General features: G+C 67.4%; 106 protein-coding genes and 1 tRNA gene (2 of these 107 only partly in view). 39 read left to right on the plus strand and 68 right to left on the minus strand.

Features of this window, described 5'->3' with window-relative positions; translation table 11 throughout:
- The 6 genes from pstB to LTV02_RS28220 all read right to left on the minus strand — a co-directional run.
- Positions 1-672 carry the 5' portion of a phosphate ABC transporter ATP-binding protein PstB gene (pstB, locus tag LTV02_RS28195; protein ID WP_067721007.1) on the minus strand. The gene continues 105 nt to the left of window position 1, outside the view, so the window shows 672 of its 777 coding nt (coding positions 1-672); it begins with the start codon at positions 670-672; the stop codon falls past the left edge of the window.
- 12 nt (positions 673-684) lie between these two features.
- Positions 685-1,584, minus strand: a complete 900-nt coding sequence (gene pstA / locus LTV02_RS28200) for a phosphate ABC transporter permease PstA (protein ID WP_233034855.1) — start codon at positions 1,582-1,584, stop codon at positions 685-687.
- A complete protein-coding gene (gene pstC, locus LTV02_RS28205; RefSeq protein ID WP_067721005.1) occupies positions 1,581-2,546 on the minus strand; it encodes a phosphate ABC transporter permease subunit PstC in 966 nt (321 codons plus the stop codon). The genes pstA and pstC overlap by 4 nt, the downstream gene beginning before the upstream one ends.
- A 108-nt stretch (positions 2,547-2,654) precedes the next feature.
- Complete coding sequence (pstS, locus tag LTV02_RS28210; RefSeq protein ID WP_233034856.1) at positions 2,655-3,773, minus strand: phosphate ABC transporter substrate-binding protein PstS; 1,119 nt, start codon at positions 3,771-3,773, stop codon at positions 2,655-2,657.
- Between the two features lie 281 nt (positions 3,774-4,054).
- Entirely contained in the window at positions 4,055-4,966 is a 912-nt protein-coding gene (gene mshD, locus LTV02_RS28215; RefSeq protein ID WP_233034857.1) for a mycothiol synthase, read from the minus strand.
- Positions 4,966-5,715 carry a winged helix-turn-helix transcriptional regulator gene (locus LTV02_RS28220; protein ID WP_233034858.1) on the minus strand — a complete coding sequence of 250 codons (750 nt, stop codon included), beginning with the start codon at positions 5,713-5,715 and terminating at the stop codon, positions 4,966-4,968. Before LTV02_RS28220 ends, mshD begins: the two co-directional genes overlap by 1 nt.
- A gap of 231 nt (positions 5,716-5,946) precedes the next feature.
- On the opposite strand from LTV02_RS28220, the gene LTV02_RS28225 reads away from it, so the two are divergent.
- The 6 genes from LTV02_RS28225 to LTV02_RS28250 all read left to right on the plus strand — a co-directional run bounded on the left by LTV02_RS28225 (position 5,947) and on the right by LTV02_RS28250 (position 10,115).
- Positions 5,947-6,795, plus strand: coding sequence for an LmeA family phospholipid-binding protein (locus LTV02_RS28225; protein WP_233034859.1), 849 nt, complete (start codon positions 5,947-5,949; stop codon positions 6,793-6,795).
- A complete protein-coding gene (locus LTV02_RS28230) occupies positions 6,792-7,250 on the plus strand; it encodes a thioredoxin family protein (protein ID WP_233034860.1) in 459 nt (152 codons plus the stop codon). The genes LTV02_RS28225 and LTV02_RS28230 overlap by 4 nt, the downstream gene beginning before the upstream one ends.
- A 260-nt stretch (positions 7,251-7,510) precedes the next feature.
- Positions 7,511-8,008 (plus strand): DUF4395 domain-containing protein, encoded by a 498-nt coding sequence (locus LTV02_RS28235; protein WP_233034861.1) that lies wholly within the window; start codon positions 7,511-7,513, stop codon positions 8,006-8,008.
- 54 nt (positions 8,009-8,062) lie between these two features.
- A complete protein-coding gene (locus LTV02_RS28240; RefSeq protein WP_067720998.1) occupies positions 8,063-8,896 on the plus strand; it encodes a sulfurtransferase in 834 nt (277 codons plus the stop codon).
- A 4-nt stretch (positions 8,897-8,900) separates the two neighbouring features.
- A complete protein-coding gene (locus tag LTV02_RS28245; RefSeq protein WP_067720997.1) occupies positions 8,901-9,206 on the plus strand; it encodes a DUF1416 domain-containing protein in 306 nt (101 codons plus the stop codon).
- Between the two features lie 201 nt (positions 9,207-9,407).
- The gene (locus LTV02_RS28250; RefSeq protein WP_067720996.1) at positions 9,408-10,115 is read left to right on the plus strand and encodes an FABP family protein; all 708 of its coding nucleotides are present in this window, start codon (positions 9,408-9,410) and stop codon (positions 10,113-10,115) included.
- A gap of 423 nt (positions 10,116-10,538) precedes the next feature.
- Here the strand turns inward: LTV02_RS28250 and LTV02_RS28255 are convergent, their stop codons facing one another.
- The 5 genes from LTV02_RS28255 to LTV02_RS28275 all read right to left on the minus strand — a co-directional run bounded on the left by LTV02_RS28255 (position 10,539) and on the right by LTV02_RS28275 (position 18,113).
- Positions 10,539-12,221, minus strand: a complete 1,683-nt coding sequence (locus LTV02_RS28255; protein ID WP_233034863.1) for an ATP-binding cassette domain-containing protein — start codon at positions 12,219-12,221, stop codon at positions 10,539-10,541.
- Positions 12,218-14,425 carry a thiol reductant ABC exporter subunit CydD gene (gene cydD, locus LTV02_RS28260; RefSeq protein ID WP_233034864.1) on the minus strand — a complete coding sequence of 736 codons (2,208 nt, stop codon included), beginning with the start codon at positions 14,423-14,425 and terminating at the stop codon, positions 12,218-12,220. Before cydD ends, LTV02_RS28255 begins: the two co-directional genes overlap by 4 nt.
- A 62-nt stretch (positions 14,426-14,487) precedes the next feature.
- Positions 14,488-15,519: a cytochrome d ubiquinol oxidase subunit II gene (cydB, locus tag LTV02_RS28265; protein WP_233034866.1), complete on the minus strand. Its 1,032-nt coding sequence runs from the start codon at positions 15,517-15,519 to the stop codon at positions 14,488-14,490.
- A 9-nt stretch (positions 15,520-15,528) separates the two neighbouring features.
- Positions 15,529-17,004, minus strand: coding sequence for a cytochrome ubiquinol oxidase subunit I (locus LTV02_RS28270; protein WP_233034868.1), 1,476 nt, complete (start codon positions 17,002-17,004; stop codon positions 15,529-15,531).
- 185 nt (positions 17,005-17,189) lie between these two features.
- Entirely contained in the window at positions 17,190-18,113 is a 924-nt protein-coding gene (locus LTV02_RS28275) for an aminodeoxychorismate lyase (protein WP_233034870.1), read from the minus strand.
- Between the two features lie 260 nt (positions 18,114-18,373).
- Between LTV02_RS28275 and ygfZ the strand changes: the two genes are divergently transcribed.
- The 4 genes from ygfZ (at position 18,374) to LTV02_RS28295 (ending at position 21,520) form a co-directional block, all read left to right on the plus strand.
- Positions 18,374-19,489 carry a CAF17-like 4Fe-4S cluster assembly/insertion protein YgfZ gene (gene ygfZ / locus LTV02_RS28280; RefSeq protein WP_233034872.1) on the plus strand — a complete coding sequence of 372 codons (1,116 nt, stop codon included), beginning with the start codon at positions 18,374-18,376 and terminating at the stop codon, positions 19,487-19,489.
- The gene (locus LTV02_RS28285) at positions 19,486-20,163 is read left to right on the plus strand and encodes an MOSC domain-containing protein (protein ID WP_233034874.1); all 678 of its coding nucleotides are present in this window, start codon (positions 19,486-19,488) and stop codon (positions 20,161-20,163) included. The genes ygfZ and LTV02_RS28285 overlap by 4 nt, the downstream gene beginning before the upstream one ends.
- Positions 20,160-21,122 (plus strand): asparaginase, encoded by a 963-nt coding sequence (locus LTV02_RS28290; protein ID WP_233034876.1) that lies wholly within the window; start codon positions 20,160-20,162, stop codon positions 21,120-21,122. Before LTV02_RS28285 ends, LTV02_RS28290 begins: the two co-directional genes overlap by 4 nt.
- Positions 21,123-21,307: 185 nt before the next feature.
- A complete protein-coding gene (locus tag LTV02_RS28295) occupies positions 21,308-21,520 on the plus strand; it encodes a DUF3073 domain-containing protein (RefSeq protein WP_067720988.1) in 213 nt (70 codons plus the stop codon).
- 294 nt (positions 21,521-21,814) lie between these two features.
- Here LTV02_RS28295 and purM read toward each other — a convergent pair whose 3' ends face one another.
- The 6 genes from purM to purF all read right to left on the minus strand — a co-directional run bounded on the left by purM (position 21,815) and on the right by purF (position 30,521).
- The gene (gene purM, locus LTV02_RS28300; protein WP_233034878.1) at positions 21,815-22,894 is read right to left on the minus strand and encodes a phosphoribosylformylglycinamidine cyclo-ligase; all 1,080 of its coding nucleotides are present in this window, start codon (positions 22,892-22,894) and stop codon (positions 21,815-21,817) included.
- 417 nt (positions 22,895-23,311) lie between these two features.
- Positions 23,312-25,060, minus strand: coding sequence for an ABC transporter ATP-binding protein (locus tag LTV02_RS28305; RefSeq protein WP_233034880.1), 1,749 nt, complete (start codon positions 25,058-25,060; stop codon positions 23,312-23,314).
- The gene (locus LTV02_RS28310) at positions 25,053-26,051 is read right to left on the minus strand and encodes an ABC transporter permease (protein WP_067720985.1); all 999 of its coding nucleotides are present in this window, start codon (positions 26,049-26,051) and stop codon (positions 25,053-25,055) included. The genes LTV02_RS28305 and LTV02_RS28310 overlap by 8 nt, the downstream gene beginning before the upstream one ends.
- Positions 26,051-27,073, minus strand: coding sequence for an ABC transporter permease (locus LTV02_RS28315; protein ID WP_067721022.1), 1,023 nt, complete (start codon positions 27,071-27,073; stop codon positions 26,051-26,053). The genes LTV02_RS28310 and LTV02_RS28315 overlap by 1 nt, the downstream gene beginning before the upstream one ends.
- On the minus strand, positions 27,073-28,659 hold the full coding sequence (locus tag LTV02_RS28320; protein ID WP_233034882.1) for an ABC transporter substrate-binding protein: 1,587 nt from the start codon (positions 28,657-28,659) through the stop codon (positions 27,073-27,075). Before LTV02_RS28320 ends, LTV02_RS28315 begins: the two co-directional genes overlap by 1 nt.
- 299 nt (positions 28,660-28,958) lie before the next feature.
- The gene (gene purF / locus LTV02_RS28325) at positions 28,959-30,521 is read right to left on the minus strand and encodes an amidophosphoribosyltransferase (RefSeq protein ID WP_233034883.1); all 1,563 of its coding nucleotides are present in this window, start codon (positions 30,519-30,521) and stop codon (positions 28,959-28,961) included.
- A gap of 113 nt (positions 30,522-30,634) precedes the next feature.
- On the opposite strand from purF, the gene LTV02_RS28330 reads away from it, so the two are divergent.
- A complete protein-coding gene (locus tag LTV02_RS28330; RefSeq protein ID WP_233034884.1) occupies positions 30,635-31,969 on the plus strand; it encodes a YhgE/Pip domain-containing protein in 1,335 nt (444 codons plus the stop codon).
- On the opposite strand, the gene LTV02_RS28335 is transcribed toward LTV02_RS28330, so the two are convergent.
- Genes LTV02_RS28335 through LTV02_RS28345 form a run of 3 tightly spaced genes read right to left on the minus strand, consistent with a single transcriptional unit; the run spans position 31,960 to position 34,743 of the window.
- Complete coding sequence (locus LTV02_RS28335) at positions 31,960-32,346, minus strand: sterol carrier family protein (RefSeq protein WP_233034885.1); 387 nt, start codon at positions 32,344-32,346, stop codon at positions 31,960-31,962. The two genes, LTV02_RS28330 and LTV02_RS28335, sit on opposite strands and share 10 nt — an antisense overlap.
- A gap of 10 nt (positions 32,347-32,356) precedes the next feature.
- A complete protein-coding gene (locus tag LTV02_RS28340) occupies positions 32,357-32,977 on the minus strand; it encodes a CPBP family intramembrane glutamic endopeptidase (RefSeq protein ID WP_233034886.1) in 621 nt (206 codons plus the stop codon).
- The gene (locus LTV02_RS28345) at positions 32,974-34,743 is read right to left on the minus strand and encodes an alpha/beta hydrolase (RefSeq protein WP_233034887.1); all 1,770 of its coding nucleotides are present in this window, start codon (positions 34,741-34,743) and stop codon (positions 32,974-32,976) included. Before LTV02_RS28345 ends, LTV02_RS28340 begins: the two co-directional genes overlap by 4 nt.
- Before the next feature lie 150 nt (positions 34,744-34,893).
- On the opposite strand from LTV02_RS28345, the gene LTV02_RS28350 reads away from it, so the two are divergent.
- Positions 34,894-35,184, plus strand: coding sequence for a YiaA/YiaB family inner membrane protein (locus LTV02_RS28350; protein WP_233034888.1), 291 nt, complete (start codon positions 34,894-34,896; stop codon positions 35,182-35,184).
- Between the two features lie 110 nt (positions 35,185-35,294).
- On the opposite strand, the gene purL is transcribed toward LTV02_RS28350, so the two are convergent.
- On the minus strand, positions 35,295-37,586 hold the full coding sequence (gene purL / locus LTV02_RS28355) for a phosphoribosylformylglycinamidine synthase subunit PurL (protein ID WP_233034889.1): 2,292 nt from the start codon (positions 37,584-37,586) through the stop codon (positions 35,295-35,297).
- Positions 37,587-37,883: 297 nt separating this feature from the next.
- Between purL and LTV02_RS28360 the strand changes: the two genes are divergently transcribed.
- Complete coding sequence (locus LTV02_RS28360) at positions 37,884-39,233, plus strand: glycosyltransferase 87 family protein (protein WP_233034890.1); 1,350 nt, start codon at positions 37,884-37,886, stop codon at positions 39,231-39,233.
- On the opposite strand, the gene LTV02_RS28365 is transcribed toward LTV02_RS28360, so the two are convergent.
- Together LTV02_RS28365 and LTV02_RS28370 are read right to left on the minus strand one after the other, a co-directional pair.
- Positions 39,179-40,504: a M18 family aminopeptidase gene (locus LTV02_RS28365; RefSeq protein ID WP_233034892.1), complete on the minus strand. Its 1,326-nt coding sequence runs from the start codon at positions 40,502-40,504 to the stop codon at positions 39,179-39,181. The two genes, LTV02_RS28360 and LTV02_RS28365, sit on opposite strands and share 55 nt — an antisense overlap.
- A gap of 150 nt (positions 40,505-40,654) precedes the next feature.
- Complete coding sequence (locus tag LTV02_RS28370) at positions 40,655-40,969, minus strand: MarR family transcriptional regulator (RefSeq protein ID WP_233034893.1); 315 nt, start codon at positions 40,967-40,969, stop codon at positions 40,655-40,657.
- Between the two features lie 173 nt (positions 40,970-41,142).
- On the opposite strand from LTV02_RS28370, the gene LTV02_RS28375 reads away from it, so the two are divergent.
- Entirely contained in the window at positions 41,143-42,210 is a 1,068-nt protein-coding gene (locus LTV02_RS28375; protein ID WP_233034894.1) for a substrate-binding domain-containing protein, read from the plus strand.
- Positions 42,211-42,311: 101 nt separating this feature from the next.
- On the opposite strand, the gene purQ is transcribed toward LTV02_RS28375, so the two are convergent.
- Both purQ and purS read right to left on the minus strand, forming a co-directional pair.
- Positions 42,312-42,989 (minus strand): phosphoribosylformylglycinamidine synthase subunit PurQ, encoded by a 678-nt coding sequence (gene purQ, locus LTV02_RS28380; protein WP_233034895.1) that lies wholly within the window; start codon positions 42,987-42,989, stop codon positions 42,312-42,314.
- Complete coding sequence (gene purS / locus LTV02_RS28385; protein WP_067720974.1) at positions 42,986-43,219, minus strand: phosphoribosylformylglycinamidine synthase subunit PurS; 234 nt, start codon at positions 43,217-43,219, stop codon at positions 42,986-42,988. The genes purQ and purS overlap by 4 nt, the downstream gene beginning before the upstream one ends.
- A gap of 173 nt (positions 43,220-43,392) precedes the next feature.
- Between purS and LTV02_RS28390 the strand changes: the two genes are divergently transcribed.
- Positions 43,393-44,037, plus strand: coding sequence for an MBL fold metallo-hydrolase (locus LTV02_RS28390; protein ID WP_233034896.1), 645 nt, complete (start codon positions 43,393-43,395; stop codon positions 44,035-44,037).
- An 18-nt stretch (positions 44,038-44,055) separates the two neighbouring features.
- Here the strand turns inward: LTV02_RS28390 and LTV02_RS28395 are convergent, their stop codons facing one another.
- The 7 genes from LTV02_RS28395 to LTV02_RS28425 form a co-directional block, all read right to left on the minus strand.
- The gene (locus tag LTV02_RS28395) at positions 44,056-45,585 is read right to left on the minus strand and encodes a hypothetical protein (protein ID WP_233034897.1); all 1,530 of its coding nucleotides are present in this window, start codon (positions 45,583-45,585) and stop codon (positions 44,056-44,058) included.
- Positions 45,585-46,211, minus strand: coding sequence for a hypothetical protein (locus LTV02_RS28400; protein ID WP_233034898.1), 627 nt, complete (start codon positions 46,209-46,211; stop codon positions 45,585-45,587). Before LTV02_RS28400 ends, LTV02_RS28395 begins: the two co-directional genes overlap by 1 nt.
- A 125-nt stretch (positions 46,212-46,336) precedes the next feature.
- Positions 46,337-48,646, minus strand: a complete 2,310-nt coding sequence (locus LTV02_RS28405) for an MMPL family transporter (protein WP_233034899.1) — start codon at positions 48,644-48,646, stop codon at positions 46,337-46,339.
- Between the two features lie 72 nt (positions 48,647-48,718).
- Positions 48,719-50,104 carry a dipeptidase gene (locus tag LTV02_RS28410; RefSeq protein ID WP_233034900.1) on the minus strand — a complete coding sequence of 462 codons (1,386 nt, stop codon included), beginning with the start codon at positions 50,102-50,104 and terminating at the stop codon, positions 48,719-48,721.
- 13 nt (positions 50,105-50,117) lie between these two features.
- Positions 50,118-50,588, minus strand: coding sequence for a hypothetical protein (locus tag LTV02_RS28415; RefSeq protein ID WP_233034902.1), 471 nt, complete (start codon positions 50,586-50,588; stop codon positions 50,118-50,120).
- Positions 50,588-52,009: an APC family permease gene (locus LTV02_RS28420; RefSeq protein WP_233034904.1), complete on the minus strand. Its 1,422-nt coding sequence runs from the start codon at positions 52,007-52,009 to the stop codon at positions 50,588-50,590. Before LTV02_RS28420 ends, LTV02_RS28415 begins: the two co-directional genes overlap by 1 nt.
- The gene (locus LTV02_RS28425) at positions 52,009-52,920 is read right to left on the minus strand and encodes a glutaminase (RefSeq protein ID WP_233034906.1); all 912 of its coding nucleotides are present in this window, start codon (positions 52,918-52,920) and stop codon (positions 52,009-52,011) included. The genes LTV02_RS28420 and LTV02_RS28425 overlap by 1 nt, the downstream gene beginning before the upstream one ends.
- A gap of 133 nt (positions 52,921-53,053) precedes the next feature.
- Between LTV02_RS28425 and LTV02_RS28430 the strand changes: the two genes are divergently transcribed.
- Both LTV02_RS28430 and LTV02_RS28435 read left to right on the plus strand, forming a co-directional pair.
- Complete coding sequence (locus tag LTV02_RS28430) at positions 53,054-54,496, plus strand: glutamate decarboxylase (protein WP_233034907.1); 1,443 nt, start codon at positions 53,054-53,056, stop codon at positions 54,494-54,496.
- On the plus strand, positions 54,493-56,019 hold the full coding sequence (locus tag LTV02_RS28435) for an amino acid permease (protein WP_233034908.1): 1,527 nt from the start codon (positions 54,493-54,495) through the stop codon (positions 56,017-56,019). The genes LTV02_RS28430 and LTV02_RS28435 overlap by 4 nt, the downstream gene beginning before the upstream one ends.
- A gap of 107 nt (positions 56,020-56,126) precedes the next feature.
- Here the strand turns inward: LTV02_RS28435 and LTV02_RS28440 are convergent, their stop codons facing one another.
- On the minus strand, positions 56,127-58,319 hold the full coding sequence (locus LTV02_RS28440) for a S9 family peptidase (protein ID WP_233034909.1): 2,193 nt from the start codon (positions 58,317-58,319) through the stop codon (positions 56,127-56,129).
- A 122-nt stretch (positions 58,320-58,441) separates the two neighbouring features.
- Here LTV02_RS28440 and LTV02_RS28445 point away from each other — a divergent pair, with 122 nt between their 5' ends.
- Positions 58,442-59,488 (plus strand): DUF2330 domain-containing protein, encoded by a 1,047-nt coding sequence (locus LTV02_RS28445; RefSeq protein ID WP_233034910.1) that lies wholly within the window; start codon positions 58,442-58,444, stop codon positions 59,486-59,488.
- Here the strand turns inward: LTV02_RS28445 and LTV02_RS28450 are convergent.
- Complete coding sequence (locus tag LTV02_RS28450) at positions 59,485-59,703, minus strand: hypothetical protein (RefSeq protein WP_157762599.1); 219 nt, start codon at positions 59,701-59,703, stop codon at positions 59,485-59,487. The genes LTV02_RS28445 and LTV02_RS28450 overlap by 4 nt on opposite strands.
- A 117-nt stretch (positions 59,704-59,820) precedes the next feature.
- Between LTV02_RS28450 and LTV02_RS28455 the strand changes: the two genes are divergently transcribed.
- The gene (locus tag LTV02_RS28455) at positions 59,821-60,036 is read left to right on the plus strand and encodes a DUF397 domain-containing protein (RefSeq protein ID WP_067720960.1); all 216 of its coding nucleotides are present in this window, start codon (positions 59,821-59,823) and stop codon (positions 60,034-60,036) included.
- 19 nt (positions 60,037-60,055) lie between these two features.
- Here the strand turns inward: LTV02_RS28455 and LTV02_RS28460 are convergent, their stop codons facing one another.
- From LTV02_RS28460 to LTV02_RS28480, 5 genes are all read right to left on the minus strand, one after another.
- Entirely contained in the window at positions 60,056-61,015 is a 960-nt protein-coding gene (locus LTV02_RS28460) for an alpha/beta hydrolase (protein ID WP_233034911.1), read from the minus strand.
- A gap of 129 nt (positions 61,016-61,144) precedes the next feature.
- A complete protein-coding gene (locus tag LTV02_RS28465) occupies positions 61,145-61,582 on the minus strand; it encodes an HIT family protein (RefSeq protein WP_067720958.1) in 438 nt (145 codons plus the stop codon).
- Positions 61,583-61,670: 88 nt separating this feature from the next.
- Positions 61,671-63,092, minus strand: coding sequence for an adenylosuccinate lyase (gene purB / locus LTV02_RS28470; RefSeq protein WP_233034912.1), 1,422 nt, complete (start codon positions 63,090-63,092; stop codon positions 61,671-61,673).
- A 298-nt stretch (positions 63,093-63,390) separates the two neighbouring features.
- Positions 63,391-63,996 carry a TetR/AcrR family transcriptional regulator gene (locus tag LTV02_RS28475; RefSeq protein ID WP_233034914.1) on the minus strand — a complete coding sequence of 202 codons (606 nt, stop codon included), beginning with the start codon at positions 63,994-63,996 and terminating at the stop codon, positions 63,391-63,393.
- Positions 63,997-64,158: 162 nt separating this feature from the next.
- Positions 64,159-65,316, minus strand: coding sequence for a pyridoxal phosphate-dependent aminotransferase (locus tag LTV02_RS28480; protein WP_233034916.1), 1,158 nt, complete (start codon positions 65,314-65,316; stop codon positions 64,159-64,161).
- A 71-nt stretch (positions 65,317-65,387) separates the two neighbouring features.
- On the opposite strand from LTV02_RS28480, the gene LTV02_RS28485 reads away from it, so the two are divergent.
- The gene (locus LTV02_RS28485; protein WP_332909540.1) at positions 65,388-66,536 is read left to right on the plus strand and encodes a M23 family metallopeptidase; all 1,149 of its coding nucleotides are present in this window, start codon (positions 65,388-65,390) and stop codon (positions 66,534-66,536) included.
- 94 nt (positions 66,537-66,630) lie between these two features.
- Here LTV02_RS28485 and purD read toward each other — a convergent pair whose 3' ends face one another.
- Positions 66,631-67,914, minus strand: a complete 1,284-nt coding sequence (gene purD / locus LTV02_RS28490; RefSeq protein ID WP_233034917.1) for a phosphoribosylamine--glycine ligase — start codon at positions 67,912-67,914, stop codon at positions 66,631-66,633.
- A 71-nt stretch (positions 67,915-67,985) separates the two neighbouring features.
- Between purD and LTV02_RS28495 the strand changes: the two genes are divergently transcribed.
- Positions 67,986-68,363, plus strand: coding sequence for a PH domain-containing protein (locus LTV02_RS28495; protein ID WP_067720952.1), 378 nt, complete (start codon positions 67,986-67,988; stop codon positions 68,361-68,363).
- Between the two features lie 186 nt (positions 68,364-68,549).
- Entirely contained in the window at positions 68,550-68,975 is a 426-nt protein-coding gene (locus tag LTV02_RS28500; protein ID WP_233034918.1) for an HIT family protein, read from the plus strand.
- Here the strand turns inward: LTV02_RS28500 and LTV02_RS28505 are convergent.
- The 5 genes from LTV02_RS28505 to LTV02_RS28525 form a co-directional block, all read right to left on the minus strand.
- A complete protein-coding gene (locus tag LTV02_RS28505; protein ID WP_233041731.1) occupies positions 68,926-70,368 on the minus strand; it encodes a sensor histidine kinase in 1,443 nt (480 codons plus the stop codon). The genes LTV02_RS28500 and LTV02_RS28505 overlap by 50 nt on opposite strands.
- A 68-nt stretch (positions 70,369-70,436) precedes the next feature.
- Positions 70,437-71,171 (minus strand): response regulator transcription factor, encoded by a 735-nt coding sequence (locus LTV02_RS28510; protein WP_067720950.1) that lies wholly within the window; start codon positions 71,169-71,171, stop codon positions 70,437-70,439.
- Positions 71,172-71,289: 118 nt separating this feature from the next.
- Positions 71,290-71,361 (minus strand) — tRNA-Thr (locus LTV02_RS28515).
- Between the two features lie 161 nt (positions 71,362-71,522).
- Complete coding sequence (locus tag LTV02_RS28520; protein ID WP_019931522.1) at positions 71,523-71,765, minus strand: MbtH family protein; 243 nt, start codon at positions 71,763-71,765, stop codon at positions 71,523-71,525.
- Between the two features lie 140 nt (positions 71,766-71,905).
- On the minus strand, positions 71,906-72,742 hold the full coding sequence (locus LTV02_RS28525; protein ID WP_067721018.1) for an alpha/beta fold hydrolase: 837 nt from the start codon (positions 72,740-72,742) through the stop codon (positions 71,906-71,908).
- Between the two features lie 184 nt (positions 72,743-72,926).
- Between LTV02_RS28525 and LTV02_RS28530 the strand changes: the two genes are divergently transcribed.
- The gene (locus LTV02_RS28530; RefSeq protein WP_169815427.1) at positions 72,927-73,097 is read left to right on the plus strand and encodes a hypothetical protein; all 171 of its coding nucleotides are present in this window, start codon (positions 72,927-72,929) and stop codon (positions 73,095-73,097) included.
- Positions 73,098-73,100: 3 nt separating this feature from the next.
- Positions 73,101-74,582: an alpha,alpha-trehalose-phosphate synthase (UDP-forming) gene (locus LTV02_RS28535; RefSeq protein ID WP_233034919.1), complete on the plus strand. Its 1,482-nt coding sequence runs from the start codon at positions 73,101-73,103 to the stop codon at positions 74,580-74,582.
- On the opposite strand, the gene LTV02_RS28540 is transcribed toward LTV02_RS28535, so the two are convergent.
- Positions 74,583-75,563, minus strand: a complete 981-nt coding sequence (locus LTV02_RS28540; protein WP_233034920.1) for an oxidoreductase — start codon at positions 75,561-75,563, stop codon at positions 74,583-74,585. It abuts the gene before it with no gap.
- Positions 75,564-75,711: 148 nt separating this feature from the next.
- Between LTV02_RS28540 and LTV02_RS28545 the strand changes: the two genes are divergently transcribed.
- Complete coding sequence (locus LTV02_RS28545; RefSeq protein WP_233034921.1) at positions 75,712-76,680, plus strand: SDR family NAD(P)-dependent oxidoreductase; 969 nt, start codon at positions 75,712-75,714, stop codon at positions 76,678-76,680.
- Here LTV02_RS28545 and LTV02_RS28550 read toward each other — a convergent pair.
- Positions 76,671-78,290 (minus strand): acyl-CoA synthetase, encoded by a 1,620-nt coding sequence (locus LTV02_RS28550; RefSeq protein ID WP_233034922.1) that lies wholly within the window; start codon positions 78,288-78,290, stop codon positions 76,671-76,673. The two genes, LTV02_RS28545 and LTV02_RS28550, sit on opposite strands and share 10 nt — an antisense overlap.
- Positions 78,291-78,522: 232 nt before the next feature.
- On the opposite strand from LTV02_RS28550, the gene LTV02_RS28555 reads away from it, so the two are divergent.
- The 5 genes from LTV02_RS28555 (at position 78,523) to LTV02_RS28575 (ending at position 83,361) form a co-directional block, all read left to right on the plus strand.
- Entirely contained in the window at positions 78,523-79,638 is a 1,116-nt protein-coding gene (locus tag LTV02_RS28555; protein WP_233034923.1) for a cytochrome P450, read from the plus strand.
- A gap of 4 nt (positions 79,639-79,642) precedes the next feature.
- The gene (locus tag LTV02_RS28560; RefSeq protein ID WP_233034925.1) at positions 79,643-80,773 is read left to right on the plus strand and encodes a cytochrome P450; all 1,131 of its coding nucleotides are present in this window, start codon (positions 79,643-79,645) and stop codon (positions 80,771-80,773) included.
- 85 nt (positions 80,774-80,858) lie between these two features.
- Positions 80,859-81,824, plus strand: coding sequence for a hypothetical protein (locus LTV02_RS28565; RefSeq protein ID WP_233034926.1), 966 nt, complete (start codon positions 80,859-80,861; stop codon positions 81,822-81,824).
- Between the two features lie 3 nt (positions 81,825-81,827).
- Positions 81,828-82,823: an aromatic ring-hydroxylating oxygenase subunit alpha gene (locus LTV02_RS28570; RefSeq protein WP_233034927.1), complete on the plus strand. Its 996-nt coding sequence runs from the start codon at positions 81,828-81,830 to the stop codon at positions 82,821-82,823.
- On the plus strand, positions 82,810-83,361 hold the full coding sequence (locus LTV02_RS28575; protein WP_233034928.1) for a hypothetical protein: 552 nt from the start codon (positions 82,810-82,812) through the stop codon (positions 83,359-83,361). The genes LTV02_RS28570 and LTV02_RS28575 overlap by 14 nt, the downstream gene beginning before the upstream one ends.
- Positions 83,362-83,422: 61 nt before the next feature.
- On the opposite strand, the gene LTV02_RS28580 is transcribed toward LTV02_RS28575, so the two are convergent.
- The 12 genes from LTV02_RS28580 to LTV02_RS28635 all read right to left on the minus strand — a co-directional run bounded on the left by LTV02_RS28580 (position 83,423) and on the right by LTV02_RS28635 (position 95,041).
- A complete protein-coding gene (locus tag LTV02_RS28580) occupies positions 83,423-83,914 on the minus strand; it encodes a h domain protein (RefSeq protein ID WP_233034929.1) in 492 nt (163 codons plus the stop codon).
- Positions 83,911-84,759, minus strand: a complete 849-nt coding sequence (locus tag LTV02_RS28585; RefSeq protein WP_233034930.1) for a hypothetical protein — start codon at positions 84,757-84,759, stop codon at positions 83,911-83,913. Before LTV02_RS28585 ends, LTV02_RS28580 begins: the two co-directional genes overlap by 4 nt.
- Positions 84,756-86,195 (minus strand): MCE family protein, encoded by a 1,440-nt coding sequence (locus LTV02_RS28590; protein WP_233034931.1) that lies wholly within the window; start codon positions 86,193-86,195, stop codon positions 84,756-84,758. Before LTV02_RS28590 ends, LTV02_RS28585 begins: the two co-directional genes overlap by 4 nt.
- On the minus strand, positions 86,192-87,406 hold the full coding sequence (locus LTV02_RS28595) for an MCE family protein (protein WP_233034932.1): 1,215 nt from the start codon (positions 87,404-87,406) through the stop codon (positions 86,192-86,194). The genes LTV02_RS28590 and LTV02_RS28595 overlap by 4 nt, the downstream gene beginning before the upstream one ends.
- Positions 87,403-88,647, minus strand: a complete 1,245-nt coding sequence (locus LTV02_RS28600; protein WP_233034934.1) for an MCE family protein — start codon at positions 88,645-88,647, stop codon at positions 87,403-87,405. Before LTV02_RS28600 ends, LTV02_RS28595 begins: the two co-directional genes overlap by 4 nt.
- Positions 88,644-89,702 (minus strand): MCE family protein, encoded by a 1,059-nt coding sequence (locus tag LTV02_RS28605; RefSeq protein WP_233034936.1) that lies wholly within the window; start codon positions 89,700-89,702, stop codon positions 88,644-88,646. The genes LTV02_RS28600 and LTV02_RS28605 overlap by 4 nt, the downstream gene beginning before the upstream one ends.
- Before the next feature lie 2 nt (positions 89,703-89,704).
- Positions 89,705-90,682, minus strand: coding sequence for an MCE family protein (locus tag LTV02_RS28610; protein ID WP_233041732.1), 978 nt, complete (start codon positions 90,680-90,682; stop codon positions 89,705-89,707).
- 53 nt (positions 90,683-90,735) lie between these two features.
- Positions 90,736-91,881: an MCE family protein gene (locus LTV02_RS28615; RefSeq protein ID WP_233041733.1), complete on the minus strand. Its 1,146-nt coding sequence runs from the start codon at positions 91,879-91,881 to the stop codon at positions 90,736-90,738.
- Between the two features lie 101 nt (positions 91,882-91,982).
- Positions 91,983-92,834 (minus strand): MlaE family ABC transporter permease, encoded by an 852-nt coding sequence (locus LTV02_RS28620; RefSeq protein WP_233034938.1) that lies wholly within the window; start codon positions 92,832-92,834, stop codon positions 91,983-91,985.
- Between the two features lie 4 nt (positions 92,835-92,838).
- Positions 92,839-93,603, minus strand: a complete 765-nt coding sequence (locus tag LTV02_RS28625; protein WP_233034939.1) for an MlaE family ABC transporter permease — start codon at positions 93,601-93,603, stop codon at positions 92,839-92,841.
- Between the two features lie 302 nt (positions 93,604-93,905).
- Entirely contained in the window at positions 93,906-94,808 is a 903-nt protein-coding gene (locus LTV02_RS28630; protein WP_067720933.1) for a 3-oxoacyl-ACP reductase, read from the minus strand.
- A gap of 44 nt (positions 94,809-94,852) precedes the next feature.
- Positions 94,853-95,041: a ferredoxin gene (locus tag LTV02_RS28635; protein WP_233034941.1), complete on the minus strand. Its 189-nt coding sequence runs from the start codon at positions 95,039-95,041 to the stop codon at positions 94,853-94,855.
- A gap of 154 nt (positions 95,042-95,195) precedes the next feature.
- Here LTV02_RS28635 and LTV02_RS28640 point away from each other — a divergent pair, with 154 nt between their 5' ends.
- Together LTV02_RS28640 and LTV02_RS28645 are read left to right on the plus strand one after the other, a co-directional pair.
- Positions 95,196-96,389 (plus strand): acyl-CoA dehydrogenase family protein, encoded by a 1,194-nt coding sequence (locus tag LTV02_RS28640; protein ID WP_233034943.1) that lies wholly within the window; start codon positions 95,196-95,198, stop codon positions 96,387-96,389.
- Between the two features lie 20 nt (positions 96,390-96,409).
- On the plus strand, positions 96,410-97,531 hold the full coding sequence (locus tag LTV02_RS28645; RefSeq protein ID WP_233034945.1) for an acyl-CoA dehydrogenase family protein: 1,122 nt from the start codon (positions 96,410-96,412) through the stop codon (positions 97,529-97,531).
- A gap of 70 nt (positions 97,532-97,601) precedes the next feature.
- Here the strand turns inward: LTV02_RS28645 and LTV02_RS28650 are convergent, their stop codons facing one another.
- Both LTV02_RS28650 and LTV02_RS28655 read right to left on the minus strand, forming a co-directional pair.
- On the minus strand, positions 97,602-98,297 hold the full coding sequence (locus tag LTV02_RS28650) for a maleylpyruvate isomerase family mycothiol-dependent enzyme (RefSeq protein WP_233034947.1): 696 nt from the start codon (positions 98,295-98,297) through the stop codon (positions 97,602-97,604).
- Positions 98,298-98,315: 18 nt separating this feature from the next.
- A complete protein-coding gene (locus LTV02_RS28655; RefSeq protein WP_233034948.1) occupies positions 98,316-99,512 on the minus strand; it encodes a glycosyltransferase in 1,197 nt (398 codons plus the stop codon).
- Between the two features lie 176 nt (positions 99,513-99,688).
- Here LTV02_RS28655 and LTV02_RS28660 point away from each other — a divergent pair, with 176 nt between their 5' ends.
- Complete coding sequence (locus LTV02_RS28660; protein WP_233034949.1) at positions 99,689-100,102, plus strand: VOC family protein; 414 nt, start codon at positions 99,689-99,691, stop codon at positions 100,100-100,102.
- 130 nt (positions 100,103-100,232) lie between these two features.
- Here the strand turns inward: LTV02_RS28660 and LTV02_RS28665 are convergent, their stop codons facing one another.
- The 3 genes from LTV02_RS28665 to LTV02_RS28675 all read right to left on the minus strand — a co-directional run bounded on the left by LTV02_RS28665 (position 100,233) and on the right by LTV02_RS28675 (position 104,258).
- Complete coding sequence (locus tag LTV02_RS28665; RefSeq protein ID WP_233034950.1) at positions 100,233-101,228, minus strand: sigma-70 family RNA polymerase sigma factor; 996 nt, start codon at positions 101,226-101,228, stop codon at positions 100,233-100,235.
- A gap of 139 nt (positions 101,229-101,367) precedes the next feature.
- Positions 101,368-103,017: an acyl-CoA synthetase gene (locus tag LTV02_RS28670; RefSeq protein ID WP_233034951.1), complete on the minus strand. Its 1,650-nt coding sequence runs from the start codon at positions 103,015-103,017 to the stop codon at positions 101,368-101,370.
- A 203-nt stretch (positions 103,018-103,220) separates the two neighbouring features.
- Positions 103,221-104,258, minus strand: coding sequence for an LLM class F420-dependent oxidoreductase (locus tag LTV02_RS28675; protein WP_067720925.1), 1,038 nt, complete (start codon positions 104,256-104,258; stop codon positions 103,221-103,223).
- A gap of 168 nt (positions 104,259-104,426) precedes the next feature.
- Between LTV02_RS28675 and LTV02_RS28680 the strand changes: the two genes are divergently transcribed.
- Genes LTV02_RS28680 through LTV02_RS28695 form a run of 4 tightly spaced genes read left to right on the plus strand, consistent with a single transcriptional unit; the run spans position 104,427 to position 108,026 of the window.
- The gene (locus LTV02_RS28680) at positions 104,427-105,347 is read left to right on the plus strand and encodes a Zn-ribbon domain-containing OB-fold protein (RefSeq protein WP_408639425.1); all 921 of its coding nucleotides are present in this window, start codon (positions 104,427-104,429) and stop codon (positions 105,345-105,347) included.
- A 17-nt stretch (positions 105,348-105,364) separates the two neighbouring features.
- Complete coding sequence (locus LTV02_RS28685; RefSeq protein ID WP_233034953.1) at positions 105,365-106,402, plus strand: thiolase domain-containing protein; 1,038 nt, start codon at positions 105,365-105,367, stop codon at positions 106,400-106,402.
- The gene (locus LTV02_RS28690) at positions 106,399-107,619 is read left to right on the plus strand and encodes a thiolase domain-containing protein (protein WP_233034954.1); all 1,221 of its coding nucleotides are present in this window, start codon (positions 106,399-106,401) and stop codon (positions 107,617-107,619) included. Before LTV02_RS28685 ends, LTV02_RS28690 begins: the two co-directional genes overlap by 4 nt.
- Positions 107,616-108,026, plus strand: coding sequence for a nuclear transport factor 2 family protein (locus tag LTV02_RS28695; protein ID WP_233034956.1), 411 nt, complete (start codon positions 107,616-107,618; stop codon positions 108,024-108,026). Before LTV02_RS28690 ends, LTV02_RS28695 begins: the two co-directional genes overlap by 4 nt.
- Positions 108,027-108,134: 108 nt before the next feature.
- Here the strand turns inward: LTV02_RS28695 and LTV02_RS28700 are convergent, their stop codons facing one another.
- Positions 108,135-109,394 carry a cytochrome P450 gene (locus LTV02_RS28700; protein WP_408639267.1) on the minus strand — a complete coding sequence of 420 codons (1,260 nt, stop codon included), beginning with the start codon at positions 109,392-109,394 and terminating at the stop codon, positions 108,135-108,137.
- 147 nt (positions 109,395-109,541) lie between these two features.
- Between LTV02_RS28700 and LTV02_RS28705 the strand changes: the two genes are divergently transcribed.
- The gene (locus LTV02_RS28705; RefSeq protein WP_233034958.1) at positions 109,542-110,708 is read left to right on the plus strand and encodes a steroid 3-ketoacyl-CoA thiolase; all 1,167 of its coding nucleotides are present in this window, start codon (positions 109,542-109,544) and stop codon (positions 110,706-110,708) included.
- 359 nt (positions 110,709-111,067) lie between these two features.
- Complete coding sequence (locus LTV02_RS28710) at positions 111,068-111,484, plus strand: helix-turn-helix domain-containing protein (RefSeq protein WP_233034959.1); 417 nt, start codon at positions 111,068-111,070, stop codon at positions 111,482-111,484.
- A 593-nt stretch (positions 111,485-112,077) separates the two neighbouring features.
- On the opposite strand, the gene LTV02_RS28715 is transcribed toward LTV02_RS28710, so the two are convergent.
- The 3 genes from LTV02_RS28715 to LTV02_RS28725 form a co-directional block, all read right to left on the minus strand.
- Entirely contained in the window at positions 112,078-113,130 is a 1,053-nt protein-coding gene (locus LTV02_RS28715; RefSeq protein ID WP_233034960.1) for a hypothetical protein, read from the minus strand.
- Between the two features lie 73 nt (positions 113,131-113,203).
- Positions 113,204-113,722 carry an ImmA/IrrE family metallo-endopeptidase gene (locus LTV02_RS28720; protein WP_067720919.1) on the minus strand — a complete coding sequence of 173 codons (519 nt, stop codon included), beginning with the start codon at positions 113,720-113,722 and terminating at the stop codon, positions 113,204-113,206.
- 10 nt (positions 113,723-113,732) lie between these two features.
- Positions 113,733-114,244, minus strand: partial view of a hypothetical protein gene (locus LTV02_RS28725; RefSeq protein ID WP_233034961.1) — the end only. Its footprint extends 1,078 nt past the window's final position; 512 of the gene's 1,590 nt are visible here — the last part of the coding sequence; its start codon lies off the right edge, out of view — the gene reads right to left on this strand; its stop codon occupies positions 113,733-113,735.

The following is a 114,244-nucleotide window of genomic DNA, read 5'->3' on the forward strand; positions in this document are numbered from 1 at the left end:
AGCCTCGAGGTTGAAGAAGGCCGTCTGGTCACTCACACGCGCAGCCTGCTGCATGTTGTGCGTGACGATGACGATCGTGAACTCCTTCTTCAGCTCGGAGATCAGATCCTCGATGGCCAGCGTCGAGATCGGATCCAGCGCGGAGCACGGCTCGTCCATGAGCAGCACGTCCGGCGACACCGCGATGGCGCGCGCGATGCACAGTCGCTGCTGCTGACCGCCGGAGAGCCCGCCGCCCGGCTTGTCGAGCCGGTCCTTGACCTCGTTCCACAGGTTCGCGCCGCGCAGCGAGCGCTCGGCGACCTCGTCGAGTTCCTTCTTGTTGCGCACGCCCTGCAGCTTCAGCCCCGCCACCACATTGTCGCGAATGGACATGGTGGGGAACGGGTTCGGCCGCTGGAACACCATGCCGATGGTGCGCCGCACGCCCACCGGATCGATGTTCGCGCCGTAGATGTCCTCGCCGTCGAGCAGCACCGCGCCTTCGACGCGGGCGCTCGGGGTCACCTCGTGCATGCGGTTCAGCGCGCGCAGCACGGTGGACTTACCGCAGCCGGACGGGCCGATGTAGGCGGTCACGCTGCGCGGCAACACGGTCAGCGACACGTCCGAGACGGCGTGGAACTTGCCGTAGAAAATATTCAGGTCTTTGACGTCGATCCGCTTGGCCATCTGTCTTTCCTTCTATCGGTTCCGCGTCAGCAGCTTGTTGACCGCGGCAGCGGCGAGGTACAGCAGCGCGATGATCAGGATCAGGGTCAGCGCCGCACCCCACACGCGCGCCTGGCCGGCGGCCCGGGGGTTGCTCAACTCCTGGTACATCAACAGCGGCAGCGAGGCCATGTTGTTGTTGAAGACGTCGAAGTTGATCGACTTGGAGTAGCCGACGAGCACCAGCACCGGCGCGGTCTCGCCCATGACGCGGGCGACGGACAGCAGGATGCCGGAGATCATGCCGGGGGCCGCGGTCGGAACCACGATCCGCACAATGGTTTTCCACTTCGGCACGCCGAGCGCGTAGGAGGCCTCGCGCAGTTCGTCGGGCACCAGCTTCAGCATTTCCTCGGTGGAGCGCACCACCACGGGCAGCATGAGCAGCACCAGCGCCAGCGATACCGCGAAGGCGCTCTGCGGGAAGCCGAAGGTGGCGATCCACAGCGCGAAGATGAACAGCGCGGCCACGATGGACGGCACGCCGGCCAGGATGTCGACCATGAAGGTGGTGACCTTGGCCAGCCAGCCGCGACCGTATTCGACCAGATAGACCGCGGCCATGATGCCCAGCGGCACCGCGATCACCGCCGCGATGGCGGACTGCACGATGGTGCCGTAGATGGCGTGGTAGACGCCGCCCGCGTACTGATCGGGCAGCACGTTGTTCTGCGACTTGGTCCACCAGTCGATATCGGCGACCATGCTGAAGCCCTTTTGGATGACCGTGTAGAGCACCCAGAGCAGCGGCACCAGCGCGATGAAGAAGCAGGCCCACACGACGCCGGTGGCGACATTGTTCTTGATCCGCCGGGCGGTGGAGACGTGCCGGAAGGTGGGGGCCTTGACCGGCTTGTCGAGCGTGGTGGTCATCCGTTCACCTTCCCGCCCGCGACCAGCCGGGCCAGTGCGTTGACGACGAAGGTCAAAGCGAACAACACGAAACCGGCGGCGATGTAGGCGCCGGTCGGCAGCTTGGAGCTGAATTCCGAAGCGGCCGAAGCGATCTTGGAGGCGAAGGTGAAGCCGCCGTCGAACAGCGACCAGTTGCCCGGCTGGGCGGCGGTGCGCAGCACGATGAGGACGGCGATGGTCTCACCGAGCGCGCGGCCCAGGCCCAGCATGGAACCGGCGATCACACCCGAGCGGCCGTAGGGCAGCACGGTGAGCCGCACGACCTCCCACTTGGTGGCACCGAGCGCCTGCGCCGCCTCGATGTGCGAGAGCGGGGTGAGCCCGAAGACCTCGCGGCTCACCGAGGTGATGATCGGCAGGATCATCACCGCGAGCACCACGCCCGCGGTGAAGATGGTGCCCAGGTAGCTGGTCAGGTTCCCCTTGGAGAACAGGAAGAACCAGCCGAGCTTGTCGTTCAGGAAGCTCTGGAGCGGCTCCAGTTTCGGAGCCAGCACCAGCACGCCCCACAGACCGAACACGATCGAAGGGACCGCGGCCAGCAGATCCACCATGGTGGAGAACGGCCGCGCCAGGCGCTTGGGCGAGTACTGCGTCAGGAACAACGCGATCCCGACACCGATGGGCACCGCGATCACCAGCGCCAGCATCGAACTCAGCACCGTGACCATGAACAGGTCCTTGATGCCGAAGCGCAGATTGTTGGCGTCGGAGGTGTTGAACTCCGTGCTGGTGAAGAAGTTCGCCTTGTTCGCCAGCACCGACGGCACCGCCCGCACCAGCAGGAACAGCGCGATCAGGGCGATCGAGGCGACGATGATGCCGCCCGCGGCGGTGGCGGCCGAGCGGAAGAAGAACTCCGCACCGTACTTGGCGGGCTTCTGTCCGGCGGCCGGCTTGGTGCTGGGTTCGGTCGGCATGAGCGCAGTATCCCCCGGCGGCTGGGCACGGTCCCCCCGCGGGCCGGTCGAAACGGACTGACCCGCGGGTGTTATTTCGTCGTGCACGGTCATGGTTTTATCGATCGATCAGCTGATGGCGTTGATCGCGGTGGTCAGCTTGGTCTTGAAAGCGTCCGGGATCGGCACGTAGCCCGCCTCGGAAAGACCGGTCTGACCATTGCCCACGGCCGAGGTCAGGAACGCCTTGACCGCCTTGGCGGTATCGGCATCGCTGTACTTCGAGCACACGATCTCGTAGGTCGGCAGGATGATCGGGTACGCGCCGGCGGTGGTCGGCTTGTAGAAGGACGAGGTGTCCAGCACCAGATCGTTGCCCTCGCCGCTGATCTTCACGCCCGCGATGGCCTTGGCCGCGGAATCGGCGTTCAGCTCGACCGGCTTCGGGTCCTGCGAGGTCTCGACGGTCAGGATGCGCGCGATGGACAGGTTCTGCGCCTGCGCGAACGACCACTCGTTGTAGGTGATCGCGAACTTGGTGTTCTTGATCGCGGCCGAGGTGCCGTCGTTGCCCTTCAGGCCCTCGCCGACGCCGCCGTTGAAGACCTTGCCCGCGCCCTTGCTCCAGCCGCCGGCGGCGGTCAGGTACTTCTGGAAGTTGTCGGTGGTGCCCGACTCGTCCGAGCGGAAGATCACGGCGATCTTCTCGGCCGGCAGCTTGTCCGCCTTGTTGGCGTTCAGCGCCTTGATGGCCTGGTCGTCCCAGGTGGCGATCTCACCGGAGAAGATCTTCGCCATGGTCTTGGCATCCAGGACCAGGTCGGTCACGCCCGGGATGTTGTAGGTGACGGCGATCGGGCCGAACACGGCCGGCAGGTTCCACGCGGGCGCGCCACAGCGGGCGGCGGCCTTGGCGATCTCGTCCTTCTTGGCGTCCAGCGGCGAGTCGGAACCGGCGAAATCGGTCTGCGAGCCGAGGAATTCGTTCACGCCCGCGCCGGAGCCGGAAGCGGTGTAGTCCAGCTTCTGGCCGCTGCAGTTGGTCTGGTAGGCGGCGACGAAACGGTCCATCGCGTTCTTCTGGGCGGACGAGCCACTGGCCTTGAGCGGGCTCTTGCCGCCGCAGGCGACGTCGATCTTGGCGGTGCCACCGGAGGCGCCGGTGTCGTCCGAGCCACAAGCCGAAAGAGTCAGGGCACCGGCCGCGGCCAGCACACCGAGCAGGGCGCTGCTGCGCTTGAGATTCACTATTCCTCCGCGAATCACGGTCTGCACGCCCGACCCCTCAACGGTCGGACGGGCGCTGTGTGGATGGCCGTTCGCTGCGAACTAGCACACCGGGCAGCGGTGTGCCGCCCACAAGCAACGTAGGGGCGCACGGTTGACAGTTGGACCTGGGCAGGTGAACGGGAGATGAACACGTCACCCCGATTGCGCCGCATGTTGTGTGACATTAGCCGCAGTGTTGCGGATTCCCGCACCACGACATACGGGACTCCCGGGGCCTGCCCCTGGAACCCGCTGTCGTCCTACGAAACCGTCGCTGCGGAATACGCGGCGTCGATATGGAAGGGCGCGAAGCCCAGCCGCGTATAGGTGTGCACGGCGGCGGTGTTGTCGGCCTCGGTATAGAGGAGTACCGAATCCAGTCCGCGATCGCGCAGATAGTGCAGACCCGCGAGGGTCAGCAGCCGGCCGAGCCCGCGGCCCTGAGCCGAGGGGTCGATCCCGACCACGTAAACCTCACCGACCGGCGGGTTTTCGTCGTGATGGATCTTGGTCCAATGGAATCCGAGGATCTTGTCCGGATCCGCCGGATCGACCGCGATGAAAAGACCTTTCGGGTCGAACCACGATTCCTTGCGGCGCGCGTCGATATCGCGCTCGGTCCAGCCGCCCTGTTCCGGATGCCAGGAGAAGGCCGCGTTATTGACCCGCAGGATTTCGGCATCGTCGGAAGGCCCGGCGTACGTGCGCAATTCGAGCCCGGCCGGCACCGTCAATTCCGGTAGCCCGGTATTAGCGAGATCCCGCCGCATTTGCCACAACTCACGTGCGACCGACAATTCGAGCCGCGCCGCCAAACCCTGTGCGGCGGCCAGATTCCCATGCGCCCAGACGCGCGCGCCCGGTCCGCCCGCGCTCAGCGCGGCCGACACCAGCTCGGCCCCGATCCCCTGCCGCCGGAAAGCCGGATCCACCGCCACCTCGGCCATGGCCGGGTGTTCCCCGTGCGCCGGAACCAGATTCGCGTACCCCGCCACGGCATCGTCGCGCACGACCACCAAATGCCGCGCCTCGGACTCCGCGGTCAGCGAAAGCACGGCCTGCTCGGACACCGGGGCGACCCCGTCGGCCGCGGTGGCCCGCTCCAGCACGCCGCGCACCCGCGGGGCCAGCTGATCGGAGACGGTCGCGGTCCACTCCCCCGCAAGACTCACTACACAGGTCCGTTCGCCGAAGTCAGTTCGTCGTCCGCGCCCTCCGCCTCCGGGAAGGTGACGGTGTCGCCCTTGCTGGAGCGCGCCGGCCGCACGGCCTTGTAGCCGACATTGCGGACCGTGCCGATGAGCGATTCGTATTCGCTGCCGAGCTTGGCGCGCAACCGTCGCACGTGCACGTCCACGGTGCGGGTGCCGCCGAAGAAGTCGTAACCCCAGACCTCCTGCAGCAGCTGCGCGCGGGTGAAGACCCGGCCGGCGTGCTGCGCGAGGTACTTGAGGAGTTCGAACTCCTTGTAGGTGAGGTCGAGCGGGCGGCCGCGCAGACGCGCGGTGTAGGTGCCCTCGTCGATGACCAGCTCACCGAGCGTGATCTTGCCGGTGTTCTCGGGGCTCGCCACGCCGCCGTTGCGGGCGACCAGCAGTCGCAGCCGCGCGTCCAGCTCGGCGGGTCCGGTGCCCGGCAGCAGGATGTCGTCCAGGCCCCAGTCCGCGTTCACCGCGACCAGACCGCCCTCGGTGAGCACGGCCACCACCGGCACCGACGATCCGGTGCTGCCCAGCAAACGGCAAAGGCCGCGCGCGGCGGCCAGATCCGTACGGGCGTCGACCAGTGCCACATCGGCGGAACCGGCCTCGAGCAGCGACGCCACCTCGGTCGGAGCCGGTCGCACGTGGTGCGGCAGCAACGACAGCGACGGCAGTACCGCCTCTGGATTGGGGTCGGAGGTCAGCAGGAGCAGCTCCATGGGGGCCCTCCATCCCATCTGGCATGTGCGTGGCTACTGCACTGTCCGCCACGGCCCCATGCTGGTTATCACAGGTAAGTCGGTTGCTACATTAGCGCGTCCGAGCCCACAGCCTCGCATTCCGGGCGGCCATCGCAACCCCGGTTACCGCCAAAATCACAACTAATCGAGATCCACCTCACTCCGACGGCGGCATCGGACAGTTCCAGCGCTCCCCACTAGGGTGCTCGTATGTCTTTCCGGCGGGTGATCATTGCGCTGCTCTGTGTGGCAGGGCTCGCGGTCGTGCTCGATTTCGGGGTCGCCGCCTACTCCGAATATCGGGTGTCCCGGCTGCTGCGCGAGGGGTCGCATCTGAGTGCCGATCCCGAGGTCACCTTCCACGGCTTCCCGTTCGTGGCACAGGCCTTCGACGGCGATTACCGGAACATCGACATTCGCGCGCGCTCCGAGCGGCCCGATATTCCGGGCGAGATCATGGTCGAGGCCAATCTGCGCGGGGTGCATCTGCCCTTCGGGGACCTGGTGGACGATCGGGTGCGCAAGGTGCCGGTCGACAAGGCCGAGGCCCGCATGCGGATCGAGCCGACCGAGCTGGGCCGGCTGTTCAAGATTCCGGATCTGCAGGTCTTCGGGCCGCCCGCCGACAAGTCCGACGGCTCCGGCGGTTCCGGCGGCACCGGCGCGACCACCCAGGGCGCGATCATCCTGACCGGCACGCTGCCGATCGGTTCCCCCGCCGAGACCGTCGTCCCGACCGGCACCAAGGACAAGGGGCGGGTGGTGAGCGTGCTGGCCGATCTGCGCCTCGACGGCGATCAGGTCCGCATCACCGCCACCGATATCTATTACGGCAACGAGGCCAGTCCCGCTGCCCTCGGCCCCGACGCCGAGAAGCCGGTGCGCATCTCCGACGAGGACAAGGCCGGCGTGCTGGCGCGCTTCACCCGCACCATCGACACCAAGGACCTGCCGTTCGGCATCCGCCCGATGAAGGTGGAGGCCAGCGGCGGGCAGATCGTGGTCGAGGGGACGGGCAAGGACATAACCATCGACCTGGATCGGTTGAACCAACCGTGATCACCCTCGTCGTTCTCGCCGTCGCCGTCGTCGCCGCCATCGTGGCCGGAGTCCTGGTCCGCCGCAACGAAGGCCGGGTGCGCGATTCCGCGCCGGTGGCGAGCGCGGCCCGGGAATCGAATCGGGCCGAACTGCTGGCCGCGGCCGGCGTGATTCCGGGCCGGCCGACGGTGCTGCATTTCTCCGCGGAGTGGTGCGGTCCGTGCGCGGCGGTGCGGCGGGTGGTGGCGAACGTGGTCGCCGAGCTCGCCGATTCGCCCGCGCCGCCGCTGGATCTCGAGGTCGACATCGATGCCGAGCCGGCGCTGGCGCGCGAGCTGAACGTGCTCTCGCTGCCCACCACCTTCGTCCTCGATGTCCAAGGAGTGGAACGGTTCCGCATCTCCGGAGTTCCCAAGGCCGCGGATTTGCGCACGTCACTGGGGTCTTCAACGGTCTCCGGACCCACCGAGTGACCAGCATTACGGACCCCGGGTCCAATTTCCCCCGAAAATTGGGTAAACTTCCCAACGTGCAATCCAACCGCGAGCTGATGCTCACCCGACGCCGCACAGTAGACCTGTGCCGCCTCGGTGGTTGTTGCTGCCTGTGCCGCTAGCCGGTCGGCCTTTCGAATTCTTCTGTCGCCGACCGGGTTTGACCCCGCCGTACGAGTGATCGCGCGTAGATCCTCCGGCGAATTTGGCCAATACACCTCCAGCGCAGGAGCACTCTCATGTCGAACCAGAACAGCCCAGAGTTAGAAACGTCAACGGGCCGAATCCCTTCCGGCCAGGTCGATGTCCGCGGCCCCCGCTTCGCCGCCTGGATCACCACCGCCGTGCTGGCGCTCGTGCTGATCGTCTCCGTCTTCTCCGTTCCCGCCGCCACCGTGCTGCTGGCCGTCCAGGCCGTGGTTTTCGGGCTGGGCGCGCTGAACGGTCCCCGCCGCAGCCCCTACGGCACGCTCTACGCGAAGCTCGTCGCGCCCCGCATCGGCCCCGCCCCCGAGCTGGAACCCGTTGCGCCGCTGCGGTTCGCGCAGCTGGTCGGCCTGATCTTCGCCGTGCTCGGCGTGCTCGGCTTCGCGGCCGGGGCCACCGTGGCGGGCGCGATCTTCACCGGATTCGCGCTGTTCGCGGCCTTCCTGAACGCCGCCTTCGGAATCTGCCTGGGCTGCAAGATCTATCCCCTCGTCGCGCGCCTGCGGTCCGGCGCCGCCGCGACCAACTGACCCTTTTCCGCCTCTCAACCAACCTGCTTCCGGCAAAACACTGAAAGGAACAACATGGCTCGCTCCGATGCCCTGGTCTCCGCTGACTGGGTCGAAGAGAACCTGAACACCCCGGGCGTCGTGCTCGTCGAGGTCGACGAGGACACCAGCGCCTACGATCTGGGGCACATCGAGGGCGCCGTGCGTCTCGACTGGAAGAAGGACCTGCAGGACCAGGTCCGTCGCGACTTCGTGAACCGGGAGCAGTTCTCGGATCTGCTGTCGGCCCGCGGCATCGGCAACGATGACACCGTGGTGCTGTACGGCGGCAACAACAACTGGTTCGCGGCCTACGCGTACTGGTACTTCAAGCTCTACGGCCACCAGGACGTGAAGCTGCTCGACGGTGGCCGCAAGAAGTGGGAACTGGACGGCCGCCCGCTGGTCAAGGACGTCAAGGTGCGCCCGGCCACCTCCTACAAGGCTTCGGAGCAGGATCTGTCGATCCGCGCCTTCCGTGACGAGGCCATCAACGCCATCGGCACCAAGAACCTGGTCGACGTGCGCTCGCCCGACGAGTTCTCCGGCAAGATCCTGGCCCCGGCCCACCTGCCGCAGGAGCAGTCGCAGCGCCCGGGCCACATCCCGACCGCCATCAACGTGCCGTGGTCCAAGGCCGCGAACGAGGACGGCACCTTCAAGAGCGACGCCGAGCTGGCCGAGCTCTACAAGGAGGCCGGGCTGGACGGCGAGAAGGAGACCATCGCCTACTGCCGTATCGGCGAGCGTTCCTCGCACACCTGGTTCGTGCTGCAGGAGCTGCTCGGCCACAAGAACGTCAAGAACTACGACGGGAGCTGGACCGAGTACGGCTCCCTCGTCGGTGCACCGATCGAGTTGGGAGCCTAATCACATGTGCGCAGCACCTACCCAGGGCCAGGCCCTGCCCGCCAATGTCGACGTCGAGAAGGAAACGGTCATCACCGGCCGCGTCCTGAGCACTGACGGCCAGCCCGTGGGCGGCGCGTTCGTGCGCCTGCTCGACGGCAACGGCGACTTCACCGCCGAGGTCGTGGCCTCCGGCACCGGTGACTTCCGCTTCTTCGCCGCCCCCGGCGCCTGGACCATCCGCGCGCTGTCGGCGTCCGGCAACGGTTCCGCCGAGGCCAAGCCGGAAGGCGCCGGCATCCACAATGTGGATGTCACCGTCGCCAAGTAAGACACGGTGCGGCTCGCGCAATTCGCGCGAAACACTCGAAACGGCCCCGGGATTCATTTTCCCGGGGTCGTTTTCGTGTCACCGGGCACGGGTGACTAGACTCCGATCCGTGGTGCAATTCTTCGAGGTCTTGCTGGTTCTCGTTTCCGTACTGATCGCGTGGTTCGGTCTGTACGTCCTCTACCGGCTGTTCACCGAGTCGTGAGCGAGTCGGCGAGCGAGAACGTCGACAACACAACGGCCAACGGCACGTCCACCGAGACGGCCGGTAACCGTGCGGACGGCGCACGCCTGAGCGGTGACAAGGCGGTCGCCGACGCGGTCGAGCGCGCCAAGTCCACCGGGGTGCTGAACATTCCCTCGCTCCCCGATCTACCGCTGCCCGAGGACACCGCCAACCTCCGGCTCGGCCCCGACCTGAGCTCCTCCATGCTCGCGCTGCTGCCCCTGGTGGGCGTCTGGCGCGGCGAGGGCGAAGGCAACGAGCCCGAGAGCGGCGATTACCGCTTCGGCCAGCAGATCATCGTCTCGCACGACGGCGGCGACTATCTGGCGTGGGAATCGCGTTCCTGGAAGCTCGATTCCGAGGGCGCGTACGCCGGCCCCGATCTGCGTGAGAGCGGTTTCTGGCGGGTCGGCATCGACGGTGACGACGAGGTGCTCGAGCTGCTGCTCACGCATTCCTCCGGCATCGTGGAGCTCTTCTACGGCCAGGCCCTGACCCAGTCGTCCTGGGAGCTCGCCACCGACGTGGTGATCCGCAGCCAGTCCGGCGTGGTGGTCGGCGGCGCCAAGCGCCTCTACGGCATCGTCGAGGGCGGCGACCTGGGCTACGTCGAGGAGCGCATCGCCGCCGACGGCGCCCTGGAACCCCGGCTGTCGGCCCGCCTGCAGCGCTACATCGGCTGAGTACAACCGCAACAACTGATTTCGCGACCTTCGGGGTAACTCACCGGGTACGTCCGGAACTCGCAACGGCACTTCCGCAGGCACGCAATGCCAGCGGTTTCGGCACCCGGCCGTGCGCTGAAGGCTCGGGGAGGCGGAAAAGGAACGACCCCCGAGTCTGTATCGCGGATGCAACTCACGCGATTCCGGTCGGACAAGACCGGAGACTCGGGGGCCGGGTGACTGCCTGGGATTCGCGAGGCGTTCGCGCGAACGGGTCGCTCTAAGAGAAAACCCAGTGCAGCGGTGGGCACCTAGCGGACAGCCACCTCACGCGTCCTAGAAATAACCATTTCTTCGACCACCTCCTCTCTTGTGTACTGATGAAAGTAGTCAAAGCGGACAGCGGCGGCAACGTATTTTCTCGGACCGCGAAATCCCAGCTCAGAGCTGGTTTGCGGGAATAAGGCGGTCGATGGATGTGTCACCGTTTCCGGCCACGCGCACCACGGTGTCCGCGCGGTGATCCGCGGGCAGTTGATGGGTGACCACGACTACCGTCCGATCGCGTTCCACCAGGCCGCTGGTGTCGTCCAGCAGCCGCCGCAGCAGGTCCGCGCCGGCTTCGGCTTCGAGGTGCTCGGTCGGCTCGTCCAGCAACAGCACCCGGGCCGGGGAGAGCAGCGCGCGGGCCAGCAGGATGCGGCGGCGCTGACCGCCCGATACCGCGGCGGCGCCGCCCACCAAATCGGTGTCCACGCCGTCCGGCAGCGCATCCAGCCACTCCCCCGCGCCGACCATGCGCAGCGCGTTCTCGGCTTCGGCGGCGGTGATATCGCCCCGTGCCACCCGCAGATTCTCCAGCACGGTGGTGCCGAACAGGTGCGCGTCCTCGGCGAAGAAGGTGACGCCGGGGCGCGGGGTGTCGAACAGCCCCGCCCAGGCCATGAGCAAAGTGGTCTTGCCCGCGCCGCTGGGACCGACCACCGCGATCCGCCGTCCGTCCGGCAGCCCGGGGAATTCCCTTGTCACCGTCTCGGATTCGGCCTGTTCCAGTCGTTCCAGCCGCCGCAGCGCGGCCCGGCCGTTGGTCAGCGCCTGCGCGGCGGCGGGCAGCACCGCCACCGCCTCGAACGCCGACAAGGGCACCAGCACCAGGACCGTGAGCGCCATGGGCGTGATCCCACCCGGCGCGATGGTCTGGAACCCGGCCGTCGGCACCCCGGACCCGCTGCCGTACAGCACGATTCCGATGAGTAGCGCGCCCAGCACGCTCACCCCGATCGACAGCGGCGTGGCGGCCGCCGCCCACGCGCTCCGCGAAGCCGCCAGATCCTCCGCCGCCACTGCCCGCAGCCCCGCCGAATTCGCCTCGCCGAGCGCGGCATCCAACCGGCCCGCCACCCGCAACTCCGGCGCATGATCGAGCACGGTGAGCGCGGCCGCCTGGAACTCGGTCCGATCCGTCCGCACCGCCTCTTCGGCCTCCCGCGCCGCCCGAGCCGAAAGCCACGGCGCCGCAATCCCCGCCACCGCCAGTGCGGCCGCGAGAATCAGCGCCGCGGGCACGGAAACGGGAAGCAGCAGACCCACCGCGAACAACGCGAGGACCACCGCCACGGTGATCGGCACGAAGGCCCGCACGACGACAGTCCCGAGATCATCGATATCCCCCATGACCCGCCCCAGCAATTCACCCCGGCGCAGCTCCGTCGAGTCCCCCTGCCCCGCACCGTCTTCCGCGCGCCCCGGTACCGCGCCGTTCGCCCCGGCCTCCACCACACCGGTCCGGCGCGGCCGCCAGATATCGGCCCCCGCCAAGGTGCGGTAGGTGGTCGTACGCGCGGTGTTCATAGCCCGCAACGCCACATCGTGGGTAGCCAGCCGCTCCAGATACCGGCACAACCCGCGCGAAATCCCCAGCGCCCGAACGGTGACCACCGCAATGGTCAGATCCAGCACCGGCGGCATCTGCCACGCCCGTGCGATCAGCCAGGCCGCCAGGGCAGCCAGCCCCAGCCCGCTGCCGAGCGCCAGCACCCCCCACCCGATCGAGATGGCCATCCGCGCCCTGGACAACTCCAGCAGCCGCCGAATCCGCCCGAAGTCCGCCACCCAGCCGCTCATCGCCCGCTCTCCTCGTATCGCACGCCACTGTCCAGCCGGCCGCTTCGCCCATCACCGCGGCCGCCCGCCAGCGCGGTGCCACCGAGTTCGCCGATCGGGGCGGCCGACGCCGCGGGCGGAATGCCGACCGGCACCGTGCTGTTCCAGGCCCGTGCCTCCGGCCTGCGGGTCGCTGGGGCGGGGTTCTCTCGAGCCATTGCCGGTTCCAATGGGAGTGCCGGGTCTGAGTCCTCCTCGGCGACGCCCCCATGACATTCGGTGACCGCTGGTTCCCGGCGGGGAGCCGGGTCGGGCTCCTCGTCCGTAGCCTCGGCGGTGGTGCCGCGAACTTCGACGATGTGGTCGGCGACCGCCAGTACCGAGGGGCGGTGGCCGACCAGGACGACGGTGGCCCCGGCGCGAGCGCGGGCCACCAGGGCCGCGAGGACCGTTGCCTCGCAGGCGTCGTCGAGGTGGGCGGTGGGCTCGTCGAGCAACAGCACCTGCCGCGGGGCCGCGAGGGTGCGGGTGAGCGCCAGGCGCTGACGCTGGCCCAGGGACAGGCCGAGGCCGCCGGCGCCGACGGTGGTGTTCCAGCCGTCGGGCAGTTCGGCGAGAACGTGGTCGAATCCCGTTGCGGCGCAAGCCGAGGCGATCTCGTCGGATCCGGCCGGTGCGCCGAGTAGTTCGAGATTGGCGCGGAGCGTGCCGGGTACCAGGACGGGGCGTTGCGGGAGCCAGGCGACATGGGACCACCAGGCGTCCAGGTCGAGGTCGGAGAGCGGCGTGCCGTCGATGGTGACGATGCCGCGATCGGATGGGAGCAGGCCCAGGATCACCTGGAGCGCAGTGGATTTCCCGCAGCCGTTGGGTCCGGTCAGGACGCTCACCGCGCCGGGGCGCAGTATCGCCGACAGGCCGGCGGGGGCCGCGCCGTCGCGACCGTCCACGGTGAGGTCGCGGATTTCTATGCGCCCGTTCATGCTCCGGTCGCCGACCGGGCCGCCCTCGGCGATTCCCGAGCCGTTCGGCTGCTGCTCGGCGGCTCCGGATACCGGCGCGGTCGAACGCGCACCGGCCGCCGTCGGCCGCGGCGTCGTCAGGTCACCCGTCGTCAGGTTACCCGGGCGCGGTCCGGGGGCGGTCCGGCGGGCGAGGTGGCCGGCCGCCGTCGCCGTGGGGTCGGCGGTGATCGGGCGCGCGCCGGCGTCGTCGGGGTCCAGCACAGCGAAAGCCTTTTCGGCGGCGGCCATTCCGTCCTGTGATGCGTGGAAGCGTTCGCCCACCGCGCGGAGCGGGAGGTAGACCTCGGGGGCGAGGATGAGGGCGAGCAGGCCGGCGTAGAGGCCCATATTGCCGAAGACCAGGCGCATGCCGATGGAGACGGCGACCAGGGCCACGCACAGGGTGGCGAGCATTTCCAGGACCATCGAGGACAGGAAGGCCATGCGCAGGGCGGACATGGTGCGGCGGTGCAGATCGTCGCCGAGGGCTCGGACTCGCCCCGCCATGCCGCGGTTCTCCGCACTGGCGGCCGAATCGTCCTCGGGTAAGGCGTTCGCGCGACCGGTTTCTCGCCCCAGGGCGCGCAGCGTCGGCATGCCGGTGAAGAGATCGAGGAGTTGATCGGAGAGTCGGGTGGTGGCGGTCAGCGTGTCCTTGGCGCGGCCCTGGGTGAGCAGGCCGATGAGGATCATGAAGATGGGGATGAGAGGGAGGGTGACCAGGATGATCGCACCGGAGACCCAATCGTGCAGGGCGATCACCGTCAGGACGATCGGCGGGACCAGTACCGAAAGCAGCAGGGCGGGCAGGTATCCGGCGAGATAGCCGCGCAGGCCGTTCAGCCCGCTGCCCGCCACCACCGCCAATTCGGTTCGACGGCGCTCCAATTCGCGTGGCGGGAGTTGCGCGCCCGCGGCGACCACGGCGGATTCGAGTTCGGCGACGACCTGCGCGCCCGCCCGATGCGCCAGCCGGGACTGCCACCAGGTGGCCGCGACCCGCACCGCCACCGCGATGGCCAGTGCCACGAGTTCGGTTGTCCAGGAACCGATATCACGCCGCCCCGGATCGGTGATCACCCCCGCCAGCACGCTCGCCAGCGCCAGCGCCGCCACCACGATGCACACCGTGGTCAGCAGCGACAGCGCCACGCTGAGTCCGAGATACCGGCGTGCCGAATGCGCGTACCGCCACAGCCGCGGATCGATCGGCCGTCCCATGTTCGACCTCCCTCAGGCACGCGACCCCCGGCGAATCCGCCGGGGGTCGCGCGTAAACCAGTTCAGTTCTTCGCGGTTTCCAGCGGCAGCCCGATGGACGGCGGGATCTGCTCCATGGTGAGCCGCTTGCGGAACACCCAGTAGGTCCAGGCCTGGTAGACCAGCACCACCGGAACCATGGCCACCGCCACCCAGCTCATCACCACCAGGGTGTAGTGCGTGGAGGACGCGTTGTCCACGGTCAGGCTGAACGCGTCGTCGATGGTCGAGGGCAGCACGTTCGGGTAGAGGCACCCGAACAGCAGCGCCGTGGCCGAGGCGATGGTGACGGCGGTACCCGCGAAGGCCCAGCCGTCCCGTCCTTGCGTAGCGGCGAATCCGGCCACCACGAGCCCGATCACCGCCAGGATCAACGGAATCCAGGTCCAGCCCTCGCCGTAGGCCAGCTGGGTCCAGATGCCGAAGACCGCCACCACGACCGCGGTCGGCACGAAGATCTTCCGGATGATCGCCTGCGCGTCGTCGCGGACCTCGTTGCCGGTCTTGAGCGCCACGAACACCGCCCCGTGCAGCAGGAACAGCAGCAGCGTGGTGAGCCCGCCGAGCAGCGCGTACGGGTTGAGCAGATCGAAGAGGTTGCCCTCGACCTGCTTGCGCTCGTTGAGCTTCACCCCGTGCACGATGTTCGCGAAGGCGAGACCCCAGGCCAGTGCGGGCACCCAGGAGCCGATGCCGATGGCGATATCGCACCCGAGCCGCCAGCGATCGTCATTGATCTTGCCGCGCCATTCGATGGCACAGGCGCGCACGATCAGCGCGACCAGGATCAGCAGCAGCGCCAGATAGAACCCGGAGAACAGGCTGGCGTACCACTCCGGGAACGCCGCGAACATGGCGCCGCCGCCGGTGAGCAGCCAGACCTCGTTGCCGTCCCACACCGGTCCGATGGTGTTGAGCACGACGCGCCGCTTCACCTCGGACTTGCGCCCGATGATGCCCATCAGCATGCCGACGCCGAAGTCGAAGCCCTCCAGCACGAAATAGCCGATGAACAGGACGGCGATGAGCAGGAACCAGAACGTTTGCAGTGTCATCGCCGTCTCCTAGTAGGCGAACGAAAGCTTGTCGACGGAGTCCCCGGTCATCTTCGGGGTATCCGAATCGTCCTGTGCCGGTTCGGGTCCGACGATCACGTAGCGCCGCATCAGGTAGAACCAGGCGACCGCGAGCAGCCCGTAGAGCACGGTGAACACGATGAGCGAGGTGAGCACGGTGCCCGGCGAGACTCCGGATACGCCCTGCTGCACCGTCATTCGGATGTGCTGGTCTCCGGTCGGGTTGGGCGCGACCACCCACGGCTGGCGGCCCATCTCGGTGAACACCCAGCCGGCGCTGTTGCCCAGGAACGGCGTGAAGATGGCCAGCACGCACAGCCACGAGTACCACTTCTGGTCCGGCAGCCGCCCGCGCCGGGTGACCCAGAATCCGGCCAGCAGCAACAGGATCGGGCCCGCCATGAAGCCGATCATGGCGCGGAAGGACCAGTAGGTGACGAACAGGTTGGGCCGGTAGTCGCCGATGCCGTACTTCTCGTTGTATTCGACCTGCAGGTTCTTGACGCCTTTGAGTTCGACGTCGCTGAACTTGCCCTCGGCCAGGAACGGCAGCACGTACGGCACTTCGATGAGGTGATCGACGCTGTCGCAGTTGTTGTGCGTGCCGATGGTGAGGACCGAGAAGTCGGGGTCCACCTGTGTGGTGCACAGCGATTCGGCCGACGCCATCTTCATGGGCTGCTGTTTGAACATCAGCTTGCCCTGGATGTCACCGGTGATGAAGAGCCCGATGGCGGCGAGGGCGATCACCCACATGCCGAGCTTGCCGGCGGGCCGCCACAGATCGCGGGCTTCGTCGAGCAGGGTGGCGTCGCCGGTGAGCTTGCTCTGCCGGACCTTCTTCACCATCCACCAACCGGCCACCGCGGCGACGAAGGTGCCGGAGGTCAGGAAGGCGCCGGCGACCACGTGCGGGAAGGCCGCGAGGGTGGTGTTGTTGGTGATGACCGCCCAGATGCTCTCCAGTTCGGCGCGGCCCCGCTCGGGGTTGTACCTGGCCCCGACCGGATGCTGCATGAACGAGTTGGCGGCGATGATGAAGTACGCCGAGGCGTTGACGCCGATGGCGACCAGCCAGATGCAGGCCAGGTGTACCTTTTTCGGCAATCGCGTCCAGCCGAAGATCCACAGTCCGAGGAAGGTGGATTCCAGGAAGAAGGCGACCAGCGCCTCCATGGCCAGGGGCGCGCCGAAGACGTCACCGACGAAGCGGGAGTATTCGCTCCAGTTCATGCCGAACTGGAATTCCTGCACAATGCCGGTGGCGACACCGAGCGCGAAGTTGATCAGGAACAGCTTCCCGAAGAATTTGGTGAGCCGGTACCAGCGTTCGTTTCCGGTGACCACCCACGCCGTCTGCATCACCGCGACGAGCGGGGCGAGGCCGATGGTGAGCGGCACGAAAATGAAGTGGTAAACGGTGGTGATACCGAACTGCCAGCGCGCGACGTCTACGGCGCTCATCCGACCTCCCTGCCGATCTACGACATGACGTAGTAACTCGACAGTACGCCCACCGAACCTGAGATCAACATGTGACGCGCCACAACAAGCCGAGAATTTGCTGAGGTGTGATACAGCCGCCATCCGGGTCCCGGACGGCTATGACCGATTCGGGACCCGAGCGCTACGGGACGACCGGATCCGCCTCACCAGTCGGCAATGCTGCCCGGCAGCGCGATGCCCTTGTCCACCATGGCGCTGATCTCGGCGGCCTTGTCGTTGGCCGACATTCGCAATCCGTCGAGCGATTTCACCCGGGCCGCGAGGGTCACGCTGGAGAGCATCCAGACACTGTCCGCGGTGATCAGATCGGCGGTGAACAGCGGCGCGTACGAGCACTCCCACCCGGCCTTCTCCGCCACCGCGTACAGCGCCCGCTGCGTGGTCCCGGGCAGCACGCCGTTCTTGGCGGGCGGCGTGATCAGCTGATTTCCCCGCTGCACCACCACGGTCGAGCGAGGCCCCTCCAGCACGCGATGCTCGGTGCTGGTGAAGATGACATCGTCGGCGCCCATCCGCTGCGCGAACCGCAGCGCGGACATATTCGTCGCGTACGACAGGGTTTTCGCGCCCAGCAGCTGCCAGGGCGCGGCCTGCGCCAGATCGATCGATATGCCCCGCGACAGCGTGATGACCGAAACGCCTTCGGCCCGCGCGGTTTTCACCCGATCGGCGACCGCCTGCACCAAAACGTATCCGGTAGTGGGGGCTTCGGCCCCGGACAGCTCCCCACTCTTGTTAGCTGATGGTTTGCCAACGACTTGCTCGCTCTCTCGCCCGCGGGTGAGTGTGATGCGCAGCATGCCCTCACGCTCGCTCCCCCACTCCTTCGCGGCGATCTGCGCGGCCTTGCGCCAGGCGTCCAGATCCGGCGCCGGCAAATCCAGGGCCTCCGCCGAACGCCGTAGTCGCGCCAGATGCAGTTCGAGCGAACACGCTGTTCCCTCCCGCACCAGCACCGTCTCGAATACCCCGTCGCCCCGTAGCGCGCCGATATCGTCCGCATACAACAACGGCGCGTCCGGATCCCGGATCGCGCCGTCGAGTGTCACCAGAACCCGTTCCACCATGCGACCGAGCCTAAGGGAACCAGCACAGCTAATCCGCCTCTCCGCGACTTTTGCGCGCGGCAAATTGCCGTCGACCGATGAGCACGCGTGCCGGCGGTCACGAGCCCACCCGATTTCGGACGTTCCCGGTGAGTTACCCCGACCTCACGAAATCAGCTGTTGCCTTCCGAAACCTGTTGTGGCCGGGGCTCCGACAATGGGGTGGCCACCTTCACACGGGGGGAAAGCCTCGCAGCAGGGGATCTGTATAGGGTAAGGGGGTGTCCTCCTCGGTTGCACCCAGTCCGATTCTGCAGGTTCCAGGGGCTGTCGCGGGGCCGCCGGAGTCACCGGATGCCGCGGTGGCGTGGCATTACGGCGATCCCTTCGGCGAGCAGCGTGCGGCGGTAGCGCGGGCGGCGGTGGTGGATCGCTCCCACCGGTTCGTGCTGACGATCACCGGCAAGGAACGGCTGAGCTGGCTGCACACTATCTCCAGCCAGCATGTCGCGAATCTCGGCGACGGCGAGTCGGCGGAGAACCTGGATCTCGATCTCAACGGCCGCGTGCAGCATCACTTCGTGCTGACCGATCTGGACGGCACCCTGTTCATCGACACCGAGGCCGAGCGCGGTGCGGACCTGCTGGGCTTCCTGCAGAAAATGGTGTTCTGGGCCGATGCCAAGCCGGAGGCCGCGCCGGATTACGCCGTGCTGAGCCTGCTCGGCCCGGAGGCGAACACGCTCACCGAAACCCTCGGCATCGCCGCACTGCCCGATACCTTGCGCGCGGTGGCGCTGCCCGGCGGCGGTTTCATCCGCCGGATGCCCTGGCCCACCGCCGACTCCTTCGATCTCATCGTCCCCCGCGCCGAACTGGCGGCCTGGTGGACCAAGCTGCGTGACGCGGGCGCGGCGGCCGCGGGCATGTGGACGTTCGAAGCGCTGCGGGTGCTCGCGCTGCGCCCGCGCATCGGCATCGATACCGACGACCGCACCATCCCGCACGAGGTGAACTGGATCGGCGGCCCCGCCGAACACGGTGCGGTGCACCTGAACAAGGGCTGCTATCGCGGCCAGGAGACGGTGGCCCGGGTGCACAATCTGGGCAAGCCGCCCCGGCACCTGGTGCTGCTGCACCTGGACGGTTCCGCCGACGGCCGCCCGGTCCCCGGCGATGCCGTCACCGCCGGCGGGCGCGCGGTGGGCGTGCTGGGCACCGTGGTCGACCACTTCGAATTCGGTCCCGTCGCACTGGCTTTGATCAAACGCAATATCCCCGCCGACACCGCGCTGGAGGCCGGCCCGTGCGCCGCCTCGATCGACGCGGATTCGGTGCCCGCGCATGACGAACCGCAGGCCGGCCGGCTCGCCGTCGAGAAGCTGCGCGGCCGGTGAGCGCCACCGGACTGATCTCGGCCGTCTGCGTGGTGCACGCCGAGATCGAGGTGAACACCCGCGTCGGGCGCACCGCCATCGACAAACGCCCGGTGCCGCACCGGGTTCCGGTGCGCGCACTCGGCCTGGACGGCGACCACGTGTGCGATACCAAGCATCACGGCGGCGTGCACCAGGCCGTCTACGCCTATGCCGAGGAAGACGCGCGGAACTGGGCCGCCGAACTCGACCGGGAACTGCCCGCGGGCTGGTTCGGCGAGAACCTGCGGGTGCGGGGCCTGCCCGTCAGCGATGCCGTGCTCGGCACGCACTGGGCCATCGGCGAAACGCTGCTGGAGGTGTCCGCGCCGCGCGTGCCGTGCGCGACCTTCCAGCAGTGGACCGGTGAGCAGCAGTGGGTGAAACGCTTCACGCTGCAGGCGAATACGGGCGCGTATCTGCGCGTCCTCACCGAGGGCACGATCGGTGCGGGCGACGAGGTGCGCGTGGTGCACGTCCCCGCGCACGGCATCACCGTGCGGGACCTGTTCATCGGTACCGATCCGGCCAAGCTGGAGCTGCTGCTGGAGGCGGAGCCCACCATCTCCGATGACGTCCGCATGCAGATCGAGCGGCACCGCCGCCGTCACCTCAATGCCGCCGCGGCGGCGGACAAGGCAGGAGCGATTTCATGAGCGTGGACCTGGTCGAGGTGGTCCGGTCGGGTTTCCGCGAATGCGTGCATCGCGGTTCGCTGGTGATCCTGGGCCCCGACGGCGATCCGCGGTTCGAGCTCGGCGCGGTGCACGGCCCGATCTTCCCGCGGTCCACCAACAAGCCGCTGCAGGCGCTGACCTTGCTGCGCAACGGTTTCGAACCGCGCGACCAGGCCGAGCTGGCCATCGCCACGGCCTCGCACTTCGGCGAGGCCGACCATGTGGAACTGGTGCAGCGGCTGCTGGATCGCTTCGGATTCACCGAGGACGATCTGGAATGCCCGCCCGACCTGCCCTTCGAGGAGCAGGCCCGGGCCCAGGCGCTGGCCGGGAGCACCCGGGCGAAGGCCGCCCGCCGGATCTTCATGAACTGCTCCGGCAAGCACGCGGCCATGCTCGCCACCTGCAAGATCAATGACTGGCCGACCCGCGGCTACCTCGATACCGGGCACCCGTTGCAGCAGGCGGTGCTGGCGACCATCGCCGACGTGACCGGCGAACCGGAGACCGATCTGGGCATCGACGGCTGCGGACTGCCCATCGTCCCGGTGTCGCTGGTGAACCTCGCTCGTGCCTACGCCACCCTGGCGACCGCGCCGGAAGGTAGCCCGGAACGCCGGATCGCGGATGCGATTCGCGCCCATCCGCGAGTGATTTCCGGCACGGACGGCCCGGATCTGCGCGTCATGTCGGCGACCCCCGGACTGGTGTGCAAGATCGGCGCGGACGGCGTGCACGCCGGCGCGCTCCCGGACGGCTCGGCCTTCGCGTACAAGATCGACGATGGCGCGGATCGCGCGCGACTACCCCTGACCTCGGCCATCCTGCAGCGCATGGGCATCGAATGGACTGATGAGCACGCCGAACTGGCGGCTCCTGCGGTGCTCGGCGGCGATGCCCGGGTGGGCATCATCCGGGCCATTCCGGGGGTGCTGTAACCCCCGGTCGACGCCGCGATCTTCCGGTCGCGGCGGGCTGCTCGCGGCACTTCCACGGTTTCTCCCCCACTCCTGGAAGCGCGACCGCCTGACACACGCTAAAGTGTCTGTCAGGAAGATTATTAATTCGAACGGGGCCGCCAACAATCCCCAGGCCGCCCCGCAGTGACGCGAGGGGGTCAGCCATGGGCCGCGGCCGGGCTAAGGCAAAGCAGACCAAGGTCGCACGCGAGCTCAAGTACAGCTCGCCGTCGACCGACTTCACGAGCCTTCAGCGTGAGCTGTCGGGAAGTCCCGCAGACTCGCAGCGGAGTGGCGGTGTCATCTCCGACGAGCACGACACGAAGGAATCGTCGTCGAGCTGGGACGAAGGCGACTACGACGACTGGCGTCGCTGACTCGGATTAATCGGCGTGCTAGGGGGGAGGCCGAAACCGGCCTCCCCCCTAGCACGCTGACACACGCCGAGGCTCCGGCAATGTCGAGGGCTTTTCGATGAACGCCGATGTCCCGCCCCTGAGACGGGACACTGGCGGTTTTTCTGCTGTCCACACCCAGGTGTGAACGCGCCGCAACGGTTTTCCCGATCGTTGCCGGCGCCGCGCCGGCAGCCGCCGACTCAGGGATCCGAATACGACTCGGCCCCGATCACTTTCGTGGTGATCGGGGCCGATTTCGTTGTGCCGCAGGGCTCAGAAGCGCGGGTGGTCGCCCACCAGGACGGCGCGCTCGGCGTCGGCGTCCTTGGCCTTCTTGACGGTGCCGAGGGTCCAGCAGTCGATGTGGCGGGCGGTGAGGACGGCCAGGGCGCGGTCGGCGTCCTCGGGGGCCACCACGGCCACCATGCCGACGCCCATATTGAAGGTCTTCTCCATCTCGACGCGCTCGACGCGGCCGCGCTGGGCGATCATCTTGAAGACCGGGGCCGGGTTCCAGGTGCCGCGGTCCAGTTCGGCGACCAGGCCCGCCGGGAGCACGCGGGCCAGGTTGGCCGCCAGGCCGCCGCCGGTGACGTGCGAGAAGGTGCGCACATCGGTTTCGGCGATGAGGGCCAGGCAGTCCTTGGCGTAGATCTTGGTGGGCTCGAGGAGTTCCTCGCCCAGGGTGCGGCCGAATTCCTCGACGTGCCCGGCGAGGGACATGCGGTCGATGTCCAGCAGCACCTTGCGGGCCAGCGAGTAGCCGTTGGAGTGCAGGCCGGAGGAGCCCATGCCGATGACGACGTCGCCGGGGCGGACGCGATCTGGGCCGAGCACGGCATCGGCTTCCACGACGCCGACGCCGGTGGCGGACAGGTCGTAGTCGTCGGCGCCCATCAGGCCGGGGTGTTCGGCGGTTTCGCCGCCGAGCAGCGCACAGCCGGCCTGGACGCAGCCTTCGGCGATACCGGCCACGATTTCGGCGACGCGTTCCGGGACCACCTTGCCGACGGCGATGTAGTCCTGCAGGAACAGCGGTTCGGCGCCGCACACCACGAGGTCGTCGACGACCATGGCGACCAGGTCGAGGCCGACGGTGTCGTGCTTGTCCATGGCCTGCGCGACGGCGATCTTGGTGCCGACGCCGTCGGTGGAGGCGGCCAGCAACGGCTCCTTGTAGCCGCCCTTCAGTGCGAACAGTCCGGCGAATCCGCCGAGGCCACCCTGCACCTCGGGCCGGCTGGCCTTCTTGGCCAGCGGCGCGAACAGTTCTACTGCGCGGTCGCCGGCTTCGATATCCACTCCGGCCGCCGCGTACGAGGCACCGGCGCTGCTGGGTGTCTGTTCAGTCATTGTCGGGGAGAGCTCCAAGCCGAATCGGTGGATAGATGCCTGCTCACGGTACCGGAGTCCAATAACGCCTTTGCACCCGGAATGGTGTATTACCAACTCTCGTAGCTCTCAGGGGCTTCGCCCCCGAACCCCCTCGGGTAGAGAGAGGGACAACTCTCGTGGCTCTCAGGGGCTTCGCCCCCGAACCCCCGACTACGAGTTCTCGAGGGCTCCGCCGAGCGACGTCACGAGGCTTCCCGCCGACACGGCTACCGAACTCACGAGGCTTCCCGCCGACACGGCTACCGAACTCACGAGGGACTTCACGCCGACGCGGCCGCCGAACCCACGAGGACTTCACGCCGACGCGGCCGCCGAACCCACGAGGACTTCACGCCGACGCGGCCGCCGAACTCACGGGAGGTTCGCGGCGGGGCTTCAGGTGATGTCGTGGGGGACTTCGCACCAGGGGGCTCCTGATTGGTCGGTGGCGAACATGTCTCCGGATCGGGTTCGGCGGCGGCGTTGTTCGGTGGGGTCGGGGACGGGGACGGCGGCTACGAGGCGGCGGGTGTAGTCCTGGGTGGGGTGGCGGAGGATGTCGTCTCGGGTGCCTTGTTCTACGACCGAGCCGTTGCAGAGGACGGCGATGCGGTCGGCGAGCTGGTCCACGACTGCCAGGTCGTGGCTGATGAAGAGGCAGGCCCAGCCGCATTCGGCTTGGAGTTGGGCGAAGAGTTCGAGGACTTTGGCTTGGACCGAGACGTCGAGGGCGCTGGTGGGTTCGTCGGCGATGAGCAGGTCGGGGTTCAGGACCAGGGCGCGGGCGAGGCTCACGCGCTGGCGTTGACCGCCCGAGAGTTCGTGGGGGTAGCGGCCTTCGGTGCCGGCGGGGAGCTGCACGTCGTCGAGGAGGTGGCGGACGCGGTCGCGGCGGCCCGCGCGGTCGGTGGTGCGGTGCACGACAAGGGGTTCGGCGATGCAGTCGCCCACGGTGAGGCGGGGGTTGAGCGAGGTGGCGGGGTCCTGGAAGACGAAGCCGAGACGCTGCCGGAACGGGCGGAGCCGCCGTTCCGACAGGGCGGTGAGTTCGGTGCCGAGCACCGACACCGAGCCCGAAGTGGCCCGCTGCAATACCGCCACACAGCGCCCGATGGTGGATTTGCCCGAGCCGGATTCGCCCACCAGGCCCAGGGTTTCGCCGCGGGCGATGGTGAAGCTGACATCCTGAACGGCCCGGAACGGCGGACGCCCGAGCCCGCCGGAGAACTCGACCACCAGATCCCGTACCTCCAGCACGGTTTCGGGCGGTGTGTCCGATTTGCTCAGGGGCGCGGCGGTTTCCACCGCCGCGCGGTCCTCGGAGCCCAGATGCGGCACCGCGGCCAGCAGCGCCCGGGTGTACTCGTGCGCGGGCTCGGCGAACAGCCGATCCACCGGTGCTTCCTCGACCACCCGGCCCGAGCGCATCACCACCACGCGATCGGCCAGATCGGCGACCACGCCCATATTGTGCGTGATCAGCACGATGGCGCTGCCGATCCGATCGCGCAGATCCCGCAGCAGCTCCAGGATCTCGGCCTGCACGGTGACGTCCAGCGCGGTGGTCGGCTCGTCGGCGATGATCACCTTCGGCTCGCAGGCGACGGCGATGGCGATCACCACGCGCTGCTTCTGCCCGCCGGACAGCTGGTGCGGGTAATAGTCCACCCGCCGTTCGGGTTCGGGCAGCCCGACCGTGCGCAGCAGTTCCACCGCGCGCGCCCGGGCCGCCTTCCGGCTCAGATCCCGGTGCGCGCGCAGCGCTTCGGCGATCTGATACCCGACGGTGAACAGCGGGTCGAGCGCACTGCCAGGTTCCTGGAACACCATCGACACCGCACCCCCTCGTAGGGCGGTGAGTTGGCGTTCGCTCATGGCGGTGATCTCGTCGGTGCCCAGCCGCACCGTGCCACGTACCCGTGCGGTGCCCGGCAGCAACCCCATGGCGGTACGTGAGCTCACTGATTTCCCGGACCCGGATTCGCCGACCACGGCCAGCACCTCGCCCGGAAACACCTGGTAGGAAACCTCGCTCACCGCGTGCACCGGTCCGGCGTCGGTGGCGAAGGTGACCGAGAGCGATTCCACCGAGAGCGCGGCCCGCTGCTCCCCGGCCGCCGGTTCGGTCTTGGTGAGGTCAGTCATCGTCGGCCTCCGTCGCCGCGGTCGCGTCGCCGCGCACCGCCCGGCGGGTGCGCAGCAGTGGATTGAACACCTCGTTGAGGCTCTCGCCCACCAGCGTCATGCCCAGCACCACGATGACGATGGCCGCGCCCGGGAAGATCCCGGGCCACCAGGTGCCGTTGGCGACGCCGGGCATGGACTTGTTGAGATCGAAACCCCACTCGGCCGCCTGCGTGGGTTCGATGCCGAAGCCCAGGAACCCCAGCCCCGCCAGCGTCAGGATGGCCTCCGCCCCGTTCAGGGTGATGATCACCGGCAGCGACTGGGTGACGTTGGCGAGGATGTGCCGGAACAGGATTCGCACCGTGGACGCCCCGCTGACCCGCGCCGCGTCCACGTACGGCTCGTGTTTGACCACCGCGGTGGCATTGCGCACCACCCGGAAGTACTGCGGCACGAAGATCACGGTGATGGCGATGGCCGTGGCCAGCACCCCGCCGATCCGGCTGGACTGCCCGCCCGCCACCCCGATGGACACCACGATGGCCAGCAGCAGCGACGGGAAGGCGTACATGGCGTCCATGACCAGCACCAGCACCCGGTCCACCCAGCCGCCGAGGTAGCCGGACACCAAACCCAGTGGCACGCCGACCAACAGCGACAGCAGCAGCGAGACCGCGATGACCGACAGCGCGGTGCGGGCCCCGTACACGACCCGCGAGAACACGTCCTCCCCGCGAATCGAGGTGCCGAACCAGTGCTGTGCCGACGGCGCCTGATCGGTCCCGAATTTCACTCCGTCCGAGGCGGTCTGGGCGAAATCGTAGGGCGCGATGAGCGGCGCGAAGACCGCGGTGATCAGGAACGCCGCGATCAGCGCGAGCCCGAATATCAGGGTGGCGCGCTGCAATCCGTGCGTCATGCCGAACAGCCGCAGCCCGGGGATGCCCCGTTTGCCGCGGAGCGCGATCGGGGCGACCGAGGGTTCGGTCACCACTTCCGGTGCTGTCATCAGAACCTCACCCTCGGGTCGACGAAGGCCACGATCACGTCCACCAGGAAGCTCATCACCGCCACCACCACGGCGAGGAACGCCACGATGCCCTGTACGGCGACGAAATCGCGCAGTGCCAGGTATTCGGTGAGCTGGTAGCCGAGGCCCTTCCATTCGAAGGTGCGCTCGGTGAGGACGGCGCCGCCGAGCATCATGGCGATGTACATGCCCATGACGGTCACGATGGGGATCAGGGCATTGCGGAAGGCGTGCCGCCCGGTGACCACGCGCTCGGACAGCCCGCGCGCCCGGGCGGCGTCGACGTAGTCGGCGCGCAGGGTCTGGATCAGGTTGATCCGGACCAGCCGCAGGAAGATGCCCGCGGTGAGCAGGCCGAGCGCGATCCCCGGCAGCACAGCGTGTTTCAGCACGTCGATCAGATGGTCGGTGTCGCCGTACAGGATGGCGTCGACGAGCAGGATATTGGTGCGCGGCGACACATTGTGCAGGTCCAGTTCCACCGTGGTCGAGGCGCGCCCCGACACCGGCAGCCAGCCCAGCTTCACCGAGAACACCAGTTTCAGCAGCAGGCCGACGAAGAACACCGGCGCGGCGTAGGCGAGGATGGCGAACAGCCGCAGGCCCACGTCGCTGGCCCGGTCCCGGTGCGTGGCGGCGTAGCGGCCCAGCGGGATGCCGACGATGAACGCCACCAGCAGCGACCAGAACACCAATTCCAGTGTGGCCGCGCCGTATTCGGTGATGACATCGCTGACGGCCCGATTGTCCTGGGAGCGCCCGAGATCGCCCTGGGCGAGATGGGAGATGTACTCCCAGTACTGGGTGAGGATGGGCCGATCCAGGCCCGCCGCGTGCTTGCGCGCGGCGAGCTGGTCGGCCGGCAGACGGCCCCCGAGCGCCGCCGTGATCGGATCGCCCACCACCCGCATCAGGAAGAACACGACGGTCACCAGGATCCAGGTGGTGGGCACGATCAGCAGCAGCCGTACCCCGAGGTACCGCAGCAGGCGGCCGGAGATCACTTGCTGATCACACCGAACCGGAACTTGAACGACGGATCGAGGGTGTTCTCGACCCCGTGCACGTTCTTGGCCGCGACCGCGATGGACTTACCGGACAGCAGCGGCACGATGGGCAGGAAATCGGCTGCGAGCGAACGCTGTACGGTGGCCAGCGCGGTGAGCCGCTTGGCATTGTCCGGCTCGGTCACCTCGGCCAGCAGTTCGGCGGTGATGCGCGGATCCTCGAAGTGCGACTGCAGCATATTGTTCGGCGCGAAGAACGGCGTCAGGTAGTCGTCGGCGTCCGGGTAGTCCGGGAACCAGCCGAACTGGAAGATCGGGTAGGCGTCGCGGGCGCGTTCCTTCTGGTACGAAACCCATTCGGTGGATTGCAGATTCACCTTGAACAGGCCGCTGGCCTCCAGCTGCGACTTGATGGCCGCGTACTCCTCCGAGCTGGAGGGCCCGTAGTGGTCGGAGTTGTACTGGATGTTCAGCGCCAGCGGGGTGGTCACCCCGGCGTCGGCCAGGAACTTGGCCGCCTGATCCTTGTTGGGCTTGGCCCCGTAGATCTCCTTGAACGGCTCGGTCGCGCCCACCACGCCTTGCGGCACGGACGAATACGCCGGCGCCCAGGTGCCCTTGTACACGTCGGCGGCGAGCGCGTCCCGGTCGACGGTGGAGGCGATGGCCTTGCGGATGGCAAGCTTCTGCGCCGGGGTGTTGCCCGGCATGGTGTTGAAGTTGAACACGATGTAGCGCAGCTGGCCGCCGGGTCCGGACAGCACGTTCACCTTGTCGCTGTTGCGCAGCGAGTCGATGTCGGTGGGCGTGAGGGTGTTGTACGCGACGTCGATGTCACCGCGCTGCACGTCGAGTTTCAGGTTCTCCGAGGCGGCGTAGTACTTCATCGAGACCTTGTCGGTCTTCGGCTTGCCGAACAGCCCGTTGTAATCCGGATTCGCCTGGTAGGCAACGAGTTTGTTCTTGTCGTAGCTGCTGATGGTGTACGGGCCCGAGAAGGGCTTGGCGTTCACCACGTCCTGATCCTCGAGCAGTTTGTCCTTGGGGAACACCTGCTCGTCGACGATGGCGCCGGCCTGGGTGGGCAGGATGGCCGGGAAGGTCTGGTCATTGGCGACCTTCAGCGTGAAATCGACGGTGAGATCGTCCTTGGCCTCGGTCTTGTCGAGGTTGCCGATCAGCGAGGCGGGCCCGTTCGGATCGTTGATCCCGAGCATGCGATCGAAGGAGAACTTCACGCTCTTGCTGGTCAGCGCATGCCCATTGGCGAATTTCAGGCCGGGCTTGAGCTTGCAGGTGTAGACCGTCGGGCTGGTGAACTCGCATTTCTCGGCGGCGTCGGGCTTCGGAACCGACTCGCCCGGAGCGAAATTCAGCAGGAACTGATAGACCTGCGTCTCCACCATGAGCGAACCGTTGTCATAGGCCGCGGCCGGATCGAGGGCGAAGATCTTGTCCGTCGTCCCGATCACCAGGCCCGCACCGCCGCTGTCATCGTTCGTCCGCCCGGATCCGCATCCCGCGACCGCGGCTACCACGAGGCTCGCGAGACCAACTGCCGCAACACTTCTAGCGCGCATACTGCACCACTTTCGACACGCAGCGCACAGGGCCGGGTTTCGGTCCCGCCGCGCCGCGGTGGACTTCCTTTGGCTGGGCACAGTATCGGCCGGTTATAACCGGCATGTTGCCTTTACGAACAAACAGATCAGATTTTCTACGGGTGCGCGAGCAGGCCGTTGTCACAACTGGGACAAGCGATTCGGCGCAAACATGCCGACAAATCGGGCCTGACGTGGGCGAATCCTGGACGCCCGCACAACAGTCCGGCCCGCCCGCGGAGAACGCGGACGGGCCGGACTGCTGAAGATGTTACGGATTACGGACGGCTGAGCGCGCTCGCGTTCGCATTGTCGGCGAGCAGCACCGACTCCGAAGTCCCGGTGAGCATGCCCTCCAGGACGTTCTTGCCGATGGCCGCCTCGGTCGGCAGCGCGATCGGGTAGTCACCGTCGAAGCACGCGCAGCACAGGCGCGAGCGCGGCTGCTCGGTGGCGGCGACCATGCCCTCCAGGGAGATGTAGCCGAGGCTGTCCGCGCCGATGGAGCGGCGGACGTTCTCGACCATCTCGTCGATATTGCCTTCGGCCCCATCGGGTCCCGTGCTGTTGGCGATCAGCTCCGCCCGCGAGGCGAAGTCGATGCCGTAGAAGCACGGCCACTTGACCGGCGGCGAGGCGATCCGCACGTGGATCTCCAGGGCGCCCGCCTCCCGCAGCATGCGAATCAAGGCGCGCTGGGTGTTGCCGCGCACGATGGAGTCGTCGACCACGATGAGCCGCTTGCCGCGAATGACCTCGCGCAGTGGGTTCAGCTTGAGCCGGATGCCGAGCTGGCGGATGGTCTGGCTGGGCTGGATGAAGGTGCGGCCGACATAGGCGTTCTTCATCAGGCCCTGGCCGTAGGGCACGCCGGAACCCTGCGCGTAACCGACGGCCGCGGGGGTGCCGGACTCCGGCACCGGAATGACCAGATCGCCGTCCACCGGATGTTCGGCGGCCAGGCGGCGGCCGATGTCCACGCGGGTGGCGTGCACGGAACGACCGGAAATGGTGGAGTCGGGCCGGGCTAGGTACACGTATTCGAATACGCAGCCCTTGGGCTCGGGATTGGCGAAACGCAGCGAGCGCACGCCTTCCGCGTCGATCGCCAGCAGTTCGCCCGGCTCGATCTCGCGCACGAAGGCCGCGCCGACGATATCGAGTGCCGCGGTTTCGCTGGCTACCACCCAGCCGCGATCCAGCCGGCCCAGGCACAGCGGGCGCACCCCGTGCGGATCCCGCGCGGCGTAGAGCGTGTGCTCGTCCATGAAGGTCAGGCAGAAGGCGCCGCGCAGCGTCGGCAGCAGCTCCATGGCGGCCTGCTCGATGCTCTTGTCGGCGGCGGCGTGCGCCAGCAGCGCGGTCACCACATCCGAGTCGGAGGTGGCGCCCAGGTTCCCGGCGAGCCGGCCGCTGATCAGTCCGGCTTCCCGTGCGCGCGCGCTCAATTCGGCGGTGTTCACCAGATTGCCGTTGTGGCCCAGCGCGATTCCGGTGCCCACCGCGGTGGTGCGGAAGATCGGCTGCGCGTTCTCCCAGGTGGTGGAACCGGTGGTGGAGTAACGACAGTGACCGACGGCGACGTGACCGGGCATGGCCGCGAGGGTCTGTTCGTCGAAGACCTGGGAGACCAGGCCGAGATCCTTGAAGACGAGCACCTGCGAGCCGTCGGCGACGGCGATACCGGCCGCCTCCTGCCCGCGATGCTGCAATGCGTAGAGTCCGTAGTACGTGAGCTTGGCCACATCCTCGCCCGGGGCCCAGACACCGAAAACACCGCATTCTTCGCGCGGTTCGTTCTCGTCCTGGTCGGAGGTGATGGCAGCGGGGGGCAGAGTCACCATTTGCTCCCTGTTCGGCGGGCGGGGGGCACGAGCCAGTCTACGGCTCGCCATAAAACGAACGCGCGCCGGTTACCCCTGATTCCTCTTCGTTTGCTGCTAGCGTCCCGGACGTGACGACGACCGAGAGCTCGGAGACCGCACCCCGCCGCCATTTGACCCCGCTCAAGTGGGCGTTTCCGATCGTGGTCGTCACGCTGCTGGCGTCCCTGCTGGGGGTGATGTATCTCGACTACGTCGTCGATCCGGAGCAGAACCTGCACGATTTCCCGATCGCACTGGTGAATCAGGATGTGGGCGACGATCTCTCCGGCGCCGGCGGGCAGACCAAGCACGTCAACTTCGGCGATCAGGTGACGCAGGGCCTGGAGCAGGCGGTGCCGGGCGACAAGATCGACCTGCGGGTGCTCGGCATCAACGAGGCGCAGCTGCAGATGCAGCAGGCGCAGGTCTACGCGACCATCATCATTCCGAGCGATTTCTCCAAGCGATTGGGGATTCTCGGCGTCGGATCCATCGTGCCGGGCGATATCGAGAAGCCGGTGATCACGCTCCAGACCAATCCGCGCACCGGGGCTTTCGCGACCGCGATCGTGCAGAAGTTCGGGGCCGAAGCGCTCACCCAGGTCGACAAGCAGGTCGGGCAGCAGCTCACCGAGACGGTGAAATCCCAGCTGAAGCCGCCGGACGGCGGTGCCGCACCGCAACTCTCGGGCGCCACCCAGATCGCACTCGCCTCGCCGCTGAAGATCGTGGTCGAGCAGTTCCGCCCGCTGCCCGGCGGTTCCGGCGAGGGCCTGACCGCGTTCTTCTACTCGCTGCTGCTGCTCCTGGTCGGCATGGTCGGCGCGATGATCATCCACCAGCTCATCGACTCCGCCCTCGGCTTCCTTCCGACCGAGTGGGGTCCCTGGTACGTGCACTTCCCGCGCGCGCCCATCTCCCGCCTCAATACCCTGCTGCTCAAATGGGCGGCGATCACGGTGCTGGCGGTCCTGGTCTCGGGCGTCCTGCTGCTGATCGGCAGGGCCCTCGGCATGCCCATCGACAAACCGCTGACCCTCTTCGTCTTCGGCGCGTTCGTCATCATGGCCGTCGGCTTCACCTGTTCGTCGGTGCTGGCGGCGGTCGGCACGGCCGGCCTGATCATCAACCTGATCATCTTCATCATCCTGGGCCTGCCCTCCTCCGGCGGCACGGTGCCGATCGAGGCCACCCCCAAGTACTTCGGCTGGCTGGCCACCTTCGAGCCCATGCACCAGGTCTTCCTGGGCACCCGCTCGATCCTCTACTTCAATGGCAGCGGCGTGGCCGGGCTCACCAGGGGCGCGTGGATGACCGCGCTGGGCCTGGGCATCGGCATCGTGTTCGGGCTGGCGATCACCATCTTCTACGACCGGAAGGGCCTGGAGCGCAAGCCCGCCGAGGCCGCCGCGGCTCAGAGCTGAACGATCGGCAGCCAGCGGGCCACTTCGCCCGCCCGGCTGCCCGACGCGGTCAGCGCCCCGGACTCGAACGCGGCATCGAACTCGAGCAGCCCGGTCGCGAGCAGCAGCCAGGTGCGCGCATCGGTCTCCACCACGTTCGGCGGCGTCCCGCGCGTATGCCGGGGGCCTTCGATGCACTGCACGGCCACGAACGGCGGCACCCGCACCTCCACCGAATGCCCGGGCGCATCGGCCTCCAGGGTTCGCGCGGTCCCGCGCACCGCCGCCGCCAGTACCTTCCGGTCCGGCGCGTCCGCGGTCTCGTCGCGCAGCCACTCCCCCACCGCCGCGAGCGCCGCCCGCAGTTCCGCCGGATCCACCTTCGACTGTCGTCCCACGTCAGCGAGGTTACCGGCGCAGGCGGCGGGCGGATACGGGGGTGAGCGCGCCGCCGGCATTGAGGGCCAGGTGGACGAGGGCGGGAGCGGTGGCGCTGCCGGTGCGCCGGTAGAGCTCGTCGAAGATCAGGCCCGCACCGCCGGTGATGGCGATGGTGGCGGGAACCGGGTCACCCGCGTTCCGGGCGGGCCGGATGTGGGCGATGCCGAAAAGCAGTGCGCCGAGCCATCTTCCGGGGCGCCCAAGGGATTGCTCCAGGAGTGGGGTGAGGGTGGCCCGGTAGACGAGTTCCTCGCTGTAGACGGTCCCGCCGGGAATATGCGCACCCGCCCATTCGGCGATATGCACCCCCGGATTGCGGTCGTCGAGTTCGGCGAGCCGATGGCGTAGCGGCGGAATCGTCAGGGCCGCAGCGTAACCGGCGGCCAGCACGCCGCCCGCGGCCGCTCCGGCGCGCAGCCCGCGCGACGACAGCCAGTTCGGATTGCCCTGGAAGGCAACGGCATAGCCGGTGGCGAAGGCGGCGCTGGTCAGCGATCGGCCGCGAATGCCGAGATCCAGGGCGGGCAGCGCCCAATTGCTCCACAGCGTCGGCAGCGCCGCCGCCGCGAGAACCTTCGGCAGGTTCACTTGACGGCTCGCTCGTAGTCCTCGGCCAGCTCGATCTGGATGCGGATCTTCTCGCGCAGTTCGGGAGTCCAATCCGGCGGCGCGGCAATGGCTTCCCACCCGTCGAGCACCAGCGAACCGTACCGATGCCCGTGCCCGTCGCTCACGCCCTGGGCATTGGCGAGGTCGGCGACCAGCTGCCAGAAGGTGACGAACGGCCACCAGCGCATCTGGGTGGAGACATCGGAGCCGCGTGGTTCCGACAGCCAATCCGGTTGGGAGAAAATGAGATCCGAGGACCACCAGACGATCGGGTCCGAAGGGTGCTGCAGGTAGGCGATGCGGGGCATACGCCAGTCCGGCGACGGTTTGCCGAGATCGGCCGCGGTGGCGGCGAATCGGACCACCAGCCCGTCGGCGTAGATCGGATCCACTTCGCGGGTGCCGGGATCGCGGCGGGAGACGAACTGCTCCCACAGCCGATTGGAATTGGGCGGGCCGACCCAGAGCGCCCCGTCCACTTTGGATCTCAGGTCCGCGAGACCGTCGAAGGCGGCCTCCGAACCCTGCGAGCCGAGGCTCTCGCCGTAGACCAGCAGTTTGGGCCGATGGTCGGCCGGGCGCTGCGACCAGTGCCGGTACACCGCGTCGAACATCTTGCGCCCGTTGTCGGCGACCTTCTGACGGTCCGCAAGGAACGACAGCACGCTGGGCAGATACGAGTACTGCGAGGCCACTATCGCGGTGTCGCCGCCGTACATGTATTCGATGGCCGAAGCGGTCATTCCGTTCACCCAGCCGGTGCCGGTGGTGGTGACCAGCACGAGGGCCTTGCGATCGAAGGCCCCCGTGCGTTCCAGCTCGGCGACGGCGAGATCCTCCTGGGTGGTGTCCTTGGGCGCGGATTCCAGCCCCACGTACACCCGGATCGGTTCGCGCGCGGGTTTTCCGGTGGTGGCGCTGATCAGCAGCGGGTCCGGTCCGTGCGAGACGAACCAGCGGCCCTCCGAGCCGAGCGTCTCCCATTTCGCCAGCGACGCCGGGCTTCCGGAACGTTCCGGTTTCTCCGGCTGCACCGCGAATTCGGTCATCCGGTCGTTGCGCACGCTGAACGCCGAGTTGGCGACCGCGAAGAAGGCGCGAGTGGCGACGCCGTTGAACAGGGTCACGATCAGCACGGTCAGCAGCAGCGCCCCGGTGGCCGGGGCAAGCGCGGGCGGCACCCTCACCCAGCGGCTGAGCTGACGGCCGATGAACCGGACGGCTTCGCGCAGCGTGCGATACACCGCGACCACCAGCGCGCCGACCGCGAAACTCAGTCCGCCGGTGCGCAAGTAGGCGGCGCGGCCGGTGGATTCCATGCCCATCAGGTCGAAGATCTCGCGCTGCCAGTCGGCGGACAGCACCAGCATGTAGGCGGCGACCAGGACGCAGGTGAGCACGATCGCGACCTTGACCACGTAGCGCACCCATTCGGGCGGGGTGCTGACCTTGATCTTGGGGCGAATCCACTTGCGGAACAGCCATTGCAGCACGCACCCGACGCCGTAACCTAGGGCGGCATTGATGCCGGAGATCAAACCTTGGAAGAGCCAGTCGCGGGGCACCAGCGACGGCGTGACCGACCAGGCGAAGAACAGGGTCGCGAAGACCAGCCCGGTGTGATTGAGGTCGATGACGTCCTCGACGCGCTTGGCCACGATCGCGATCCGCCTGCCCCAGCCGCGCCGGAACAGCGCGCGGGCGCGAATGCGCGACCGCGTCACGGTGTCGGCGAGGTCAAGCACCCGTCAAGTATGGACTTCGCGGGTTGGAATCCGGGGAGGCAAGGGTGTGAGAGATACAACGGGATCGGCGTGTCGGGCGCGGGTAATACCCATGGTGCTCGAGTAGTTGTACCCGGTCGGATACGGCGGCGGACCGGCAGAGTCTCTGGCATGAGCACTCCCGGCGCTAACACCAAGAGCACCAACGCTTTTCTGGCTCAGGCGGTCATCGCCTTCGTAATCAGCTTCTCCGCCATGGCGATCGGCATCATCCGGCTGCCATTGGATTTCTGGCAGCGCGGATTCCTCGTCATGAGCATGCTTTTCCTGGTTTCGAGCTGCTTCACGCTCGCCAAGGTCGTCCGTGACCAGCACGAACAGTCGAAGGTGCACAGCCGCATCGACGAAGCTCGCTTGGAAAAGCTCATGGCCGAACACGACCCTTTCAAGGTCGTCTCGTAACCAGCTCCCGGGGACTGTCAGGGGCTTCGCCCCCGAACCCCCGGATACGAAACAACCCCGCTGGATCCGGTCGAGGGGTCCGGATCCGCGGGGTTGTTTCGTTGTGCGGCTTAGTGGTCGCCGTTGCCGAACAGGGCGGGCAGCGTGCCTTCGAAGGCGGTGCGCAGCTCGTCCAGCTCGATCGTGAACTGCCCCTGCACCTCCAGCGAATCCGAACCCTGATCCACCACGCCGATGCGGGTCCACGGCATCTGGCGCGCGGTCAGCATCTGGGTGAAGCGGATCTCCTCGTTGCGCGGCACCGCCACCAGCACGCGGCCCGCGGACTCGGAGAACAGGGCGACGAACGGGTCGGCGTCCTCGGGAAGCAGGATGCGGCAACCGGTTTCACCGGCGAGCGCGGCTTCCACCACGGTCTGCGCCAGGCCGCCTTCGGACAGGTCGTGGGCGGCGGAGATCATGCCGTCCCGCGAACCGATGGCCAGGATCTCGGCAATGGCCTGCTCGCGCGCGAAGTCGACCTTGGGCGGCAGCCCGCCGAGGTGATCGTGCTCGACCTGGGCCCAGATGGAACCGTCCAGCTCGTCATGGGTCTCACCGAGCAGGATGAGCGATTCGCCCGGCTCGTCGCCCAGTCCGGTCGGAATGCGGCGGTGCACATCGTCGATGACGCCGAGCACGCCCACCACCGGGGTCGGCAGGATGGCGTCCCGGCCGGTCTGGTTGTAGAAGGACACATTGCCGCCGGTGACCGGAATGCCCAGCGCCACACAGCCGTCGGCGAGACCGCGCACGGCCTGCTGGAACTGCCACATGACACCCGGGTCCTCCGGCGAACCGAAGTTGAGGCAGTTGGTGACGGCCTTCGGGGTGGCGCCGGTGACGGCGACATTGCGGAAGGCCTCGGCCAGCGCCAGCTGCGCGCCGGTGTACGGGTCCAGCTTGGTGTAGCGGCCGGAGGCGTCGGTGGCCAGGGCGATGCCGCGGCCGGACTCCTCGTCGATGCGGATGACGCCGGCGTCGGCGTGCTCGGCCAGCACGGTGTTGCCGCGCACGTAGCGGTCGTACTGCTCGGTAATCCACTTGCGCGAGCACAGCTGCGGGCTGGACACCATCTTCAGCAGGGTGGCGCGCAGTTCGTCACCGGTCTTGGGCCGGTTCAGGGCGGCGGCCGAATCCGCGTTCAGCGCATCCTGATTCGCGGGGCGCTCGACGGGCCGCTCGTAGACCGGACCCTGGTGGGCGACGGTGCGCGGCGGCACGTCCACCACGGTCTCGCCGTGCCAGGTGATGACGAGGTGCTCGCCGTCGGTGACCTCGCCGATGACGGTGGCGGTGACGTCCCACTTCTTGCAGACGGCCATGAAGGCGTCCACGTTCTCGGGGGTGACGACCGCGCACATGCGCTCCTGCGACTCGCTCGAAAGGATCTCGGCGGGAGTCATATTGGCGGCGCGCAGCGGCACCTGGTCGAGCTCGATGTGCATGCCGCCGTCGCCGGCCGCCGCGAGTTCGGAAGTGGCGCAGGACAGTCCGGCGCCGCCGAGGTCCTGGATGCCCACCACCAGGTCGGCGTGATACAGGTCGAGACAGCACTCGATGAGCACCTTCTCGGCGAACGGGTCGCCGACCTGCACGGCGGGCAGCTTCTTGCGGCCGCCGGTCTCGTCGCCCGCGAAGGAGTCCGAGGCCAGCACGGACACGCCGCCGATGCCGTCGAGGCCGGTGCGCGCACCGAACAGAATGATCTTGTTGCCCTTACCGGACGCGAAGGCCAGATGCAGGTCCTCGACCCGCATGACACCGGCGCAGAGCGCGTTGACCAGCGGGTTGCCCTGGTAGGAGGCATCGAAAACGGTTTCGCCGCCGACATTCGGCAGGCCGAGGGAGTTGCCGTAACCGCCGACGCCCCGCACCACGCCGTCGACCACGCGCCGGGTGTCCGGGTGGTCGGCCGCGCCGAAGCGCAGCTGGTCCATGACGGCGATCGGGCGCGCGCCCATGGCCATGATGTCGCGGACGATGCCGCCGACGCCGGTGGCCGCGCCCTGGTAGGGCTCCACGTAGGAGGGGTGGTTGTGCGATTCGACCTTGAAGGTGACCGCCCAGCCGTCGCCGATGTCCACCACGCCCGCGTTCTCGCCGATGCCCGCGAGCATCGAGGAGCGCATCTCGTCGGTGGTGGTCTCGCCGAAGTAGCGCAGGTGCACCTTCGAGGACTTGTACGAGCAGTGCTCGGACCACATCACCGAGTACATGGCCAGTTCGGCGTCGGTGGGCCGGCGGCCGAGGATCTCCTTGATCCGGGCGTACTCGTCGTCCTTGAGGCCGAGTTCCTTGTAGGGCTGGGCGGTGTCCGGGGATGCCGCGGCGTTGCTGACGGTATCGACGTGGCTGGTCACGGGAATACCAGAGTCCTTTCGGCCGGGCAGGTGAGAACCGAGAGCCGGCATGCTGGATATCGGCGAGATACGCAGGTGAGTCTAGTTGCCGCGCATTCCGCGCCCGCGCGCCCCCGTCACTGTGCCCGGCACCACAAATCGTCCGCTACTCGACAAGTGATTCGGAACGACCGGGGTAACTCGCCGGGTACGCCCGAAACAGGCTCGGCACACGGCCGCCGGCACGCGTTCCGAACCCGCGACGGCACCCGGGCGCGCGCTGAAGTTCCGGGGAGGCGGGACAGTTACTCTGTGGCGGTGAGCGATCGATCCGGGCTCGCGGATCCGGCGGAGCCCGTGACCGCGCCAGAAGGCAGGCCGCGGCTGACGCGGCAGCAGGCGATCCTGTTGGTGATCGCGGCGGCCATGTTCGCGGTGTCCGCGAAGTTCTGCAGCGACAATGCCTGGAAGGGATACATCGATCTGCAGGTCTACCGCAATGGCGGCCGGGCGCTGCTGGACGGCAAGGATCTGTACGGGCCGATGCCCGAGGTGTTCGGGATCGGGCTGCCGTTCACCTATCCCCCGCCGGCCGCGTTCTTCTTCGCGCCGCTGGCGCTGATGTCGCTGCACGTCGCCGAATGGGTCGTACTGATCTCCTCGATCATCGCGCTGGCGCTGACGCTGTGGGTGGTGCTGAGCCAGCTGCGGCCGACCATGACCGCGGCCACCCGGCTGGCGGTCGTCGTCGGCGCGACCGCGCTGGCGCAGGGGCTGGAACCGGTCTGGCAGACCTACGGTTTCGGCCAGATCAACCTGATCCTGATGGCGGCCATCACGCTGGATTGCCTGGTGCGCAAGCCGTTCTGGCCGCGCGGCATGCTGATCGGCATCGCGGTGTCGGTGAAGCTGACCCCGGCCGCCTATCTCCTCTACTTCCTGGCGCAACAGGATTGGCGCCCGGCGCTGGCCAAGGCGCGGGCCTCGGGTCCGGTGCTGTCGGCGCGGGGCGCGCTCGCGCGGCTGCGGACCGTCCCGGCTCCGGCGTACACCATGGTGGCGTCCTGCCTCGGCGCGATCCTGGTGGGTTTCGCGGTGGTGCCGCACGATTCGGTCACCTACTGGTTCGGCACCCTCTTCGACACCTCGCGCATCGGGCAGCCGGAGTTCGCCGGCAATCAGTCGCTCAAGGGTTTCGCCTTCCGGCTGGGCGTCTCCGACACCCTCGCCAATGCCATCTGGCTCGGCCTGTCCATCCTGACGGTGGTGCTGGCGGTCATCTGGATGCGACGGCTCTTCAGCGTCGGCGCGCGGGCGGCCGCCCTCATGGTGAATGCCGGTATGGTGCTGCTGATTTCACCGGTGTCCTGGTCGCACCACTGGGTGTGGACGGCTCCGGCGCTGCTCATCGCCGCCGACGCCATCCTGCGCGGACGCCGTGATCCCCTGTTCCTGAGCGCCTTCGCGCTGGCGATCGTCGCCTTCACCATGCAACCGCAGTGGCTGCTGCCCTACGACCACGGCATCGAACTGACCTGGTCGTGGTGGGAGAAGATCATCGGCAGCGCCTATCCCCTCCTCACCCTGGCCATTTTCATCGGCGCGGTGCTGACCTACCGCCCCGTACCCACTTCCGGCGTCAAGAAGGCGGCCAGCGCGGCCGCGTAGGCGGGAACGTCTGCCGCGCCCATCATTTCGCGGGCGGAGTGCATGGCGAGCTGAGCCGCACCGACATCGACGGTGGGCATACCGGTGCGGGCCGCCGTCATCGGGCCGATGGTGGAGCCGCAGGGCAGATCCGCGCGATGGACGTAGCGCTGCAACGGCACATCCGCCTGCGCGCAGGCCAGGGCGAACGCGCCCGCGCCCGCCGCGTCGGTGGCGTAGCGCAGGTTCTGGTTGACCTTCAGCACCGGACCGCCGTTGACCTCGATGCGATGCGAGGGCTCGTGCCGGTCGGGGTAATTGGGATGGGTGGCATGGGCCATGTCCCCGGAGGCGCAGACCGAACCGGCCAGCGCCGCCAGGTATTCGGCGCGCCCGCCGCCGCGGGTGAGCACGATGCGCTCCAAAACCGTGGGCAGCAGCCCGGATTGGGCCCCGCGATCGGATTGGCTGCCGACCTCTTCGTGATCGAACATGGCCAGCACCGGCACCGCCGCGCCCGGTTCGGCGACGGCGGCCAGGAAGGCGCGCAAGCCCGCGTAGCAGGTGCCCTGATTGTCCAGCCGCGGCGCGGACACCAGATCCAGATCACGGCCGATCAGCTTGGACGGCACCAGATCATGGGTCATCAGCTCCCAGCCCAGCACCGCCGACGCCTCGATGCCGGAGCGTTCGGCGATGAACGCCATGAACGAGCGCGGCTCGCCGCCGATCCCCCACACCGCGTTCACGTGCCGCTGCGGATCGAGGGTGACCCCGCGCCGGTCCTCGGACAGGTGGATGGCCAGCTGCGGCACCCGCAGGATCGGTTCGTCGATGCGAATCAGCCGCTCCCGCACCACGTTTCCGTCGCGCACCGACAGCCGCCCGCTGATCCCGAGGTCACGGTCCAGCCAGGAGTTCAGCCAGGCGCCGCCGTAGGGTTCCAGCCCGACCATCTGCCAGCCGGCCACCGCCATATCGGGATGCTGCTTGACCCGCAGATTGGGGCTGTCGGTGTGCGCGCCGACCACGCGGAAGGGGGTGGCCTGCCCGGTGCGGAAACCGGTGGGCGCGCCCGGACCGCCGTCGGCCCACGCCACCACCGAGCCGCTGCGCACCACGTAATACCGTCCGGCGCTGTTGGACGGCCACGGGGCGGATTCCGAAAGCCGGGTGAAGCCGTGATCGTCGAGTTCCGCGGCCACGGTGCGGCACGCATGGAACGGGGACGGCGAGGCGTCGATGAATTCACACAGTCCGGCGGCAGTAGCGGTGGTCTCGGCAACTGGCATGCCCGCAATCCTAAGCGGGCCCAGTTCAGTTTCCCCTGATCGGTCCGTCGTTCGCGCGTGCCCACCACACGCGGTACTCGTAAGGGACTGGGGAATACATGATTTCGACAGCCGGTACTTTCGCAGGACCGGTACGCGAGCCGAACGGGCTCAGCGATCGACCGGCACCTCGGCCACCAGTTCCAGCAGGCGGAGTAATTCCAGATAATCATCACTGCCCAGCCGGCGGCGCAGTTCGGCTTCCGCGCGCATTTCCTCCGCGCGCACCTCGGCCACCAACTCGGCCCCGCGCCGGCTCAATCCGATGAGAATGCGGCGGCGGTCGTCGGCCGCGGCGACCCGGAAGATGAGGCCGCGCTCGGCCAGATGGTCGGCGTGCCGGGTGGCCGAGGACGGCGCCAGCTGCGCCCGGGTGGCCAGCTCGCTCATGGTGATGCCGGTGTCGGCGGATAGGTTGGCCAGCATGCACCACTGGTCGGCGGTGAGTCGCCGAACACACAGTGCGGCCTCGAGGTGACGCAGCCAACTGCGCTCGGCCGCACGGAGCCCTCCGTGCAGCGTCGAAACGCCACCTAGAATTGTCGCCATAATTCCATTCCCGCCCGTTAATTTCAGTCGAACAAGGGGGAGGGTAGCCGATGAGCCCGTTCGGCGGGAGCCCCGAGAACACCATCGAGATCATCAACATAGTGCCGCAGCAAGGCCCCGGCGGTATCTTCGCGCCCTCGTGCGAAGCGGCGATTTCTCTGGCCATGGAAGAAATCAACAGGGACACAGGAATTCTGGGCCGCGAAATACGAGCAACCCACATTGACGGCGGCCGGCAACCGCAAGAAGTGGCCCGAGAAGTAGGGGCTTTACTGGCGACCGGAATGGTGTCCGCGGTGACGGGCTGGCACACCTCGGCGGTGCGGCGGGCGGTGACGCGGGTGACGGCGGGGCGGGTGCCGTACCTGTTCGCCACCGATCACGAGGGGTTGCGGAGCGAACCGGCCGGGCTTTTCATGATCGGCGCGGATCCGGCGCACCAGATCCTGCCCGCCCTGGACTGGTTGCGGCGCGGCATGGACGCCCGCCGCTGGGCGATCATCGGCAACGACTACGTGTGGCCGCGGCGCACGGCCGCGGCGGTCAAGGCGGCGCTGCTGGATCCGGAGCTGATTCCGCTGGAAGTGTTCGTGCCCATGGGGACTCGCGATTTCCGCCGGTTCCTGCGCGATCCGCGGCTGGAGCAGGTGGACGGGATCATCGTGCTGCTGGTGGGGGCGGATGTGGCGCGGTTCAATGTGCAGTTCTCGCGCACCGGGCGCTCGGATCAGCTGCTGCGATTGAGCCCGGCGGTGGACGAGAACGTGCTGATGGCGGCCGGCGGCGGGGCCAACCACAATCTCTTCGTGCCGTCGAGTTTCTTCGTGAACGGACCGGGCGGGGCGGAGCGGCTGGAGCGGTATCACCAGCTGCACGGCTGGTTCGCGCCCACGCTCACCAATTTCAGCAATACCTCCTACGAGGCGCTGCACACCCTGCGCGGCATGGCGCAATTGGCGGGATCACTCGAAGTGGATCGGCTGCACGCCGCGGTCGCGCATCGACCGGTCATCGAAACCCCGTGGGGCGAGGTCGGTTTCGACGGAGCCCAGGCCGTCCGCCAGGCGTGGATAGCCAAGGCGGGCGGCGTGGACTTCCAGATCCTGGATCGGATCTGACGCAATCTCACCGCGAAAAGGCAACGGCCCCGCGCCCGGAAGGGCGCGGGGCCATGCTTATGTCAGGTGGGAGGAGCCGCACGCGGCTGAAGGTCCCAGGATCAGGCCGAGACCAGTGTGTCCAGCACCGAGAAGAACAGGCCCAGGCCGTCGTCGCTCGGGCCGGTGAGCGGCTCGGTGGCGTGCTCCGGATGCGGCATCAGGCCGACGATCCGGCGGTTGGCCGAGGTGATGCCGGCGATATCGCGCTGCGATCCGTTGGGGTTGCCGCCGGTGTAGCGGAACACCACGCGCCCTTCGCCTTCGAGCTCGTCCAGCACCGCTTCGGACGCCTGGTAGCGGCCCTCGGCGTTCTTGACCGGGATCAGGATCTGCGCGCCCGGCTCGTAGCGCGAGGTCCAGGCGGTATCGGTCTGCTCGACGGCCAGCCACTGATCACGGCACACGAAGTGCAGACCCTCGTTACGGGTCAGCGCGCCCGGCAGCAGCCCCGCCTCGCACAGGATCTGGAAGCCGTTGCAGATACCCAGCACCGGCATACCGCCGTGGGCCGCCTTGATGACCTCGCCCATGACGGGGGCCATGCTGGCGATCGCACCGGCGCGCAGGTAGTCGCCGTAGGAGAAGCCGCCGGGCACCACGATGGCGTCGACCTGCTTCAGGTCGGCATCGGCGTGCCACAGCGAAACCGCTTCACCGCCGGCCAGCTTCACCGCGCGGGCGGCATCGACATCGTCGAGGGTGCCCGGGAAGGTGATGACACCGATGCGAGCGCTCACAGCCGGACGACCTTCCAGTCCTCGATGACCGTGTTGGCCAGCAGCGATTCGGCGATCTGCTCGAGATCGGCGTCGCTGACGTCATCGGCGACATCGAGTTCGAATCGCTTGCCCTGCCGCACATCCGAGATGCCGGGATGGCCCAGACGCCCCAGCGCGCCGACGATGGCCTGTCCCTGCGGATCCAGGATTTCGGCCTTCGGCATCACCTCGACCACGACACGTGCCACGCGTTGCTCCTCAGCTGGTGGGGCGGCGCTCGGACATACGTCAGGCCGAGCGGGGGTTTCGCAGATCAGGGTAGTTGGACCGGGTCGGCGCGATGCCGCCGGGGCGGGTCGTACGTGGCCCGCGCCACACTCCGGCCTCGAACGGCGGCGCGACCGGGACTACCGTGGCAACCATGCGCATCGCCCATTTCGGACATTCCTGCATTCTCGTGGAACTCGACGGCGCCAAGATCCTGTTCGATCCCGGCAATTTCTCGCACGGTTTCGAGGGCATCACCGGATTGGACGCCATTTGCGTAACCCATCAGCATCCCGATCACATCGACCCGAATCGCATCAATGCGCTCATCGAAGCCAATCCCCAGGCCCGCCTGCTTTCCGACCCGCAAACCGCCCAGCTCCGCGAAGAGCCCTGGGAAGCCGTTCATGCCGGAAATGTTCTTAAAGTCGGAAATGTCCAGATAACCGGCGGCGGCGGCCGTCACGCCGTGATCCACCCCGAAATCCCCGTCATCGACAACACCGTATTCCAGCTCGGCACCCCCGAAGACCCCGCCCAGCTGGTACACCCCGGCGACTCCCTCTGGGTCCCGCCGACGCCGGTGGGCGTGCTGGCCCTGCCCGCCGCCGCACCGTGGATGCGGATCAGCGAGGCGGTGGATTACCTGCGCGCGGTGAATCCACGCACCGCCCTGCCGATCCACTACGGAATCATCGAACAGGCCGCGCAGGGCATCTATTTCGGGCGCTTGAACGATATGGCGCCGGCCGGAACCGAATTCCGGGTCATCGAACCCGAGGACCACACCGAATTCTGAGCGCGCGGCCGCCCGTGCTCAGGCCCGGGCGAGGACGACCCCGAGCCCTTCGATCCGGAATTCCCCGATGGTGACGGATACTCCGGTGTCGGTGAACCGGCGGCCACCCAGCACCGATGCGACGAATTCCCGCACCGCCGCGGGCCGTGCGCTCAGGCTGTCCAGCACCTCCGCCGGTACCTCCACGGTCCCGTCGTAGCGGCGGGCCTGTGCGGTGATCCCGGTCGCCTGCGGGGACTGCCGCAGGCCGTCCACCGTGTGCAAAACCAGGTCCAGCCGCGCCCCGTCGGCGAACTCGAGCCGCAATGGCACGGATTCGGTCGCGGCGTCGAAGGATTCGACGGTGGCCGTCCACTCCCCCGCGCCCCGGCCGGCGTACCGGACACCGGGCGCGGCCACCGATTCGTCCACGGACCGGTCGTCGGCGGTATTGCTCAGGCGATGCCCGGCGAGCGGCTGATCGGTCGCCACGAAGTTCCATGCGGCGGCCCTCAGCGTTTTCACCCAGTACCCGGTCCGCCCGTCGCGCACCCCTTCCACGCGCAATTCCCTTGCGTCCGAACCGATCCCGGTCTTGTGCACCGAGATCCGGTCGGTGATCTCCCCCGGCACCTTGGGCTGACGCACCCACGCCGGGGCGGGGAGCTGGATCGCAGCGGTGCCGGAATCGATGCGCTCGGACAGCATGTCGGCGGCTTCCGGCCGTCCCCGCTGATCCTCGTAGGAGTACCGGAAGAAGACCTTGTCCGCCCCGGAGATGTCGAAGTCGTAGAGCCGGGTGTGCAGATCGCCGAAGCGGTCCACCACCATGGTGGTCGAGCCGCTGGTGGACAGCGCGACCGCCCGGAAGCGCCCGTCGGCGGGCAGCGCGATCTCGTAGCTGTGATCGACGGGCAGCCACGGATCGACGTAGCGCAGCCGGGTTCCGTCGTCGGTCAGCGCGAACACGTGCGACACCTTGGCCCCGCCCACCGAATGATCGTTGCCCGCGGAATCCCGCCAGACGTGATCCTCGTTGGGCGACAACACCGACCAGGTCCAGTCCATCGTCCCGGCGGGCAGGGTATTGCCCGGCCCGGTCCACAGCGGCGTGCCGTAGCGGCTGCTCCAGTTCCAGTCCCGGGGCGCGCTCAATGCGCGATCCATGGTGAAGAACCGGCCGTCCACGTCGATGGCCATGACCTCGTCGTCATCGGCCGAGACCCCGGCGATGCGGCCCGCCAGGCAGTCCGGCAGCGTCATGCGCCGCCAACCGCCCTGTGCGGCCGCTTCTTTCACGTACAGCTGCCCGGCGCGCGCGGCGAAGGTCCAGCGCCGGTTGAACGATTCGGCGGAAGTGCGGAAGTACACCTGCGCGGGCAGCGCGATATCCGCAGGCGGCAGCGCTTCGAGCCCCGCCGTGGTGTCGTCCGCGCCCGGTTCGGGCAGGCCCACGGTGCCGACCAGCGCACACGCCGGAGCCTCCGCAATGGCCTCGGATTGGATGGCGGCACAACCGAATACGAGACCGGTCACCGCGGCCGGAATGCCCAGCACGCGAATCCGCATCACAGCCACCCCAATGCTCCGAAGACCGCGATCGCGACCGCGTCGACACCCAGAATCGCGCCGACCGCAATGGCTTTGGCGCGCACGGTGGGCAGGTCGTAGACGAAGAAGCAGGCGGTGAAGAACGGCACGTACCCGATCAGCCAGATGAGGAAGGGGAAGCCCGGCTGCCACCAGGACCAGTCCCAGGTCAGCACCCCGGCCTTGTTCAGCAGCACCTCGACCCCGACGGCCGCCGCCGAGTTCACCGCGATGAGAATCGGCCGATTGGGCAGCCCGAGGATCCGGGTCTCCTTGGGCGGCAACATCTTCGCCGCCGCCACGCCCATGATCGCGAACATGAAGCAGATCTCGATGTTCAGTCCGATCAGCAGCTGATACGCCGTCGGCCCGGTCGCGCCCCATACCGGTGCGCGACCGGTGGCATGGAAGACCAGCGAATTCCAGATCTCGTTGAACAGGTCCACGCCCCACAGCGCCAGCCCGGCGAAGAAGACGTTCCAGTTCCGCCGCTCGACCTCGGTCGCGTAGACGTAGATGACCACGAGCAGCAGCGGGATGAGATACCACTTGAACTGGCTGCTGTCGCGCAGCAATTCGAGCGCCTGACGGGCGTGATCGGTCATCGGCGTCCCTCTTCCCTGGTGACCGCGGACGCCGAGAGTATTTTACAAATTGATATGAAATGTCAACATGTCACAGTGTGCCGGGACACCCGGCACGGTGCGCCGGGTGTCCCGAATACCGGTGACTAGGGAACGTTGGCGGGTTCGGCCGTCGAGCGCGCCTCGCGTTCCTGAAGCTCCCGCAGCTTCGCGCCCTCCACGTCGATGTCGGGCACGATGCGGCTGAGCCAGTTCGGCATCCACCAGGCGGCGTTACCCATGAGGACCAGTAGCGACGGGATGAGCACCATGCGGACGAGGAAGGCGTCGAGGAGCACGCCGGCGGCCAGGGCGAAGCCCATGGACTTGGCGCTCACGTCGGGTTCCATCAGGAACGAGCCGAAGACGAAGATCATGATCACGGCGGCGGAGGTGACCACGCGGGCGCCGTGGTGGTAGCCCTTGACCATGGCCTGGGTGGGCGGCTCGCCCTTCACGTACTCCTCGCGCATACGGGTCACCAGGAACACCTGGTAGTCCATGGCTAGGCCGAAGACCAAGCCGATCAACATGATCGGCATGAAGCTGATGATCGGCCGGGGTTCGTCGATGAGGCCGAACTTGCCCTCCTGGAAGATCAGCACGGTCGCGCCGAAGGTGGCCGCCATGGACAGCAGGAAGCCGAGCGCGGCGGTGAGCGGCACCAGGATGGAGCGGAAGACGGCGATCAGCAGCAGGAAGGCCGCACCGGCGACGATGGCCAGATAGGGCACGATCTTGCCGAGCAGCACGTGGTCGATATCGGCGTAAATGGCCGTGGTGCCGGTGATTCCGTAGCGCATGCCGTAGTCCGACCGGAAGCTGCTCTCCGCGTCGCGGGTATCGCGCACCAGATCCTTGGTCTGCTGATCGTTCGGCCCGGTCTTCGGCACGCCTTCGAACCGCGCACCCGCCTTGTCCTCGCTCCAGATCGGTTCGGTCACATAGTTCATGTCCGAATACCCGGCGAGTTTGTCGCGCAACGCCGTCACGGCCTGTTCCCGCTTGTCCGGCGGCGTATCCGACAGGTCCACGGCGATCTGCAGGACGCCGTTGCTGCCGACGCCGAACCCTTCGGTGCGCAGATCGTAGGCCTTGCGGATGGTGGAGGTCTTGGGCATCGAATCCTCGCCCGGCAGACCGAGATTCATCTTGGCGGCGGGCGCGGCCAGCAGGCCCAGCACGATGACGCTCAGAGCCAGGGTGACCCACGGGACCTTGGCGATCACCCGCGCCACCCGCATGCCATTGGTGACCTGCGAGTCGTCCTCGGGATCGTGCTGCGCGATGAACGGGATCCGCGGCTTGAACAGGAACCGCCCGAACGCGCCGAGCAGCGCGGGCATCAGCGTGATGGCGGTGAGCACCGCGAACGCCGCCGCGACCGCGCCGCCCAGACCCATGAAGGTCAGGAACCGCACTCCCACGATGGCCAGCCCGACCAGCGCGATGATCACGGTGAGCCCGGCGAACACCACCGCCGATCCGGCCGTGCCCAGCGCCACGCCCGCCGCTTCCTCGGGCGAATCCTGCACCGCCAGTTCGTGTTTGTAGCGCGAGACGATGAACAGCGCGTAGTCGATGGACAGCGCGATGCCGATCATGGACGCCAGGAAGGTGGTGAAGCTCGGCACCTCGATGACCGAAGTGCCCAGGAAGATCAGCGAAGTCGCCGCGCCCAGCCCCACGATGGCGGTGATGATCGGCACGAACGCCGCCACGATCGCACCGAACGAGATGATCATGACCAGGAACGCGAAGCCCATACCGATCATCTCTGACTTGCCGCTGGGCTGCTCCTGCTCCATCGCGATGGTGCCGGACAGCTCCACCGTCAGCCCGTCGGCCCGCGCACCGTCGGCCACGTCATAGGCCGCCTTGCGGTCATCGGCGGTGATATCCGCGAAGTTCTCGATAGCGAACGGAACACTCAGAATCGCAACGGAATCCGGGTTGTTCGGGTTCAGCACGTTCAACGGCGCATTACTGCACTTGGAGATGAACGCGCTGTCGCCGCGGTCCCCCGTCAGGCACCCCATCTCCTCGGCCGCGGTGATCGGATCGGTGAGCGGCTTGCTGTGATCGACGATCCCCAGCCCGTCCAGCTGCTTGATCAGCCCCGCGATGTCCTGCCGATTGCGCTCGTCGGTGAGCTTGGTCCCCGCCGGTGCGCCGATCACATACACGCCGGTGACCGCGTCGAACTGATACGCCGCCGACATGCCCGGGAAGTGCTCGTCCAGAATCTCGGTGGCCCGCTCCGACGGCAGGTTCGGAATGTCGAAAGCATTGCTCATGGGTTCCTTCAACGCGGTCCCGAGCCCGCCCAGCACCAGCCACAGCGCCAGCCAGACCGGCAGCACGATCCACTTGCGCCGATACGCGAACTTGCCCCACCGATACAGATAGACGGACACGAGCTTCTCCTCGCGATCGACTGATTCGTGCTTCCGGTCTGACGAACTGCTTTCTGCCGTACTGGTTTTCGACTACTCGGCGTAGGACGCCAGGAACAACGCCACCGAGAGCGCCATATTCTCGATCTCGGACGGATCCACACTCTCATTGGGCGCGTGGATCAGGCATTTCGGTTCTTCCACACCCATCAACATGATCTCGGACTGCGGGTACGTGTCGGCGAAGACATTGCAGAGCGGAATGGACCCGCCCTGCCCTTCGGTGGTGGCCGGGCGGCCGTACGCGGCCTCCATCGCCTCCGACATGGCCTGCCGCGCCGGGCCGGAGGTGCTGCCGACGAACGGCGAACCGGTGGCCTCGGTCTCCACCGTCACCTTGGCATGCCACGGGGTGTTCGCCTCCAGGTGCGCGGTCAGCGCTTTCAACGCCTGATCGGGTTTGATGCCCGGCGGAATGCGCAGGTTGAGCCGCGCCCGCGTCTTGGGCTGGATGGCCGCCGCCGACCCGACCACGGGCGGCACGTCCATGCCCAGCACCGTGACAGCCGGTCGCGCCCAGAGCATATCGGCGACCTTGCCGCTGCCGAGCAGATCGACGCCGTCGAGAACGCCCGCGTCCGAACGGAATTGCTCCACCGGATAGTCGTGCCCCTCCCACACCTGACTGTTGGGCAGCCCGGAGACGGTGGTGTTGCCGTGGGCGTCGCGCAGCGTGGACAGCAGCTGGATCATGGCCGCCAGCGCGTCCGGCGCCGGTCCGCCGAACATGCCGGAATGCATTGACCCGGCGAGGGTTTCGACGGTGACGACCACGTTCACATTGCCGCGCAGGGTCTGGGTGAAGGTGGGCACCCCGACCTCGAAATTGCCGCAGTCGCAGATGAGCAGGGTGTCGGCGCGCAGCAGCTCCAGATTGCCGGGCACGAACTCCTCCAGCCCGCCGGTGCCCTGCTCCTCGGACCCCTCCGAGACCAGGGTCAAACCGACCGGGAAGGCGTCGCCGAGCACCTTGCGCAGGGCGCGCAGCGCGGTCAGGTGCATGACGATATTGCCCTTGCAGTCGGCCGCCCCGCGCCCGTACCAGCGCCCGTCACGCTCGGTCAGCGTCCACACCGGCGTCTTCCAGGCGGCGTCGTCCAGGGGCGGCTGCACGTCGTAGTGGCAGTACAGCATGACCGTCGGCGCACCGGCCGGCGCCTTGCTGCGCGCCACCACCGCCATACTGCCGTCCGGGGTTTCGTGCAGTCCGGCATCGGTGAGCCCCTCGGCGGCGAAGGCGTCGGCCACCCACTGCGCCGCCTGCCGGCATTCCTCGACGGGGAACTGGCGCGGGTCCGCGACGGATTTGAACGACACCAGTTGCGCGAGATCGCTTTTCGCGCGCGGCATGAGTTCCTTCACCGCGGCTCGCAGCGCCGCCGTGCGCGAATCCTCTTTGGTTGCGGTGGTACTGGTCATTGCGTCCTCCTCGTCACTTCGCGTCATCGGGTTTGACCGTATCGCCCGTGCGCAGGGTGCCGGTCTCCTTCAGATAGTCCGCGAGCTTGTCGGGGCAATAGGTTTCGATGGCCAGCGCCGTCGCGGTGAACATCTCGCTGTCGGCGATGACCGGCCGGTTCCCGGGCCCGGACGCGCCATTGCTGATGGCCGCCTGATAGCGCGCCTTGATCAGCGGCGAGGTCGGGTCCTGGCAGACGAGCCCGCCGTCCTCCCCCATGGTGTCGGCGATGACCTGCGGGTCCGGCGCACTGAAACCGGCGTCCACCAAACGGGTTCGGAGCACTTCGGCCCGGCGCAACGCCACATCGGTGTCGTGATCGCGATGGAAGGCGATGGCCCCGCCGACCGCCAGCGCCACCAGCACCAGCGCCACCGACAGGTAGATGAGCTTGCGATAGCGATCTCCCGCGCCCTCCACCTCGGGCAGTTCGGCTTCGGCCATCACAGCGCCTCCTCCGGGGTGACCGACTTCCAGCCGGGCCTGCGGAATCGCAGGAACAGGTACGGAATCAACAGGCCCACGATGCCCATGCCGAGCCCGATGAGCAGCACATAGCTGAACGCATTGCCGCTGCCGTACTGCGACGGCGGCACGAAGCCGATCAGGAACGCGGCCACCGAGGACGCGGTGCCGAGCCCGCACAGGGCCACCAGCGCGGGCGCGCGATATCCCCGCGGATGGTCGGGATCGTTGCGGCGCAAGCGAATCGCCGCGATGAACATGAGCACGTACATGATCAGATACACCTGGGTGGTGATCACCGAGAGGATCCAGTACGCGCTCGACACATCCGGGATGAACGCGTACAGCAGCGCCAGCAGCGTGGTCACCACGCCCTGCGCGACCATCATGTTCTGTTGTACGCCGTGCTTGTTGACCCGGGTCAGGATCGGCGGCAGATAGCCCTCGTTGCGGCCGATGATGAGCAGCCCCTTGGACGGCCCGGTCAGCCAGGTCAGCATGCCGCCCAGCGCCGCCGCCACCAGCATGACGCCCAGCACCGGGGTCAGGAAGCCGATGTGGAAGTGCTGGAAGAACCCGTCGAAGGCCTGCATGACGCCGGCGGTGAGGCTCAGGTTCTTGGACGGCACCACCCAGCTGATCACCACCGCGGGCACGATGAAGATGGTCAGCACCAGCGCCACCGCCAGCAGCATGGCCTTCGGGTATTCCTTGCCCGGGTTCTTCAGCGAGGACACGTGCACCGCGTTCATCTCCATGCCCGCGTAGGACAGGAAGTTGTTGACGATCAGCACCAGGCTGGCCAGCCCGGTCCAGGCGGGCAGCAGATGTGCGGCGTCCATCGGCGCGGCCGAGGTGTTGCCCTGCGCCAGGAACACGAAACCCAGCGCCACCAGCAGCGCGCCGGGAATCAGCGTGCCGATGATCAACCCCATACTCGACAGTCCCGCAACGGTTTTGGTGCCTTGCGCGGACACGAACACCGCCACCCAGTAGATGGTGATGATGACGATGGCCACGTACACGCCGTTGGACGCCAGATTCGGATTGATGATGTAGGCGAAAGTGCTTGCCACATAGGCCAGCAGGCTCGGGTAGTAGAAGATCGTCATGGCGAACTGGCACCAGACCGCCAGGAAGCCCATGGGTTTGGAGATGCCGTCGCTCACCCATTTGTAGACGCCGCCGTTCCAGCCCGACGCCAGCTCGGCGGCCACGAAGGCGGTGGGCAGCAGGAACAGCAGCGCCGGAATCAGATACAGGAACACGCAGGCCAGGCCGTACACCGCCATGGTCGGCGCGGCCCGCAGGCTGGCCACCGAACTGGTGGTCATGAGCGCCAGGGTGATCCAGGAGATGTACTTGGTGGCGGTGGCGGTCTTGCTCGCGGTGGTGGTCATCAGAACACCGCCGACTTGCTCACGCGGGCGAAGGTCTCCAGCGCCACCGCGCCCGCGACCGAATTGCCCTTGGCGTCCAGGCCCGGGCCCCAGGCGGCGATCGAATACTTGTCCGGCACCACGGCGAGCAGTCCGCCGCCCACCCCGCTCTTGACCGGCAGCCCGACCCGGTACGCGAATTCGCCTGCGCCGTCATAGGTTCCGCACATGGTCATCAGCGCGGTGATGTGCCGGGCGTCCTCGCGGCTCAGCAACCGGCTGCCGTCGGCGCGCAGCCCGTGCCGGGCGATGAGCCGCCCGGCCTTGGCCAGTTCGGCGCAGGTGATGCTGAACGAGCACTGCCGGAAGTAGTGGTCCAGCGCGAGCTCGACGGAATTGCGCATGTTCCCGAAACTCGCCATCAGGTAGGCGATGGCGCGATTGCGGTCGCCGGAGCGCAATTCGGATTCGGCGATCACGCTGTCCACCTCCAGTACCGGATTGCCGGACTCGGCGCGGAGCAGGTCGCGCATGGCGGCCACGGCATCGCCGGTATCGGATAGCAACTGATCCGCAACCACAATTGCGCCAGGGTTGATGTACGGATTGCGCGGTATCCCGTTCTCCAGCTGAATTTCGATCAGGTCATTGAAGGCCAGTCCCGAGGGTTCGCGGCGCACCCGCTTCCACACCTCGGAATCCTTGCGGCTGAGCACCAGCGCCAGCGCGAACGCCTTGGAAATGCTCTCTATCGCAAAGGGAACATCCACGTCACCGCAGGTGTAGCAGTCCCCGTCAGCGGTCGCGATGGCAAATCCGAACTGCTTGGGGTTCACCTTCGCCAAGCCTGGAATGTAATCGGCGACCGCACCCTCACCGATGTGTGGCGCCGTAGCGGACATCACCTGCTCCATGACACGCTGATAGTCCATGGTGCTGAATAGTAACCGTTCAGCAACTATCTTCTGATTACGAAACGGTAGCTTGCTCAACCAGTTTCGATGGTCATGGAGCTGGTGCCCGCTGCCTGGCATAACCCACGCCGCACTTCGCATCGGAGGCCATATGACCGGCGGACTCGACCCGGACGATCTCTACGCAATGCCGGGCATCAAACGGCCCGCGCCCCACCAAGGTTTTCCCGAACGCGAGATATTCCCCGACGTCGCCTATCAGATCGTGCACGACGAGCTCATGCTCGACGGCGTCTCGCGCATGAATCTGGCGACCTTCTGTACCACCTGGGTCGATGATCAGGCCCGCCGGCTCATGAACGAATCGCTCGACAAGAACATCGTCGACAAGGACGAGTACCCGCAGACCGCCGAACTCGAGAAGCGCGCCGTGCGCATGATCGCCGACCTGTGGCACTCCCCCGACCCGGCCGCCACCCTCGGCACCTCCACCACCGGTTCCAGCGAGGCCGCCATGCTCGGCGGCCTGGCCGCGAAATGGCGCTGGCGCAAGCGCGGCGGCACCGGGACCCCGAACTTCGTGTGCGGGCCGGTGCAGGTGTGCTGGGAGAAGTTCGCCCGCTACTTCGATGTGGAGACCCGCCAGATTCCGCTGCGCGGCGATCGGCTGACCATGCATCCGGACGATATCGCGGACTACTGCGACGAGAACACCATCATGGTGGTGCCCACCTTCGGGCAGACCTTCACCGGCGTCTACGAGGACGTGGCCGGCATCCACCAGGCGCTCGACGATCTGGAGGAGAAGACCGGGCTGAACATCCCGATCCACGTGGACGCGGCCAGCGGCGGCTTCCTCGCGCCGTTCTGCGCCCCGGACCTGGTGTGGGATTTCCGGCTGCCGCGGGTGAAGTCCATCAATGCCTCCGGGCACAAGACCGGGCTGGCCCCGCTGGGCGCGGGCTGGGCGATCTGGCGCACGGCGCAGGATCTGCCCAAGGAGCTCATCTTCAACGTGGACTATCTGGGCGGCTCCATGGCCACCTTCAACCTCAACTTCTCCCGGCCGGGCGGCCAGGTCATCACCCAGTACTACGACTTCATCCGGCTCGGGCGCACCGGCTACGGCCGGGTCCAGAACGCCATCTACGCCGCCGCCCAGCATCTCGCGGCGGGACTGGCGGGCCTGGGCCTGTTCGAGCTGATCCACGACGGCGATCCCAAGCGCGGCATCACCGCGGTGTCGTGGAAGTTGAAGGGGGAGCAGGTTTTCAACCTGTACGACTTCTCGGATCGGCTGCGCGCCCGGGGCTGGCTGATCGCCGCCTACCCGCTGCCCGCGGATCGCGACGACGAGACCATCATGCGCACCGTGCTGCGGCACGGCTTCACCCTCGACATGGCGGACATGCTGCTGGCCGATATGGTGCGCTGCCTCAAACAGCTCAAGGCGCATCCGCTCACCACCTCGCTGACCAGCGCGGAAGCGGGCGGCTTCACGCACAATGCGAAGGCCGCGGTACCGCTGTCCGGCGACGGTGACGCGGACACCAACGGCAAAGCGAAATCCGGTGCGGGCAAGGCGAAGTCGTGACCACCACGACAGCTCCGAGACATGCGGCCACCAAGTACCTGACCGTCTCCGCGCTCGGATTCACCACGGCCGCATCGATTGTCACCAGTCTGCGCGGGCTGCCCATGATGGCCAAGGAAGAGATGACGATGTTCTTCTACATCGGCTTCTCGACCGTCCTGTTCCTGATTCCCGCCGGGCTGGTCGCCGCCGAGCTGGGCAGTATGTACGCCGACAAGGCCGGTGGGCTGTACGCCTGGATCAGCGGGGCGTTCGGTAAACCGGTGGGCTTCTGGATCATCTTCCTGTCCTGGATCCAGGTGATCGTGTTCTATCCGACCGGCATGAGCTTCGCCGCCGCCGGCGTGGCGTTCGCCTTCGATCGGCCCGATATCGCCCAGAACCATGTCTACGTGGGCGTTTTCGCGATCGTGGCGTTCTGGCTGTGCACCGCCGTGGCCTTCGTCAGCAATCAGTTCGCGCTGAAGGTGACCCGGGCCGGGTTCCTGCTCGGCACCGCGCTGCCGGGCATCATCCTGGTGGCGGTGTTCATCTGGTGGATCTCCAGCGGGCATTCCATCGGCTGGGAGCACACCACCGACGCGTCGGTCACCGTCGACCACGACGGGCACGACTCGCCCCGGTTCTTCCCGTATATAGCCGGGCTGTCGGGGCTGTCGTTCCTGGCGGGCATCCTGCTCAACTTCGCGGGCGTGGAATCGCAGGGCGTGCACTCCACCGAACTGAAGAACCCGGCCAAGGGGTACCCGGCCGCCATCATGATCGCGGCGGCGGTGGCGTTCGGCATCTTCACCCTCGGCGCGCTGGCGGTGGCGGGCATCGTGGCCTACGACAAGATCGACCTGAATACCGGTGTGTTCGACGCCTTCTCGATCGCCTTCACCGAAATGATCCACTCCACCTGGCCGGTGCGCATCCTGTCCGCGCTCATCGCCTACGGCGCGCTCGCGGGCGTGCTGGCCTGGATCATGGGTCCCAGCCGCGGCGTGCTGGCCACCGCCCACGACGGGATGCTGCCGCCGGTGCTGCAGAAGGTGAACGACCGGGGCGTGCAGGTCAATATCCTGATCATCCAGGGCGTCATCGTGACCGGGCTGTCCTCGATCTACCTGTTCATGGACGATGTCAGCTCGGCGTTCTTCCTGATCTCGGCCATGGCGGTGAGCCTGTACCTGATCATCTACATGTTCATGTACGCGGCCGCCATCCGGTTGCGCTACACCCAGCCGGAGCTGCCGCGCGCCTTCAAGATTCCGGGCGGCACGGTGGGCATGTGGCTCTTCGCCGGAATCGGGTTCCTGGCGGTGGCTTTCGCCTTCGTGCTGGCGTTCGTGCCGCCGTCGCAGCTGCCCATCGGCAGTCCGGCCACCTATATCGCCCTGGTGGCGGGCGGTGCGATCGTGTTCAGCGCGGTGCCGCTGATCATCGAGAGGATGAAGAAGCCGTCGTGGGTGCCGCCGGACGAGGTGAAGGCGAAAGCCTTGGGCCCCAGCGCCGATCGCTCGCATCTGACCAACGCCTGACCCGTGCAACGGCGTACGAGTTCGCCGATCGACGCCCCACCCGCTCCATAGGAACAGCCCCGCCGATCATACGATCGGCGGGGCTGTTTCTCTTGCGCGAGAACGGCTTACACGTCGGCGAGCCCGACGGTGTCCAGCAGCCAGGCGAACTCGAAGCCGACTTCCTTCCACTTCTCGTAGCGGCCGCTCACGCCGCCGTGCCCGGCGCTCATCTCGGTCTTCAGCAGCAGCTGGGAATCACCGGTCTTGGTGGCGCGCAGCTTCGCCACCCACTTGGCCGGTTCCACGTACAGCACGCGGGTGTCGTTCAGCGAGGTGATGGCCAGAATGGCCGGGTAGTCCTTGGCCTCGACGTTCTCGTACGGCGAGTACGAGCGCATGTACTCGTAGACTTCCTTGTCCTCCAGCGGATTTCCCCACTCCTCCCATTCGGTGACGGTGAGCGGCAGGGAGGGATCCAGGATGGAGGTCAGCGGATCCACGAACGGCACATTGGCGATGACGCCCGCGAACAGCTCCGGCGCCAGATTGGCCACCGCGCCCACCAGCAGCCCGCCCGCGCTGCCGCCGTCGGCGACCATGCGATCGGCGGCGGTGACGCCGGTATCCACCAGATGCCTTGCGCAGGAGACGAAGTCGGTGAAGGTGTTCTTCTTGACGAGCATCTTGCCCTCGTCGTACCAGAGCCGGCCCATCTCGCCGCCGCCGCGCACATGGGCGACCGCGAAGATCATGCCGCGATCCAGCAGCGACAGCCGCGGCACCGAGAAGTACGGGTCGATACTGGTCTCGTAGGAGCCGTAACCGTACAGCAGCAACGGTTTCGGATCGCCGGCCGCGTAGCGCGGGCCCGCGGTGGCGGCCCGGCCGCCGTCCTTGCGCCGCACGATGGAGATCGGGATCCGGGTGCCGTCCGCGGCGGTCGCCCAATCCCGGTGCTGCACATAGTCGTTCGGGTCGTACCCGCCCAGCACCACGGTTTCCTTGCGGAGCAGCAGTTCCCCGGTGGAGGGCACGTAGTCGAAGATCTGCAGCGGGGTCAGGAACGAGGTGAGTCCCATGCGCAGGGTCGGCTGCACCCATTCCGGATTCGACATCAGGCCCGCGTCGAACAGCTCCAGATCGAATTCGATCTCGCGCAGCTCGCCGTAGCCGGTATCGGTGAGCGGCCACACCGCCACCCGCGGCAGGGCGTCGCGCCGGTAGCTGAGCACCAGCTTGTCGGAGAAGGCGTCGATATCGAGGATGCGGGTGTCGGTGCGGTGCCCGATCAGCAGCGTCTGGTTCGACGGATCGGCGAGCGGGGCCTCGGCCAGCACGAAATTGACCGCCTTCACCCCGTCCACCACATCGTTGTGCAGGATGAGCAGCTTGTCCTCGCCCGCGATCACCGCGTGCTCGACGCCGTATTCGACGCCCTCGCGGCGCGGCATCACCACCCGGAATTCGCCGGTCGGATCATCGGATTCGAGAATCCAGATCTCGCTGGTGAGCTTGCCCGAGGTCTCGATGATCAGGAACTTCTCGGAGCGGGTCGCCGTCGCGCCGACATTGAAGCGCTCATCGGCCTCGTGGAAGATCTTCACGTCTTCCGACGCGGGCGTGCCCATGCGGTGCCGCCACACGGTGTCGGAGCGCCAGGCGTCGTTGAAGGTCTGATAGAAGACGTAGTCCCCGTCCAGCGACCAGGTCGCGCCGGGTGCGACGCCCGGGATCTCGTCGGGCAGCAGTTCGCCGGTCTCCAGGTTCTTGAACCGCAGCAGGTACCGCTCGTCGCCGACGGTGTCCACCGAGTACGCCAGCACATCGCCGGAATGGGTGAGCGAGAACGCGCCGACCCCGATGAAGTCGTGGCCTTCGGCCAGCACGTTCAGGTCCAGCAGCACCTGCTCGCCCGGCACCTCGGCATCGGCGTCCAGCTCCGGCGGGGTCCAGTCGTCCGGATTCGCGATCGGCGCGCGGCACGACACCCCGTACTGCTTGCCCTCGAAGCTGCGCGAGTAATACCAGTACTCGCCCATGCGGGTCGGCACCGTCAGGTCGGTCTCCTGGGTGCGCGCCTTGATCTCGTCGAAGATCTTCTCCCGCAGCCCCTTCAGATGCCCCGTCTGCACCTCGGTATAGGCATTCTCCGCCTCCAGATACGCGATGACCTCGGGATCCTCCTTCGCCCGCAGCCATTCGTACTCGTCGACGAACACATCGCCGTGGTGCACGCGTTCGGCCGCCACCCGCTTGGCAATGGGTGGCGCTGCCGTCGCGCCGGTCGGTGAGGTCGCGCTACCACTGTCGAGAGCCATGCGTCCACGTTAGTGGGGTACCCCCGCGCCACCACTCAACGCCCTCACCGGACACGGCACAACCCATCCGGCAGATCTGGATGACGAGCGCCATCGCCCCTGGCGCGCCTAGTCTGGCGGCCATGCTGTTGCGCAAGACGGCCCGGGCGATCACGGCGGCGGCGTTGCTGGTCGGGGCGGGGGGAATGGGTTTGGCTGCGCCGGCTTCGGCCTGCGCCTGCGGCGGGATCGCCGCACCGGCGGACGGTACGGCTTCCGTGGCCGGGGAGACGGCGGCGCTGAGTTGGGACGGGCAGCGCGAGACCATTCTGATGCGGCTGTCGTTGCAGAGTCGGGGCACCGAGGCGGCGTTGCTGGTGCCGACGCCGACGCCCGCCACGGTGACGGCGGGCAAGGCGGCCACCTTCACCGCACTGCGCGCCGCTACCGCGCCGGAGGTGATCACCGATCGGCGGTGGTTCGGGAATTCCGATGCGGACGGGGCGGTGGCGGGCGGCGCGCCGGGCGCGGCGGCACCGACCGTGCTGGGGCAGGTGCAGCTCGGTCCGCTGGAGGCCACCACGCTCAGCGGCGGCGATATCACCGGCGTGCAGACGTGGTTGCGGGACAACGGTTATGTCATGAAGCCGGAAGTGGTCGCGACCATGAGCCCGTATCTGGCGGCGGGCTGGTCGTTCGTGGCCATGCGGCTGACCGGTTCCGAACCGCTGTCAGGGGCGCTGGATCCGGTGCGGCTCAGCTTCGCCGCCGATCACCTCGTCTACCCGATGCGGATGTCGAGCGCCGCGACCACGCCGCAGACGGTCCGGCTGTACGTACTGGGCGCGCATCGCGTACAGCGCGCCGACGCCGATGCCGCGCGGCAGAGCGTATCGGTCCAATTCGCCGGACGGCTCGGGCACGTCGCCGATCCCGACCTCGCGCAATTGGCCTCGGACGGGCACGACTACCTGACCGAGCTGTACACGTACATCTCCCGTCCCGCCGACATCACCTCGGATTTCACCTTCGCCGACACCGCCGATACCGACTACCGCGCTACCACCCATCGCACCGAGTACATCGAATTCCTGGGCGTGCCCGCCGGTTTCGTGATCATCGGCGCGGCACTGGCAACGCTGTTCGCGGTGGTACTGGCGGTGGCGTCGGTCCTGCGCCGAACCGGCTAGCGCGCCCGCCGCGCGCGGCCGACGGCGGCCACGTGCTGCTGACGATGCTCGTAGAGATAGAAGACCGCCGCCTTGCGCCGCGCACACTGATCGGTCGGACAACTTCGGTGAATCCGCAGGATGCTGTGAGCCAGCTCCGGCGTGAACCGCTCCGGGACCATCTCACAGCTGTCGGAGATGGGGGCGGCTCGCTGTGGGGACCATGGCGTGCGCACCGTACCTCCTTCCGCTGACACAGAATGGAATATCCGATCCGGACCCCGCACAAACCCTGGCATCATGATTGCGATCCACATCACCGTCCAGTACTGGCAAGCGCACAGGAGTCCGGAGTGGAAGCGAAGAACCGCGAAATCGAAGCCGATGTCGTCTGGCGACGCGGCGACGACAGTGCCGAGGGCGTCGAAATCGCCTTCCTGGCCAGCGGAAATATCGGATTGCGGGATTCCCGCAACCCGGAGGGGCCGGTCTTGATCTTCACCCCCGGCGAATGGCAGGCCTTCGTCGCCGGGGCCAAGGACGGCGAATTCAACCGCCCGGGAAGCTGATTCGGAATGCGATCGGGGCCTAGGCTCCGATCGCACCGCCGATGGTGGGCCAGGAGTTGTGCAGCGCGTCCTGCCAGTACGACCAGGAATGCGTGCCCACCGGGTTGTATTCGACCCGCACCGGAATGCCGGCCGAACGCAGTTTGGCCTCGAACGCGACCACGCAGCCGTCCACCCCGGCCTCGATGGGCCCGCCCAGGAAAATGTTCTCCGCCAGCTGCGGTTTCAGCTCCAGTTCGTGCTGGCCGGGAATGCCGGTGCCAGTGGAGAGGTAGAGGGTCTTGCCGCGCAGGGCGTCGGTCATGAGCGCCGGATTGTGCTGCGCCCAGGCCGGATTCCCCGGGTCGCCCCACATGTTCAGTGGATTGCCACCGCGATTGGCGACGGAGAAGAAGATGGCGGCCTGCGCCACCGAGGTGTCCGGGCAGGCGCTGTAGCCCGCCACCGCGCGGTACAGGTCCGGATGCCGCGCGGCGAGGGTGTAGGCCGCGCCGCCGCCCATGCTGAGCCCGCCGATGGCGTTCACTCCGTTACCCGCGAAGTAGGAGTCGATGATGGGCGGAAGTTCTTCTGTCAGAAAGGTTTCCCACTTGTAGCGGCCGAAGCGCGGGTCGTCGCTGATCCAGTCGGTGTAGTAGCTGACCTGCCCGCCGACCGGGAGCACCACATTGACGTTCCGGCTGCGGAAGAAACTTTCCGCGTCGGTGGCATTGGTCCAGGTGCTCTGGGTGGTGCCGGGGTCCAGACCGTCCAGCAGGTAATAGCTGGGGCGGGCGCCGCCGCCGGCCGGATGCAGCACCTGGACCTGGATGGTGCGGCCCATTGCCGAGGAATCGATGAAGAGGGCGGAACGCGTGGCGCTGAGTTCGTCCACACGTAAGACCTGGGCCGCGCGCGCGATTGCCGGGGTCACCGCGACCGGACCCAGCAAACCTGCGGCGATCGCCAAAATCGCTGCGGTCACGACACTTCTACGCATGTCCCCACCTCCATCAGCCCACCACAATGGCAATCAAACGTAACTCGAGTGCGGGTGATCTCGCGGGGGATTCCGGTTTTGGCGTGTCGCTGGCAAACCAGGTGGTACGCATATGCTAATGCGGTTCGGCTATGAGTCTCCTGCCGCGCGGGCGAGCGCGCCCTTGATCGATCCCGCCAGGTAATCGAGGTCCTCGCGACGCGGACTGGTCGGTCGGCCTCGAAGCCCGAAGCCGTCGCCGGGGGTGCGGGGAATCACGTGCAGATGCACGTGGAAAACTTCCTGTCCCGCCGTGACGCCGTCGGCCAGGAAGAAGTTCACGCCGTCGCAGCGCACCTCGGATTCGCGCAGCGCCGCCGCCAGCCGCTGCCCGACCTGGAACAGTTTGCCGCCCACGGCCGGATCCAGCTCCGACAGGCTGCGCGCCGGCACCTTCGGAATCACCAGCAGGTGACCGGGCGTGAAGGGCCGGATGTCCATGAAGGCAACGACATCCGCGTCCTCGTAAACCTTGCTGGACGGGGCGCGACCGGCCACGATGTCGGCGAAGATGGTGTACGGGTTCATGAGCGGAAGCCTAAATGGGCCCCCCGCGAACACATTTCGCCCCGGCTCGGTAACGAGCCGGGGCGAAAATGCTACGGCGACGGATCCGTCAGAGGATCGGCGACGGGGTGTAGCGCGCGGCCTCCGGGTCGGCGTCGACCAGCTTCTGCACCTGGGCGATGACATCCCCGGCCTGCGCCTCGGCCGCGCCGATGAACGCGGAACGGTCGGCCAGCGCGATATCGAGGGCTTCGCGATCCAGCGGCATCCGGTCGTCGGCGGCCAGGCGATCCAGCAGATCGGGTTCGCGGCCCTGCTCGCGCATGGCCAGCGCCACCGCGACGGCGTGCTCCTTGATGACCTCGTGCGCGGTCTCGCGGCCCACGCCCGCGCGCACGGCCGCCATCAGGATGCGGGTGGTGGCCAGGAACGGCAGGTAGCGGTTGAGTTCGCGGTCGATGACGGCCGGGTACGCGCCGAATTCGGCGAGCACGGTCAGGAAGGTCTCCATCATGCCGTCGATGGCGAAGAAGGCGTCCGGCAGCGCGACCCGGCGCACCACCGAGCAGAACACGTCACCCTCGTTCCACTGCGCGCCCGCCAGTTCGGCCGCCATGGAGGCGTAGCCGCGCAGCACCACCTGCAGGCCGTTGACGCGCTCGCAGGAGCGGGTGTTCATCTTGTGCGGCATGGCCGAGGAGCCGACCTGGCCCGGCTGGAAGCCCTCGGTCACCAGTTCGTGGCCGGCCATCAGGCGAATGGTGTGGGCGAAGGACGACGGCCCGGCGCCGACCTGCACCAGCGCGGACAGCACATCGTGGTCCAGCGAGCGCGGGTAGATCTGCCCGACGCTGGTGAACACATTGGCAAAACCCAAGTGCCGCGCCACTTTCTGCTCCAGCTGCGCCAGCTTGGCCGCATCGCCGCCGAGCAGATCCAGCATGTCCTGCGCGGTCCCCATCGGACCCTTGATCCCGCGCAGCGGATACCGGTCGATCAGCTCCCGCAGCCGGGTGAGCGCGATCAGCAACTCATCGGCCGCGGAGGCGAACCGCTTGCCGAGCGTGGTGGCCTGGGCCGCGACATTGTGCGAACGCCCCGCCATGACCAGCGTCTGATATTCGGCGGCCCGCTCGGCCAGCCGCGCCGCGATGGCCACACCGTGCTTGTACACGTGCTCCAGCGACAGCCGGATCTGCAGTTGCTCGACATTCTCGGTGAGATCGCGAGAAGTCATGCCCTTGTGCACATGCTCGTGCCCGGCCAGCGCATTGAACTCCTCGATCCGCGCCTTCACGTCATGCCGGGTGACCCGCTCCCGCTCCGCGATCGACTTCAGATCCACCTGATCGATGACCCGCTCGTAATCCTCGACGACCCCCGCCGGCACATCGATCCCGAGCTCGGCCTGCGCCCGCAACACCTCCAACCACAACCGCCGCTCGAGCACGATCTTGTTCTCCGGCGACCACAGGTGGACAAGCTCGGGACTGGCATAGCGAGTGGCGAGGACGTTAGGCACAAAGGTCACGTTTCGCCAGTTTACCGGGGTGATGCTGACCGCCCGCAGGCGCGGTTGAACTAGCCCGCGACACACGCGTCGAGCGTTCCAGCGGCGCGCCCATCCTCCCCTCAGGGCTTCAGCGGCGAGCCCCGGCATCATTCCGTGATGGGGTTTCAGGGGCGGACCCCTGATTCACTCCACTCCGGTTGTTTCAGGGGCGATGCCCTGATTCACTTCCCGCCGTCGGGGTTTCAGGGGCTTGCCCCTGAGTCTCCTCATCCTTGGGGGTTTCAGGGGCTTGCCCCTGAGAGTCACGAGAGTTGTTTCACACCGGGGGCGCGACGATGTCGATGACCTCGAGCAGGGCTCCGCGGGCGACTCGCCTTGGCTGCGGGTCGAATTCGCAGAGGGCGGTCACCACGGCGCCGTCCACCACCGCTACCAGGCGGCGTATCTGCTCGACCCGAACCACCCGATCGGATCGGCGCAGCACGTCCGCGAGGAGTTCGTCGAGCTGGGCGCGTAGTCGGAGCTGGACCTCGCGTAGTTCGGGGTGACGCGCCGACGCCACGGACCGTTCGTAGCGGGCGATCAGCTGCCCGCGCGCGTCCTCGTCGGCAGAATCCGGACCGACCAGCAGGTCCAGAACCAGGTCGACCGTCGCGTCCGCCCCACGCCGCCGATGCGTCACCTCGCCGACGCGCCGGCGCATGGCATCGAGTTCCGCGTTCCCGGAGAACTCGACCGCCCGCGCGATCAGATCCTCGAGGGATTCGAAGTAGTACGTCGTGGACGCCAGCGGCAGATCCGCCCGCGTCGCCACCGAGCGGTGCCGGACGGCTTCGAAGCCGCCTTCGAGCAACAGCTCGGCGGCCGCTGAAACCAGCGCTTGGCGACGCCGTTCGCCTTTCGGAGTCGTCGCAGTGGTCACCGTGTCATCGTGCCAGTCATCATGGGTTTATCAGTGCCAAATCTGTGCGATCTGTGGTGATTCCACTTCGGATGGGCAAACGGGCGAGCCGTGCGGAAAGCGGTATCACTTTTGTACCCCATCCCGGCCCGCCCGTGGGCGACTCCGGAAAGTCTTGGCAGATCACGCCATATAGCGTTCCAACCGGTCGAGTGCCTCTTCGATATCGGCACTCGCGCCGGCGAACGAGAAGCGAACCGTGTGCTGCCCGTTGACCGTATCGAAATCGATGCCCGGGGCGAGCGCGACGCCGGTGCGGTCGAGCACCTCGGTGCACCACGCCATCGAATCGTCGGTCAGGTGCGCGATATCCGCGTAGGCGTAGAACGCGCCGTCGGCCGGGGCCAGATCGGTGATGCCCAGCTTCGGCAAGCCGCTCAGCAGCAACTGCCGATTGGCCGCATACCGCCGCACATGACCGTCCAGTTCTTCCTTGGCCTCGGCCCCGAACGCGTGCACCGCCGCAAACTGGGAAATAGCGGGCGGGCACACCGTCATATTCGATGCCAGCCGCTGCAGCGCGGGCCGCAGGTGCTCGGGCACCAGCATCCAGCCCAGCCGCCAGCCCGTCATGGAGAAGTATTTCGACACCGACCCGATAACCACCGAATTTCGTGACGTCTCCCAAGCCGAGGAAGTCGGCTCGGTGTCGTCGTAGACGATCCCGTGATAGATCTCGTCCGAAATCAGCAGCGTCCCATGGTCATCGCACCACCGCGCCAGCGCCGCCAGCTCGGCCGGCGCGATCATGGTCCCGGTCGGATTGGCCGGGCTCGCCACGATCAGCCCCGCCGGCGGCTCCGGCAGCGCCTCCAGCATGGCTACGGTCGGCTGGAACCGCGTCTCCGGCCCGCAATCCAACTCCACCACCTCGCACCCCAGCGCGGTCAGCGTATTGCGATAGGCGGGATACCCGGGCCGCGCCACCACCACGGTGTCCCCGGCGTCGAACGCGGCCAGGAACAGCAGGGTGAACGCGCCGGAGGACCCGGTCGTCACCACCGCGTCGTCCGCGCTCGCCCGCACCCCGTAGGTGTCCCGGTGATGCCCGGCGATGGCCTCCCGCAGCTCCAGAATCCCGAATGTCTCGGTGTAGCCGAGCAATTCGCTGTCCATTGCCTGCTTGGTTGCCCGCAATACCGCCCGCGGCGCGGGCGTGGAGGGTTGCCCCGCCGCCAGCACCAGCACATCTCCGTGTGTCCGGGCCCGTTCAGCTGCTGCTTTCCAGACGTCCATCACGTAGAAAGTAGGAATGGCCGACCGCCGAGATTCGATACGCACCCGACAGACGGTAGAGCACTCGCTCCCCCGGCTGTCCGACAATGGTCGGCGGAATGCCTGAGGAGGGGCCGATGGCGGGGGGACGAATCGACAGCGAGCCCGTGGCCGAGGCCGGGAGCGGCGAGGCCGGATCGGTGAGCGGCGAGGCGACCACCGAGGGCGGCGGGGCAACAAACCCCGACGGTGATCAGCGGCGGGAACGGCTGCGCCGGAAGACCGCCACCTATACGCCCGGCGTGCGATCGCATCTGCTGGCCCCGGCGGCGTCCTCGTCGGCGTGGGCGCGTGAGCGGTTCGAGCGCGCCGCGACGGGTTCGGCGAAGGTGCTGGCGGCGGCCCGGAAGCAGGCCCCGATCGTGCGGGACCGGGCGGCCGGGTTGTGGGATCGGCGGCCACGTTCACGCGCCGAGGCCGAAGCGCTCGCGGTGCGGGGCCGGGACGAGTTCAAGCGGCAGGCGCCGATCGCCAAGGCGTGGGCGATCAAGCACCGGGTGCTGATCGCCGGTATGACGGCGGTGGTCGTATTCGCCTCGGCGGACAGCGCGATCGGGCTGATCCCCCTCGATGCGGAAGCGACTCCCGGTGTGGCGGTGCGGGTTCCGGTCGCGCACCCGCTACAGGTGAACACCACGCCCGCGACGGCCAAGCGGTACCTGGACGCCATCAACAACGGTGAGAAGTTGCGCGAGGCGGCGGTGGTCGCGGCGGCGGCCCGCCAGACCCTGGAACGCGCCAAGGCCGAGGCCGCCGCGGCGGTGGCGGGCGAATACCAGCCGTGGATGTCGGCGACCACGCCCTATCCCGACGGCACCCTGCCGCCCGGTTACGCGCCCGGCGGTTTCGCGCTCCCCGCGAAGGGCGCCTTCACCTCCGGATTCGGTTCCCGCTGGGGCACTTTCCACCAGGGCATCGATATCGCGGGCCCGCTCGGCTCCCCCATCTACGCGGTCGCCGCGGGCACCGTCATCGACGCCGGCCCGGCCCAGGGATTCGGCCTGTGGGTGCGCATCCGCCACGACGACGGCACCATCTCCGTCTACGGCCACATGTACGACTTCTTCGTCTCGGTGGGCGAACGCGTCCCGGCGGGCATGCAGATCGCCCGCATCGGCAATCGCGGCGACTCCACCGGCCCGCACCTGCATTTCGAGATCGTCGTCGGCGGGCAGCACGTGGATCCCGCCGCCTGGCTGGCACAGCGCGGTCTCAGCCTCACCTGATCCGCCCACCGGCCGGCAGTCACACCGGCCCGCAATGGAGCGCGGCCCGCCCGAGCACCAGCTCGGGCGGGCCGTACTTCTGTGTCGTGAGCCCTCAGACCGCCGAAGGCACGGTAATCCGCCCCTCGGTGGCCGCCAGCGCGATATCGGTGCGGAAGTGCCCGCCCGGCAGCTTGATCCCCGCGAGCCGCTTGTAGGCATTCGCCCGCGCCTCGTTCAGATCCGCGCCCTGCCCGACGATCGCGAGCACCCGTCCACCGGCCGACACCAGCGCACCGTCCTCACGCGCGGCGGTCCCGGCGTGCAGCACCTCGGATTCGGTTCCGGTGCCGGAGGATTCGGCCCCGGTAATAACATCGCCCGACCGCGGCCGCGCCGGGTAGTTCTCGGCGGCGAGCACCACGGTGACGGCCGAGCCGTCCTTCCAGCGCGGCGGCTCGACCTGATCGAGGGTGCCGGTGGCGGTGGCGTACAGCAGCTCACCCAGCGGGCTGTCCAGCATGGCCAGCACCGCCTGGGTCTCGGGATCACCGAAGCGGCAATTGAATTCGACGACCGCGGGCCCGTTCTGCCCGACCGCGAGCCCGGCGTACAGCAGCCCGGAGAACGGCACACCCTGCCGGACCATTTCGGCCGCAACGGGTTTCACCACATCGTCGACAATGGCGCGCAGCGTCTCCTCCGGCAGCCACGGCAGCGGCGTGTACGCGCCCATGCCGCCGGTGTTCGGCCCGGTGTCCCCGTCGCCCACCCGCTTGTGGTCCTGCGCCGGCAGCAGCGGCACCACGGTCTCGCCGTCGACGAGGCAGAACAGCGACACCTCGGGACCGTCGAGGAAGGACTCCAGCAGCACCGGATGCCCGTTCTCCAGCAGTTCGGCGCCGTGGTCGCGCGCGACCGACCGGTCGGCGGTCACGACCACGCCCTTGCCCGCGGCCAGCCCGTCGTCCTTGACCACCCAGGTCGGCCCGAAGCGATCCAGCGCCGCGTCGAGTTCGCCCGGATGATCCACGATTTCGCTGTGCGCGGTCTTGACCCCGGCCGCGTTCATGATGTCCTTGGCGAACGCCTTGGACCCTTCGATCCGCGCCGCCGCGGCGGACGGCCCGAAGGCCGGAATCCCGGCGGCCCGCACCGCGTCGGCCACGCCGAGCACCAGCGGCACCTCGGGTCCGATCACCACCAGATCCGCGGCCAGCTCCTGCGCCAGCGCCGTCACCTCGTCACCGGAGGAGGCGTCCACCGGCCGCACCTCGGCGTGCTGGGCGATACCGGCATTGCCGGGGGCGGCGTAGACCGCGGTCACCGCCGGGTCCTTGCGCAGGGCAAGAACGAGGGCATGTTCACGGGCTCCGGAACCGATCACGAGTACGCGCACGGCTGACAGCTTAGAGGGATGATGGACGGTGACCGCCGTCACCCACCATCACCGTGAGGATGTAGCAGAGCATGGGTCTCATCGACGGAATCATGGGCAATGCGGGGCGCATCGATCCCGGCAGCGCCCAAGCCGAATACGGCAAGCTGCTCGGCCAGGGGGAACAGATCTACGCGGCGTACCTACTGGTCCGCGACGCCATCCTCTTCACCAACCGCCGACTGATCATGGTCGACAAGCAGGGCATGACCGGCCGCAAGGTCAGCTACCACTCCATCCCCTACCGGGCCATCACCCACTTCTCGGTGGAAACCGCCGGCACCTTCGACCTGGACGCCGAACTCTCCATCTGGATCTCCGGCTCCCACGAACCGATCCACAAACGCTTCAACCGCCAGGTCGACATCTACGAGGTGCAGGGCATCCTGTCCCACTTCGTCGCAGTCTGACCGGAGACCACCCGCCTCGTCCGCCCGTAGCCCGACGTGACAACTGATTTCGAGCGACCGGGGTAACTCCCCGGGTACGCCCGAAATCGTTTCGGCTCCGGACCGCAGGCACGCGTTGCCAACGGGTAACAGCTCCCGGCTGCGCGCAGAAGTCCCGGAGAGGCGGGACAGCGTACTGTCCGGAGTATGGCTTCCGTTTTCTCCGCAATCATCAACGGGCAGCTGCCCGGCCGGTTCGTCTGGGAGGACGACGAATTCGTCGCGTTCCTCACCATCGCCCCGGTGACGCAGGGCCACACGCTGGTGGTGCCGCGCCAGGAGATCGATCAGTGGCAGGACGTGGATCCGGCCGTCTTCGCCCGGATGACCGGCGTCGCGCAGAAGATCGGCCAGGCGGTGCGGGCGGCGTGGGACGCGCCGCGCGCGGGCCTGTTGATCGCCGGTCTGGAGGTGCCGCATCTGCACCTGCACGTGTTCCCGGCCTTCGAGCTCGGCGATTTCGATATCACCGGCGCGGACCCGGAACCGAGCAAGGAATCCCTCGACGAGGCCCAGGCCAAGATCAAACAGGCGCTGCGCGATCTGGGTTACGCCGGGAACGTTCCGGACTGAGCTCGACCGGCCCGGCCACGTCCCCGCGCGGCAGCCGGACGGTGAAGGTGGTGCCCACCCCGGGTTCGCTGGCCACCGACACCGTCCCGCCGTGCGCGGCTACCAGCGCCTGCACGATGGACAGTCCCAGCCCGGTGCCGCCGCGCTCGCGGCTGCGGGATTTGTCGGTGCGATAGAACCTTTCGAACACCCGCTCGGCCTGCTCCGGCTCCAGGCCGGGCCCGGTATCGGCCACCTGCAGCAGCACCTCGTTCGCGGCGGGCCGCAGCCGCACCGTCACCGCGGCTTCGGGCGGGGTGTGCACCAGCGCGTTGTTGAGCAGGTTGGCCAGGATCTGACGCAGCCGGACCTCGTCGCCGGACAGCTCCAGAGTGCCCGCGCCGGAATCGATTTCGAGCCCGATCGGCCGATGCGTCTCCGGATGCTGGGCCGCCGCCACCGCCCGCGCGCTGTGCACGGCATCGCTGGCCAGCGCCAGCAGATCCACCGGCCGCCGCTCCACCGGCCGCTGCGCGTCCAGCCGGGCCAGCATGAGCAGGTCCTCGACCAGCAGGCCCATCCGATGCGATTCGCGTTCGATGCGGTCCATCAGAATCGCCGGATCGGTAATGGCCCCTTGGCGATACAGCTCCGAGAAGCCCTTGATGGTGGTCAGCGGCGTGCGCAGTTCGTGGCTGGCGTCGGCGACGAAACGCCGCATCTTGGCCTCGGAGCGCCGCGCCGCCTCCTCCGACGCCTCGGTGGCCGCGAACGCCTGCTGGATCTGGGTGAGCATGGTGTTGAGCGATTGCGACAGGTGATCGACCTCGGTGTCGGTGCCGCGCACCGGAACTCGCCGATGCAGATCCCCGCCCGCGATGGCCGCCGCCGTCTCCTCCACCGAGCGCAGCGGCCGCAGACTGCGCCGGATCACCAGCCGCGCCACCACTGCCAGCACCGCCAGCACGATCGCCCCGATCACCACCTGCAGCGCGACCAGCCGATCGAGAATCGAATAGGTCTCGTCCATGCGCAGCGCGATGGTGGTGGTGCCGAATTGATTGCCCACCCGCACGATTCGCCACTGTTCCGCCGCATCGCCCGCCGATCCGACGGTCCGCGGCTTGTGCCCGAGATCGTCGGGCACCGCCGGTTTCAGCTTGGTCGGCGAGAGGTCGAGGGTGACCTGCCCGCTCGAATCCACCACGCGCACATAGAACAGATGCGGCGGCCGCTCCTGTCCCAGCGGCCGGGGCAGCGGTTCCGGCCGGGGCGCACCGGGTTTCGCCCAGCTCTCGACGGCCCCGTAGAGCTGGGCGTCGATCCGGCCGATGAGCACATTGCGCATCAGCGAGGTCACCACCAGCCCGGAGATCAGCATGCCGAGCGCGGTCAGCGACACCAGCGCCACCATGAGCGTGGTGCGCAGCGGCACGGTCGCGAGCCGCTCGGCCACCCGGCGGCGGACGGTGCGGGCGGCGATCACTTGGCGCCCGTGCCGCCGCGCGGTTCCCGCATCACGTAGCCGACCCCGCGCAGGGTGTGGATGAGCCGCTCGGGCCCGGTGTCGACCTTCTTGCGCAGATACGACACATAGGTCTCGACCACCCCGACCTCACCGCCGAAGTCGTAGCGCCACACGTGATCCAGAATGCGCGGTTTGCTCAGCACCGTGCCCGCATTGACCATGAAATACCGCAGCAGCGTGAACTCGGTGGGCGAGAGCGGCACCGGTTCCCCCGCCTTCCACACTTCGTGGGTGTCGTCGTCGAGTTCGATATCGGCGAACTTGATCCGCGAGGTCTTCTCCTCCGGCACCGCCCGCCCGGCCCGCCGCAGGATCACCCGCAGCCGCGCCACCACTTCTTCCAGACTGAACGGCTTGGTCACGTAGTCGTCGGCCCCGAGGGTCAGCCCCGTGATCTTGTCCTCGACATCGTCCCGCGCGGTCAGGAACAACACCGGCGCGTCGATCCCGTCGGCCCGCAGCCGCCGCAGCAGCCCGAACCCGTCCATCCCCGGCATCATCACGTCCACGATGAGCGCGTCCGGCCGGAATGCCCGCGCCTTGTCCAGCCCCTCGGTCCCGCTCCCCGCCGTCGCGATCTCGAACCCCTGATACCGCAGACTCACCGACAACAACTCCAGAATCATCGGCTCGTCATCGACGACCAGCACCTTCGCCTCGGGTTCACGCTGCACGGGCACACCTGTCATGACAACATCCTCCGGCCGGGCGCGCGGGTTTCCCTGAATGTTCCCTGCGAGTTCCCTGGGAACGCCGGAAACGAGAAACGCCTCCCCACGACCGGCAGCAGTCGTGGGGAGGCGGGAGAGCCCCCTGTCAGGATTGAACTGACGACCTTCGCTTTACAAGAGCGGTGCTCTACCACTGAGCTAAGGAGGCAGGGTGCGGAGCCATCTTAACCAGGTGGGCCGGCTGCGCGGAAAAGCCGGCGTCCCAGTTGGTTCCGATAGCAACCCGGGGCAGATCCTTATGCGGCCGAGGGTGACTCGGCCGCATCAGGAAAACCGTTCCCGTGCCGTATCGGGGCTAACCGCGGTCGATCAGGACTGAGCCGCCTGACGGGCCGCGTCATCGGCGGCCATGGCATCACGAAGGCTCTTGGGACGCATATCCGTCCAGTTCTTCTCGACGTATTCGACGCAAGCCGCGCGGCTGTCCTCGCCGAACACGACTCGCCACCCGGCCGGGACCTCGGCGAAGGCCGGCCACAGCGAATGCTGCTCCTCGTCGTTGACCAGGACGAAGAACCGGCCGTCTTCGTCGTCGAAAGGATTGGTGCTCATTTCACCTCACTGGATACTGGCGCTGTGTACGGGAACGCTGACGGATCGTAACTCTGCCCGGTTGTGATCACGAGCATCGAACGAACCCCCGACGTTGATTCGACCCTAGCAAGGAGGGTGTTACCGCTGGGCGGTTACCTTCATGCCCCGGCGAAGAATTCCAGCAGGACCTTGTTGACCGCCTCGGGGCGCTCCAGGTATCCGAAATGGCCCGCATCAGGGATTTCCTGGTAGCGAGCGCCCGGAATCACGTCCGCGACCTCGCGGGACAGGTAGGGCGGGATCATCCGGTCGTCGGCGAAGCCCATGGACAGGCACGGCACGCTGATCTGCCGGTATGCGGCCAAACGGTCGAAATCGTGGTCCATCCGCCGCTGCGCCCGCACGCCGGGCGAGACCGGGCCGCCGGTGAACTCGAACAGATCCAGCCAGTCCCGGGCGGCATTGGTGTCGGCCAGCGTCGCGGGCGAGAGGTTCATGATGGCGGTGAGCGCCGCGTCGTACTTGGCGGGCAGCCGGGTGCCGGCCGCGTCCAGTTCGTGCTCGCCCAGCGACAGCGTCTTCTGGAACTGGTCGAGGCGACCGTGCCCGGCCATGAAAACGGCCTTGCGCACCAGGTCGGGGCGGGCGAGGGCGAGTTCCTGCGCGACCCGCGAGCCCATGGACTGCCCGACCACCAGGGCCGGTCCCTCACCGAGGAATTCGATCAGCGCCGCGGTGTCGCGCACCAGATCGTCGATGGTCATGCCGCTCGCCGCCTCGTAGGACGGCGCGATCCCGCGATTGTCGAAGGTGCACACCCGATATCCGGCGGCGACCAGCGCGGGCACCTGGTGCAGTTCCCACACCCGGCCCGGGCTGCCGGTGCCCATGATCATGACGACCAGCGGACCCCCGCCCTTGACGTCGGTGCCCTTGGCCCGGTCCCCCTTGACCTGGTAGTTCAGTGAGATTCCGTTCACCGTGGCCAACGGCATGGCGTACAACCCCTTCATCGGTTGGTTCGACTTCAGCTTCGTCCACCGTATAGCCATTCGCCTCCGGAACGTTTCGCGGTGCATCACGCTTGGGGCTCGAGCCGCACCGACCGGACAGGGCGGCCATCCCGGACAGATACGATGGACGTCGATCCCGAGGCAATGAACCCGAGAGGACATGAAGATGGCCGCGAAGACCGGCGCGAACGATATCGCGGACGACGATCTGGAACCCCTGGCCGACGAAACCGCTCGTCAAGCCCAGCGGGTAGTGGCGGCTTACGCGACCGACGCCGATGAATGCCGCATGCTGCTGTCCATGCTGGGCATCGGTCCCAACGCGCGAGGCGAATGACCCGTGGCCCCGGATAGCTCCGGCTCCGGTTTCGTCGTCGTCGCCAACCGGCTGCCGGTGGACCTGGAACGCCTACCCGACGGTACGACCCGCTGGAAGCGCAGCCCCGGCGGCTTGGTGACCGCCCTGGAGCCGGTGCTGCGCAACAACAAAGGCGCATGGGTCGGCTGGGCGGGTGTCCCCGATGTCGATATCGACCCGATCGTCGAGGACGGCCTGGAGTTGCATCCGGTGCCGTTGTCGGCCGAAGAGGTCGCCGATTACTACGAAGGCTTCTCCAACGCCACCCTGTGGCCGCTCTATCACGATGTGATCGTGCGCCCGGTGTACGACCGCAACTGGTGGCAGGCGTACGTGCAGGTGAACCGCCGTTTCGCCGAACACACCGCCAAGGTCGCCGCCGAGGGCGCGACCGTGTGGGTGCAGGACTACCAGTTGCAGCTGGTGCCGAAGATGCTGCGCATGCTGCGCCCGGATCTGACCATCGGCTTTTTCCTGCACATTCCGTTCCCGCCGGTGGAACTGTTCATGCAGATGCCGTGGCGCACCGAGATCGTCGAGGGCCTGCTGGGCGCCGACCTGATCGGTTTCCATCTGCCCGGCGGCGCGCAGAACTTCCTCTACCTCGCCAGAAGGCTTGCGGGCCAGCCGACTTCGCGCGGCAATGTCGGCGTCCGCTCGAAACTCGGTGTGGTGCAGGTGGGTTTCCGCACCGTCCGCGTCGGCGCCTTCCCCATCTCCATCGCCTCCACCGAACTGGACGAGTACTCGCGCCGCCGCAATGTCCGCGAACGCGCCGCGAAAATCCGTGCGGAACTGGGCAATCCGAAGAACATCCTGCTCGGCGTCGACCGCCTGGACTACACCAAGGGCATCGACATCCGCCTGGCCGCCCTGGAGGAACTGCTCCACGAGGGCCGTGTGGACCCCGAGGAAACCGTCATGGTCCAGCTGGCCACCCCCAGCCGCGAACGCGTCGAGTCCTACAAACAGATGCGCGGCGATATCGAACGCCAGGTCGGCCGCATCAACGGCGAGTTCTCCCGCGTCGGCTACCCCGTGGTCCACTACCTGCACCGCCCCATCCCCCGCGAAGAACTCATCTCCTTCTTCGTGGCCGCCGACGTCATGATCGTCACCCCCCTGCGCGACGGCATGAACCTGGTGGCCAAGGAATACGTAGCCTGCCAAGGCGGCCTCACCGGCGCGCTTGTCTTGAGCGAATTCACCGGCGCCGCAGCCGAACTCCGCCAGTCCTACCTCTGCAACCCCCACGACCTCGAAAGCGTCAAGGAAGCCCTCGTCGGCGCCCTCGACGACGACAAGGACACCCGCCGCCGCCGCATGCGCTCCATGCGCCGCCAGGTCCTCACCCACGACGTGGACCGCTGGGCCCGAGCCTTCCTCGACGCCCTCGCCCAGGACCGGGTGGCCGGCAGCGCATTGCTCACCGACGACGACGTCGACCCGGGCGTGCGGCGCTGATCAATCCAGCAGGGCCGGGTACCGCACGCCGGTCAAGCGTTCGGACTCGCTCCACAATCGACGGCGGGCCACCTCGTCGTGAGCATTGGGAGCGGGTTCGACGCGAACCGGATGGCCTTTCGAACCCTCGTGCGGGCCGTAGAACTCGCCGCCGGACACCTGCGGGTCGGTGGCGGCGCGCACCGTGGTCAGCGCGCCCTGAACGGCGGTGTTGACCCCCAGCGCCAAAGGTCCGCGCCCCGGCAGGGTCGCCGCCGCCGCGAGCTTGCGGGCGAGCTTGCTGACCGCGCGCACCGGGAGGCTCATATTGTCGGCGAAATCGGTGATCGCGGTGCCGGGGTGCGCCGCCACGGCGATGGCGCCGGAGTCTTCGAGCCGATGGTTCAGCTCATCGGTGAACAGCAGCCCGGCGAGTTTGGATTGCGCGTAGGCCGCGGCCAATGTGTAAGGGCGGCGGGCGAAGTGGAGATCGTCGAATTCGAGGACGCCGCGGGCATGACTGCGGCTGCTGACGGTGACGATGCGGGCGCCTGACGCCGCCAGTACGCGGTCCAGCAGCAATCCGGTGAGGGCGAAGGGGCCGAGATGGTTGGTGGCCAAGGTCAGTTCGAAACCGTCCCGGCTCAGCTCGCGCCGCACATTGGCGGTACCGGCGTTGTTGACGAGCAGCTCTATCCGATCGCACTGCACGCGAATCGATTCCGCGGCCGCGCGCACCGAGTCCAGCGAGCTCAGCTCCACCTCGATCGCGGTCAGCCGGGCGGACGGAACCGAGGCGCGGATCCGTTCGGCAGCGGCTGTCGCTTTCGACGGATTCCGGCACGCCATGACGACGTGAGCGCCGTGCGCGGCGAGCAGGAGCGCGGTTTCGAATCCCAAGCCGGTATTGGCTCCAGTCACCACGGCCGTCCGGCCGGACAGGTCCGGGATCGCCTCCGCCGTCCATTCCGAATTCGCCGTGTTACCAATACTTTTCCCCACCGGCGTTCCCCCGAGTTTCGACTTGCGAGCTGTACACGCTTGCGCCGAAGTGTAACTGGTTCTACTGTCGAACTCGAAGGGAATCTCGACTGTGCCAAACGAATTATGTTGTCGCACAGCCGATTACAGAGCATTACTGGGGGCGCGCATGGACACCGACCGCAATTACAGGAAACCCACTGGGACACCGCTCACCGGTCGGCATGTGCTGATCACCGGCGCGTCTTCCGGCATCGGCCGCGCCGCCGCGATCGCGATCGCCGCGAAAGGCGCGGTAGTACTGCTGCTGGCCCGGCGCGCGGCCGAACTCGACGCGGTCGTGCGGGAGATACGCGACGCCGGCGGCGCGGCTTTCGGCTATCCCTGCGACATCACCGACGCCGAGTCGGTCGAGCACACGGCGAAAGCCGTACTTTCCCAACATGATCACGTCGATATGCTGGTCAACAATGCGGGCCGCTCCATTCGCCGGGCCCTGCATCTGTCCACCGACCGGGTGCATGACTTCGAGCGCACCATGGCGGTCAACTACATTGCCGCGGTCCGCCTGATCCTCGCGCTCACCCCGCGGATGCGCGAGCGCCGCACCGGCCACATCGTCAATGTCTCCAGTTCCGCGGTCCAGGTGGCGCCGCCGCGTTTCGCCGCGTACGCGGCCAGCAAGGCGGCACTGGACAAATTCACCGAGGTCGCCGCCGTGGAGATGCGGTCCGACGGGGTCACCTTCACCACCATCCACATGCCGCTGGTGGAAACCCCGATGAGCGCGCCCAGCAAGAACTCCGAGTTCTTTCCCAGCCGCTCCGCCGAGTGGGCGGCCGCGGTCGTGGTGCGCGCACTGGTCGAGCGCCCCAGACGCATCGATACCCCCGCCGGGACCGCGGGCGAACTCGGCGCGCTGTTCACCCCCGGCATCATGAGCCGGACCCTGCACGAGTTCTACCGCCGGCTTCCGGAGTCTTCGGCATCCAAAGCAGAAGCAAGACAATCGGATACGAACGAGCAACCCAGTCCTGCACAGCCACATCGCGCCCCTCGGCCCCAGCCGAAGGCGGTGCGGGTCATCGCACGCACCGCCCGCCGCGCCACCAAACTGATCCCCGGCGCCTACTGGTAGCGCATCCCCCGCTCCGGGTTCGCCGCGGCGTACCGCTTGGCCCACGGATAGTCGGCCTTGCCGCTGGCTCGGCGTTCGATCTCCTCGACGATCCAGAAGGTGCGCGGCACTTTGTAACCCGCGATCAGAGTGCGCAGATGGCCGCCCAGGGCCGCGAAATCGATTGTCGCACCGGTACGCGGCTGCACGACGGCAGCCACCGACCAGCCGTAACGATCGTCCGGAATGCCGATCACCAAGGCGTCGTGGACATCCGGGTGCGATTTCAGCGTGCCCTCGACCTCCTCCGGGAACACCTTCTCGCCGCCGGTATTGATGCATTCCGAGCCGCGCCCGAGCAGGGTGACCGTGCCGTCCGCCTCGTAGCGGGCGTAATCGCCGGGCACGACATAGCGTTCCCCGCCGATCTCGGCGAAGAGCGCCGCGGTCTTCTCCGGGTCTTTGTAGTAACCGAGCGGCACCGGTCCGCCCCGCGCCAGCCTGCCCACCGCACCGGGCTCCGGCGTGACGAGTTCACCGTCGTCACCGATGAGCACCGCCTGCTTGCTGACGTGCACTCGCGGCCCGTCCGAGTGATCGGAATCCTTGCTCAGCTGGCCGATTCCGGTCAATCCGCCCTCCGACGAGCCCACGTTGTCGGTGATGATCAGGTTCGGGAAGGTGTCGAGGTACCGCCGTTTGAGGGGTTGGGAGAACAGCGCCGCGCCGCTGCTCAGAGCGACCAGCGAGGTGGTGTCGTAGTTCCCCGCGAGATAGGCGTCCAGCAGCGGTCGAGCCATGGCGTCGCCCGCGATCTGCAGGAAATGCACGCCGTGGCCTTCGATCGCCCGCCAGATGGCGGCCGCGTCGAACTGCGGCACCAGAACGACCGTACCGCCGGAGTTCAACGCCATGAACGCGATCCACTGCGCGGCATGGATCAGCGGCGCGGCCGGCAACCAGCTCATGACGTAGCCGGTGGACCCCGCCTGCTTCGCGAAGTGGTACTCGTCGGTTATGTATTCGCCGGTGACATGGTGGATGCCGCCGCCGAGCGCCCGCCAGACGTCCTCGTGCCGCCACACCACGCCCTTCGGATATCCGGTGGTACCGCCCGTGTAGAGCATGTAGATGTCGTCGCCACTACGTTCGCCGAAGTCACGCACCGGCGACCCGGCAGCGAGTGCGGCCTCGTACTCGGCACCCGCGTAACGCGAAAAGTCCAGGTCCGACCCATCATCGATGACGATCGCGTGCTCGAGCCGCGCGAGCCGGGGGAAGAGGCCGGCGACGATATCGGAGTACCGGCGTTCGTGAATCAGCGCGACCAGATCGGCATTTTCGGCGAGGTACCGGACCTCGTCGGCCACATAGCGGTAGTTCACGCTCACCGGAACCGCACGCAGTTTGAACGCGGCGTACATCGCCTCGATCGCCTCGATCGAATTGCGCGAGTACACCCCGATGTGGTCACCCTTGCCGATGCCCCGCGCCGCCAGCTGATGCGCAAGACGGTTCGCCCGCTCGTCCAACTCGCGATACGTGGCCCGGCGCTCGCCGCAGATGACGGCCACCCGCTCCGGCACCGCGTCGACGGCGTGCTCGAACAGGTCGGCAATGTTGAAGGCCATGCCCCACAAAGTAGAACGAGTTCCCCCAGACGGCCACACATGAAATATCAAGCAGCTCAATAAAACTACGACAGATAGGTGTGACCCTCGGTGCACGCAAACGAATGTCGATATCCCCTTGTATCCTACTGAAACGTGTTCTACTGTCGAGCGGGGAGCAGATCGATGACCCGGCCGAATTGGCTTGTGGCGCAATCTCTTACACGTTGACACCTTGGGGAGTGTGGCAACAATGAGCACCGAATCCATCGCACCGGGCTGCCCGGTCCGCCGCATCACCACCGAAACCGGCGATGACGCCTGGCTGGTAACCGGTCACGCCAACGTCCGGAAAATGTTCTGCGACAGGCGATTAGGACGTTCCCATCCGACGCCCGAGACGGCGCCCCGCAAGACGGAGTCGACGCTTTTCGGCGGGCCGATCGGTAACTTCGACACCGAGTGGGAAGATCACGAGCGGCTGCGCACGCTGCTGAATCCGCTGTTCTCCCCCTCCGCCATGCGGGCGCTGCTGCCCCGCATCGAATCCGTCACCGCCGACGTGCTGGCCGAATTCGCGGCGGCCGGGTCACCCGCGGATTTTCACGAACACGTCGCGAGCCGCCTGCCCGTCTTCGTGATCTGCGAGCTGCTGGGTGTGCCCTACGCGGATCGGGAGAAGTTCCAGCACTGGAGTGCCGGGATCTTCGATAAACGGGACGCGCAGAAGTCCGCACAGGCCGGCGCCGAATGGTTCGTCTATTGCATGGCGTTGATCCAGCGCAAACGGGTGGAGCCGGGCGAGGACGTGTTGTCCCAGCTGTGCGCGAACCCCGAACTCACCGACGACGCCATCGCCACTTTGGCAATGGTGCTGCTGCTGGCGGGGCAGGAGACGACGGTCGTCGAACTCGGCCTGGGCCTGCTGAAGCTGCTCGAGGACCGCGGCCAGTGGCAGCATCTGGCGGGCAATCCACAACTCGTCCCCAATGCGGTGGAAGAGCTACTGCGAGTGCAGGATTCGACGGGATTCATTCGCTACGCCCGCACCGACATGGATGTCGAAGGGCAGCGCTTCACCGCCGGTGATCTAGTACTGCTCGATGTGGATTCGGCCAATCACGATCCCGAGGTCTTCACCGACCCGCGCGCGGTCGACGTGACCCGCAAGCAGGGCGGGCACCTGGCATTCGGCTACGGGCCGCGCTACTGCGTCGGCGCACCGCTCGCCCGCCTGGAACTCGCCGTCGCGTTCGAGCAACTGATCGCGAAGTTCCCGGGCCTGCGGCTCGCGGTCGACCCGTCGGAATTGACGATGCGCGACGACGTGGCCACCAAGGGCCTGGTCGCCCTGCCGCTGGAGTGGTGACCGCATGACACTCGAAACGCCCGCGACCGGCTGCCCGATCGACCACCGCGGCATCCGCCGGATCACCACCGCCATGGGGCACCAGGGCTGGCTGGTATCGGACTACCAACAGGTCCGAAAGCTCTTCTCCGATCCGAATCTCGGTCGCGCCCATCCGGCGCCGGAAACCGCGGCGCGGGTGGCGGAGTCGACGTTCTTCGGCGGCCCGATGGGTGATTTCGCCACCGAGCACGCCGAGCACGAACGCATGCGCGGCATACTGCAGCCGTTCTTCGCGCCGGCGAAGATGCGCGCGTTCCGCGGGCGCGTCGAGGAGATCGCCGCGGGACTCTTCGACACCATGGCCGCGAACGGTTCGCCGGCCGATCTCTACGCCGCGGTGGCCTTGCCGCTGCCGCTGCTGGTGATCTGCGAGTTGCTCGGCGTACCGGAACCGGAGCGCGGCGACCTGCACCGCTGGACCGATGCCATGGCCACCGCCACCGACGCGCTCAAAGCCGCGACCGCCGCGGGTGAAATGCTCGGCTATTGCACGACCCTGGTGGCTCGCAAACGCACCGACCCGGCCGATGACGTCATCTCCCGGCTGTGTGAGCGCGATGATCTCACCGACTCCGGGGCCGCCCTGCTCGCCATGCTCATGCTGTTCGCCGGGCACGAGACCTCGGTCGTCCAGATCGGCATGGGCGCCTTGCATCTGTTGCGGGACCGGGCGCAATGGCAGGCGCTGGTGGACCGTCCCGAGCTGGTCGCGGGCGCGGCGGAAGAACTGCTGCGGGTGCCGGACGCCGTGGGCCTGCCCCGGTACGCCCGTGCGGATTTCGAGGTCGACGGCGTCGGGATCGGCGCGGGCGAACTGGTGGTCCTGGATCTCACGGCGGCCAATCACGATGCGGCGGTGTTCACCGATCCGGACCGGATCGATATCGCCCGGAAAGAGGCGGCGCATCTGACCTTCGGGTACGGCGTGCGGTACTGCGTGGGCGCGCCGCTGGCCCGAATCGAACTGCAAGTCGTTTATACACAACTCGTTTCGCGATTCCCGACCATGCGGCTGGCGGTCGATCCGGCCACGGTGCGGATGCGCGAGGACGTGTTCACCGGCGGGGTCGCCGAGCTGCCCGTCGCCTGGTGAAGCCGATCGGCGACGCTGCCGAGTTTCTATCACCGCCCGCGTGCGAGACGCGGCGCGGTCATTCCGTCACGGATCAGGGGAGATCATGCGGGTTTCATTTCTGTTCGGGGGTCAGGTAACGCTCGAAGCCGCTGTGGTGGAGGAATTCCACCGCCGCAGCCCGGCCGTCCGGAAGGCGTACGCGGAGGCCGCCGCCGTCGCGGGGCTGCCGGAGCCGGAGTTCCGCGTCGCGGGCGCCGACGAGGCGCTGGAGGATCAGCACAGCCGTAATGCGTTGCGGCACACGGCATTGACACTCGGCCTGGTCGATGACCTGGCCGAGCAGGGGGTCGAGGCCGACGCGGTCGGCGGACTGAGCCTGGGGGCCCTGATCGGGGTCTGCGTCGCGGGCGCGATCGAGCGGCACGAGCTGTACGCCATGCTGCATCAGCGCCGGTTGGTGCCGCCGGCCGACCCCGGCGCACCGGAACAGGGCATGATGCTGATCGGCACGGCTGTCGCGGACCGTCCGGAAAACTATTACGGCCCAGCGCATCCCGGCGTGCATCTCGCCGTCGACACCGGTCCGGTCGACCTCGAAAGGCGCTCCTTCGTCGTTTCGGGCCGGCGCTCGGCACTGCTCGAGCTACAGGCCACCGCGCCAGAGGGCGTCCACATGTTCTTGTTCCCCGGCTATCACAGCGCGTTCCATTCGCCACTGCAGCAGCCCGCCGCCGATTTCATGAAGCCCTTCATCGATGCCATGACCTTCCGGGACCCGAAGGTGCCCATCTGCTCACCGGTGCGGCGGCAGGCCCTCACCACCGCCACCGAGGTGCACGAATTCATGCTGGGGCACAACCTGTTACCCGCGCGGTACGAGCCGCTGGTCGAAGAGCTGGCCGAGCTCGGCAGCCAGGCGGCGCTGCTGGTCGGCCCCGGCTTGCCGGCGCCCGTGGTGCAACCGTTCCCGGTCGAGCTCTTCACCCAGCCGTCCGACTTCGACCGGCGCGCCGAACTGCTCGAGCTGCTCGGCGACATCCGCCCCGAGACCGCGGAAAGGCGTTCCTGATCAATGGATTACGACAATCGGTTGCCGACGGCCCCGCTGGGCTATCCGATCGGCTGGTTCCGGGTCGCCGACCTCCGCGATCTGAAGCCGGGGACGGTCCGGCGGTCGCGGCTGATGGACGGCGAGGTCGTCGTCTACCGGACCCGTTCCGGCGAGGTGCGTGCGGTGCGACCGTACTGCCCGCATCTGGGCGCGCATCTGGGCGTGGGCGGCACGGTATCGGGCGAGAACCTGGTGTGCCCGTTCCATCGCTTCGAATTCGCCCCGGACGGCCGCTGCGTGGACAGTCCTGACGGGGCCACCATTCCGGCCGGATTGAGTCATTACCAGGTGCGCGAGCGGCACGGCATGGTGTTCGTGTGGCACGGCCCGGAAGGCGAGGCGCCGACCTGGGAGCTGCCCGAGGTGGCGGATCCCGCCGTGCTGCCGATGTTCCGGTGGTCGGGCGAAATCCCTACGCACGCACAGGAAATGGCCGAGAACGCCGCCGACTTCCGGCACCTGTCGGTCCTGCACGACGTGCACATGGCCGAGGCCGAGCCGTGCGAGACGGACGGGCCGGTGTTCCGGGTGCACGTCCGGTCGACCGGGCAGGGCCGCGCCGGATCGCTCGAGACCCACCAGACCATCGTGATGGCCGGGCTGGGCTACACCCATATCCGTTTCACCATCCCGCGATTGGGCGTGGTGGCGCGGATGTGGGGGCTGCAAACCCCGATCGGGCCCTGGCGGACGCACCTGCACTCGGTGGTCGCCTGCGAGGGCACGGACGGGATCGCGTCCCGGGCGCTGGCCCCGATCGTCGCCCGGGCCGCCTTGCGGGGCGTGGTCAAGGTGCTCGGCGAGGACATTCCGATCTGGGAGCACAAGCGCTACAACCCGCATCCGCGCCTGGTGGCCGGGGAGTCGACGCTGAGCCGGTTCCGGCTCTGGACCCGGCAGTTCTATCCGTCGGAACAATCGGAAACAAGGTGGGAATCTTCGAATGCGAGCACGTAACTTCATTGGCGGCCTGGCTGTCGTCTGTGCGGCGGCGGCCGGCCAGCCGGGCAGCGCGGCCGCCGCTCCGGACGGGTCGGCCTCGCTCGCGCTGTGTGTGTTCACCGCGCACGAGCAGATGACGCCGCCGGCGACGCTGACGCCCCAGGCGCTGAACGACGCGGGATCCGGGCCGATCACCTGCAACGGCCGGCTGGGCGGGAAGACCTTCGACGGGCGGCCCGGCACCGCGACCTGGGATGCGCAGACCGGGCTGGGCATCTTCGGGATCCGCGACATCAGTGACTGCATCGCCGATACGGGTACCGGCCGGATGGCCATGTCGCTCACCGCATCCGACGGCAGCATCGTCGAACTGTCCGGCTCGCTCTTCTACGGCGGGGTGGGCCCCGTCGGCTTGATGACCGGTACCGCGGGCGGATTCGAGCTCACCACCGTGTCGATGACAGGTCCGGATCCGGACTACCCCGAAGAGAACTGCGTCACGGTTCCCATGCAGCACGTGGTGACGACGGCGGCCGTACTGTTGCGCGGCTGACCATCGGAAAGGCAAAGGGCGCACCGCTTTTCCGCGGTGCGCCCTTTCGACTCCGGACCGATCAGATCGGGTTGACGTCCGAGACCAGCCAGCGGCTGCCCTGCTTCTCCAGCGAGACCTTCAGGCGGCTCTGGATGTAGGTGCCGGTGGCGGGGTCCTTGCCGACGCTCTTCTGGTTCAGGAAGACCATCACATCGGCCTTGTCCGAGCTCGCCGACAGCACGCCGGTGGCCTGGATATTGGCGGTGACGACCAGTTCCTTCTCCTTGGCGGACTTGGAGATGTTCTCCGAGACCACCTTGTCCCAGTCGGCCTTGAACTCCGGCGTCATATCGTCGGTGACCTTGGCCATCTGCAGGTCGACGGACTGGTAGCTGTAACCGAACATGCCGTCCACGGCGCGCCGGGCCACCACCACCGAATCGGTTCGGGCGGACTCGGATTGGCGTTCCTGCCAGGCCAGATAACCGGTCACGCCGGCGGCGGTGAGGCTGGCGATCAGGAAGATCGCGGCGCCGACGAGCAGATACAGATCGAGCTTGCGATGCTTCACAGCACCATCTCCATTCCCGTCACCGACAGCTTGTCGCCGTCCTTGGCGAGCGTCACCCGGAAGCGGTACTGGCGCTGCTGTTCCCCCTGCGCACCGGAATTGGTGAGCTGCTGCTTCACCCCGACCAGCACGATGGCGGAGTGGTCGTCCGAGCTCTCCAGCGCGGCGCCGACGACCTCGCCCTTGACCTTCACCTGGGCCTTCTGGATGAGTTCGGCGAAACCGTCCTTGCGCTTGGCCAGATCGGCGGCGAAGTCACCCGAGGTGACCTCCAGGGCCTTGGCGAAGTCCTCGCCGGCCGTATCGCCGTTGACGTTCACGATGGTCGTCATGGCCTTGGCGGCGAACTGCACGTACTCGGTGCGCTGGGCCTCGAGGTCCGCGGCCTGATTGCGTTCGTAGAGGAAGAATCCGGTGCCGGCGAGGCCGACCACGGCCAGCACCACGCAGGCCGCCGCGAGCACCTGCATCCACCGCGAGCCGGAAGCCGAAGCGACTGCGGGCGCTTCGGTTTCGCCGGACTCGGTGTCAGTGGACTCGGACGCGGCGGAATCGGTTTCGGATTCGATCGCCGTGGCGGGCTCCGGCGCGGCGGGCTTGTCGAGCTTCACCGTGTCCTCCGGCGCCGCCGGCACTTCGACTTCGGCAGCACGCTCGGGCGTTGCCACCTCCGCGGTGGCCGCCACATCGGCCGCCGCGGAATTCTGGTCGGCCGGGGCCTTGTCGGCCACCGGCAACACGGTGTCGAGCACCGGTGAGGCGACCCCCCGCTCCTCCGGCGGCGGTCCTTCCGAACGCACCGCGCGCCGCCGAGTACGGGTTGTCACCCCACTGGTTTCGCTCATTTCATCTGCTCCTGAACCATTGCCGTCAAACTTGCCGGGACTACGCCGGACCCGTCCGGGCCGATATTGCCCATCCGGTACGTGCGATTGTCCGGTCCGAGCACGGTCCCGGTCTTGGGATCGTACGACCGGGTTTCCAGCGATGCGGGTTGTGTCCCACTGGCCGCTCCGGAGGTCCCGCCGGAGTTAGCGCCCGGGTTGCTCGATGCGGCACCGGGGGCGTCCTTCTGGAAGGGTAGCGGCATATCGCCCTCGGGAACATAGCCGTTCGGGTCGCGGCACAGTTCCGGGGTCGGCGCCCGCCGGCCCGGGTACTCCATACACGGCGTATTGCGAATACCGCGCACCGCGTACGGCGCGTTCTGCGGCGCCTTGCAATACAGATTGTCCGGGGTCGCCGGGGCATCCCGCATGGACGCGTCGCGCCGGTCGTTCGGCGAGAGGAAGCCGACGGTACAACCGACCGGATCGTTCAGCGAGACCATGAAGTCCACCATGGCGCCGTATTCGATGGGCCCGCCCGTGGCCGCGGTCAGCAGACCGGCGATCAGCGGCGGGAACACCACCAGCAGCTGTTCGATGCTGGGGTTGTAGATGGAGCTGACCTGGCCGACGCTCACCAGGTTGCGGGCCAGCAGCGGCAGCGTGGGCTGCAGATCCTGGAGCAGCTGGGCGGCGGTGGCGGCGGTGCCTGGCGTCTTGCGCACGACATTGCGCAGCGCCGGATCATGTTCGCGCAGTTGATCGGTCAGCGTCGCCAGGTCCGCGGTCCAGCTGCGAATGTTCGCGTCGGACTGCACCTGGGTATCGAGCAACGGCCCGATCTTGTCGATCAGATCCTTGGTGGCCTGGGTGTTGTTCTTGGCCTCCTGCACCAGCAGGGTGGCCGAGTCCAGGAAGCGCTGCAGATCCGGTCCCGCGCCGTTGAACGCCTTGAAGGCATCGTCGATGACCTGGCGCAGTTTGGTGTCGGCGACGCTGTTGAGCAGCCGGTCGGTCTGATCGAGCAGGGTGCCTACGTCCTGCGGCAGCTTGGTGCGCTCGACCGCGATCACCGAACCGTCGGACAGATTGCCGCCCTGGGGATTCGAGACCGGGACCAGATCCACGTACTGCTCGCCCACCGCGGACACGCTGCGAACCCAGGCGTCGACATCCTTGGGGATCTTGTAGTCGCTGTCGATGGTGAGCTTGGCGTCGACGCCCTCGGGCGTCAGCCGGACTTCCTCGACCTTGCCGACATTGGTGCCGCGATAGGCCACATTGGCGTGCTCGTAGAGGCCACCGGTGGCGGCCAGTTTCACAGTCACGTCGTAGACGCCGAGGCCGAAGGCGGCGGGCGCCTTCACGTACACGGTGGTCATCACCGCCAGGCCGATCACGGTCAGGACGGAGAAGATGGCGAGCTGGATCTTGACGAATCGAGTGAGTTTCACTGTCCACTCCCTTGCGGCACGGTGACCCCCGGGATGGCGGGCAGGCCCGGCACCGCACCGAGGCCGGGCAGCGTCGGCGTGCCGGCCGAATTGGGCTGGAACGGAGCGGTTCTCGGATCGACGGGCGCGCCGTCGGTGCCGCCGATCTGTCCCACCACGCCCTCGACGCCGCTGCCGCGCGGGCCGAGCGCCGTACCGGTGAAGAGGTTCTTCTGCAGGCGGGCCACGGTGAGGTCGTAGACGATCTTGACGTTCAGGTAGTCGCCACGCACCGCGCCGTCCAGCGAGTGCATCGGGAACGGGAAGGTGAGCAGCATGCCCAGCGCCTTGGTCAGATTGCCGCCGGTATTGGCGATCTGCTCCAGCGCCGGCCACAGATTGGCCAGATCCTGTTTCAGCGCGCCGTTGTCCTCCGCGACGAACTTCGAGATCACGTCGCTCAGGTTGGCCAGCGAGGTCAGCGCGGTGGTGATGCTCTCGCGCCGATCGGCCAGCACGGTCAGCGCCGGATGGATGTTGTCGATGGCCGAGGCCAGCTTGTCCTGCTGCTGCGCGAGCACGCCGGAGAACCGATCCAGCCCGCCCATGGCGGCGATGATGTCCCGGGTCTGCCCGTCCAGGGTGGTGACCAGGGTGTTCAACTGCGGCAACAGATCCCGGATGGCATCGGTGCGCCCATTGAACGCCTTGTTCAGCTCGCCGGTGATGTTCTCCAGCTGGCTGATGCCGCCGCCGTTGAGCACCACCGACAGCGAGGACAGCGTCTGCTCGGTGGTCGGGTAGGCCCCGGCCCGCTCCAGCGGAATGGTGTCCCCGGCCTTCAGCTCACCGGTGGCCGGAACGTCCGCGGGCGCCGACAGTTCCAGGTGGTTGGAGCCCAGCAGCGAGGTCTGGCCGATCTTCGCGGTGGCATTGGCCGGCAGCTTGACGCCCTTGTCCAAGGTGACGGTGACCAGCGCGTGCCAGCCCTCGACGTCGATCCCGGACACCGAGCCGACGGTGACGTCATTGACGCGGACCGGCGAATTGCGGGTCAGCGTGGTGACATTCGGCATCTGGATCTTGACTTCCCAAGCGCCCTCGCCGGTTCCGGCGGCGCCGGGCAGCGGCAGCGAGTTGAGCCCGTCCCACTGACACCCGGTGGTGCCGAGGGCGATGGCTACGCCGATGGCCAGTCCGGCCACCCGCTTGCGTCCCCCTGGGGTTCTCATTTGTTGCCTCCCGGAACCGCCAGGTCCGCAAGGGATCCCGGCACGCTGACCTGTCCGGCCCGCTGCGCGAGCTCCGGGGTCGAGTAGGTGATCTGGTCGGGCGTCGCGCCCGCGGCGGTGGCGGGGCTCAACATGAACGGCAGATAGTTCATGGTCATGTTGGACAGCGCGGGCCCGAGGGTCTGGGCGCACAGATCGGCCGACTTGTCCGAGGTTTCCCGCGCCGCGGCCCGCACCGAGCCGCACAGGAAGCTGAGCGGATCGGCGAAGTTGGTGAGCACCGGGTAGCCGGTGAGGCTGCCGGTATTGGGCTTGTAGAGCTGGTAGAAGTTCACCAGCGCGGTGGGACCGGAGTGCAGCAGGCGCTCGAGCTGCGGCCGCTTCTCCACCAGGATGCCGGTGACGTCGGTGAGCTTCTGCAGGTCCTCGGTGAGCGCGCCGCCGCGACTGTCGATGAAGCGCTTGACGTCGTCGACCGCGATATCCAGATTATCCAGTCCCGCACCGAGATCGGCGGAGACATTGGCCAGCACATTGGATACCGAGGCCAGCTTGCCGCCGAAGCTCACGATCTGGTCGTTGCTCTTGGACAGCACGTCCACGAACTGCTGCAGATTGCGGATGGTGGCGAACAGGTCGGTGCGGCCGTCGGACAGCGTGCCGAGCGCGGCGGACAGTTCCTTCAGCGTGGAGCGGAAGGCATCGCCATTGCCGTCGAGGTTGTTGGCGGCGGTATCGACGAAGCGCCCGAAGGAACCCTGCTTGTCCTGGCCGACCGGGCCGAGAGTGGTTGCCAGTTTGGACAGTTCGGCCTTGATGTCGTCCCACTCCACGGGAATCGCGGTGCGCTCGATCGGAATCGTGCCGCCGTCGTTCAGCTTGGCCCCGCCGGTGTAGGCCGGAGCGAGCTGGACGAAGCGCGCCGACACCAGCGACGGCGAGATCAGCACGGCCTTGGCGTCGGCGGGGACGTCGATGCCGCGATCCACGGTCATCTTGACCTGCACCCGGTCCTTGCCCGGTTCCACCGAATCGATCTTGCCGACCTTGACGCCGAGGATCCGTACGTCGTCGCCGGCGTACAGGCCGCTCGTGGACGGGAAGTAGGCGGTCACCTGCTTGGTGCCGACCTTGCTCGCGGCCGAGTAGCCGACCGCGACCAGGACCGCGACGATCGCCACCGCGATGCCGATCTTGGCCGCGCGGGGCAGCTTTCCGAGATTGTTTCGCACAGCGTTCATTTCTGCGGCCCGGTCTTTCCCTGGGAGAGGCCGAGGGTGCTCAGCATGGCCTTCAGCGCGTCGGGCACGTTCTCCGGCCAGACCATGGCATCGACCAGCACCTCGAGTGACGAGGAGGAGAAGTTGGAGATGTAGGCCTGGAAGTAGGGACCGGAGCCGACCTGCTCACCCAGCGCACCCGCGTACGGGCCCACCGCGTCGAGCGCGTCCTTGAGGTCCTGCTGGTTCCGCTGCAGGATGCCCAGCACCGAATTCAGCTTGTCCAGGGTCGGTTTCAGCTCGGCCTCGTTGTCGTTGACGAAGCCGGTGAGCTGCTGCGCCAGTCCGTTCACGTAGACGATGAGCTGACTGAGCGCGGATTTGCGGGCGTCCAGCTCGGTGAACAGCGAATTGCCGTCCACCAGCAGCGAATTGATCTTCGCCGCGCGATCCGAGAGCACGTGGGTGACGCCCTGCGCCTTGCTCAGCAGATCGGTCAGCGCCTTGTCCCGGGTGTTGATGCTGCGCGAGAGCGCCGAAATGCCGTCGAGGGCATTGCGCAACGGCGCCGGGGTGTCGGCGAAGGTCGCCGACAGCGTGTCCAGCGTCTTGTTGACCTGGTCCATGTCCAGGTCCTTGACGGTATTGGACAGGTCGCCCAGCGCGTCGTTGAGCGAGTACGGAGAGGTGGTGCGCTCCACCGGAATCGGGTCGTTCTTGCTGAGTGTCCCGCCGCCGTCCGGAGTCACCTCCATCGACTTGCGGCCGAGCACGGTATTGGTCTTGATGGCCGCGGTGGTCTTGGTGCCCAGCGGAATCGACTCGTCGAGGGTGAAGCGCACCTTCACTTTCGCGCCGTCCAGCTTCACCTCGTCGACACGACCGGACTTCACCCCGGCCACCTGGACGTTGTCGCCGGGCACCAGGCCGCCGGCATCGGCGAAGTAGGCGATGTACTCGGCGCCCGAGCGCACGAAGGGCAGCCGGTCGAACTGCAGGGAGGCCAGGGAGACCGTCACGGCCAGCACGATGCCGAGGACGCCGATATTGGCCGTGGACAAACGGTTCGTCTTCATGACTACTTGGCGCACCTTCCGTAACCCATCTGACCACCGGGGGTGCTGACCAGCAGCGGCTTGCCGTCGGGACCGTCGATCATGATGTCGGTGCCGCAGACGTAGATGTTCAGGAACGAGCCGTAGGAGCCGATGCGAACCAGCTTCTTGTAGGACTCCGGCAGATTCTGGATCAGCCATTCCAGCTCGTCGCCCTGGTCGTCCAGAGCCGTTGCGGTGCGCCCCAATTGCTGCACGGTGCTCTTCAGGTCCGGCCGGGCCGCCTGCAGCAGCGCGGTGAGATCGCCGGTGGCGCCGGAGATCCGGGGAATCGCGTCGCCGATCGGATCCTTGTCGGCGGCCAGGCCGCTGACCAGGCGCTGCAGCTCGTCGAGCGTGGTGCCGAAGGCCTCGTCCCGCTCATCAATGGTGCTGAGCACGGTCTTCAGGTTCTCGATCACGCTGCCGATCAGGGCATCTCGTTCGGAGAGGGTCTTGCCGAAGGAGCCGCCGCTGTTGAGCAGCGACACCAGCGTGCCGCCCTGGCCCTGGAAGACCTGCATCAACGCCTCGGTGAGATCGTTGACCTGGGCCGGATCCAGGCCGCGCAGCAGCGGTTTGAACCCGCCCAGCAGCATGTCCAGATCCAGCGCCGGCTTGGTGTTCGAGGTGTCGAGGGTACCGCCCGACTTCAGCGTCTTGGCGTCGCCGCCACCCTCCATCAGCTCCAGATACCGGTCACCGACCAGGTTCTCGTAGCGAATGGTCGCCTTGGTGCTGGTGTAGAGCGTGTACTTGCGGTCCACGTCGAAGTCGACGTGCGCCAGCTTGTCCTTGCCCACGTAGACCTTGTTGACCGTGCCGACCGGCACACCCGCGATGCGCACCTTGGACCCGGGCAGCATGCCCGAGGAGTTGGTGAACACCGCGTGGTAGCCGTGCTCGCGGGAGAAGCGCATCTGGCTGAAGATCACCATCAGCATGGCCAGCACGAGCACCATGACCAGGGTGAACAGACCGAGCTTGACGGTGACCGCACGCGGTTTGAACTTCACTATTTCACCCCCGGGATGCCGCCGAACAACCACTGGAACACATTCGAATTGAAGTGCGGGACGGTCACCGGCTGGAAGACCGTGCCCTCGGAGGTGTCGGTGACGTAGTACTTGGCGTTCTGGCCCGGCACATTGTCCAGCACGCCGGTGCAGTTCGGGCCGCCGGTCGCGTTCACCTTGGGCAGATCCTGCGGGTACTTGTACGGTTCGCCGCCGGGCATGACGCCGGCGTTCATGGTGACCGCCGGGTACCGGCCGCCGAAGATGTCATCGACGATCGGAATATTGGAACCCAGGCCGACGACGGTGCAGAAGATGGCCGAACGGTATTCGTTCAGCGTGGCCACGGTCGGCTTCAGCAGATTGAGCGCCTGCGCCAGCGGCGCGCCGGTCTGGTCCAGCACCGGCGTAGCGGTGTTCGCCAGTCCGGTCAGCTCCAGCAGCATGCTGTCCAGCTGCCGCTGCTCGGCCACCAGCGTGGCGGCGGTGACCTGAGCATTGTCGGTGGTGCGCAACAGATCCGGCGCGGTGTCGGCGTAGACGCCGGTGACCGCGGTGGTCTTGCGCAGATCGTCCTGCAGGGTCGGCAGGCTCGGGTTGATCTCGCGCAGGAAGGCGTCGGCGTCGACCATGGTCTGGCCGAGCTGATCGCCGCGGCCCTGCAGCGCCGAACCCAGCGCGGTCAGGGTGGCGTTCAGCTTCTCCGGCTCCACCTTGGCGAGCACGTCGCCCAGGTGCTGGAAGATCGTGTTGAACTCGACGGTCACCGCGTCGGCCTTGACCGTGGCGCCGGCCCGCAGCGAATCCTTCGAAGCATTCTCCGGGGCAACGAAATTGATGTACTTGGCGCCGAACACCGTGGTGGACCGAATATCCACGACGGCATTGGCCGGGACCATCTTCAATTTGTCCGGGTCCAAGGCCAATTCGATATTCGCGCCCTGGGAAGTATTGGTAATTCCGGCAACCTTGCCGATTTCCACGCCGCGAATCTTCACCTTGGCGTCCGGGTCCAGGACCAGGCCGCTGCGCGGGGCCGCGACCGTCACCTTCACCGTGTTCTCGAAACCGCCGGCGAACATGACCAGGCAGATCACGACGGCGGCCACGAGGCCGAGCACCAGGCCGAGCCCGGCCAGCTTGATGGCCCATCCCTGTTCGAGAGTTCGCTTGGGCCTTGGTTTTTGCGCGAAGGCCGGGCCGATCTGGCCCGGGGTCGCGTCGCTGTGAGTCACCGTTCGCCGCCCTACCCGGAGAGATGGAAATTGCCGGAGGTGCCGTAGATGGCCAGGGAGATCAGCAGGGTCACCATGACGACCGCGATCAAGGAGGCGCGCACCGCGTTGCCGACGGCCTCGCCGACGCCGACGGGGCCGCCGGCGGCGTGGTAGCCGTAATAGGTGTGGATCGCCATGACCGCCAGCGCCATGAAGATGGCCTGGCCGAACGACCACAGAATGTCGCTGGGGATGAGGAAGGTGTCGAAGTAGTGGTCGTACACACCGGCGGACTGGCCGTAGATGCCCACCGTCGCAAAGCGGCTCGCCAGGAAGGAGGCGATGACCGCGAGCGAGTACAGCGGGATGACCGCGATCATGCCCGCCAGGATGCGGGTGCCGACCAGGAAGGGCACCGGCCGGATGGCCATGACCTCGAGGGCGTCGATCTCTTCGGAGACGCGCATGGCGCCCAATTGTGCCGTCGTACCGGCGCCGAGGGTGGCCGCCAGGCCGATGCCCGAGATAACCGGTGCGGCGATGCGGACATTGATGAAGGCCGCGAAGAAGCCGGTGAGCGCCTCGACACCGATATTGCCGAGCGAGCTGTAGCCCTGCACGGCGATGGTGCTGCCGGCCGCCAGCGTCAGGAAGCAGACGATCACGACGGTGCCGCCGATGACGGCGAGTGCGCCTGTGCCCATGGAGATCTCGGCGATGAGCCGGATGGTCTCGGTGCGGTAGTGCACCAGCGCCTTGGGCACCGAGGCGATCGACTGCGCATAGAAGACCGCGTGCTTGCCGATCGAGTCCAGGCGCTCGGAGAAACGCTGGAACCGCCGGGTGACCTTGGGGAAGCGGGATTGGATCACGAATGCCATGCGATCACCGCGCCGTGAACTTGATGCTGATGGCGGTGACCACCACATTGATGACGAACAGGGCCATGAAGGCGAAGACGACGGTCTGGTTCACCGCGTCGCCGACGCTCTTGGGGCCGCCCTTGACGTTCAGTCCCAGATAACAGGCGACGAGTCCGGCGACGAGTCCGAACAGCATGGCCTTGATCTCGGAGAAGACCACCTCGGGCAGATGGGTCAGCAGGGTGATGCCGTTGACGAAGGCGCCCGGGTTCACGTCCTGCAGGAAGACCGAGAAGAGGAAACCGCCCAGAATGCCGATGGTGGAGACCAGGCCGTTGAGCATGGCCGCCACGAACATGGAGGCGAGCACGCGCGGCACCACCAGGCGGTGGATCGGATCGATGCCGAGCACCTTCATGGCGTCGATCTCTTCGCGAATGGTGCGGGCGCCGAGGTCGGCGCAGATGGCGGTGGCGCCGGCGCCGGCGACGATGAGCACCGTGACCATCGGGCCGATCTGCGTGATCGAACCGAAGGCCGCGCCCGCGCCCGACAGGTCCGCCGCGCCGATCTCGCGGAGCAGGATATTGAGGGTGAAGCTCACCAGCACGGTGAACGGAATCGCGACCATGAGTGTCGGAAACATGGACACTCGCGCGATGAACCAAGCCTGATCGATGAATTCCCGTCGCTGAAACGGGGGCCGTACCGCGGCGCGAGCGACATCGCCGGCGAGTTCGAAGAACCCTCCGACCGCCCGCAGCGGTACGGCAAGGACTTCATTCATTCCCGCTATTCCTCCTGCCCCTGCCTAGCTATAGCACCCGAGATCAGAATGTGATCTCGGTCCCGCCCAGAGATTAGAACACGTTCTCGTGCCGTCTGGGAAGGTTTCAATGGTTTTGAACAGGGAATCTTTCTGAACTCTTGACCAGTTTCCAGAACGTGTTCACTCCAGAAGCTACGTCATGGTAGTGACACCTTTGTGAGCCGCCACACATAGTTGATCCCCATTCCTACCAACGATCGATCGCGTGATCAACCGCAGGGTGGGGGCGGGCCGCCCCCACCAACTGAAGTTAGGACTAACTAACCGAGATCCATCAGCGATGACGCGGAAAACGTGGCGGCCGAAGGGCGTTCGGCGAAATAGCCGCCCAGCGACGCGGCCAGACCCTCGCGGGTCCACTCGCCCTCGGTGTCGAAGCGCTGCTCCACCACCGGGGCGGCCATCAGGGCCACCATCGGACCATAGACGACGAAGAGCTGACCGTTGACCGACTCGGCCGCGGGGGACGCCAAATATCCCACCAGGTGGGCGACGTGGTCGGGCGAGAGCGGATCGATGCCGTCCTCGGGGGCCGCGGAGAAGACCTTCTCGGTCATGGCGGTCCGGGCGCGCGGGCAGATGGCATTGGCGCGCACGCCGAAACGCGACAGCGCACGGGAAGCGGACAGGGTGAGGGCGGTGATGCCCGCCTTGGCCGCGCCGTAGTTGGCCTGGCCCTCGGGACCGAGCAGACCGGCCTCGGAGGAGGTGTTGATGATGCGGCCGTAGACCGGGCCGTCGGCTTCCTTGGACTTGCCGCGCCAGTAGGCGCCCGCATTGCGGGTCAGCAGGAAGTGCCCGCGCAGGTGCACGGCGATCACCGCGTCGAAGTCCTCGTCGGACATATTGAACAGCATCTTGTCGCGGGTGATGCCGGCATTGTTGACCACGATGTCCAGGCGGCCGAAAGTGTTCTCGGCGGCGGCGATCAGGGCGTCGGCGGTGGACCGTTCGGCAATGCTGCCGGCCACGAATTCGGCCTTCACGCCCAGCGCGCGAATATCGGCGAGGGTTGCGCTCACGGCCTCGTTTTCGGCAAGGTCGTTGACGATGACCGAGGCGCCGGCCCGGGCCAGTTCGAGGGCTTCGGCCCGGCCCAGCCCGGCGCCCGCGCCGGTGACGATCGCAACCCGGCCGGCAAGACTTGTATCAGAATCGCTCACCGGCCGACTCTAGAACGTGTTACACCCGGCGAGCAAGGCTGACATCAGACGATCTTGAGAGCGGCCTTCGGGCACTGCAGCACGGCATCGCGGACATCGTCCTCGAGATGCGCGGGGACCTCCTGGCCGATGATGTGCAACTGGTCGTCATCATCGAGTTCGAACACGTCGGGGGCATATCCGACACAGATTCCGTTCGCCTCGCACTGGTCGAGATCGACGGTGACCTTCATAGCTGACTCCTTAACCACAGGTGTTGCCCGAGCCTAACAAGCAGAGGCGGGGCCGGATAGGAAGTCAACCCTCATTTGCTCGCCATACTGGAACATGTTTCACCTGCTGTGTCATGATCGGCCTAACCGAGAAACGAAGGCTTGAGGTACTGCTATGCGGATCGCATACACGCCGCAACAGGAACAGCTGCGTGCTGAGCTGCGTGACTATTTCGCCAAACTGATCACTCCCGAACGGCGGCAGGCGCTTTCGGCCCAGACCGGTGAGTACGGCGAAGGCAATGTCTACCGCGAGGTCGTGGCGGAAATGGGCCGCGACGGCTGGCTCGCGCTCGGCTGGCCCAATGAGTACGGCGGCCAGGATCGCTCCACCATGGATCAGCTGATCTTCACCGACGAGGCCGCCATCGCGGGCGCCCCGGTGCCGTTCCTGACCATCAACTCGGTGGCGCCGACCATCATGCATTACGGCACCGAGGAGCAGAAGAAGTTCTTCCTGCCCAAGATCGCCGCGGGTGAATTGCATTTCGCCATCGGCTATTCCGAGCCGGGCGCGGGCACCGACCTGGCCTCGCTGCGCACCTCCGCGGTGCGCGACGGCGACGAGTGGGTGATCAACGGGCAGAAGATGTGGACCTCGCTGATCGCCTACGCCGACTACGTGTGGCTGGCAGCGCGCACCGATCCGAATGCCAAGAAGCACAAGGGCATCTCGATGTTCATCCTGCCCACCACCGCCGAGGGCTTCTCCTGGACGCCGGTGCACACCATGGCCGGCCCGGACACCTCCGCCACCTACTACCAGGACGTGCGGGTCAAGCACTCGGACATGGTGGGCCCGGAGAACGGCGGCTGGTCGCTGGTCACCAACCAGCTCAATCACGAACGCGTCGCGCTGACCTCGTCCGCGCCGCTGGCCCTGGCGGTCGCGCAGACCACCGAGTGGGCGCGCAATACCAAGACCGCCGACGGCGCCCGGGTCATCGATCAGGAATGGGTGCAGATCGCGCTGGCCCGCATCCACTCCAAGGTCGAGTACCTCAAGCTGCTGAACTGGGAGGTCGCCTCGCGCGCCGATGCCGGCGGGGATGCCGCGCCGCGCCCGTGGGATGCCTCCACCTGCAAGGTGTTCGGCACCGAACTGGCCACCGAGGCCTACCGCACCCTGATGGAGATCCTCGGCCCGCAGGCCTACCTGCGCCAGGATTCCGCCGGCTCGCAGCTGCGGGGGCGTCTCGAGCGCATGCACCGCGCCTGCCTGATCCTGACCTTCGGCGGCGGCACCAACGAGGTGCAGCGCGACATCATCGCCATGACCGCCCTCAAGCAGCCCGCCGCGGCGCGTTAATCGAAAGCCGGTTATCCATCATGGATTTCACTCTCACCGAAGCTCAGCAGGACCTGGCGCGGCTCACCGCCGAGGTGACCGGCAAGCTCGTCACCGCCGATCGCCTGCGGGAACTGGACAAGAACACCGACGCCGACGGCAATCCCACCGTCCGCTTCGACGCCCCGCTGTGGGCCTCGCTCGCCGAGACCGGCGTGCTGGCCGCCGCGCTCCCGGAAACCGTGGGCGGCAGTGACTTCGGCGCGCTCGAGCAGTCCGCCATCCTGCGCGAGCTGGGCAAGTCCGTCGCCGCCGTGCCGTACCTGTGGTCGATCGTGCTGGGCGCGGGCGCGCTGGCGAAATTCGGTTCCGCGGACCAGGTGGCGCTGGCCGCGCAGGCCGCCACCGGCGAGGTGGTGCTGACCGCGGCGCTGGCCGAGGAGCGCAACTGGGATCCCGCCAAGCCGGTCACCACCGCCGCCGACGAGAACGGCTGGCGCGTCACCGGTCTCAAGACCACCGTGCCCTTCGCCCGCCAGGCGGCCCGGGTGCTGGTGCCCGCCACGGTGGACGGCGCGGTCGCGGTCTTCCTGGTCGATCCGGCCGATGCCACCGTGCACGTCGCGGATCAGATCGTCACCGACCGCTCCCCCGAGGCCGAGCTCGAATTCGCCGGTACCCCGGCCGAATTGGTGGGCACCGTGGAGCAGGGCGCGGAGATCCTGACCTGGCTGCTCGAGCACGCCTGGTTCGGGCTGGCCGCCACCCAGCTCGGCACCATCGAGAAGGGCCTGGAGCTGGTCGCCGACTACGCCCGCGAGCGCGAGCAGTTCAATCGCAAGATCGGCAGCTTCCAGGCCGTGGCGCAGCGCCTGGCCGACGCCTACATCGACGTGCAGGGCGTGCGGCTGGCGGTGCAGCAGGCCGCTTGGCGGCTCGCCGAGGGCCTGCCCGCCGCGAACGAGGTGCACACCGCCAAGTTCTGGGCCGCCGAGGCCGGTCACCGGGTCGCCCACACCGTGGTGCACGTGCACGGCGGCGTCGGCATCGACCGCGACCACATCGTGAACCAGTACTTCACCGCCGCCAAGCACAACGAGTTCGCGCTCGGCGGGGCCACCGAGCACCTGCGCGCGCTGGGCAGCGCCTTCGCCGCGGAGTAGTTTCGGACCCGGCCGCGGCGGTGACACCTGAGGTGTCACCGCCGCTTCGCTTTTCGAGCGGGGCGCGGCGCTACGGCACCAGCGGCCCGGCCAGGACCCGCTCCCCCGCGGCCCGGTCGCCTTCCCAGGACAGGGTCGGATCGGTGGCGGGTTTGCGCGCCCAGAGCGCGAGCAGCAGATCCGAGGCGGTCCCGGCGATCTCCGCGACCGGTTCGCCCGGGCCGTACGTCCACCCCGGCCCCGTGTCGGTGGCCCGGACCCGCAGCGCCACTTCGGGTTCGGTGGCCAGGCCACGCTGGATCATGCGCGGCGCGAAGAGCTCGAACACTTCGGTGATGCCATCCGCGGCCAGATCCACGTCGAAGGGATACGGGTAGCCGAGAGCATTCTGGCCGTCCCACAGATGCATGAGCGTCTCCTGGGCCCGGCGCCGCCGCCAGAAGCCCACGTTCCGCGGCATCAGCCGGGTGAAGGTCCACGCGGGCGTCTCCGGATCGGCGGACAGCGATTTCACGATGGCGTCGGCGCTGGCGTCGAACCAGGCGCGCAGCTCGGCCGGATCCTTGGGCGCGGGCTCGCCCTGATAGTCGCCGCGGCCCTCGGCAACCGCCGTCACCACCCACATATTGCCCTGGCCGACATGGTCGACCAGGTCGTAGAAGGTCCAGTCACCGCAGGAGGCCACCGGCGCGGACAAGGCGACGCCGGGGGTGATGAGTTCGCCGAAAGCGGTCAGCTTGTCGCGGAGTACGGCCAGGAAATCCATGTGGGTCACGGTAACCGCTCAGGAGTCGATCTCGCGTGCGGACAGCGCGCGATCATGGACCGGGTCGGGGTGATCGGGGGCGGGTTCGAGCTCCCGCAGCAGGCGATCGCCGAGCACGTCGCGGCGAATCTCGTGACCGAGGGCCGCGGCGGCGCGGTAGTGGGTGCGACTGCGCAGCACCCGGCGCACGGCGCGGGCGATGCGCTCCGGGGATGCGGTGCGGGGCAGCGTGATTCCGGCCTTGCGGGCGTGCACCCGGGCGGCATTGTCGGCGTGGTCGCGACCGTGCGGGAGGATGACGACCGGCAGATCGGCGGCGAAGGCCTTCATGAGGGTGCCGTGGCCGCCGTGGGTGACGACCAGGCTGGCGTGGCGCATGATGCGCTGGTGGGGAGCGGCTGCGAGGACAATGACGTTCGGGGCGGCGTGCAGCTCGGCGGGATCGACGGCGGGGCCGGTGGTCACCACGCCCTGCACGGGTAGCAGAGCGAGCGCGTCGATTATCCGCTGCAGGCAATCGGTTTGCCGCTGGCCGGTGGTGGACAGCGCGACCAGCACGAGCGGTTTGCCGCCGTCCGGCACCGTCCATTCCGTTTCCCGGGTCCAGTGCGGATCGTCGAGCACCGGCCCGGCCCAGCGCACCCCGTCCGGCTGCTCCCCCGGGAAATCGAAGGCGGCGCTGGACAATACGAGCTGCTTGTATGCGAGTTGCGCCTGATCCTGGTAGTGCGCCAGCCTTTCCAGCCCGAACCCGGCCCGTAGCGCATTGAGCTGGGGTAGCAGTTCCTGATCCCAGCGGCGCTGCACCATGGTCCCCACCACCCGGTCGCGTAGCCGGGCCAGCGGTCCCGAGGCCGGCCCGAACCCGGAGCCCGGCGGCGGCGCGCCCTCCAGCGGCAGCGGATAGATGCCGGGCATGAGCACCACGAACGGCACCCCGCAGGCCTGCGCGGCGACCATGGCGCCGAAGGCGAAGAACGAGGTCAGCACGAAATCCGGTCGATCGGAATCGATTTCGTCGGCGGTATCGCGGGCGTAGCCGATCCCGGCCCTGGGCCGCAGCCGGGCGCCGGTCGCGGCTACCTCGGCGGTCATGGATTCCTCGGCGAGCACGGTCACCCGATGGCCGCGTTCCACCAGCCGGCGAACCACCCCGAGTTCCGGCGGCACGGTGCCGCCGCTTCCGGTGAGGGCGACCAGGTAGCTGTACTTCATCGGGCACCTCCTGTCCGCCCACTCTGTCACGCCGGGACCGCCGCCGACTTCCCGATCACCAAATGAGGTGTCACCGGGCCCCGGCGGGCGCACCGATGAGTTTTCCCGGGCCGCCCCGTCCCCTCTAGGACAGCAATGCAGACGCGATGGGTTCGCGAATGGAAGGACGAGGCGCGATGGCCAGCAAAATGATCTTCATCAATCTCCCGGTCTCCGATCTGGAGCGCTCCAAGACCTTCTACGAGTCGCTGGGCTGGCAGGTGAACCAGGACTTCACCGACGGCAATGCCGCCTGCATCGTGGTGGACGACAATATCTGCCTCATGCTGCTGACCAAGGACTTCTTCACCACCTTCGGCTCCCGCCCGATCGGCGACACCACCGGCACCACCAACGGCTTCTACGCGCTGGCCATGGGCAGCGCGAACGAGGTGGACGAACTGGCCGGCGCGGCGGTCCGGGCCGGCGGTTCGGAGGAGGTGAACGCCGAGAAGCGGATCCAGGAGGAACAGGTCGGCATGCACGGCCGCACCTTCCTCGACCCCGACGGCCACCAGTGGGAGCCGTTCTACATGGCCTATCCCGCCTGACCGCCGCATCGCACCGCCCCGCGCCGGAAACTCGAACGGCCCGCGGGGTTTTCACCCGCGGGCCGTTCAGGCACGTCGACGCGCTGCGCCGGTACCACCCCGGCGCATCCACCTTGCGCGGCGACCTGGTCTAGTCGCGCAGCTCCGGCGCGAGGCCGAAGAGCGGGAACAGCTTCTCCGTGTCGAGGAAGAAGTTGAGACCGGAGATCCGGTCGCCGTCCAGCTCGAGCACGGTGATGGACCACGGGATGTACACGCCCGGCTCGTCCGCGCTGGGCTTGTAGTGGGCGAAGGCCGCCATCCCGTTGGCGCCGACAGGAACCATACGCGAATCCCGGCAGGCCGAACCCGTTCCCAGCATGAACGCGGCAACATTCTCCGGACCGGAGATCCAGAGGGCGAAGGGCGGCATGGACAGCGCCACATCGGCTTTCAGCAGTTCGGTGAGGGTGCCCATGTCGTAGGCCTCGAAGGCCTTGACGAAGCCGTCGACGAGTTTGCGCTGCTCGGCGTTGGTTTCGTCGTAGGTGTCCGAAACCGTGGACACCTCCTGGACTTTGGACATGGTGGCGCGGGCGCGCTGCAGGGCGCTGTTCACCGAGGCCGGGGAAACACTCAGCATCTCGGCGGTTTCGCTGGCCGAGAAGCGCAGCACCTCGCGCATGATGAGGATGGCGCGCTGGCTGGCGGGCAGATGCTGCACGGCGGCCACGAAGGCCAGCCGGAGCGTGTCCTTGGCGCTGGCGGCATCGGCCGGGTCGGCGCCGTAGGCCAGGGCGTTCGGAATCGGCTCCACCCAAACGTAATCCGGCTCCGGGGCCGGGAGCTGCGAGTCGGGCGTGGAGGGACCGTTCAGGTCCATGGGTCTGGCTCTGCGCTGCGGACCGTCCAGCATGTCCAGACAGACATTGGTGGCGATCTTGTACAGCCAGGACCGGAGGCTGGACCGGCCCTCGAAGGAGTCGTAGGACTTCCAGGCGCGGGTGAAGGTCTCCTGCACCGCGTCCTCGGCCTCGAAGGAGGAGCCGAGCATGCGGTAGGCGTAAGCGCACAGCTCACGCCGGTGTCCCTCGAAGGACCGCAGTACCTCGTCGGTAATGGTGGCGGAGCCGGTCTTGTCGCTCATGCCGAACACTCTTCCACACCCCACCGACAAGAATCAGTACTCCGAAAAGCCTTGTGCCCGCCTGTTTCGCAACAGGCGGGCACAAGATTCACACGAGCCCCGTGCGTTCGCGCGTACCTACCCGCGCGAACGTCCGGACCTACTTGGTGGTCGGCGCTTGCGCGTGGTTGTCGGCCTCCCGCGCCTCGGTCTGCGCCAGCGCCCACTTGTAGTCGGGCTTGCCGGCGGGCGAGCGCTTGATCTCGTCCACGTACCACAGGCTGCGGGGCAGCTTGTAGGACGAGATCTCCTGAACCAGGGTGGGGCGCAGGTCTTCCAGGGTCGGCCGGGCGCCGTCGCGGCAGTGCACGACCGCCACCACGCGCTGCCCCCAGCGCTCGTCCGGCACGCCGACGACCAGCGCGTCGAAGACCTCGGGATGCGCCTTGAGCGCGCCCTCGACCTCTTCGGGGTAGATCTTCTCGCCGCCGGAGTTGATGGACACCGAACCGCGGCCCAGCATGGTCACGGTGCCGTCCTCCTCCACGCGGGCGTAGTCGCCCGGGATGGAGTAGCGAACGCCGTTGAAGGTCTTGAAGGTTTCGGCGGTCTTGACCGGGTCGTTGTAGTAGCCGACCGGGATATTGCCGGTGCGGGCCAGCATGCCGACCTTGCCGGAACCGGCCTCGACCTCGACGCCGTTCTCGTCGATCACCTTGGTGGAGCCGTCGATCTTCACCCGCGGGCCGCCGGTGTGGGTGGTGCCCTTGGACGCCACCGACAGGCCGCCGAAACCGGTCTCCGAGGAGCCGATGGAGTCGGTGATGAGCGCGTTCGGGAAGCGCTCGATGAACTCGTCCTTGAGCGCGGGCGAGAACAGCGCGGCGCTGGAGGCCAGCACCCACAGCGACGAATGCTGGTACGGCGCGCCGGTTTCCGGGTTGCCGTCGTGCAGCGCGTCCAGCATCGGACGGGCCATGGCATCACCGGTAATAAAGATCATGTTCACGCCGTGGCGCTCGATGGCCTGCCACACGCCGTGCCCGGAGAACTCCGGCAGCATGACCGCCTTGCCGCCGTCGAACAGCGAGTGCAGGGTCGCGGTGAACGAGCCGCCGTGGATCAGCGGCGGGATCGGGTAGCGCACCATCGGCGTATTGCCGCTGGCGCCGCCCTTGGCCTGCTCCCACTCGTCCTCGATGAAGACGCCGGTGTAGAAGTTGATGCCGCCGCCGAGCACGCGCCACCAGTCCTCCTGCCGCCACATGACGCCCTTGGGCAGGCCGGTGGTGCCGCCGGTGTAGATCATCATGATGTCGTCGGAGGAGCGCTCCTCGAAGTCGCGCTCGCCGTGGGTGGAGGCGATGGCGTCCTCGTAGCGGACCGCGGCCGGCGGCAGGTCCAGTTCGGTGCCGTCCTCGACCGTGATCACGGTCTTGATGGCCGCCACGTTCGGCAGCACATTGGTGACCTTGTCGCTGTAGCGGCGCTCGTGAATCAGAGCCACCATGTCCGAGTTGGTGAAGATGTACTGCAACTCGTTCTCGACGTACCGGTAGTTGACGTTGATCATTACCGCGCGCGCCTTGAAGATGGCCACCATGGCCTCGACGGCCTCGATGGTGTTGCGCGAGTACACGCCGACCTTGTCACCCGGCTTCACACCCTGTTCTTGCAGGTAGTGCGCAAGACGGTTGGCCCGGTCCTCCAGTTCGGCGTAGGTCACCGAACGAGTGTCATCGGCCAGCGCGACACGTTCGGGCATGAGGTCGATGGTGTGCTCGACAAGATCCGCAATGTTGTAGCTCACAGGATCAAAATAGAACGTGTTCTTGTGTGTGACAAGCCACAAATTCTTCTTGGTCGATCGACCGGATGTGTCCCCCGCCACAGATTACGGCGACTTACGCGAAATTGGAATAGCCGCGAAAGAACGCGCCCCGCCAACCGGGACGCGCCCTTCCCACACCAGCCGCACAGGCGTATCGCGCGGGCGGAATTTTAGAACAAGTTCTACGACTCGATCAGCGGCCGGAACTGTTCGAACTGCGCCACGTTCCGGACGCCCACCAGCAGCTCGGTCACGCCCGCCTTCTCCCAGACTTTCAGCTGCTCACGCACGTGCGCCTCGTCGCCGATGATGGTGGTGTCGAGGATCAGCTCGTCCGGCACGGCGGCCGCGGCGGCTTCCTTCTGACCGGCCCGGAACTTGGCCGTGATCTCGTCGACCGCGTCGCCGTAGCCCATGCGCCGGTAGACCTGGGCATGGAAATTCAATTCCTCCGCGCCCATCCCGCCGATGTACAGGGCGCTGAACGGGCGCAGCCGGTCCAGCTCCGCCTTGGGGTCGTCGGTCAGGATGACCTGCGCGGTCGCCGCGATCTCGAAGTCCTCGCGGGTGCGCCGCGCGCCCGGCTTCGCGAAGCCCTCGTCCAGCCATTCGTTGTACATGTCGGCCAGGCGCGGGGTGTAGTAGATCGCCAGCCAGCCGTCGGCGATCTCGGCGGTCAGCGCCACGTTCTTCGGGCCTTCCGCGCCCAGCCAGATGGGCAGATCGGCGCGCAGCGGATGGGTGATCGGCTTGAGCGGCTTACCCAGGCCGGTCGCGCCGGAACCGTTGTAGGGCAGCGGGAAATGCGGTCCGGCGCTGGTCACCTTGCCCTCGCGGGCCAGCACCTGGCGCACGATCGAGACGTATTCGCGGGTGCGGGCCAGCGGCTTGGCGAACGGCTGCCCGTACCAGCCCTCCACCACCTGCGGACCGGAGACGCCGAGCCCGAGAATGTGCCGCCCGCCGCTGAGGTGATCGAGGGTCAGCGCGGCCATGGCGGTGCCGGTGGGCGTACGCGCCGACATCTGCACCACCGAGGTGCCGAGCCGCACCCGCGAGGTGTCCGAGCCGTACCAGGCCAGCGGGGTGAAGGCGTCCGAGCCCCACGATTCGGCGGTGAACACGGCGTCGAAGCCGACCTCTTCGGCGGCCAGTACCAGTTCGCGGGTATCGGCGGGCGGTTGCGCACCCCAATATCCGAGTTGCAAACCGAAACGCATGCGGTGTCCTTCCGTCCGTCGAGCGGGGCCGGGCGCCCACTCCCCCACCTCGGGAGTTGCGGGTTCCAGGCACTCGCGCAGTGGTGACTCTTGCCACCATCTTTAGAACCTGTTCTACTCGATCGCGTGACTCTGGGGAATACCGAAGTACTGTCCGCGCCGCTGCGGATGCAGTTCGATTACACCCGTTCCACCGGCCCGACGATCGGTCGCTTCCTCACCGGGCTGCGCTCCGGTCGGGTAATCGGCGTCAAGGGCTCGGATGGGCGGGTGATCGTGCCGCCGGCCGAATTCGATCCGAAAACCGCGGAACCACTGACGGAATTCGTCGACGTCTCCGACGTGGGCACCGTGCAGTCCTGGTCCTGGGTTGCCGAACCGCTGCCGAATCAGCCGTTCGACCGGCCCTTCGCCTACGCGCTGATCAAGCTCGACGGCGCGGACACCGCGCTGCTGCACGCCGTGGACGTGGCCTCGCCGGCCGATATCGCCACCGGCCTGCGGGTGCGGGCGCGCTGGGCGGGCGAGCGCACCGGCGACATCCACGACATCGTCGCGTTCGAGCCGGGCGAGACCTCGGCCGCGCCCGCGCCGTCCGACGAGGGCGAACCGGTGACCGGCATCATCACCCCGGTCGACCTGTCGTTCAAGCACACCGCCGCGCCGCAGGAAGGCGAATTCCTCAAGGCCATCATGGAGGGCCGCCTGCTGGGCGCGCGCGCCCGGATGGACGGCAAGGTGTACTTCCCGCCGCGCGGCGCCGATCCGCGCGACGGCTCGCCGACCGACGACTACGTCGAGGTGTCCGACAAGGGCATCGTGACCACCTTCTGCATCGTGAACGTGCCGTTCATGGGTCAGCGCCTCAAGCCCCCGTACGTGGCCGCGTACATCCTGCTCGACGGCGCGGACATCCCGTTCCTGCACCTGGTGCTGGGTCTGGACGCCAGCGAGGTGCGCATGGGCATGCGGGTCGAGGCCGTGTGGAAGCCGCGCGAGGAATGGGGTCTGTCGATGGCCAACATCGACCACTTCAAGCCGACCGGCGAGCCCGACGCCGACTACGACTCGTTCGCGCACCACCTGTAGAGAGGCGCTGAAACACCTTGAGCAACAACAACTCTAGCGATATCGCGGTGGTGGGCTTCGCCCACGCGCCGCACGTGCCGGAGACCTTCGGCACCACCAATGGCGTGGAGATGCTCGCGCCCTGCTTCCACGAGCTGTACGACAAGCTCGGCATCGGCGTGGCCGACATCGACTTCTGGTGCTCGGGATCGTCGGATTACCTTGCCGGACGGGCCTTCTCGTTCATCTCGGCGATCGACTCGATCGGCGCGGTGCCGCCGATCAACGAGTCGCACGTGGAGATGGACGCGGCCTGGGCGCTGTACGAGGCGTGGGTGAAACTGCGCTCCGGGCAGGCGGAGACGGCGCTGGTCTACGGCTTCGGCAAGGCGTCGGCCGGCACCCTGCGCCAGGTCCTGACCCTGCAGACCGACCCGTACCTGGTCGCGCCGCTGGGACCGGACTCGGTGTCGATGGCCGGGCTGCAGGCCCGCGCGGGCCTGGACGCGGGCAAGTGGACCGAGGCCGATATGGCCACGGTCGCGGCGCGCGGCAACGGCATCGATGTCGAAAAGCTCTTGGCCGCAGACTATGTCGCGAATCCGTTCCGGGCGCACGACATCGCCCCCATCACCGACGGCGCGGCCGCGATCGTGCTGGCCGTGGGCGACAAGGCCCGTGAGCTCGCCGAGCGTCCGGCCTGGCTGACCGGGATGGCGCACTACATCGACACCCCGATCCTGGGCGCTCGCGACCTGACGATCTCGGACTCGACCTCGCGCGCCGCCAAGGCCGTATTGAACGGCGCGGCAGCCGATTTCGATGTCGCCGAACTGCACGCGCAGTTCTCGCACGAGGAGCTCATCCTCAAGGACGCCATCGGGCTGAACGGGAACACCCGGATCAACCCGTCCGGCGGTCCGCTGGCCGGCAATCCGATGTTCGCCGCCGGGCTGGAGCGCATCGGCTTCGCCGCTCGTGAAATCTTCAATGGCAATGCGAATCGCGCACTGGCCCATGCCAGTTCCGGTCCCGCGCTGCAGCAGAACCTGGTCGCCACGCTGGAGGCAAAATGAGTACAGTATCGCGCAGCGATTCGGTGAGGGGCGGCGGTCGGGCGGCGGGTGGGCCATTCCCCGCCGCGGTGCTCGGCACCGGACAGACCCATCACGTGACCAAGCGGTCGGACGTGTCCATGGCGGGCATGTGCCGCGAGGCCATCGACCGCGCGCTGGCCGACTCCGGCCTGACCATGGCCGATATCGACGCCGTGGTGATCGGCAAGGCCCCCGACTTCTTCGAGGGCTCCATGATGCCGGAGCTCTTCCTCGCCGACGCCCTGGGCGCCACCGGGAAGCCGCTGCTGCGCGTGCACACCGCCGGTTCGGTGGGCGGCTCCACCGCCGTCGTCGCCGCCAATCAGGTGCAGGCGGGCGTGCACGGCAAGGTGCTCGCCATCGCGTGGGAGAAGCAGTCGGAATCCAATGCCATGTGGGCGCTGTCGAATCCGGTTCCGTTCACCATGCCGGTCGGCGCGGGCGCGGGCGGCTATTTCGCCCCGCACGTGCGCGCCTACATCCGCCGCGCCAACGCACCGCTGCACATCGGCGCCATGGTGGCGGTGAAGGACCGCAAGAACGGCGCGCGCAATCCGTACGCGCACCTCAAGCAGCCCGATATCACCATGGAATCGGTGATGTCGTCCCAGATGCTGTGGGACCCAATTCGTTTCGACGAGACCTGCCCGTCCTCGGACGGCGCCTGCGCCATCGTGATCGGTGACGAGGCCTCGGCCAAAGCCGTCGAGGCACAGGGCAAGAAGGTGGCGTGGGTGCACGGCACCGCCATGCGCACCGAACCGCTCGCGTACGCGGGCCGCGATCAGGTGAATCCGCAGGCCGGGCAGGCCGCCGCGAAGGCGCTGTGGAAGCAGGCCGGGATCACCAATCCCCTGGAGGAGATCGACGCGGCCGAGATCTACGTGCCGTTCTCCTGGTTCGAGCCGATGTGGCTGGAGAACCTGGGCTTCATGCCCGAGGGCGAGGGCTGGAAGCTGACTGATGCGGGCGAAACCGCCATCGGCGGAAAGCTTCCCGTGAATCCGTCGGGCGGCGTGCTGTCCTCCAACCCGATCGGCGCGTCCGGCATGATCCGGTTCGCCGAGGCCGCCAAGCAGGTCATGGGCCGCGCGGGCGACTACCAGGTGGAGAACGCCAAGAAGGCCTACGGTCACGCGTACGGCGGTGGCTCGCAGTACTTCTCGATGTGGGTCGTCGGAAGCGAGCAGCCGTGAGCGCGGAACATCCGGCCCGGGTAGCGGGCTACGCATCGCAGGCCGCGGTGCGCGCCAAGGACAAGACCGCGTGGGTGGCGCTGTTCGCCGCCGACGGCATCGTGGAGGATCCGGTCGGGCCGTCCTTCTTCGATCCCGAGGGCAAGGGGCATCGCGGTGCGGAGGCCATCGCGGCCTTCTGGGACAAAGCGATCGCCCAGACGGAGACCATCGAGTTTCTTTTCGAGGATTCCTTCGCCTGCGGCAGTGAGGTGGCCTTCACCGGTCGCATTCGCACCACCATGGGCGGGCATATCGTCGATGCGGAAGGCGTGTTCACTTACAAGGTGGACGAGGACGGGAAAATCCTTGCCCTGCGCGCCTTCTGGGAAACCGACCGGGCCATGAAGACCTTGAAGCCTGCCTGATTTTCCGACCCCGCCGAATATTCGGACATACGTCCAGAATCGTCACGTGGCGGGAAAAACGAAGCGGGTGAACGGTATACCGTTCACCCGCTTGTTTTCATTCTACGGTCAGTGCTGGACCGGGCAGCCGCCCTTGTAGTCCACCTGCAATTCCTTGACGCCGTTCAGCCAGCCCGAGCGCAGTCGCTTGGGATCGCCCAGCTTGGTGATGTCCGGCATGTAGTCGGCGATGGCATTGAAGATGATCTCGATCTCCAGCCGCGCCAGGTTCGCGCCGACGCAGTAGTGCGCACCGGTGCCACCGAAAGACAAGTGCGGGTTGGGATTCCGCGTGATGTCGAAGGTGTAGGGATTCTCGAAGACGTCCTCGTCGAAGTTGGCCGAGCGGTAGGCCAGCAGCACCCGCTGCCCCTTCTTGATCTCGACGCCGTTCAGCTCGGTGTCCTCGAGCGCGGTGCGCTGGAAGCTGCTCACCGGCGTGGCCCAGCGAATGATCTCGTCGGCCGCGGTCTTGGGGCGCTCCCGCTTGTAGAGCTCCCACTGCTCGGGGTTCTCCATGAACGCGATCATGCCGTGCGTGGTGGCATTGCGGGTGGTCTCGTTGCCGGCCACCGCCAGCACCATGACGAAGAACCCGAATTCCTCGGGGGACAACGCTTCTCCGTCGATATCGGCCTGGACCAGCGTGGTCACGATGTCCTCGGCCGGGCAGGCGCGCCGGGACTCGGCCATCTGGTAGGCGTAGCCCAGGATCTCCATGGACGCGGTCATCGGATCGACGTCGGAATCCGGATCGTCGTAGCTGGTCATCTCGTTGGACCACTTGAACAGCTTCATCCGATCCTCTTGCGGCACACCGATCAATTCGGCGATGGCCTGCAAGGGGAGCTCGCTGGCGACCTGCTCCACGAAGTCGCCGGTGCCGCCGTCGGCGGCCGCCTTCACGATCTTCTCGGCGCGCGCGGTGAGTTCGGCGCGCAGGCCGTTGATCACGCGCGGGGTGAAGCCCTTGGAGATCAGCTTGCGCAGCTTGGTGTGCTCCGGGGCATCCTTGTTGAGCAGCACGAAGCGCTGCATCTCGATCTGCTCGCGGGTGATGTCGTCGTTGAAACGCGGGATGGCCGTGTTCTCGAAGGTCGAGAAGACGTCGTCGCGCCGGGAGACTTCCTTCACATCCGCGTGCTTGCTGACCACCCAGAAGCCGTCGTCCGCGAAGCCGCCGACTTCCGGAGACTTGGGGTTCCACCAGATCGGGGCGGCCTTGCGGAGCTCGGCGAACTCCTCGGCGGGCACACGCTGCGCCCAGATATCCGGGTCCGTGACGTCGAAACCATCCGGCACGTTGGGCCGGGCGTGGGTATCCACCACCAGCAGTCTCCTTTGACCAACTGAAACACGTTCTACCGTTATTGAAGCACAGGGGGTACAACAAGAGAAGGGACTAGGTACGAAGGCCGCAACAGGCCTACGTTACCGCTAGAGAACTTGTTGCAGTTCAGCTCCGGAAGGAAAGAAATGGGTACACCCGTAATCGTCGAGGCCGCGCGCACTCCGATCGGCAAGCGCAACGGCTGGCTGGCCGGCATGCACGCCGCCGAGCTGCTCGGGGCGGCCCAGAAGGGCGTGCTCGAGCGCGCCGAACTCGACCCGATCCTGGTCGAGCAGGTCGTCGGCGGCTGCGTCATGCAGGTGGGCGAGCAGAGCAACAATGTCACCCGCACCGCATGGCTGCACGCGGGCCTGCCGTGGCAGTCCGGCGCGGTCACCATCGACAATCAGTGCGGTTCGGCGCAGCAGGCCGCGGGCCTGGTCGCGGGCCTGATCTCCACGGGCGCAATCGAAGTCGGCCTGGCGTGCGGCATCGAGTCGATGAGCCACGTGCCGCTGGGCGCGAACGTCGGCACCCACGCCGGCCCCCGCCGCCCCGCCTCCTGGGACATCGACATGCCCAACCAGTTCGAGGCCGCGGAGCGAATTGCCAAGCGGCGCGGCATCACTCGCGATGACGTCGAGAAATTGGGCGAGCGCTCGCAGCGGCTGGCCGCGCAGGCGTGGGCCGAGGGGCGCTTCGATCGCGAGGTGCTGACCATCGCGAACGCGCCGCAGGTCGACAAGGAGGGCAACCTCACCGGCGAGTTCGCCGACATCAGCAAGGACCAGGGCCTGCGCGCCACCACCCGCGAGGCGCTGGCCAAGCTGAAGCCGGTGCTGGAGGGCGGTATTCACACCGCGGGCACCTCCTCGCAGATCTCCGACGGCGCGGCCGCGGTGCTGCTGATGGACGAAAAGGCCGCGCAGCGACAGGGTTTGAAGCCGCGCGCCCGGATCGTGTCCCAGTGCCTGGTCGGCGGCGAGCCGGAATATCATCTGGACGGCCCGGTGCAGGCCTGCCAGCGACTGCTCGAGCGCAGCGGGATGAGCATGTCGGACATCGACTTGTTCGAGATCAACGAAGCTTTCGCGTCCGTGGTGCTGTCGTGGGCCTCGGTGCACAAGCCGGACTTCGATCGGGTGAACGTCAACGGCGGCGCCATCGCGCTCGGCCACCCGGTCGGCAGCACCGGATCCCGGCTCATCACAACGGCTTTGCACGAACTGGAACGTTCCGACAAGTCCACGGCGATGATCCTGATGTGCTGCGGTGGCGCCCTCGCGACCGGCACCATCATCGAGAGGATCTAGTCCACAATCGAATTCGGCCAAGGTTGAACGTTCATCCTGAGGTACCGCGAAACGTGGCGTACGCCACACAATCCCAGGTACAGACAAGAAGATGAGACGTCAGCTATCTTATGGCTACCCGTGGCCCGTCCGGGAAGACCCTCGCGACGGGCCAGAACCGGGGCTCTTAAGCGCTCGGCAAGAACCATGGGGGTGGCCCGCAAACGCCCAAGCCAACGCAGGTTCGCCGGATCACCGTCTAGAAGCTTCAAGGAAATCGCGAATCAGGCGTAGGTTTTCAGTTACTGAGCCGCTAATATCAATGATACGTATCCGAGATAACGACTGTTAGTACAGCGAAGGGAATTGGGCGGCTCACAATGGCTGATTTCGCGGCGCGGCTGAACAAGCTGTTCGAAACCGTGCATCGCCCGGGGCGTAAGCCGCACACGAACGCAGAGGTGGCGGCCGCCTTGACGGCATCCGGCCATCCGATCTCGAAACCGTATCTGTCGCAGTTGCGGTCGGGACAGCGCACGAATCCGTCCGATGAGACGGTGGCGGCGCTGGCGAAGTTCTTCAAGGTCAAACCGGACTACTTCTTCAACGACATCTACGCGGCGAAGATCGATCATGATCTCGAGCTGCTGTCCCAGCTGCAGGGCTATGGACTTCGTCGGCTGTCGAGTAGAGCGTTCGACCTCTCCGAAGAATCTCAGAATCTGCTTACCTCCATGGCGGAGAAGTTGCGGGCAAGTGAAGGCTTGCCCGAAATTCCTCCGGACGGCACGGAATAGGCCCTGTCACAGCGCAACACAGTGCGGCTAGCTCGGAGGCCGCACTGTGTTGGTTTGTAACAGGGAATGCTCCAGGTCGTACCACGGGCGATGACACGGGGGCGCTGGTTGCAGGCCAGCGCCGCTGTTTCGGAAGATCTAGTACGCCTCGCCGGACCATTCGGTTCGAGTGAAGAGTGTTGCACCGGTCTCAGGGCGCTGAGGCCATGTGGCGTAGACCCCTGCGCTGGTGCAATATGCACAAACCTGGCATAAGGGCGCTTGCGTTCCGCAAAGCATTCAAACCAGTCTTTTTGTGCACTATGTCGTTTTGTGCGTTGTGAGCGTTTCGCCCCCATTGCACCAACTGCGACAAGCAAAGTCCCTGGCGTGCACCTCGAGTGTGCCGAGACGAAAGATCGGATACGTTGTCTCGGCACGAATGCTCGCGAACGGGTCATCAGTACGGCGACCGATTCGATGACAGATTCGATGACGGATCCAACCGATACGAATTGACCCATGGAATGTCGCAATAGGGACTGCAGGCGTGAATGTGCCGCGGCGGTCGTCCGCCGCGGCACATTCTTGTATTGAGTCGAACCGTGTCCGAATTATCGCGCTGAAGAACTACTCGCCGCCGGCGTACTGCTCGTGGCCTTCGCGTCGAAGGCCCGGGCAATGGCTTGGACCCAGCCGCGCGGGCCCACGCCCGGCGGCGGCGAGATCCAGCGCGGGTCGATCACCACGTCCCCGAACGGATTTCGCGCCCATTCGGCAACCCGCTCGGCGCGCGGAACCACCGCGTCCGGCGGTTTGGTGGCATCGGTGAGCTCGATGCCGACCGAGGCCAGATCCACGCCGCCGCCGGATTGCAGGTAGAGCGCGTCCATGATCTGGGCGATCTGGTCGGAAGCCTTGAGCTGGGTGCCGGTTCCGGTCTGATCCTTGGCCACCACCTCGGGGAAGCGGGCGATCAGGACTCGGTGCAGGGTGCGAATCTGCCGCAGCAGCAGGCGCGCTCGCACCCAGAGTTCGATCACGATCCAGACCGCGCCGATGGCGATGAGCAGGCTCGCGAGCGACCACACCGGCCAGAACCAATCGCCCTTGCCCGGTTCGGCCATGGGTTCGTGCTGGAAGGCCCGGCGAATGGAGAGTGCCGAAAGTAGACCGACCAGAAGGGTTCCCGTGCTGTAGATGGCGATACCGCGGCCCAGCGTGGTCCAGTCCAGATTGCGGACACCGGTCACCACGATGAACACGCACTCCAGCAGCACCATCGACCAGCCGAAGGTGACCGACCAGAACAGGGTGAGCAGCATGGCGAGTGCGCCGCCGGCGTAGATGATCCACGCGATCTGCCGCAGGTTGCGGCGCGAGACCACCGGCCACGCGGCGGCCGCCACCACCGAGGTCGCGGTGCCGAAGAGGATCCAGGACGCGACGGTCAGCCGGTCCGACAACCACATGCCGCGCAGGCCGCCGGGCATCAGATGATCAACCGCGACACCGATTTCCGGCACCGCCAGCGTCGCCGCGGCCGCCACCGCCGCCACCGCGAACAGGATCGCGACCCGCGCGGTGGTCGCCGGTTTCACCAGCACCCGCCCGACTCTCGCCCCCGCGGCCATCCAGACCAGCAGCGCAGTCAACCAGAAGGTCATGCGGCGTCCTTTCGCGGATGATCGAGGGGCACTCCGTGGTTACGCAAGCCGCCTCCTCCGTGCCCTGACCCGCTCATCCGAGAGCCTCATCGAATCGAAGGACCGAGACGCCCGCGCCCCGGTTGTTGAACACGCGCAGGCGGGTCATGAGCATGCTGGCGAAAGTCTCCGCCTCCCATTCCGCCTGCTCGTCCTCGCCGAGATCCACCGCCGTCTGATGCGCGCGCTGACTGAGCATGTAGGCGATGAGATCGTCGCTGGCCTCCAGCACCACCTCGGCCGCCGCCTCGCCCGGATGGTCGAAGACGATGTGGCCCAGCTCGTGGGCCAGGGTGTGGTCGCGGGACGGCAGCGCCGACGCCAGCACGATCACGTCCTTCTCCGGATAGCTGCGGCGCTGACCGCAGACGCCGGGACCCAGTTGGGCACTGGCGATTTCGATCGGCCGCCGGCGTTCGGCGGAAATGGCGAGCACCACTTCGTCCAGGGTGGTGGCGTCGAAGTCGGCGGCCACCGCGCACACCGCGTCCACCGCCGCGGCCACCCGGCGATAGGACCCGATGCTATGGCTCTGCGCCCGGCTCTCGGTCATCGTGGTCCCCTCACACCCTCGGTCCGAAGAACGCGGCCCGGGCGGCATCGATCCGGCCCTGCGCCGCCGACGCGCTCTGGAAACTCACCGCGCCCGAACCCGCGCCCGCCAGGGTGAGCGCGATCAGGCCGCCGATCACCGACAGCGTCTTGATGGGCGGCAACGGGGAATTGGCCGAGGTGGGTCGCACCTGCGGATTCGGTTGCGCCTGTGCGGGAGCCGGGGCGGGCGGCGGCGGTGGGGCCGCGGCGGGCGCCGGCTCCGGTTCGGCCACGGCGGGCGCCACCACGGGGGCGGCGACGGCCGGGGCCGCCGGGGCGGGAGCTTGCGGGGCCTGCGGAATCTCGATGGGCACCGACGGGGCCTCGGGAGCCGGCGCCGGGAGCGGAATCAACAGCAGGAGCAGCGGTGAGGCGCACAGCGCGGCGGAACCCGTTGCGGCGGAACCGACTCCGGCCGAACCGACGGCGGCCGAACCCAGCGCGGCCGAACCCGTGGCCGCGGAACCGACCCCGGCCGAAC

The organism is Nocardia yamanashiensis (assembly GCF_021183565.1).
GTDB classification, from domain to species: domain Bacteria; phylum Actinomycetota; class Actinomycetes; order Mycobacteriales; family Mycobacteriaceae; genus Nocardia; species Nocardia yamanashiensis.

What these genes read in the sequence shown, in the direction of transcription:
- pstA (WP_233034855.1), bottom strand. Translation starts at nt 1,584, where the DNA reads ATGACCACCACGCTCGACAAGCCGGTCAAGGCCCCCACCTTCCGGCAC.
- pstC (WP_067721005.1), bottom strand. Translation starts at nt 2,546, where the DNA reads ATGCCGACCGAACCCAGCACCAAGCCGGCCGCCGGACAGAAGCCCGCC.
- LTV02_RS28220 (WP_233034858.1), bottom strand. Translation starts at nt 5,715, where the DNA reads ATGGAGCTGCTCCTGCTGACCTCCGACCCCAATCCAGAGGCGGTACTG.
- LTV02_RS28225 (WP_233034859.1), top strand. Translation starts at nt 5,947, where the DNA reads ATGTCTTTCCGGCGGGTGATCATTGCGCTGCTCTGTGTGGCAGGGCTC.
- LTV02_RS28235 (WP_233034861.1), top strand. Translation starts at nt 7,511, where the DNA reads ATGTCGAACCAGAACAGCCCAGAGTTAGAAACGTCAACGGGCCGAATC.
- LTV02_RS28240 (WP_067720998.1), top strand. Translation starts at nt 8,063, where the DNA reads ATGGCTCGCTCCGATGCCCTGGTCTCCGCTGACTGGGTCGAAGAGAAC.
- LTV02_RS28245 (WP_067720997.1), top strand. Translation starts at nt 8,901, where the DNA reads ATGTGCGCAGCACCTACCCAGGGCCAGGCCCTGCCCGCCAATGTCGAC.
- LTV02_RS28255 (WP_233034863.1), bottom strand. Translation starts at nt 12,221, where the DNA reads ATGAGCGGCTGGGTGGCGGACTTCGGGCGGATTCGGCGGCTGCTGGAG.
- cydD (WP_233034864.1), bottom strand. Translation starts at nt 14,425, where the DNA reads ATGGGACGGCCGATCGATCCGCGGCTGTGGCGGTACGCGCATTCGGCA.
- cydB (WP_233034866.1), bottom strand. Translation starts at nt 15,519, where the DNA reads ATGACACTGCAAACGTTCTGGTTCCTGCTCATCGCCGTCCTGTTCATC.
- LTV02_RS28270 (WP_233034868.1), bottom strand. Translation starts at nt 17,004, where the DNA reads ATGAGCGCCGTAGACGTCGCGCGCTGGCAGTTCGGTATCACCACCGTT.
- LTV02_RS28275 (WP_233034870.1), bottom strand. Translation starts at nt 18,113, where the DNA reads ATGGTGGAACGGGTTCTGGTGACACTCGACGGCGCGATCCGGGATCCG.
- LTV02_RS28290 (WP_233034876.1), top strand. Translation starts at nt 20,160, where the DNA reads ATGAGCGTGGACCTGGTCGAGGTGGTCCGGTCGGGTTTCCGCGAATGC.
- LTV02_RS28295 (WP_067720988.1), top strand. Translation starts at nt 21,308, where the DNA reads ATGGGCCGCGGCCGGGCTAAGGCAAAGCAGACCAAGGTCGCACGCGAG.
- purM (WP_233034878.1), bottom strand. Translation starts at nt 22,894, where the DNA reads ATGACTGAACAGACACCCAGCAGCGCCGGTGCCTCGTACGCGGCGGCC.
- LTV02_RS28305 (WP_233034880.1), bottom strand. Translation starts at nt 25,060, where the DNA reads ATGACTGACCTCACCAAGACCGAACCGGCGGCCGGGGAGCAGCGGGCC.
- LTV02_RS28310 (WP_067720985.1), bottom strand. Translation starts at nt 26,051, where the DNA reads ATGACAGCACCGGAAGTGGTGACCGAACCCTCGGTCGCCCCGATCGCG.
- LTV02_RS28320 (WP_233034882.1), bottom strand. Translation starts at nt 28,659, where the DNA reads ATGCGCGCTAGAAGTGTTGCGGCAGTTGGTCTCGCGAGCCTCGTGGTA.
- LTV02_RS28350 (WP_233034888.1), top strand. Translation starts at nt 34,894, where the DNA reads ATGAGCACTCCCGGCGCTAACACCAAGAGCACCAACGCTTTTCTGGCT.
- LTV02_RS28365 (WP_233034892.1), bottom strand. Translation starts at nt 40,504, where the DNA reads ATGCCAGTTGCCGAGACCACCGCTACTGCCGCCGGACTGTGTGAATTC.
- LTV02_RS28370 (WP_233034893.1), bottom strand. Translation starts at nt 40,969, where the DNA reads ATGCTGGCCAACCTATCCGCCGACACCGGCATCACCATGAGCGAGCTG.
- LTV02_RS28375 (WP_233034894.1), top strand. Translation starts at nt 41,143, where the DNA reads ATGAGCCCGTTCGGCGGGAGCCCCGAGAACACCATCGAGATCATCAAC.
- LTV02_RS28390 (WP_233034896.1), top strand. Translation starts at nt 43,393, where the DNA reads ATGCGCATCGCCCATTTCGGACATTCCTGCATTCTCGTGGAACTCGAC.
- LTV02_RS28395 (WP_233034897.1), bottom strand. Translation starts at nt 45,585, where the DNA reads ATGCGGATTCGCGTGCTGGGCATTCCGGCCGCGGTGACCGGTCTCGTA.
- LTV02_RS28400 (WP_233034898.1), bottom strand. Translation starts at nt 46,211, where the DNA reads ATGACCGATCACGCCCGTCAGGCGCTCGAATTGCTGCGCGACAGCAGC.
- LTV02_RS28410 (WP_233034900.1), bottom strand. Translation starts at nt 50,104, where the DNA reads ATGACCAGTACCACCGCAACCAAAGAGGATTCGCGCACGGCGGCGCTG.
- LTV02_RS28415 (WP_233034902.1), bottom strand. Translation starts at nt 50,588, where the DNA reads ATGGCCGAAGCCGAACTGCCCGAGGTGGAGGGCGCGGGAGATCGCTAT.
- LTV02_RS28420 (WP_233034904.1), bottom strand. Translation starts at nt 52,009, where the DNA reads ATGACCACCACCGCGAGCAAGACCGCCACCGCCACCAAGTACATCTCC.
- LTV02_RS28425 (WP_233034906.1), bottom strand. Translation starts at nt 52,920, where the DNA reads ATGGACTATCAGCGTGTCATGGAGCAGGTGATGTCCGCTACGGCGCCA.
- LTV02_RS28430 (WP_233034907.1), top strand. Translation starts at nt 53,054, where the DNA reads ATGACCGGCGGACTCGACCCGGACGATCTCTACGCAATGCCGGGCATC.
- LTV02_RS28440 (WP_233034909.1), bottom strand. Translation starts at nt 58,319, where the DNA reads ATGGCTCTCGACAGTGGTAGCGCGACCTCACCGACCGGCGCGACGGCA.
- LTV02_RS28445 (WP_233034910.1), top strand. Translation starts at nt 58,442, where the DNA reads ATGCTGTTGCGCAAGACGGCCCGGGCGATCACGGCGGCGGCGTTGCTG.
- LTV02_RS28460 (WP_233034911.1), bottom strand. Translation starts at nt 61,015, where the DNA reads ATGCGTAGAAGTGTCGTGACCGCAGCGATTTTGGCGATCGCCGCAGGT.
- LTV02_RS28465 (WP_067720958.1), bottom strand. Translation starts at nt 61,582, where the DNA reads ATGAACCCGTACACCATCTTCGCCGACATCGTGGCCGGTCGCGCCCCG.
- LTV02_RS28485 (WP_332909540.1), top strand. Translation starts at nt 65,388, where the DNA reads ATGGCGGGGGGACGAATCGACAGCGAGCCCGTGGCCGAGGCCGGGAGC.
- LTV02_RS28495 (WP_067720952.1), top strand. Translation starts at nt 67,986, where the DNA reads ATGGGTCTCATCGACGGAATCATGGGCAATGCGGGGCGCATCGATCCC.
- LTV02_RS28500 (WP_233034918.1), top strand. Translation starts at nt 68,550, where the DNA reads ATGGCTTCCGTTTTCTCCGCAATCATCAACGGGCAGCTGCCCGGCCGG.
- LTV02_RS28505 (WP_233041731.1), bottom strand. Translation starts at nt 70,368, where the DNA reads ATGGTGGCGCTGGTGTCGCTGACCGCGCTCGGCATGCTGATCTCCGGG.
- LTV02_RS28510 (WP_067720950.1), bottom strand. Translation starts at nt 71,171, where the DNA reads ATGACAGGTGTGCCCGTGCAGCGTGAACCCGAGGCGAAGGTGCTGGTC.
- LTV02_RS28520 (WP_019931522.1), bottom strand. Translation starts at nt 71,765, where the DNA reads ATGAGCACCAATCCTTTCGACGACGAAGACGGCCGGTTCTTCGTCCTG.
- LTV02_RS28525 (WP_067721018.1), bottom strand. Translation starts at nt 72,742, where the DNA reads ATGCCGTTGGCCACGGTGAACGGAATCTCACTGAACTACCAGGTCAAG.
- LTV02_RS28530 (WP_169815427.1), top strand. Translation starts at nt 72,927, where the DNA reads ATGGCCGCGAAGACCGGCGCGAACGATATCGCGGACGACGATCTGGAA.
- LTV02_RS28545 (WP_233034921.1), top strand. Translation starts at nt 75,712, where the DNA reads ATGGACACCGACCGCAATTACAGGAAACCCACTGGGACACCGCTCACC.
- LTV02_RS28550 (WP_233034922.1), bottom strand. Translation starts at nt 78,290, where the DNA reads ATGGCCTTCAACATTGCCGACCTGTTCGAGCACGCCGTCGACGCGGTG.
- LTV02_RS28555 (WP_233034923.1), top strand. Translation starts at nt 78,523, where the DNA reads ATGAGCACCGAATCCATCGCACCGGGCTGCCCGGTCCGCCGCATCACC.
- LTV02_RS28560 (WP_233034925.1), top strand. Translation starts at nt 79,643, where the DNA reads ATGACACTCGAAACGCCCGCGACCGGCTGCCCGATCGACCACCGCGGC.
- LTV02_RS28565 (WP_233034926.1), top strand. Translation starts at nt 80,859, where the DNA reads ATGCGGGTTTCATTTCTGTTCGGGGGTCAGGTAACGCTCGAAGCCGCT.
- LTV02_RS28570 (WP_233034927.1), top strand. Translation starts at nt 81,828, where the DNA reads ATGGATTACGACAATCGGTTGCCGACGGCCCCGCTGGGCTATCCGATC.
- LTV02_RS28575 (WP_233034928.1), top strand. Translation starts at nt 82,810, where the DNA reads ATGCGAGCACGTAACTTCATTGGCGGCCTGGCTGTCGTCTGTGCGGCG.
- LTV02_RS28585 (WP_233034930.1), bottom strand. Translation starts at nt 84,759, where the DNA reads ATGAGCGAAACCAGTGGGGTGACAACCCGTACTCGGCGGCGCGCGGTG.
- LTV02_RS28595 (WP_233034932.1), bottom strand. Translation starts at nt 87,406, where the DNA reads ATGAGAACCCCAGGGGGACGCAAGCGGGTGGCCGGACTGGCCATCGGC.
- LTV02_RS28600 (WP_233034934.1), bottom strand. Translation starts at nt 88,647, where the DNA reads ATGAACGCTGTGCGAAACAATCTCGGAAAGCTGCCCCGCGCGGCCAAG.
- LTV02_RS28605 (WP_233034936.1), bottom strand. Translation starts at nt 89,702, where the DNA reads ATGAAGACGAACCGTTTGTCCACGGCCAATATCGGCGTCCTCGGCATC.
- LTV02_RS28610 (WP_233041732.1), bottom strand. Translation starts at nt 90,682, where the DNA reads ATGGTGCTCGTGCTGGCCATGCTGATGGTGATCTTCAGCCAGATGCGC.
- LTV02_RS28620 (WP_233034938.1), bottom strand. Translation starts at nt 92,834, where the DNA reads ATGGCATTCGTGATCCAATCCCGCTTCCCCAAGGTCACCCGGCGGTTC.
- LTV02_RS28625 (WP_233034939.1), bottom strand. Translation starts at nt 93,603, where the DNA reads ATGAATGAAGTCCTTGCCGTACCGCTGCGGGCGGTCGGAGGGTTCTTC.
- LTV02_RS28635 (WP_233034941.1), bottom strand. Translation starts at nt 95,041, where the DNA reads ATGAAGGTCACCGTCGATCTCGACCAGTGCGAGGCGAACGGAATCTGT.
- LTV02_RS28640 (WP_233034943.1), top strand. Translation starts at nt 95,196, where the DNA reads ATGCGGATCGCATACACGCCGCAACAGGAACAGCTGCGTGCTGAGCTG.
- LTV02_RS28645 (WP_233034945.1), top strand. Translation starts at nt 96,410, where the DNA reads ATGGATTTCACTCTCACCGAAGCTCAGCAGGACCTGGCGCGGCTCACC.
- LTV02_RS28650 (WP_233034947.1), bottom strand. Translation starts at nt 98,297, where the DNA reads ATGGATTTCCTGGCCGTACTCCGCGACAAGCTGACCGCTTTCGGCGAA.
- LTV02_RS28655 (WP_233034948.1), bottom strand. Translation starts at nt 99,512, where the DNA reads ATGAAGTACAGCTACCTGGTCGCCCTCACCGGAAGCGGCGGCACCGTG.
- LTV02_RS28660 (WP_233034949.1), top strand. Translation starts at nt 99,689, where the DNA reads ATGGCCAGCAAAATGATCTTCATCAATCTCCCGGTCTCCGATCTGGAG.
- LTV02_RS28665 (WP_233034950.1), bottom strand. Translation starts at nt 101,228, where the DNA reads ATGAGCGACAAGACCGGCTCCGCCACCATTACCGACGAGGTACTGCGG.
- LTV02_RS28675 (WP_067720925.1), bottom strand. Translation starts at nt 104,258, where the DNA reads ATGCGTTTCGGTTTGCAACTCGGATATTGGGGTGCGCAACCGCCCGCC.
- LTV02_RS28680 (WP_408639425.1), top strand. Translation starts at nt 104,427, where the DNA reads ATGCAGTTCGATTACACCCGTTCCACCGGCCCGACGATCGGTCGCTTC.
- LTV02_RS28690 (WP_233034954.1), top strand. Translation starts at nt 106,399, where the DNA reads ATGAGTACAGTATCGCGCAGCGATTCGGTGAGGGGCGGCGGTCGGGCG.
- LTV02_RS28705 (WP_233034958.1), top strand. Translation starts at nt 109,542, where the DNA reads ATGGGTACACCCGTAATCGTCGAGGCCGCGCGCACTCCGATCGGCAAG.
- LTV02_RS28710 (WP_233034959.1), top strand. Translation starts at nt 111,068, where the DNA reads ATGGCTGATTTCGCGGCGCGGCTGAACAAGCTGTTCGAAACCGTGCAT.
- LTV02_RS28715 (WP_233034960.1), bottom strand. Translation starts at nt 113,130, where the DNA reads ATGACCTTCTGGTTGACTGCGCTGCTGGTCTGGATGGCCGCGGGGGCG.
- LTV02_RS28720 (WP_067720919.1), bottom strand. Translation starts at nt 113,722, where the DNA reads ATGACCGAGAGCCGGGCGCAGAGCCATAGCATCGGGTCCTATCGCCGG.